The 115343-nt window shown below is 50.7% G+C and carries 111 protein-coding genes, 1 pseudogene and 2 riboswitches (2 of these 114 only partly in view); of the genes and pseudogenes, 89 read left to right on the forward strand and 23 right to left on the reverse strand.

The features are described 5' to 3' along the window. Window positions 1-644 carry the 3' portion of a DUF4351 domain-containing protein gene (locus tag ACX4JR_RS00645; protein ID WP_476059130.1) on the forward strand. The gene continues 112 nt to the left of window position 1, outside the view, so the window shows 644 of its 756 coding nt (coding positions 113-756); its start codon lies beyond the left edge, outside the window; its stop codon occupies window positions 642-644. Window positions 645-813: 169 nt separating this feature from the next. Here the strand turns inward: ACX4JR_RS00645 and mntA are convergent, their stop codons facing one another. Next, on the reverse strand, window positions 814-1260 hold the full coding sequence (gene mntA / locus ACX4JR_RS00650) for a type VII toxin-antitoxin system MntA family adenylyltransferase antitoxin (RefSeq protein ID WP_476059131.1): 447 nt from the start codon (window positions 1258-1260) through the stop codon (window positions 814-816). A gap of 274 nt (window positions 1261-1534) precedes the next feature. Between mntA and ACX4JR_RS00655 the strand changes: the two genes are divergently transcribed. The 3 genes from ACX4JR_RS00655 (at window position 1535) to ACX4JR_RS00665 (ending at window position 3120) form a co-directional block, all read left to right on the forward strand. After that, the gene (locus tag ACX4JR_RS00655) at window positions 1535-2380 is read left to right on the forward strand and encodes an ATP-dependent DNA ligase (RefSeq protein ID WP_476059132.1); all 846 of its coding nucleotides are present in this window, start codon (window positions 1535-1537) and stop codon (window positions 2378-2380) included. A gap of 134 nt (window positions 2381-2514) precedes the next feature. Next, window positions 2515-2760 (forward strand): hypothetical protein, encoded by a 246-nt coding sequence (locus ACX4JR_RS00660; RefSeq protein WP_476060601.1) that lies wholly within the window; start codon window positions 2515-2517, stop codon window positions 2758-2760. Between the two features lie 126 nt (window positions 2761-2886). Beyond that, entirely contained in the window at window positions 2887-3120 is a 234-nt protein-coding gene (locus tag ACX4JR_RS00665; protein ID WP_476059133.1) for a type II toxin-antitoxin system HicB family antitoxin, read from the forward strand. 272 nt (window positions 3121-3392) lie between these two features. Here ACX4JR_RS00665 and ribB read toward each other — a convergent pair whose 3' ends face one another. Continuing rightward, complete coding sequence (gene ribB / locus ACX4JR_RS00670) at window positions 3393-4046, reverse strand: 3,4-dihydroxy-2-butanone-4-phosphate synthase (RefSeq protein WP_476059134.1); 654 nt, start codon at window positions 4044-4046, stop codon at window positions 3393-3395. A gap of 117 nt (window positions 4047-4163) precedes the next feature. Further along, a riboswitch (FMN riboswitch) is annotated at window positions 4164-4315 on the reverse strand. Window positions 4316-4511: 196 nt separating this feature from the next. Here ribB and ACX4JR_RS00675 point away from each other — a divergent pair. The 3 genes from ACX4JR_RS00675 to ACX4JR_RS00685 all read left to right on the forward strand — a co-directional run bounded on the left by ACX4JR_RS00675 (window position 4512) and on the right by ACX4JR_RS00685 (window position 7080). Continuing rightward, on the forward strand, window positions 4512-6194 hold the full coding sequence (locus ACX4JR_RS00675) for a stalk domain-containing protein (protein WP_476059135.1): 1683 nt from the start codon (window positions 4512-4514) through the stop codon (window positions 6192-6194). A gap of 171 nt (window positions 6195-6365) precedes the next feature. Further along, the gene (locus tag ACX4JR_RS00680; RefSeq protein ID WP_476059136.1) at window positions 6366-6617 is read left to right on the forward strand and encodes a FitA-like ribbon-helix-helix domain-containing protein; all 252 of its coding nucleotides are present in this window, start codon (window positions 6366-6368) and stop codon (window positions 6615-6617) included. Window positions 6618-6645: 28 nt separating this feature from the next. Next, complete coding sequence (locus tag ACX4JR_RS00685) at window positions 6646-7080, forward strand: type II toxin-antitoxin system VapC family toxin (protein WP_476059137.1); 435 nt, start codon at window positions 6646-6648, stop codon at window positions 7078-7080. Between the two features lie 75 nt (window positions 7081-7155). On the opposite strand, the gene ACX4JR_RS00690 is transcribed toward ACX4JR_RS00685, so the two are convergent. From ACX4JR_RS00690 to ACX4JR_RS00700, 3 genes are read right to left on the reverse strand one after another with little or no spacing between them, the layout of a single operon-like run. Continuing rightward, the gene (locus tag ACX4JR_RS00690; RefSeq protein WP_476059138.1) at window positions 7156-8355 is read right to left on the reverse strand and encodes an ABC transporter permease; all 1200 of its coding nucleotides are present in this window, start codon (window positions 8353-8355) and stop codon (window positions 7156-7158) included. Further along, window positions 8345-9367: an HlyD family secretion protein gene (locus ACX4JR_RS00695; RefSeq protein ID WP_476059139.1), complete on the reverse strand. Its 1023-nt coding sequence runs from the start codon at window positions 9365-9367 to the stop codon at window positions 8345-8347. Before ACX4JR_RS00695 ends, ACX4JR_RS00690 begins: the two co-directional genes overlap by 11 nt. Window position 9368: 1 nt before the next feature. After that, the gene (locus ACX4JR_RS00700) at window positions 9369-10007 is read right to left on the reverse strand and encodes a TetR/AcrR family transcriptional regulator (RefSeq protein WP_476059140.1); all 639 of its coding nucleotides are present in this window, start codon (window positions 10005-10007) and stop codon (window positions 9369-9371) included. 159 nt (window positions 10008-10166) lie between these two features. On the opposite strand from ACX4JR_RS00700, the gene ACX4JR_RS00705 reads away from it, so the two are divergent. The 31 genes and pseudogenes from ACX4JR_RS00705 (at window position 10167) to ACX4JR_RS00855 (ending at window position 42149) form a co-directional block, all read left to right on the forward strand. Continuing rightward, on the forward strand, window positions 10167-12557 hold the full coding sequence (locus ACX4JR_RS00705) for an O-antigen ligase family protein (RefSeq protein WP_476059141.1): 2391 nt from the start codon (window positions 10167-10169) through the stop codon (window positions 12555-12557). Between the two features lie 90 nt (window positions 12558-12647). Then, entirely contained in the window at window positions 12648-12884 is a 237-nt protein-coding gene (locus ACX4JR_RS00710) for a type II toxin-antitoxin system Phd/YefM family antitoxin (RefSeq protein ID WP_476059142.1), read from the forward strand. Continuing rightward, the gene (locus ACX4JR_RS00715; RefSeq protein WP_476059143.1) at window positions 12881-13267 is read left to right on the forward strand and encodes a type II toxin-antitoxin system VapC family toxin; all 387 of its coding nucleotides are present in this window, start codon (window positions 12881-12883) and stop codon (window positions 13265-13267) included. Before ACX4JR_RS00710 ends, ACX4JR_RS00715 begins: the two co-directional genes overlap by 4 nt. A gap of 21 nt (window positions 13268-13288) precedes the next feature. Continuing rightward, window positions 13289-15184 (forward strand): tetratricopeptide repeat protein, encoded by a 1896-nt coding sequence (locus tag ACX4JR_RS00720; protein WP_476059144.1) that lies wholly within the window; start codon window positions 13289-13291, stop codon window positions 15182-15184. 257 nt (window positions 15185-15441) lie between these two features. Next, window positions 15442-15756 (forward strand): tyrosine-type recombinase/integrase, encoded by a 315-nt coding sequence (locus ACX4JR_RS00725; protein WP_476059145.1) that lies wholly within the window; start codon window positions 15442-15444, stop codon window positions 15754-15756. 47 nt (window positions 15757-15803) lie between these two features. After that, window positions 15804-16691 (forward strand): tyrosine-type recombinase/integrase, encoded by an 888-nt coding sequence (locus tag ACX4JR_RS00730; RefSeq protein WP_476059146.1) that lies wholly within the window; start codon window positions 15804-15806, stop codon window positions 16689-16691. Between the two features lie 141 nt (window positions 16692-16832). Further along, window positions 16833-17909 carry a FliH/SctL family protein gene (locus tag ACX4JR_RS00735; RefSeq protein WP_476059147.1) on the forward strand — a complete coding sequence of 359 codons (1077 nt, stop codon included), beginning with the start codon at window positions 16833-16835 and terminating at the stop codon, window positions 17907-17909. Window positions 17910-18234: 325 nt separating this feature from the next. Next, window positions 18235-19374 carry a DegT/DnrJ/EryC1/StrS family aminotransferase gene (locus tag ACX4JR_RS00740; RefSeq protein ID WP_476059148.1) on the forward strand — a complete coding sequence of 380 codons (1140 nt, stop codon included), beginning with the start codon at window positions 18235-18237 and terminating at the stop codon, window positions 19372-19374. Between the two features lie 26 nt (window positions 19375-19400). After that, window positions 19401-20741, forward strand: a complete 1341-nt coding sequence (locus ACX4JR_RS00745; protein ID WP_476059149.1) for a nucleotide sugar dehydrogenase — start codon at window positions 19401-19403, stop codon at window positions 20739-20741. Then, complete coding sequence (locus ACX4JR_RS00750; RefSeq protein WP_476059150.1) at window positions 20738-22285, forward strand: Gfo/Idh/MocA family oxidoreductase; 1548 nt, start codon at window positions 20738-20740, stop codon at window positions 22283-22285. The genes ACX4JR_RS00745 and ACX4JR_RS00750 overlap by 4 nt, the downstream gene beginning before the upstream one ends. 60 nt (window positions 22286-22345) lie before the next feature. Further along, entirely contained in the window at window positions 22346-22951 is a 606-nt protein-coding gene (gene cysC, locus ACX4JR_RS00755; RefSeq protein WP_476059151.1) for an adenylyl-sulfate kinase, read from the forward strand. Between the two features lie 94 nt (window positions 22952-23045). Beyond that, complete coding sequence (locus ACX4JR_RS00760; protein WP_476059152.1) at window positions 23046-24014, forward strand: sulfotransferase family protein; 969 nt, start codon at window positions 23046-23048, stop codon at window positions 24012-24014. A gap of 92 nt (window positions 24015-24106) precedes the next feature. After that, window positions 24107-25441, forward strand: a complete 1335-nt coding sequence (locus tag ACX4JR_RS00765) for a flippase (protein ID WP_476059153.1) — start codon at window positions 24107-24109, stop codon at window positions 25439-25441. Window positions 25442-25720: 279 nt separating this feature from the next. Further along, complete coding sequence (locus ACX4JR_RS00770; protein WP_476059154.1) at window positions 25721-27112, forward strand: O-antigen ligase family protein; 1392 nt, start codon at window positions 25721-25723, stop codon at window positions 27110-27112. Next, window positions 27112-28299 (forward strand): glycosyltransferase family 4 protein, encoded by a 1188-nt coding sequence (locus ACX4JR_RS00775; RefSeq protein ID WP_476059155.1) that lies wholly within the window; start codon window positions 27112-27114, stop codon window positions 28297-28299. The genes ACX4JR_RS00770 and ACX4JR_RS00775 overlap by 1 nt, the downstream gene beginning before the upstream one ends. Then, window positions 28296-29426 (forward strand): glycosyltransferase family 4 protein, encoded by a 1131-nt coding sequence (locus ACX4JR_RS00780; RefSeq protein WP_476059156.1) that lies wholly within the window; start codon window positions 28296-28298, stop codon window positions 29424-29426. Before ACX4JR_RS00775 ends, ACX4JR_RS00780 begins: the two co-directional genes overlap by 4 nt. A 27-nt stretch (window positions 29427-29453) precedes the next feature. Continuing rightward, window positions 29454-30533 carry a non-hydrolyzing UDP-N-acetylglucosamine 2-epimerase gene (gene wecB / locus ACX4JR_RS00785; protein ID WP_476059157.1) on the forward strand — a complete coding sequence of 360 codons (1080 nt, stop codon included), beginning with the start codon at window positions 29454-29456 and terminating at the stop codon, window positions 30531-30533. A gap of 31 nt (window positions 30534-30564) precedes the next feature. Then, on the forward strand, window positions 30565-31815 hold the full coding sequence (locus ACX4JR_RS00790; RefSeq protein WP_476059158.1) for a glycosyltransferase family 4 protein: 1251 nt from the start codon (window positions 30565-30567) through the stop codon (window positions 31813-31815). 74 nt (window positions 31816-31889) lie between these two features. Next, window positions 31890-32486 (forward strand): sugar transferase, encoded by a 597-nt coding sequence (locus ACX4JR_RS00795; protein WP_476059159.1) that lies wholly within the window; start codon window positions 31890-31892, stop codon window positions 32484-32486. Between the two features lie 2 nt (window positions 32487-32488). Beyond that, the gene (locus ACX4JR_RS00800; protein ID WP_476060445.1) at window positions 32489-33166 is read left to right on the forward strand and encodes an acetyltransferase; all 678 of its coding nucleotides are present in this window, start codon (window positions 32489-32491) and stop codon (window positions 33164-33166) included. A 47-nt stretch (window positions 33167-33213) separates the two neighbouring features. Then, window positions 33214-34422 carry a DegT/DnrJ/EryC1/StrS family aminotransferase gene (locus ACX4JR_RS00805; RefSeq protein ID WP_476059160.1) on the forward strand — a complete coding sequence of 403 codons (1209 nt, stop codon included), beginning with the start codon at window positions 33214-33216 and terminating at the stop codon, window positions 34420-34422. A gap of 159 nt (window positions 34423-34581) precedes the next feature. Next, a complete protein-coding gene (locus ACX4JR_RS00810) occupies window positions 34582-36486 on the forward strand; it encodes a polysaccharide biosynthesis protein (protein ID WP_476059161.1) in 1905 nt (634 codons plus the stop codon). Between the two features lie 334 nt (window positions 36487-36820). Beyond that, a complete protein-coding gene (locus ACX4JR_RS00815; RefSeq protein ID WP_476059162.1) occupies window positions 36821-38062 on the forward strand; it encodes an HD domain-containing protein in 1242 nt (413 codons plus the stop codon). After that, window positions 38056-38592 carry a hypothetical protein gene (locus ACX4JR_RS00820; RefSeq protein WP_476059163.1) on the forward strand — a complete coding sequence of 179 codons (537 nt, stop codon included), beginning with the start codon at window positions 38056-38058 and terminating at the stop codon, window positions 38590-38592. The genes ACX4JR_RS00815 and ACX4JR_RS00820 overlap by 7 nt, the downstream gene beginning before the upstream one ends. Window positions 38593-38664: 72 nt before the next feature. Continuing rightward, window positions 38665-38902: pseudogene (locus ACX4JR_RS00825) on the forward strand (polysaccharide biosynthesis protein); the annotation flags it as partial. Window positions 38903-39443: 541 nt separating this feature from the next. Next, window positions 39444-39809, forward strand: a complete 366-nt coding sequence (locus ACX4JR_RS00830; RefSeq protein ID WP_476059164.1) for a nucleotidyltransferase family protein — start codon at window positions 39444-39446, stop codon at window positions 39807-39809. Further along, window positions 39806-39985 carry a hypothetical protein gene (locus ACX4JR_RS00835; RefSeq protein ID WP_476059165.1) on the forward strand — a complete coding sequence of 60 codons (180 nt, stop codon included), beginning with the start codon at window positions 39806-39808 and terminating at the stop codon, window positions 39983-39985. The genes ACX4JR_RS00830 and ACX4JR_RS00835 overlap by 4 nt, the downstream gene beginning before the upstream one ends. Window positions 39986-39998: 13 nt before the next feature. After that, entirely contained in the window at window positions 39999-40904 is a 906-nt protein-coding gene (locus tag ACX4JR_RS00840) for an SDR family oxidoreductase (protein ID WP_476059166.1), read from the forward strand. A gap of 72 nt (window positions 40905-40976) precedes the next feature. Further along, complete coding sequence (locus ACX4JR_RS00845; protein WP_476059167.1) at window positions 40977-41204, forward strand: AbrB/MazE/SpoVT family DNA-binding domain-containing protein; 228 nt, start codon at window positions 40977-40979, stop codon at window positions 41202-41204. A 68-nt stretch (window positions 41205-41272) separates the two neighbouring features. Next, on the forward strand, window positions 41273-41725 hold the full coding sequence (gene hepT, locus ACX4JR_RS00850; RefSeq protein ID WP_476059168.1) for a type VII toxin-antitoxin system HepT family RNase toxin: 453 nt from the start codon (window positions 41273-41275) through the stop codon (window positions 41723-41725). Continuing rightward, a complete protein-coding gene (locus ACX4JR_RS00855; RefSeq protein ID WP_476059169.1) occupies window positions 41718-42149 on the forward strand; it encodes a nucleotidyltransferase domain-containing protein in 432 nt (143 codons plus the stop codon). The genes hepT and ACX4JR_RS00855 overlap by 8 nt, the downstream gene beginning before the upstream one ends. Window positions 42150-42197: 48 nt before the next feature. Here ACX4JR_RS00855 and ACX4JR_RS00860 read toward each other — a convergent pair whose 3' ends face one another. After that, window positions 42198-42599, reverse strand: coding sequence for a PIN domain-containing protein (locus tag ACX4JR_RS00860; RefSeq protein WP_476059170.1), 402 nt, complete (start codon window positions 42597-42599; stop codon window positions 42198-42200). Beyond that, entirely contained in the window at window positions 42592-42873 is a 282-nt protein-coding gene (locus ACX4JR_RS00865; RefSeq protein ID WP_476059171.1) for an AbrB/MazE/SpoVT family DNA-binding domain-containing protein, read from the reverse strand. The genes ACX4JR_RS00860 and ACX4JR_RS00865 overlap by 8 nt, the downstream gene beginning before the upstream one ends. Before the next feature lie 127 nt (window positions 42874-43000). On the opposite strand from ACX4JR_RS00865, the gene ACX4JR_RS00870 reads away from it, so the two are divergent. From ACX4JR_RS00870 to ACX4JR_RS00880, 3 genes are all read left to right on the forward strand, one after another. Continuing rightward, entirely contained in the window at window positions 43001-43255 is a 255-nt protein-coding gene (locus tag ACX4JR_RS00870) for a hypothetical protein (protein WP_476059172.1), read from the forward strand. A 102-nt stretch (window positions 43256-43357) separates the two neighbouring features. After that, window positions 43358-43480: a hypothetical protein gene (locus ACX4JR_RS00875; RefSeq protein ID WP_476059173.1), complete on the forward strand. Its 123-nt coding sequence runs from the start codon at window positions 43358-43360 to the stop codon at window positions 43478-43480. Between the two features lie 191 nt (window positions 43481-43671). After that, window positions 43672-44736 (forward strand): Wadjet anti-phage system protein JetD domain-containing protein, encoded by a 1065-nt coding sequence (locus ACX4JR_RS00880; protein ID WP_476059174.1) that lies wholly within the window; start codon window positions 43672-43674, stop codon window positions 44734-44736. Window positions 44737-44769: 33 nt separating this feature from the next. Here ACX4JR_RS00880 and ACX4JR_RS00885 read toward each other — a convergent pair whose 3' ends face one another. The 3 genes from ACX4JR_RS00885 to ACX4JR_RS00895 all read right to left on the reverse strand — a co-directional run bounded on the left by ACX4JR_RS00885 (window position 44770) and on the right by ACX4JR_RS00895 (window position 46244). Further along, window positions 44770-45357 (reverse strand): UbiD family decarboxylase, encoded by a 588-nt coding sequence (locus ACX4JR_RS00885; RefSeq protein ID WP_476059175.1) that lies wholly within the window; start codon window positions 45355-45357, stop codon window positions 44770-44772. Next, window positions 45350-45580 carry a hypothetical protein gene (locus tag ACX4JR_RS00890; RefSeq protein WP_476059176.1) on the reverse strand — a complete coding sequence of 77 codons (231 nt, stop codon included), beginning with the start codon at window positions 45578-45580 and terminating at the stop codon, window positions 45350-45352. Before ACX4JR_RS00890 ends, ACX4JR_RS00885 begins: the two co-directional genes overlap by 8 nt. Before the next feature lie 88 nt (window positions 45581-45668). Continuing rightward, complete coding sequence (locus tag ACX4JR_RS00895) at window positions 45669-46244, reverse strand: Uma2 family endonuclease (RefSeq protein WP_476059177.1); 576 nt, start codon at window positions 46242-46244, stop codon at window positions 45669-45671. A gap of 68 nt (window positions 46245-46312) precedes the next feature. On the opposite strand from ACX4JR_RS00895, the gene ACX4JR_RS00900 reads away from it, so the two are divergent. The 17 genes from ACX4JR_RS00900 (at window position 46313) to ACX4JR_RS00980 (ending at window position 65461) form a co-directional block, all read left to right on the forward strand. After that, window positions 46313-47149 carry a PHP domain-containing protein gene (locus ACX4JR_RS00900; RefSeq protein WP_476059178.1) on the forward strand — a complete coding sequence of 279 codons (837 nt, stop codon included), beginning with the start codon at window positions 46313-46315 and terminating at the stop codon, window positions 47147-47149. 110 nt (window positions 47150-47259) lie between these two features. Beyond that, window positions 47260-47709 (forward strand): MarR family winged helix-turn-helix transcriptional regulator, encoded by a 450-nt coding sequence (locus ACX4JR_RS00905; RefSeq protein WP_476059179.1) that lies wholly within the window; start codon window positions 47260-47262, stop codon window positions 47707-47709. A gap of 23 nt (window positions 47710-47732) precedes the next feature. Continuing rightward, the gene (locus ACX4JR_RS00910) at window positions 47733-48872 is read left to right on the forward strand and encodes an efflux RND transporter periplasmic adaptor subunit (RefSeq protein WP_476059180.1); all 1140 of its coding nucleotides are present in this window, start codon (window positions 47733-47735) and stop codon (window positions 48870-48872) included. Between the two features lie 13 nt (window positions 48873-48885). Next, the gene (locus ACX4JR_RS00915) at window positions 48886-52005 is read left to right on the forward strand and encodes an efflux RND transporter permease subunit (protein WP_476059181.1); all 3120 of its coding nucleotides are present in this window, start codon (window positions 48886-48888) and stop codon (window positions 52003-52005) included. Between the two features lie 227 nt (window positions 52006-52232). Then, on the forward strand, window positions 52233-52889 hold the full coding sequence (locus ACX4JR_RS00920; RefSeq protein ID WP_476059182.1) for an HlyD family secretion protein: 657 nt from the start codon (window positions 52233-52235) through the stop codon (window positions 52887-52889). Between the two features lie 13 nt (window positions 52890-52902). Next, the gene (locus ACX4JR_RS00925; protein WP_476059183.1) at window positions 52903-54483 is read left to right on the forward strand and encodes a DHA2 family efflux MFS transporter permease subunit; all 1581 of its coding nucleotides are present in this window, start codon (window positions 52903-52905) and stop codon (window positions 54481-54483) included. Window positions 54484-54599: 116 nt separating this feature from the next. Continuing rightward, window positions 54600-55634 carry a bis-aminopropyl spermidine synthase family protein gene (locus ACX4JR_RS00930; protein WP_476059184.1) on the forward strand — a complete coding sequence of 345 codons (1035 nt, stop codon included), beginning with the start codon at window positions 54600-54602 and terminating at the stop codon, window positions 55632-55634. Window positions 55635-55766: 132 nt separating this feature from the next. Beyond that, on the forward strand, window positions 55767-57059 hold the full coding sequence (locus ACX4JR_RS00935) for a GumC family protein (RefSeq protein WP_476059185.1): 1293 nt from the start codon (window positions 55767-55769) through the stop codon (window positions 57057-57059). A gap of 174 nt (window positions 57060-57233) precedes the next feature. Further along, on the forward strand, window positions 57234-59594 hold the full coding sequence (locus ACX4JR_RS00940) for an S-layer homology domain-containing protein (RefSeq protein WP_476059186.1): 2361 nt from the start codon (window positions 57234-57236) through the stop codon (window positions 59592-59594). Between the two features lie 115 nt (window positions 59595-59709). Beyond that, window positions 59710-59871 carry a DUF1540 domain-containing protein gene (locus tag ACX4JR_RS00945; protein ID WP_476059187.1) on the forward strand — a complete coding sequence of 54 codons (162 nt, stop codon included), beginning with the start codon at window positions 59710-59712 and terminating at the stop codon, window positions 59869-59871. A gap of 156 nt (window positions 59872-60027) precedes the next feature. Continuing rightward, window positions 60028-60858: a transporter substrate-binding domain-containing protein gene (locus ACX4JR_RS00950; RefSeq protein WP_476059188.1), complete on the forward strand. Its 831-nt coding sequence runs from the start codon at window positions 60028-60030 to the stop codon at window positions 60856-60858. 21 nt (window positions 60859-60879) lie between these two features. Continuing rightward, on the forward strand, window positions 60880-61551 hold the full coding sequence (locus tag ACX4JR_RS00955) for an amino acid ABC transporter permease (RefSeq protein WP_476059189.1): 672 nt from the start codon (window positions 60880-60882) through the stop codon (window positions 61549-61551). 3 nt (window positions 61552-61554) lie between these two features. Further along, window positions 61555-62310, forward strand: coding sequence for an amino acid ABC transporter ATP-binding protein (locus tag ACX4JR_RS00960; RefSeq protein ID WP_476059190.1), 756 nt, complete (start codon window positions 61555-61557; stop codon window positions 62308-62310). 332 nt (window positions 62311-62642) lie between these two features. Beyond that, a complete protein-coding gene (locus tag ACX4JR_RS00965) occupies window positions 62643-62852 on the forward strand; it encodes a 4Fe-4S dicluster domain-containing protein (protein WP_476059191.1) in 210 nt (69 codons plus the stop codon). A 61-nt stretch (window positions 62853-62913) separates the two neighbouring features. Next, window positions 62914-64056 carry a 2-oxoacid:acceptor oxidoreductase subunit alpha gene (locus tag ACX4JR_RS00970; RefSeq protein ID WP_476059192.1) on the forward strand — a complete coding sequence of 381 codons (1143 nt, stop codon included), beginning with the start codon at window positions 62914-62916 and terminating at the stop codon, window positions 64054-64056. Continuing rightward, window positions 64057-64905 carry a 2-oxoacid:ferredoxin oxidoreductase subunit beta gene (locus tag ACX4JR_RS00975; protein ID WP_476059193.1) on the forward strand — a complete coding sequence of 283 codons (849 nt, stop codon included), beginning with the start codon at window positions 64057-64059 and terminating at the stop codon, window positions 64903-64905. A 13-nt stretch (window positions 64906-64918) separates the two neighbouring features. After that, window positions 64919-65461, forward strand: coding sequence for a 2-oxoacid:acceptor oxidoreductase family protein (locus ACX4JR_RS00980; protein ID WP_476059194.1), 543 nt, complete (start codon window positions 64919-64921; stop codon window positions 65459-65461). A gap of 190 nt (window positions 65462-65651) precedes the next feature. Here the strand turns inward: ACX4JR_RS00980 and ACX4JR_RS00985 are convergent, their stop codons facing one another. From ACX4JR_RS00985 to hutI, 4 genes are all read right to left on the reverse strand, one after another. Next, complete coding sequence (locus ACX4JR_RS00985; RefSeq protein WP_476059195.1) at window positions 65652-66281, reverse strand: cyclodeaminase/cyclohydrolase family protein; 630 nt, start codon at window positions 66279-66281, stop codon at window positions 65652-65654. A 17-nt stretch (window positions 66282-66298) separates the two neighbouring features. Then, window positions 66299-68335, reverse strand: a complete 2037-nt coding sequence (locus ACX4JR_RS00990) for a urocanate hydratase (protein WP_476059196.1) — start codon at window positions 68333-68335, stop codon at window positions 66299-66301. 101 nt (window positions 68336-68436) lie between these two features. Continuing rightward, window positions 68437-69327, reverse strand: a complete 891-nt coding sequence (gene ftcD / locus ACX4JR_RS00995) for a glutamate formimidoyltransferase (RefSeq protein ID WP_476059197.1) — start codon at window positions 69325-69327, stop codon at window positions 68437-68439. Beyond that, entirely contained in the window at window positions 69320-70510 is a 1191-nt protein-coding gene (gene hutI / locus ACX4JR_RS01000; protein ID WP_476059198.1) for an imidazolonepropionase, read from the reverse strand. The genes ftcD and hutI overlap by 8 nt, the downstream gene beginning before the upstream one ends. A 577-nt stretch (window positions 70511-71087) precedes the next feature. Between hutI and ACX4JR_RS01005 the strand changes: the two genes are divergently transcribed. Further along, complete coding sequence (locus ACX4JR_RS01005) at window positions 71088-72449, forward strand: YjiH family protein (RefSeq protein WP_476059199.1); 1362 nt, start codon at window positions 71088-71090, stop codon at window positions 72447-72449. A gap of 58 nt (window positions 72450-72507) precedes the next feature. On the opposite strand, the gene ACX4JR_RS01010 is transcribed toward ACX4JR_RS01005, so the two are convergent. Next, window positions 72508-73941 (reverse strand): IS1182 family transposase, encoded by a 1434-nt coding sequence (locus ACX4JR_RS01010; protein ID WP_476059200.1) that lies wholly within the window; start codon window positions 73939-73941, stop codon window positions 72508-72510. A gap of 224 nt (window positions 73942-74165) precedes the next feature. On the opposite strand from ACX4JR_RS01010, the gene ACX4JR_RS01015 reads away from it, so the two are divergent. The 19 genes from ACX4JR_RS01015 (at window position 74166) to ACX4JR_RS01105 (ending at window position 98896) form a co-directional block, all read left to right on the forward strand. Continuing rightward, entirely contained in the window at window positions 74166-75353 is a 1188-nt protein-coding gene (locus tag ACX4JR_RS01015; protein WP_476059201.1) for a CaiB/BaiF CoA transferase family protein, read from the forward strand. A gap of 30 nt (window positions 75354-75383) precedes the next feature. Next, window positions 75384-76520: an acyl-CoA dehydrogenase family protein gene (locus ACX4JR_RS01020; RefSeq protein ID WP_476059202.1), complete on the forward strand. Its 1137-nt coding sequence runs from the start codon at window positions 75384-75386 to the stop codon at window positions 76518-76520. A gap of 236 nt (window positions 76521-76756) precedes the next feature. Beyond that, the gene (hutU, locus tag ACX4JR_RS01025; protein WP_476059203.1) at window positions 76757-78406 is read left to right on the forward strand and encodes a urocanate hydratase; all 1650 of its coding nucleotides are present in this window, start codon (window positions 76757-76759) and stop codon (window positions 78404-78406) included. Between the two features lie 14 nt (window positions 78407-78420). Further along, the gene (locus ACX4JR_RS01030; RefSeq protein WP_476059204.1) at window positions 78421-80019 is read left to right on the forward strand and encodes an AraC family transcriptional regulator; all 1599 of its coding nucleotides are present in this window, start codon (window positions 78421-78423) and stop codon (window positions 80017-80019) included. Between the two features lie 93 nt (window positions 80020-80112). Continuing rightward, window positions 80113-81357 carry a Glu/Leu/Phe/Val family dehydrogenase gene (locus ACX4JR_RS01035; protein ID WP_476059205.1) on the forward strand — a complete coding sequence of 415 codons (1245 nt, stop codon included), beginning with the start codon at window positions 80113-80115 and terminating at the stop codon, window positions 81355-81357. 299 nt (window positions 81358-81656) lie between these two features. Next, a complete protein-coding gene (locus tag ACX4JR_RS01040; RefSeq protein ID WP_476059206.1) occupies window positions 81657-83444 on the forward strand; it encodes a sigma 54-interacting transcriptional regulator in 1788 nt (595 codons plus the stop codon). A gap of 260 nt (window positions 83445-83704) precedes the next feature. Beyond that, window positions 83705-84940 carry a glutamate 2,3-aminomutase gene (gene eam, locus ACX4JR_RS01045; RefSeq protein WP_476059207.1) on the forward strand — a complete coding sequence of 412 codons (1236 nt, stop codon included), beginning with the start codon at window positions 83705-83707 and terminating at the stop codon, window positions 84938-84940. 158 nt (window positions 84941-85098) lie between these two features. After that, window positions 85099-86103, forward strand: coding sequence for a TAXI family TRAP transporter solute-binding subunit (locus ACX4JR_RS01050; protein ID WP_476059208.1), 1005 nt, complete (start codon window positions 85099-85101; stop codon window positions 86101-86103). Between the two features lie 2 nt (window positions 86104-86105). Further along, on the forward strand, window positions 86106-86633 hold the full coding sequence (locus ACX4JR_RS01055) for a DUF1850 domain-containing protein (protein WP_476059209.1): 528 nt from the start codon (window positions 86106-86108) through the stop codon (window positions 86631-86633). A gap of 81 nt (window positions 86634-86714) precedes the next feature. Then, window positions 86715-88946, forward strand: coding sequence for a TRAP transporter permease (locus tag ACX4JR_RS01060; protein ID WP_476059210.1), 2232 nt, complete (start codon window positions 86715-86717; stop codon window positions 88944-88946). Between the two features lie 187 nt (window positions 88947-89133). After that, a complete protein-coding gene (locus ACX4JR_RS01065) occupies window positions 89134-90105 on the forward strand; it encodes an ABC transporter ATP-binding protein (protein WP_476059211.1) in 972 nt (323 codons plus the stop codon). Window positions 90106-90126: 21 nt separating this feature from the next. Next, window positions 90127-91098, forward strand: a complete 972-nt coding sequence (locus tag ACX4JR_RS01070; protein WP_476059212.1) for an ABC transporter ATP-binding protein — start codon at window positions 90127-90129, stop codon at window positions 91096-91098. 96 nt (window positions 91099-91194) lie between these two features. Continuing rightward, window positions 91195-92811, forward strand: a complete 1617-nt coding sequence (locus tag ACX4JR_RS01075) for an ABC transporter substrate-binding protein (RefSeq protein ID WP_476059213.1) — start codon at window positions 91195-91197, stop codon at window positions 92809-92811. A gap of 140 nt (window positions 92812-92951) precedes the next feature. Then, on the forward strand, window positions 92952-93956 hold the full coding sequence (locus tag ACX4JR_RS01080; protein WP_476059214.1) for an ABC transporter permease: 1005 nt from the start codon (window positions 92952-92954) through the stop codon (window positions 93954-93956). A gap of 13 nt (window positions 93957-93969) precedes the next feature. Continuing rightward, on the forward strand, window positions 93970-94878 hold the full coding sequence (nikC, locus tag ACX4JR_RS01085) for a nickel transporter permease (RefSeq protein ID WP_476059215.1): 909 nt from the start codon (window positions 93970-93972) through the stop codon (window positions 94876-94878). A 180-nt stretch (window positions 94879-95058) separates the two neighbouring features. Further along, window positions 95059-95679, forward strand: coding sequence for a DUF6305 family protein (locus ACX4JR_RS01090; protein ID WP_476059216.1), 621 nt, complete (start codon window positions 95059-95061; stop codon window positions 95677-95679). 6 nt (window positions 95680-95685) lie between these two features. Then, window positions 95686-97056 carry a sensor histidine kinase gene (locus tag ACX4JR_RS01095; RefSeq protein ID WP_476059217.1) on the forward strand — a complete coding sequence of 457 codons (1371 nt, stop codon included), beginning with the start codon at window positions 95686-95688 and terminating at the stop codon, window positions 97054-97056. After that, window positions 97040-97684, forward strand: coding sequence for a response regulator (locus ACX4JR_RS01100; protein WP_476059218.1), 645 nt, complete (start codon window positions 97040-97042; stop codon window positions 97682-97684). The genes ACX4JR_RS01095 and ACX4JR_RS01100 overlap by 17 nt, the downstream gene beginning before the upstream one ends. An 84-nt stretch (window positions 97685-97768) precedes the next feature. Continuing rightward, complete coding sequence (locus ACX4JR_RS01105; RefSeq protein WP_476059219.1) at window positions 97769-98896, forward strand: M20 family metallopeptidase; 1128 nt, start codon at window positions 97769-97771, stop codon at window positions 98894-98896. Between the two features lie 55 nt (window positions 98897-98951). Here ACX4JR_RS01105 and ACX4JR_RS01110 read toward each other — a convergent pair whose 3' ends face one another. Then, a complete protein-coding gene (locus ACX4JR_RS01110; RefSeq protein ID WP_476059220.1) occupies window positions 98952-99506 on the reverse strand; it encodes an N-acetyltransferase family protein in 555 nt (184 codons plus the stop codon). Window positions 99507-99734: 228 nt separating this feature from the next. On the opposite strand from ACX4JR_RS01110, the gene ACX4JR_RS01115 reads away from it, so the two are divergent. After that, the gene (locus ACX4JR_RS01115) at window positions 99735-100346 is read left to right on the forward strand and encodes a response regulator (protein WP_476059221.1); all 612 of its coding nucleotides are present in this window, start codon (window positions 99735-99737) and stop codon (window positions 100344-100346) included. A 30-nt stretch (window positions 100347-100376) separates the two neighbouring features. Here the strand turns inward: ACX4JR_RS01115 and ACX4JR_RS01120 are convergent, their stop codons facing one another. Next, the gene (locus ACX4JR_RS01120) at window positions 100377-100655 is read right to left on the reverse strand and encodes a PstS family phosphate ABC transporter substrate-binding protein (protein WP_476059222.1); all 279 of its coding nucleotides are present in this window, start codon (window positions 100653-100655) and stop codon (window positions 100377-100379) included. Window positions 100656-100844: 189 nt separating this feature from the next. Between ACX4JR_RS01120 and ACX4JR_RS01125 the strand changes: the two genes are divergently transcribed. Continuing rightward, window positions 100845-101063: a hypothetical protein gene (locus tag ACX4JR_RS01125; protein ID WP_476059223.1), complete on the forward strand. Its 219-nt coding sequence runs from the start codon at window positions 100845-100847 to the stop codon at window positions 101061-101063. A gap of 140 nt (window positions 101064-101203) precedes the next feature. Here ACX4JR_RS01125 and phoU read toward each other — a convergent pair whose 3' ends face one another. Further along, entirely contained in the window at window positions 101204-101719 is a 516-nt protein-coding gene (gene phoU, locus ACX4JR_RS01130) for a phosphate signaling complex protein PhoU (protein ID WP_476059224.1), read from the reverse strand. Beyond that, on the reverse strand, window positions 101709-101861 hold the full coding sequence (locus ACX4JR_RS01135) for a hypothetical protein (RefSeq protein ID WP_476059225.1): 153 nt from the start codon (window positions 101859-101861) through the stop codon (window positions 101709-101711). Before ACX4JR_RS01135 ends, phoU begins: the two co-directional genes overlap by 11 nt. A gap of 341 nt (window positions 101862-102202) precedes the next feature. Here ACX4JR_RS01135 and ACX4JR_RS01140 point away from each other — a divergent pair, with 341 nt between their 5' ends. After that, window positions 102203-103252: a hypothetical protein gene (locus ACX4JR_RS01140; protein ID WP_476059226.1), complete on the forward strand. Its 1050-nt coding sequence runs from the start codon at window positions 102203-102205 to the stop codon at window positions 103250-103252. A 671-nt stretch (window positions 103253-103923) separates the two neighbouring features. Here ACX4JR_RS01140 and ACX4JR_RS01145 read toward each other — a convergent pair. The 4 genes from ACX4JR_RS01145 to ACX4JR_RS01160 all read right to left on the reverse strand — a co-directional run bounded on the left by ACX4JR_RS01145 (window position 103924) and on the right by ACX4JR_RS01160 (window position 105341). Continuing rightward, on the reverse strand, window positions 103924-104088 hold the full coding sequence (locus ACX4JR_RS01145; protein ID WP_476059227.1) for a hypothetical protein: 165 nt from the start codon (window positions 104086-104088) through the stop codon (window positions 103924-103926). Between the two features lie 137 nt (window positions 104089-104225). Next, window positions 104226-104654 carry a hypothetical protein gene (locus ACX4JR_RS01150; RefSeq protein ID WP_476059228.1) on the reverse strand — a complete coding sequence of 143 codons (429 nt, stop codon included), beginning with the start codon at window positions 104652-104654 and terminating at the stop codon, window positions 104226-104228. A gap of 21 nt (window positions 104655-104675) precedes the next feature. Continuing rightward, the gene (locus ACX4JR_RS01155; RefSeq protein WP_476060446.1) at window positions 104676-105110 is read right to left on the reverse strand and encodes an Hsp20/alpha crystallin family protein; all 435 of its coding nucleotides are present in this window, start codon (window positions 105108-105110) and stop codon (window positions 104676-104678) included. A gap of 21 nt (window positions 105111-105131) precedes the next feature. Then, a complete protein-coding gene (locus ACX4JR_RS01160; protein ID WP_476059229.1) occupies window positions 105132-105341 on the reverse strand; it encodes a hypothetical protein in 210 nt (69 codons plus the stop codon). Window positions 105342-105521: 180 nt separating this feature from the next. Then, window positions 105522-105606: riboswitch (cyclic di-GMP riboswitch) on the forward strand. A 156-nt stretch (window positions 105607-105762) separates the two neighbouring features. On the opposite strand from ACX4JR_RS01160, the gene ACX4JR_RS01165 reads away from it, so the two are divergent. From ACX4JR_RS01165 to ACX4JR_RS01200, 8 genes are all read left to right on the forward strand, one after another. Continuing rightward, window positions 105763-107679, forward strand: coding sequence for a methyl-accepting chemotaxis protein (locus ACX4JR_RS01165; RefSeq protein ID WP_476059230.1), 1917 nt, complete (start codon window positions 105763-105765; stop codon window positions 107677-107679). Window positions 107680-107683: 4 nt separating this feature from the next. Then, window positions 107684-108103 (forward strand): chemotaxis protein CheW, encoded by a 420-nt coding sequence (locus ACX4JR_RS01170; RefSeq protein WP_476059231.1) that lies wholly within the window; start codon window positions 107684-107686, stop codon window positions 108101-108103. A 210-nt stretch (window positions 108104-108313) separates the two neighbouring features. After that, window positions 108314-109516, forward strand: coding sequence for a glycosyltransferase family 4 protein (locus tag ACX4JR_RS01175; protein ID WP_476059232.1), 1203 nt, complete (start codon window positions 108314-108316; stop codon window positions 109514-109516). 17 nt (window positions 109517-109533) lie between these two features. Continuing rightward, window positions 109534-111702, forward strand: coding sequence for an amylo-alpha-1,6-glucosidase (locus ACX4JR_RS01180; protein ID WP_476059233.1), 2169 nt, complete (start codon window positions 109534-109536; stop codon window positions 111700-111702). A 13-nt stretch (window positions 111703-111715) separates the two neighbouring features. Then, complete coding sequence (locus ACX4JR_RS01185) at window positions 111716-113242, forward strand: alpha,alpha-trehalose-phosphate synthase (UDP-forming) (protein ID WP_476059234.1); 1527 nt, start codon at window positions 111716-111718, stop codon at window positions 113240-113242. 5 nt (window positions 113243-113247) lie between these two features. Continuing rightward, complete coding sequence (gene otsB / locus ACX4JR_RS01190; RefSeq protein WP_476059235.1) at window positions 113248-114036, forward strand: trehalose-phosphatase; 789 nt, start codon at window positions 113248-113250, stop codon at window positions 114034-114036. Next, the gene (locus ACX4JR_RS01195; protein WP_476059236.1) at window positions 114030-115232 is read left to right on the forward strand and encodes a glycosyltransferase; all 1203 of its coding nucleotides are present in this window, start codon (window positions 114030-114032) and stop codon (window positions 115230-115232) included. Before otsB ends, ACX4JR_RS01195 begins: the two co-directional genes overlap by 7 nt. A gap of 47 nt (window positions 115233-115279) precedes the next feature. Next, a protein-coding gene (locus tag ACX4JR_RS01200) for a hypothetical protein (RefSeq protein ID WP_476059237.1) crosses the window boundary here: on the forward strand, window positions 115280-115343 show its 5' end (the start). Its footprint extends 1046 nt past the window's final position; only the first 64 of its 1110 coding nucleotides appear in the window; its start codon is at window positions 115280-115282; its stop codon lies beyond the right edge, outside the window.

Here is a 115343-nt window from a genome sequence, read left to right on the forward strand (position 1 = left end):
CTCGCCTGCACGAAAAGTACAACCTGAAAGTTTTACCTGTGGCTGTTTTGGCCCACGGGGTCAAAAAAGAAGAGCCCGCAAGCTATAAAGTGAACTTTCCATTTATCGATGTACTGAGATTCAACTTCCTCCAGCTGCACTTGAAAAGGCTTTCCTGGCGGGAATACTTAAAATATGACAACCCGGCGGTGGCAGCGCTGTTGAGCCACATGGACTACACCAGGGAAGAGAGGCTGAGGCTTAAGCTGGAGTTTTTCAAGATGCTGCTCAGGCTCAGGCTGGACCCTGCCAGGATGGAGCTTTTAGCCGGCTTTTTCGACAGTTACGTGCAGTTAGACCCTGATGAGGAACAGCAGTTTGAAGAAACACTGTCGCGGGAGATACCTGCCGAGGAGGTGAGTCAAGTGACTGAGATACTGACGTCCTGGCATAAAAGGGGAATGGAAAAGGGAATGGAGATAGGAAAGGTTCAGAGCCTACAAAAAATGATTATAAAACTAGCCAATAAAAAATTTAAGGACATAAGCCCGTATACGGAGAAAAAGGTGCAGGAAGTAAAAGACGTTGCTCTGCTGGAAAATATTATTGAGAACCTTCTCGACATGGAAAACGAAGAGGCATTGATAAAAGCTTTGAACAAGTGAATGAATTTTAACGTATTTGATGCCTTGGGCAACCGACCACAATTTGGACAGGTTGTTTTGAAGGGCTTCACGGGTATATTTCTGTAAGGTTTCCAGTTCGCGCACGTAGGTTTCGAGTTCGGCCAGCTTTCCGTGAATCATCTCCATGTCGGCAACCATAAAAGCCCACCTATTCCTCTGCTGCAACGCGTTCATCGTTTTTCAGGCGTTTTATCATATAACTGTATTGTACTGCCAGCATGGGGCGGATATCCTGGTATTCATTAAAAGCCCGGACGTGGAAGGACAATCTTTTTCTTTCCGATCGGGAGAAAATTACCTCTCCATGGTAAATAACCTGGAATTTCAGCAGTGGGGGCACTTCGTTTAAGATTATCACGTCAAGCTCGTTTGTTTTTAAAATCTTCATAAGTTCAGTAAGCAAAAAGGAACGGTAGCCGTATGTAAAATTCTCTTCCTCAATTAGTGAAGATTCTACCAGGAAAGCCAGGTCAATATCGCTCAACGGCCCCGGTGTGTTCTTTGCCCGGGAGCCGAAAAGGTAAGCGGCAATAATTTCCGGTCGTCCCTGGCAAAAGGCGGCCACCTTTTGCTTCTGGTAATCGTTAAATTGCACTTTATATTCCCCCGTAGTTTTTCTAAAACAGCGTATTTTTTACAACACCCCTTATTATTATACCAAAAAAATGAATAGAGGGAAAAGTTGGGGCCCCGGGCTTTACATTGTGAAATTATTCAGCTCTCCTGGCTTTATACGAACTTTTCCAGGCTTATTTTACATAATAAAGAAAAACCTGCACATAATAAATACGGCGCCGACGCAGCTGCAAGCTCAACCCCTGGTTACGGCTTTTGCCTGCCGGGGGTTGAGTATTTTTGAGGTGAACCCAGTGCTTCCTTTCCCCATCAAGCCAATGCTTCTCCAAAGCGCAAAAGAGCCTTTTAACTCTCCCGACCACATCTTCGAGTGGAAAGTTGACGGCATCCGGTGCATTATGTTTTACGACCGCGGCAAGGTGCGCCTCCAGAGCCGCACCGGGAAGGACTGCACCCGGCAGTTTCCGGAACTTTGGGCACCGCCGGTAACCGCAGGGGAAGCGGTTCTGGACGGTGAAATTACGGTTCTCACCAAAGGAAAACCGGACTTTGAGGCAGTAATGAAACGGTACCTGGCCGGGCCGAAGAAGGTCGCCGCGCTTGCAGCCAGAAAGCCGGCGGTGTACGTGGTGTGGGATATCCTCTGGCTAAACGGGGATCAGATAACGGGCTTGCCTCTGATGAAGCGAAAACAGCTGCTGGATCAGGCCCTGGAGGATAACGACGTGGTACACAAGATTGATTGGGTGGACGATCAGGGGCTGGCCCTCTGGAATGCAGTTAAGGCCCACGATCTGGAGGGAATCGTGGCAAAAAAGAAAGACAGCCGGTATTTGCCGGGCAAAAGGTCAGCTGCTTGGATAAAGGTAAAAAACTACCAAGAGGTTATTGTAAATGTATTCGGGTACTCAAAAAAGGACGGGGCTGTTTTAGTGGGCACCGGTGACAGGGTGCAGGGCCGTGCCACCGGGATGGAGCCTGCAGAGAGGGAAGCGTTATGGGGATTGCTGGATAAGTACGGCACTGAAAAAGGGAACGTTATTTTGCTTCCGCCAGGGGTAAAGGGGAGGGTGAAATTTACCACCTGGACACCTAAAGGAAACATGCGGGACTGTAGTTGGGCGGGATTCGAGACTTAAAGGAGGAACACAAAAAAAGTTAGCAGGCCGTGTAAAATTTCAGTAGGCACCAGAAGGAAATCAACCTCCTAAAAATAGAAATGAGACCTCACCCAAAAAACACTCCAACGGAAATTAAAGGAGGGCGAGGTCTCATGTTAAATATTCGTCACATAGTAGGGGCAGTCCTTCTATTCGGTTCTGGCCTAACTAAATTAATTGGCGAGTGCAAAGACTTTTATGAGCTTGACAGCTGGGTCCCCGCATGTGATAAAGTGCACAAGCCGGCGGGGCATGCTAAAGTATGTAGCATGTTCCCCGGAGCCGCCCCGTCGGCACCCAATATAATCACCACATGCGGGGTGGCAGTCAAGGCCGCCGCCGTAAAACTAATGTTTTAAGCGGTGAGGTCTCATGTTAAAAGATACCTACTGAATCTTGACACGGGGCTTTAAGGTTTTTTAATGGAGTTTTGGTTTTGCTTTTGATAAAATAAAACAAAATAATATTGGGAGGATAGTTTCAAGATGGCTATACTTTCGGGATTTGTTCAGGCTGCCATGCGTGAGGCTAAATACAAGATTCTTGAAGATGGGAGTATATTTGGTGAAATTCCTTCTTGTAAAGGGGTTTGGGCGAATGAACATACTTTAGAAGAATGTAGAGAAGTGTTACAGGAGGTTTTGGAAGAGTGGTTGTTGCTTAAACTGCGGGATATGAGGTTAGCATACCCGGTTGACGAAAATAACAAAAAAATATAGAATATTGTCTGTGTGCGGTCGAGTGCTGAAACCTTAACCCGCCTCCAATGTTTACATATTTTTAGTGTGGTGCCCCGGGTGGGGCGTTTTTTGTTTCTTGGTCGCGGAGGTCACCGATTTGTTCTTAGAAGCAAGGATGACTTGTTGGGTGTGTTAAGTTGGGTATGGGTTGACAGGTTGGAATAAGGTGGAAAAACAAAATCAACCACCTGGGCTTATCCCAGGTGGTTGAGTATCCACAGCGCTCTCCGTTTGTATTAACGGAACCTGTTTCAGCTCGCGTTTTGTTCTAGTGCTTTACGGTACTTCACCAAGTCTTCGACCGTAAGCACCGGCATGTTGTGCTTTTCGGCAAAGGCCACTATTTCCGGCAGGCGCGCCATTGTCCCATCTGGGTTGGTAAGTTCACACAGCACGCCATAGGGTTTTAAACCTGCCAGGCGCATCAGATCAACGGTCGCTTCAGTGTGCCCCTGGCGCTCCAGCACACCACCAGGACGGGCTTTTAAAGGAAATACATGGCCGGGTCGACGGAGATCCCCGGGTTTGGCATTATCTGCAATAGCTGCTTTTACTGTTGTAACTCGATCTGCGGCTGACACGCCGGTTGTAACGCCATTTGCTGCCTCGATGGATACAGTAAAGGCGGTTTTGAAGCGGCTGGAGTTATTCTCCACCATCATTGGCAGCGCTAGCTCGCGTACCTTTTCTTCGGTCAGGCAAAGGCAGACAATGCCGCTGCATTCGCGGATCAACATGGCCATCTGGGCTTCAGTGAGGGATTCAGCGGCAAAAATCAAGTCACCTTCGTTTTCCCGTTGTTCATCATCTACGACCAGCACGCCCTGGCCGTTGCGCAGCGCGTTTAGCGCCTTCTCCACCCGTTCAAATGAGTTGCCAAATCGAGTTAGTAGATTCTGATTCATGGTAATCCTCCTTTGCTTTTATGGACTTACCAGAATCAGGGCGTAGAGACAGACAGTTGCCTAAGCACACACGGGCAGCTTTGCGCCAGACAGGTGCCTGCGGCGGGTTGCTGACTGTCTTATCCTCTTTCATCCGGACTTTTACCGTCGGCTCTGGCCTCTCACCAGATCTGCTGTCCTCCCTCTGGAACAGAGGGAGCGCTCGCGGGCTCCCCAGCGCAGCCTGGGATACCGCCGGTGGGGACTTCCACCCCGCCCTGAGAATAAGTTACCCAATAGTATACTAGCCTCCCACTCATTGTCAATAATCTTCTCTACCCATAATCAAGAAATTCTCCGATTATCAATTGTTTCCGGTCCTTTATTTTTTAAGAAACGCGTGTTACGTCACGTGGATATCACCAGTATAAAATTAAGGGTTCTACGGTCAAAGTATAGAAAAAATGGAATCAGGGGTGATTGTACTTGCGCCGCTACACTAAATACCTCCTCCTCTTGTTATTCCTTTTTATGCTTGCAGCCCCGGCCGCTGCCGGCTTTGCGGCGGATTCCGTCATAATTAAGGTTGGCAGCGAGTATGCCCTGGTAGACGGGGCCGTCTATAATTTGCAGGCCGTTCCCCGCATAAGCGGCGGCACCACCCTGGTCCCGCTGCGCTTTCTGGCGGAAGTTTTCGGAGCGGGAATTTCCTGGGATGCCGGGGCCGGGGAGATAACCCTGCGCCAGGGCGATAGGGTCACCCGGCTGCAGCCGGGGAGCAGCGAAATTTTTGTTGACGGCGCCGTGCGGATCGTGGCCGCAGCCCCGGTGGTGGAAAACGGCGTCACGCTGGTGCCGCTGCGCTTTCTGGTGGAAAACCTGAATTACGAAGTAAATTTCCTGCCCGTGACCAGGGAGATACATATCAGAAAGTTACCGCCTCCGAACCGGCCGCCCGTGGCGGAATTTACGGTAAAAAAGGATACGGTGGCCCGGGGGGAAACCGTAATTTACGAAGACAAAAGCCGTGACCCCGACGGCGATGAAATAGTCGAAAGAAAGTGGACGGGGAAGAAAAGGGCGTATTTTAAGCCCGGGGAATACAAGGTTACGCTGCAGGTGAAGGACAGCCGGGGCGCCTGGAGCGAGCCTTGTACAAGGGTTATCAAGGTTACCGGGGAAGTCAAGATGGACGAGCTTACTTATAACCTGCACAACCCCGTGCCCGGCGAGCCCCTGGACATATCAAACATTCCCGTGCTGGACTTGAAGCGGGTAGATCCCGCCGTCACCATGAACAGGGAAAAAGTGATGATCAGCAACAGCCCGGAAGTGGTGCGGGAGGACGGGATACTTTACAGCGACGTCTTAAGCGGGGAAAACCGGCTGTTTTACCACCATATAAACGGTTCAAGCGAAACCAAAAGAATTTATCTCCTGGCCGTCAATCAAGGCTCGGAGCCGGTAAGGCTGACGGTGAAGAAATGGGGCGTTGCCGGGCCCGCCGACCCCCTGTCTGTTGGCCGGGCGGCGGCTTACCGGTACCTGGGTTTTAATCCCCGCGACGCGAGATTCCTGGAGCTGCGCCCGGGAGAAAAAGTTGTCTTAAACGAAGGAACCAGCGCTGTTGTCAAGCCGGGCCGGGCCGCCCACGGCATATTTGACGTAAATGCCCGCGGCGACCTGCTGTTTGCAGTGGTAGCCGTGGGGAGCCGGGACCGGCTGGCGGAATACGAAAAACTTCCCGTTCTCTCCCGGGACGGCAAGCACATCCGGGGAACGTTTTCCAGGGCCAACCGGAATATGTCGGTGCGGCTGTACGGGAGAGAGCCCGCCAGGCTGGTGGTGGCCGACGGTGAGGAAGATGCTTTCATGCGCGGTAAAGACGGGCGGCTGGTGAGCAGGAATAGGGGCAACTACGGCCTGAGTTACCGCATCACCATTAGATCCAAAAACCGGGTGGGCGTGCTGTTTTCTCCCCGGGGAGGCGTCTTTGCCGGGGCCGGCGCCTGGGACGGCGAGGCCTTTTACCTCCCCAACCGGGGCATATTGCAGCCCAAGTCCGGCGCCGTGATCGGTGTCGTGGAGGCGGGCAAGGAAAATGTTCTGGAGTTTATCCCCCCTGCGGGCTCGTATTTGCCCGTAAACCTGGTGTTTATACCTTTTTAAAGGGGGACAGTCCCCTTCAGTGAGGACCGGTCGGGCCTTTAAAGGCCTGACTTTATTATTTAAGGCACCGGAAAGAGGGAATAAATTGATTGGTAAAAGTTTGCAACAAGTATTGCGCTTACCGGGGGGAATTGCTATCATTATGATAGCATATTTAGGGGGTGATTCTTAATGCCAGGGATTCTCATTCGGGATATTCCTGAAGAGTTATTGAACGGGTTAAAAATGAGAGCCAGGGCAAACAGCAGGTCTTTGCAGCAGGAGCTGAAAATTATCCTGGCGGAAGCGGTTAATCATGACGGCGAAAAGGGCATTAAGCTGGCTGCAAAAATCAGGCGGGAGCTGGAAGCCAAGAAAGTGCAGTATTCGGATAGTGCAGAATTAATCCGTGAGGATAGAGAACGGTCAACTACCCCCGACTAAAGTCGGAGGCATTCACGCCGGGTAGATCGTGAAAACTTATGTTGTTGATTCTAGCGTAGCTATTAAATGGTATATTCCAGAGAATTGGAGTATTGAGGCCGTAGAATGGCTGGAATCAGCCAATAAGAAGGGGTGCCGGCTGCTGGCTCCCGACCTTATTTTCTCTGAAATCGGCAATGTATTGTGGAAAAAATGCCGGAAAGGTGAGCTGGCAGTGGAAGATGCGCGAAAAATATTAAGTGCCGTGGATGAGGCATTTCCTGTAAAGGTAGTCGGAAGTGCCCCGCTTCTTCCGGCAGCTTTTGAGATTGCGCACGTATTCAACAGGTCTGTATATGACAGTTTGTACCTGGCTTTAGCGAAAGCTAAAGGGGGCATTCTGGTAACGGCTGATTTGCGTCTTGTAAACGCATTGCAAGACACCGTTTTGAAAACGTCAATACTTTTTTTGGGGAGAGAATAGTGCCGGGCGCCAATTCAGGTGCCCGGCACCGGTTTATCAACTCATCTCCAGAACATCTTCTCCGGGGCCTGCCCTTCACCCGGAAACGGTACCCGTGCCCCGCTCCTTTGCAGCGCCCGCGTCCCTGTACCCGTAATACTGCCGCCTGAACACCAGCACTGCCGCCGGCAGCAGCACAATGTTCAGCAGCCCCAGCACCACCATATCCTTCATCATTACCGGCAGCTGTATGTCCATCAGGGCGATATCCCGCAGGTTGGTGACGAAGTAGGTCAGGGGCATCACGGCGGCAATGGCCCGGGCCACCGCCGGCATGGAATCCAGGGGCCAGGTGTAGCCGGAAAAAAGGAAAGACGGCAGGGCGAAAAGCATTGCCAGCTGGGTGGCCTGGATTTCCTTGCTGCAGGCCGCGGAGAGAAATATGCCCAGGGCCGTAATCCCGCCCAGGAACAGTACTTCCATCAATAAAAGGTTTGCCACGCTTCCGTTAAAGGGAATCTTGAAGACATAGTAACATTCGGCCAGGATGACGTTCAGGGATACAAAGTTGAGCAGGAAATAGGGGATCACTTTGCCGGCAACGACCTGGGCGGCCGAGTAGTTTTTATCGAGTAACTCCCTGAGGGTGCCTTCTTCCTTTTCCCTGGCAATGGCCACCGATACATATAAAAGCAGCACCTGCTGGATAATGGTGGCCACCAGGCCCAGCATGAGAAAGTTGGGGTAATTGAAAGTAGGGTTGTACCACACGCGGGTGGCCAGCTGCACCGGCCCGGCCGCATCCGCGGCCTCGCCGGGCAGGTAGCCGTGACCTTCCAGCATGGTTACAGCCGTACCTGCGGAAAGGGCCCCTACTATTTCCCCCGCCGAGCTCAATACGGCATTGCTGTAGAGAAAGTTGGTGCCGTTGACCACGACCAGTACCTTGGAGCCCCTACCCCTTTTTATGTCCCGGGCGAAATCTTCGGGGATTACCACGGCCACCTGCACTTTCCTGGATTCAATAGCCCGGCGCATTTCCTCCTCGCTGTTTACCGCGGCAACGATGTCAAAGCGCTCGGAATCGACAAAGGCCTGGACGACCGCGCGGCTGAGGCCGGTGCCGCTGCGGTCGTATACGGCGGTGGGTATATGGTTCACCACCCGCTCCATGTACAGGACGTTTAAAAGGGTGGCCCCCAGCAGGGGGAAGCCCAGCATCACCGCCAGCAGGCGGCGGTCCCCCAGTATCTGGCGAAATTCCCTTAAAGCGACCAGCCATATGTTACGCAGCATTTTCACCACCACCGGCGGCATCTTCGAATTTCACTTCCACGTTCATGCCCGGGCGCAGGGCGGGGTCGTTCACCCGGATGCGCACTTCATAGGTAATGATGTCCTTTTCTCCCCGGTCATTGGTGGCCCGCCGGGTGGCAAAGGAGGGGTTTTTCCCGACCCTGCTGATTTCTCCCTTGAACTTTTTCCCCCCGGCCATAACCGTTGCCTTTTGGCCGGGCCGCAGGGACAGGGCCACGTCCTGGCTGACCTGCATTTCCACCCAGTTGTCCTTAAAGTCGGTTACGGTAATAAGGGGCATGCCGGTGGAGACCAGCTCGCCCTCTTCCACGTTAACGGCCGTCACCGTGCCCGCTGCTGGCGCCTTTACGGCCAGCTCGGCCAGGTTGTGGCGGATTTCTTCCAGGGCGGCCCTGGCCTGCTGGTACTGGGCCCTGGCGGCCTCCACTTCGTTCCCGGCCAGGTTTACTTTCAGTTGGGCTGCCTCCGCTTCGGCCACGGCGGCCCGGGCCTCATTTTCCGCGGCCTTTGCGGCCTCCGCCCTGGCCCTGGCCTCGTCCAGCTGCTGCTGCGGGATGGCCCCCTGGGCGAAGAGCATTTCCATCCTTTCCAGGGTTTTCGCGGCCAGTTCCGCCTCCGCCCTGGCCCTTTCCAGGGCGGCCCGGGCCCTTTCCAGCCCGGCGCCGGCGGTTTCCTCCGTTACCCGGAGGGCGGTTTGGGCCTTTTGCAGCAGGGCCCTGGCGGCCTCCACCTGGGCCAGGGCTTGTTTTTCCCTGGCCCTCAGGTCCTTTTCATCCAGCCGGGCCACTATTTGGCCCGGCTTTACTTCGTCCCCTTCCTCCACCAGTAATTCTACAATGCGGCCCGGTATTTTGGCGTTTACATCCACTTCCCTGGCCTCCACGGTGCCGGTGGGCAGGTCCGGTTCGTCCTGCCTGTCCGAGCAGCCGGCGGTGAGAAGGGTAAGAGAAAGGATAATGGCTATTATGTATGAAATTCTCTTTTTGATCAATTTAACTCCCCCTTTCCCGGTTGTCCGGGTCGCGCAATATGGTTCTGAAAACCACCTGCAGGATGTGCTCCAGCCGCTTTTCCAGCATTTCGGGGGACAGCATGTCCCCTTCCCAAACGGCACTCAGGACCCCTGCCCGGTTAAAATAGAAAAAACACATGGCATTTACGCTCAAAACCAGCTGGCGGCTGTCAATGTCGTTCCGGAATATTCCTTCCCGCACGCCTTTTTCCAGGGTCTTTTCAATGGCGGGCAGGCTGTAAAGGTTGTACAGGGAGAGCAATTTGCTTATGTAAGAGGAACCCTGCAGGAACTCCCACTCCACGAGGCGCACGAAATTGGGATTTTCAGCCAGAAAATAAAAATATTCCTTTATGGCCCTTTCGACCCGTTCCACCGGATCCCCCGGCGGTGACAACGCGTCCCGGATGGAATATATCTTTTCCAGGTTGGATTTTAAAACGGCCAGGTACAGGTCTTCCTTGTTGCCGTAGTAGTGGTACAGCATGCGCTTGTTTATCCCGGCCCTGGCGGCGATTTCGTTTACCCGGGCCCCGGCCAGGCCCTTTTCGGCGAAGATATCCTCCGCCGCTTTCAGAATCCTTTCTCTGCTGTCCGTAATGTCATTAATGATGCCCACCTCCCCCACCAGGTAACCATTTGGTTACTTGGAATTGTAAAATGTTCCCGCCCGGGTGTCAATCCATAATTTTCATTGAAGCCGTCAGGGAAGGGATTTGCTAAATTTTGTTGAATAATTGTATTTCAATGGAAATTGATAAACCAGGGAGACGGTAAAATGGCATCAGCCAAAACCAGGAAAAAGAAACAAGTTAATAATAAAACTGCCGCGGCGGAAACAATTCCCCATGAGTGGCTTTACCTGGTTGCCTTCTGGGGCCTGGCCCTTTTGCTTTTCTTTCCCCCTTACTTCCGCGGGCTTTTCTTTGCCGCGGAGCAGGAAAAGGCCCTCATCCTCGCCGCCCTGGTGTTCTGGGCGGCTTTCCTGTGGCGCTGGCTGCAGCGGGACTACCGCTTCCTGGCCACGCCCCTGGACTGGTTTGCCCTGGCCCTGCCGGCGGCCTACATGCTGTCCGCCTTTGCGGCCGTGAACAAGGGCGAGGCCGTGGAGGAAGTGGTTAAAAACGTACTCTACTTCCTCACTTTCTGGGCGGTTTCCAGGCTGGTGCGGCGCGAGAGGGACGCCGAAAACATCATCAAGGTAATTTACGCGAGCGCTGCAGGCGCGGCCCTGGCCGGCCTGGCCGCGGCCACCGGGATAATATACATAAAGGACGGGTTTCTGGGCGGCCGCATTTATTCCACCTTCCAGTACCCCAACGCCCTGGCCGCTTACCTGGGGGGGGTGCTTTTCTTCGGCCTCTATCTCTGGAACCGGGCCCGGGACCGGCACAAGGAAGCCCTGGAGGCCGCCCGGGATAACATATTTATCAGGCTGGACCGCGTAAACCTGTGGGGATACCTGTACGCCTGCGGCAATTACCTGCTCCTGGCCGTGCTCTTCGGCACCAGGTCCCGGGGCGGCCTGCTCGTTTTTGCCCTGGTATTTATCATTTATCTTCTGGGCGCCGGGGCTGAAAGGCGGCTCACTTCCGCCCTGCACCTGGGCTGCCTGGGGGCTGCCGCCTTTATGGCCGTAAATAAATTCATCCCCCTGGCCGTGGAAGGAGAGGCGGGGCGGGCCTGGCTGTGGGTTCTGGCAGGATTGGCCCTGGCCCTGGCGGGGCAGGTCCTTTTCCACCTGCTGGACGGCCGGGTGCTGGCCCGGTGGTCCGGCAGCGGCAGGAAATTGAACCTGGCCTTCGGTATTTTGGCTGTCGCTGCCGTCATAACGGCCGGGGTGTGGTTGTCCGGCCACCCCCGGGCGGCGGAAAAGGTTACTGATTTTAATTACCTCAAAAACGCCTATCACCGCATATATTTCATAGAAGATGCCCTGGAAATGATAAAAGACCGGCCCTTACTGGGCTGGGGGGGCGGCGGCTGGAAAGAAGCCTACCGGTCTTACATGGACTACCGGTATATCAGCCGGGAGGTGCACAGCTACTACTTCCAGCTGGGCGTGGAAACCGGGATTTTGGGCCTTCTGGCCGTGGCCGGGATCTGGCTGTCCTTCCTTTACCTGGCCCACCGGCTCTACCACGGCAGCCGGGCCGGGCCGGCGCGCAGGCAGTTGACCTGGGCATTGACCGCTGCCTTTTTAATGATAGCCGGGCACGCCGTGATTGACTTCGACCTCTCCCTTTCCGCTTTAACCATGGTACTCTGGAGCACCTTCGGCATGGCGGCGGGGCTGGCCCGGGAAGGGGAGCGGGAGGAAACGAAACCGGCCCGCAGGAAGCACCAGGCTCCCAGGTACCTCCCGGTAGTGGCCGTCACCGCCGTTATTGTTCTTTTGATTACGGGTATTTCCTTCCTGGTGCAGTCCCGCAGCCTTATGGCCCGGGGCATCGCCCTGCTCAAGTCAAGCCAGGTGGCCAGGGGGCTGGAATACATGGAAAAGGCCGCGGCCTACAATCCTTTTAACGCTGGTTACCGCATAACCCTGTCCCAGGTGTACAAAAGCCTGGGCAAAGATAATGAAGCCCTGGCCCAGGCGCGGAAGGCGGTCAGCCTCAGCAGGTACGATACAGCACCCAGGGAAAACCTGGCCCGTATTGCCATGACCGCCGGCAGCCGTGACGAGGCCGCCGAAGCGGCCGCTGCCACCGTTGAACTGGCCCCCAATGAACTGCGGGTGTATGAAAGCCTGGCCCAGATTTACACCCGGCTGGGAATTGAGGAACTGAAAACGGGCAGCGGGGAAAGGGCCCGGGAATTTTTTGGTGGGGCGCTACAGGTACCGGAAAAGGTGGCCCGGCGCTGGGAAAGCGTGAGCGAGACCGGCAAAAAAATGTGGCAGGGCCCCCGGTTGGCGGTCAGCCCCAAGTTGAAGCTGCACGTTGGCGAGGCGAGCTACTGGCTGGGCGAATTCCCTGCCGCCGAAAAGAACCTCAAGGAGGCAGCCGGGGATAAAAAAATCAAGGCAGAAGCCCTCATGTACCTGGCCCTGCTGAGGGACAAACAGGGCCGGCAGCAGGATGCCACCGGGCTCCTGGAACAGGCGAAAAAACTTTCCCCCGGGATAGAACAGCAGTATGAGGAGCTCAAGAAGGTGCCGGTTTTGTAACCCTCAAGTCATGCTGTACCGGGCGAAGTTTTTAAGAATTGACTTAGTCCAGGACTTAGTCTATAATATTGCTAACGGGGGTGAATCAAGTTGACGGAACAGGTAAACATTCACGAGGCGAAAACGCGTTTTTCCAAACTTATAGCGCGGGTGAAAAACGGGGAGGAAATTATTATTGCCAAAGCCGGTACGCCCGTTGCACGGCTGGTTCCTGTCAAGGAGCGCCCGGCCAGGCGCGTTCCCGGAAGCGCTAAAGGTAAAATCGTTATCGCGCCTGATTTTGATGGGCCCCTGCCGGAATCAATCATAGAGGAATTTGAAAGATGAGAGCGCTGTTGGATACTCATACCTTTTTGTGGTGGATTACCGATGATCCCCGGCTGTCTGCCCGTGCCCGTGAAGTTATTGGCGACGGGGAGAATAAGATATTTTTAAGTGCCGCCAGCGGGTGGGAAATGGCAATTAAGGCTAAACTCGGCAAGCTGCGCTTGCCGGGCGACCCGGTATCTTTTGCTGCCGAACAAATGGCCGTCAACGGCTTTGACAGCCTGCCCGTTCAAATGAGCCACGCCCTATTCGTTTATGCCCTCCCGGCTTATCACCGGGACCCCTTTGACCGCCTTCTGGTTGCCCAGGCTAAACTGGAAAACTTATGCCTGTTAACTGCCGATCCCCAAATGGCCCGTTACCCGGTGGAAATTGTTTGGTAAGGGAGGTGCCCCAGCGGAAAAATGAAGGTCAAAAAAGCGGAGGAATTTGTAGAAAAAGGGAAGGAATTGCTGGAGAAAGGTGACTTTCGGGCTGCCGAAAAGGCATTTGCAAAAGCCCTGGAACTGGAAGAGGCTGCTCCCATACGCAATAGCCTGGCACTGGCCGTCTTCATGGCCGGTGAGCCCCTGCGCGCCCTGCAGGTCTTGGAGCCGTGCGCGGGCCTGGAAAATAAAAATCCCGGGGCAAACCCCTTCAGCCACGCCCTGGCTGCCAGAATTCACTGCTCCCTGGGCCAAAAGGAACAGGCCCGCCGGCAACTGCAGCAGGCCGTGCGCAGCTTCGAGGAGGGAATGGCGGAACTCCGCCGCACGAGACGGGGACAGGGCCTGCACTCCTTTCAGGAGTATACGGTAATTATCATGCGGGCGGCCGCCGACCTGGAGGATCACCGGCTTGTATTTGACCTTTACCGCCGGTGGGAGTCCCATCACGTTTCCTGGGAAAACAAATTTCTGGCTGCGGTGGCCTGTTTCAATATGGGCCGCTACAAGCGGGCCGCATCCCTTTGGTCCTCTATAACGCATGTGCACGGGCTGTTTTCGAGCATGCAGCAGGTGGCCTTCCTGGTGGAGCGGGGCGTTATTCCGCCCTTTGAAATGGGCTACGAACTCTATTCTGCGGGGAAACTGAAAGAGATGATTGAAGAGACCGGGGCGAGCGAGGAAGCACGCCGGCGGTACGTACAGGACGGTTTTTTCCGCATGGCGCTGTTTTCATGGATTTTAGAGGAGGACGGCTCCCAAAATGCCGGCCGGGCCGCATATATTCTGGTAAATTACGGCGGGAGCTGGGGCGAAAAACTGGGGCGGCAGGTACTGGAATTTCCCGGCTTTTCTGCTTCCCTGAAATTGGCGGCGGCGGACGCCCTCATTGCCAGGGGCGTCTTCCGGGAAGGCGAGCCCGTTCCCATGTTTATCGACGGGGAGCGGCGGATGGTGGAGATCAAGAAGACCCCTGTTTTGCTTGAACCAGACGAAGAGCTGGACGAAATAGTGGACCGGGCAATACAGCTGGGGAAGAAAGGGAAAATAGACGAGGCCATGGCCCTGCTGCAGGATATCCACCGGGAAGGCAAGTTCTACCCCCGGGCCTTCATGACCCTTGCCAACCTCCTGCGCCGGAAGGGCAAGTTGGAGGAAGCCCTGCAAATAATGGAGATGCTGGAGGAAATAGACCCCGAAGAACCGGTTTTCCTGTTCAACCTTTCGGCGCTCATGCTGCAGATGGGAGAGCCGCTGCGGGCCCGTGAATATTTGGAGAGGATCGACAGCCGGGAACTGGGGGAGCAATTTAGTGAAAAATTAAAAGAGCTGGAAAGAGAAATAGAGCGTGCCGAAAAAAGCCTTTTCCTCTTTGACGTGGATATCATGGTGCGTCAATTCGAGGAAGAACAGCGCAAAAAAATCGAAGAAAAACCCCTTCCCGTAGATGCCTCCCTTTCCCGGGGGCTGAAGAACATGCCCGCCCACTGGCTGGAAGGGGCCTGCATAAGCTACGGTCTCGAGCCCGCGCGGCGCCGCCGGGAGCGGGAAGAACAGCTGAAGGATTTTCTATCCCGTTACAGCAACCTGGAAGAGGCCGTGCAGGAACTGCATGAAGATGAGCGGGAACTGTTAAAGTACCTGCTGCAGCGGGGGGGCTGGAGCCAGCTGAACGCTGTCACCCGCAAATTCGGGCCTCTGGACGGTGACGGTTTCTTCTGGCAGGAGTACGAACCGGAATCCCCCCTGGGCGTCCTCTGGTCCCGGGCCCTGGTGATGGTAGGCAGGGCCAGCCTGAAAGGGCGCCGCTGCAAGATCGCCACCGTCCCTCTGGAACTGCGGGAGGCCCTGGGGAAAATACTGGTCACCGGGTAAACACGATACTTAATAATGGATTAACGAGAGGTAGAAATGTAAGGGGAGAATGGAAGGCCTGAAAGAAGTAAAGATTGGGTGCGGCAGGCCGAAGCGGATTTGGGGCATTCTCAAAATTCGCTGACATTTGGAGATGACGACTGGTCCTGCTTTTCTGATTATGGAAGGAAGAAGGTATTAAAAATGTTAAGTGCAGAAGATAGGGCTAAAGTGAGAGAGTTGCTGGCTACTCACCCTTTAACCCGCATGTTCCCATTATGAATTCGGAAGTAGCCGGGGATTTATTAAGATTTAAGGAAAACCGCCCGGGTGATTCACCCCTGCTGGGGCTCCAAAGCAAAGATTTTAACAGGTGGGCCGAAAAATGCCGGCAGGAAACAGGGCTAAAATTTCATCCCCACAGGTGCCGCCATACCGTAGGTACGCAATTATTACAAAAGGGAATATCCATTGATAAGGTGCAAGTAATCCTGGGCCACGCAGATATTTCCACCACCCGGCGATATGCCCGCACTGCTCCGGAAGCCGTACTGGAACTGGCAGCAAAGGCTAATAAAGGGAAGAGAAAATAAGTTATAGTTTGAAAAAATTGGCCGGAAAAATAAGGGAAGAAGCAAAAATGCTCCGTAAACTGGTAAGGACTTACTTAATTGAGCTAAAAATGAAGGGTAGCTCCGAACACACCTTAAAAAACTACGGCTACCACCTGGATAAATTTATAGCTTTTGTGGAAGAAGGCGGGCTGGATTATTCCAAGCTTACCGCGTCCCAGGTAAAGCTGTTCCGCAACCGGATGGTGGAGCAGGGGCTCAAGCCCAGGACCGTAAATGCTGTTATATCTGCTCTGAAAAGTTTCTATGATTTTCTAGTTGAAGAAGGAGAGGTTAAAGGCAATCCCATAGTCACCAGGAGATTAAGGGTAAAGGAAGGACAGCCTTTACCGGACTTTATGACAGACGGGGAGCTCCGGGTATTCTATGATTGGCTGGCAACTGTACCGGAACACGTGGCCCTGGGGTTTCGTACCATGTTGGCCACCGGTATGCGCGTGAGCGAGGTTGCCGCCGTTACTCCCCAGGATATTATACAGTTGGATAACGGGGGATACGTAATACATGTAAGGCGCGGCAAAGGAAATAAAGAAAGATACGTTCCTATAATGGATGCCGGTGTAGTGAGCGACCTGGTAAGCTTTTTGGGGGACAGGCAGGATGATGTTCCTGTATTCGGGCTCAGTGTCCACGCCTTTAAATGGTGGGCGCGAAAATGCCGGCTGGAAACGGGGCTGAACTTCCACTCCCACCGCTGCCGGCATACCGTTGGAACACAGCTGCTGCGCAAGGGCATTTCCATAGATAAGGTCCAGGAAGTTTTGGGGCACGCGGATATCTCCACCACCCGCCGTTACGCCCAAACCGCCCCGGAAGCCATATACGAACTGGCGGCAAGGGTAGATAAGTTAAAAGAGGTTAAGGCTATTTACAGGTTTTTGTTGAGATGGAATTGAAACGTTATCTTGTAGGGATAACGTTTTTTTATTTGGTTCTAGAAAAACCTTGCCATCAAACACTTGTTCTAAAGGTTCTTAAAATGTTATACTGATTATGGAAGGAAGAGGTGATATAATAACAGAGAGGAAGTGTTTGATTTGCCAAATAAGCAGTGGCATCCCTTATTTGTTACAGCGCTTAAGGAAGCGCTTTCCGATGCCGGGCCCGGAGAAATTGAAATCCAGGCCGAAGTGGCCCTATCTTCAAAACCTTTAGATGTAGATGTTTTAGTGGTCAAGAAAAAAGAGAACGTTCAACTGCGGCACCCGGTGGCGGATATCTTTAGGAAATATAACTTATTTGAATTCAAAAGTCCTGGCGATTATTTGGAGCCTAACGACTACGACAAAGGTTTGGCACTTTCTTTGCTGTACAAAGTGCTTGAGCATCCCAGGATGTTTAAACTGGATGAACTTACTTTGACCTTCGTGAGCAGCAGGCACCCGCGGGCTTTGTTAAACATGCTGGTAAGTAGGGGGCTAACGATTTTCGAAGGTGTTCCTGTTGCCGGGTTTTACCGGGTCGAGGGAGAAATAATTCCTGTGCAGGTTATGGTATTGAAAGAACTGCCGGGAGCGGAGCAGGCATATATGTTTTCGGTATTTCTAACAAAAAAGGAGGAATTGAGGCTAAGCTCTACCTTGCTTTTACTTAAGAAACATTTAGAAGATCCAGGCAATTTATATCGAAGAGAGCTGCTTGAATTTAAATTTAAAAATGAACTGGTAACGCCCGAAGAGTTGAAGGAGGTATTAAAAATGTTAAGTGCAGAAGATAGGGCTAAAGTGAGAGAGTTGCTGGCTACTCACCCTTTAACCCGCGAAATGCTGGAAGAGCAGCGGGTCAAAGCCATGTTGGAGGGTAGAGAAAAAGGTAGGGCGGAAGGCAGAGCAGAAGGTTGGGCAGAGGGCAGAGCAGAGGGCAGAGCAGAGGGCAGAGCAGAGGGCAGAGCAGAGGGCAGAGCAGAGGGCAGAGTAGAAGGTAGGGCAGAAGGCTTAAGGGGAGCGATTTGCAGATTCTTAGAGAGCAAATTTGGTTCGGAATCCTCTGACCTGCAGCAGGCAGTACAAGAAATTACAAACCCCGACGTGCTGGACGAAATAGCCGGGAAGCTGTTTGTTGCTCCATCTCTGGAAGATATGCGAAAAATTATAGCAAGTATTCTTGATAAGTGAATTGGCCTGCGGATATCTCCACCACCCGCCGTTACGCCACCCCCTCGAAAGCCAAATACGAGCAGATCAAGGCTATTTACAGGTTTTGGTTGGGGTGAAAATGTTATCGTTGTCCCGATGGGATAACGATTTTTTATCTACGCTTACTTAAGTGGTTTTTTAAAAAAATTTATAGTTTTTTTTGTAAGACCAGGAAGGATTTAAGAAAAATGTGTAGAAATACAACGTAGTAAAGTTTAGAAAATACAAACGTTATGTATAGTCAGAGCGGGTACCGTACCCGCTTTTGGTTTTGATTTTCCACCCGGAGAGGAGTAACAACTTAATGAATAAACCCAGTAAAAGCAGGAATATTCCCAGCTTTAATCTCACGCGCCAAAACGAGCAAATAAGGGGACAACTTATCCAAGCCTTTGCCGAAGTAGTTGAAAAAGGCATGTTTATCCTCGGCGAAAACGTAAAAGTCCTTGAAACAGAAATTGCCGCCTACTGTGAAGCTGAATATGGTATTGGCGTTGCCAGCGGAAGCGATGCCCTGTATCTATCCCTCCTGGCTTGCGGCATCGGCCCCGGCGATGAAGTAATTACAACGCCTTTTACCTTTTTTGCCACTGCCGGCTCCATCGAAAGAACAGGGGCCCGGCCGGTGTTTGCAGATATTGACCCGGAAACATGGAACATTGATCCTGCCCTTATTGAAGAAAAAATCACACCCCGCACCAGGGCAATAATACCTGTGCACCTGTACGGCTGTCCCGCCGATATGGATCCCATCATGGAAATAGCCGAAAGACACGGCCTCAAGGTTATCGAAGACGCGGCCCAGGCCCTGGGGGCGAAATATAAAGGTAAAAGGGTGGGCGGCATCGGTGATGCCGGCTGTATAAGCTTTTTCCCCACCAAAAATCTGGGAGCCTTTGGGGACGGCGGCATGGTGGTCACCAATGACCCCGAAATTGCCGAGCGGGTGCGTGTGCTCCGCGTGCACGGCGCAAAGCCCAAGTATTATCATAACGTACTGGGCTGCAACAGCAGGCTGGACGAGCTGCAGGCGGCCATTTTAAGGGTCAAGTTTACCCGGCTGGAGACCTGGACAGAGCGCAGGAGAGAGATTGCCGGCCAGTATAACAAACTTTTTTCGGAACTGCAAAATGCCAAAAACGTTGATATTAAACTGCCTGCAGAGCCGGGCTATGCCTACCACGTTTATCATCAATATACCATTCAAACTGCCAGGCGGGACGAACTTCAGGCTTTCCTGAAAGAATGCGGGGTTGGATCAACCGTTTACTATCCGCTGCCCATGCACCTGCAGAAAGTGTTTGCCCCGCTGGGATATGAGCAGGGAGATTTCCCGCAGGCAGAAGCGGCCTGCCGCCAGGTGCTGTCGTTGCCCATGTTTCCCGAGCTTGCCGATGAAGAAGTGCAGCAAGTGGTTGAAACGGTGGCAGAGTTTTTTGCTTAATTACCGGGATGAAAGAAGGTAATTCCATGAGTGGAGTAGCGGTCGAAACTAAAAAAAGTGTCAAGCAAGTCCTGCAGGAAAAGATAAGTAGCCGCACCGCCCACGTAGGAGTGGTGGGGCTGGGTTATGTGGGACTACCCTTTGCAGTGGAAAAAGCCAAGGTTGGCTTTACTGTTACCGGCATAGAGCAGAACCCGCAGCGGGCGAAAAAAATTAACGCCGGAGAAAATTATATAACCGATGTAAAAGATGAAGAATTAAAAAAGCTGGTCAGTGATGGACTTATTCGCGCCGAAGTTGATTTTACCCCGGTGCCCGATATGGACGTTATTGTGATTTGTGTGCCTACTCCCCTGGATAAAAACCTGGCGCCCGATTTGCGGTACGTAGTTAACGTAACCAGGGAAATCGCCCGGCGGCTGCGTCCCGGCCAGCTTATATCACTGGAATCCACTACTTATCCGGGGACCACGGAGGAAGTAATGCTGCCCATTTTAGAATCGTCGGGCTTAAAAGTGGAGCGGGACTTTTTCCTGTGCCACTCTCCGGAGCGGGTGGACCCGGGAAACAAACGCTACACAACTAAAAACACCAGTAAAGTGGTGGGCGGCGTGGGGCCGGAATCCCTGGAAGTGGCCCAAACCTTTTACGAACAGACCATCAAGCATGTGGTACCGGTTTCCAGCGCCCGGGCGGCGGAACTGGTCAAAGTGTTTGAAAATACCTTCCGGGCCGTTAACATTGCGCTGGTAAACGAGCTGGCCCTTTTATGCGATAAAATGGGAATTAATGTATGGGAAGTGCTGGACGCGGCATTCACCAAGCCCTTCGGCATCATGCCTTTTTACCCCGGGCCCGGCGTGGGGGGGCACTGCATACCCCTCGACCCTCATTACCTGGAATGGAAGGCCAGGGAGTACAATTTCACCACCAGGTTTATCGGGCTGGCCGGGGAGATCAACCGGAGGATGCCTGAGTTTGTAAGGGAAAAGGTGTTGCGTACCTTGAATAACATGGGTAAAGTTCCTTCTCAATCAAAGATACTCATCCTGGGGATGTCCTATAAAAAAGATATCGGCGATTACCGCGAATCGCCGGCAGTGCGCGTGGCCGAGCTGCTGCTGCAGGATGGGGCCCGTATAGTTTACCATGATCCGTACATAGACAAGCTGCATATAGCGGGGCGGCCTTTTCAATCGGAGCCCCTTACAGAACAAGTGGTGGGAAGTGCAGACCTTATTTTAATCACAACGGACCATTCTTGCATTGATTACCGCTGGCTGGTGGACAAGGCCCGGAAAATCGTGGACACCAGGAACGCCACAAAGGCAGTGCCCCACCGGGATGAAAAGGTGGTGCTGTTATGAGCGGCAGTCCCCGGGTAGCGGTTATCGGTGCCGGTAACTGGGGGAAAAACCACGTGCGCGTGTTTTACCGGCTGGGGACCCTGGCTGCCGTGGCTGAAACCGCCCCGGCTTTGAGGGATAAAATAACGGAACAGTATCCCGGAGTGTCCGTTTACGAAGACCACCGTCAATTGCTAAATGACGCGGAAATTGACGCGGTGGTTATTGCCACACCTGCTCCCACCCACTATTCTATTGCTAAGGAAGCATTACTGGCCGGTAAAGACGTGCTGGTGGAAAAACCCATGACTCTTTCAGTGGAAGAAGCCGGGGAACTGGTTGCTGTTGCCGAAAGCGGGAAAAGGATGCTGATGGTAGGACACCTGCTGCTTTATAAGCCTGCCGTACAAAAAATAATCAGCTGCGTGCGGGAGGGCCAAATAGGAAATCTTGTTACAATAGAAATGCGCAGGCGCAAGCTTGGTAAGGTGCGCAGCCAGGAAAACGTCCTCTGGAGCTTTGCCCCCCACGATATAGCCGTTCTGCTCGAACTGGTGCGCGCCCCGGTAAAAGAAATAACCGCAGCGGGGATGGCGGCACTCCAGCCCGGCATTGAAGATGATGTCCGGGTGCACCTTGCATTTGCCAACAATGTACAGGCCCACATCCACGTTTCCTGGCTCTGGCCGGAAGACGAGCGTAAGACTGTCATTATAGGTACCGAGGGAATGATTACCTATGACGAGCATGAAAACAGGGTATGGCTGCACCGCAAAGGTGTGCGTAGAGATTTAAGCACCTGGGATGAGGGTAAGGAAGAACTTTATATTGAACATAAAGATGCACTGGAAGAAGAAGCCCGGCACTTCTTAAGGTGCGTCACCAACAGGAACGCCCCTTTGACGGATGGAAAAAGGGGCAAGGATGTTATTGATATCCTGGTCCGGGCGGAAAAAGCTTTGAAAAATACATATCCTAAAAGGGATTATTTTGTACATAAATCGGCCTGTGTAGATGAGGGTGCTGTAATCGGCAAAGGAACAAGGATCTGGCATTTCTGTCACGTTATGTCCGGGGCGGAGATAGGTGAGTATTGTACCCTGGGCCAGAACGTTTTTGTGGCGCGCAACGTAAAAATCGGCAATAACGTTAAGATCCAAAACAATGTTTCGGTCTATGAAGGAGTTATACTTGAGGATGATGTTTTCTGCGGCCCCAGCATGGTATTCACTAACGTAAAAACACCCCGCTCTGCTTACCCGCGCAATACCAGTGCGGATTACATAACCACCCTGGTTAAACGCGGCGCAACCATCGGGGCCAATGCTACCATTGTTTGCGGCGTAACCGTTGGGGAATGGGCCTTTGTGGCCGCAGGCGCGGTGGTGACAAAAGATGTACCACCATATGCTCTTGTGGCTGGTGTGCCAGCAAAAGTAATTGGCTGGGTGTGTAAATGTGGGGTACCACTTAAATTTGTGAGGGATACTGCTACCTGTGCTGAGTGCGGTAGGCGTTATAAAAGCCAGGAAGAAGATCAAATCAGTGGTATTGTAAAACTTTAGAGAGACGTGAAGTACTAGCTTTTTAATGGGTAGGTTCAAGGGTTGAGGAGAGGGTTTAAATTGAAAAATTCAGTAAGCAAAAATTTAGTTTGGCAACCTTATTCCGTTACCAGGAAACTTAGACAACAATTAAAAAAACATAAGAGCTTTGTTATATGGTTTACCGGCCTGCCGGCATCCGGTAAATCCACCCTTTCCAATGCCCTGGAATGTAAGCTGCACGAAATGGGTATCCATACGTATCTTCTTGATGGCGATAACGTACGCCAAGGATTATGCAAAGACCTAGGTTTTAGCGAACAAGAACGCCGGGAAAACATCCGTCGTATAGCCGAAGTGGCTAAACTTTTTGTCGATGCGGGTATCGTCGTCATTACGGCTTTTATTTCACCCTACAGAGCCGATCGGGAGATGGCTCGCAGCTTATTTGCTCCAGGGGAGTTTATTGAAGTATATGTTAAATGCCCACTGTATGAATGTGAACGAAGGGATCCGAAAGGGCTATATCGTAAGGCACGCAGAGGGGAGATCAAAAACTTTACCGGCATATCGGCACCATATGAAGAACCGGTTAGTCCTGAAATCGCGGTGGAAACCCATCGAGATAGTGTTGAAAAGGCAATTGAATACATTATTAATTATCTTAAGGTCAAAGAATTTTTGTGACGTTTTATTTTACATATTAAGCTTATGTTTATATATTTATCAGATAGAGTTAAGTCCGAAAAATCTATTAACAAATTATTGCTTGGTGGTATTAATGAGTTTTAAGGTGCAAAAAGAATTATTTCCTGATTGGTTCTATATTATTTATGATAGATTTGACCTAATTAAATCGATTTTCCCTATGTACCGCGTATTCAATAAGCATTCTGGTTTGAGCTGCAATCCTTTTTTTATTATTGGTTCAGGTCGGTCTGGTAACACCTTGCTACGGGCAATTCTTACAGCTCACTCTGAGATTATAATTCCTCCCGAATCTTACGTGTTAGGAAATGTTATACGTAAATTCCGTACTTTGGCTTTCTTGCCTTGGAGAGAGTTAGTTAATATAACTTTAGCAGAGTTTCAATATCATCCACAGTTTTATAACTGGGAAATTGATTTAGCACCAGTACGTGAAAGGGCGTTAAGGTTGCCTCCATCACAAAAGACGTTAGCTAAAATAATTGATTTAATTTATTGCTATTATGCTGAAAGTAAAGGTAAATACATAAAGCGCTGGGGTGATAAAACACCTTTAAATACTTTTCATCTCGAAAGAATTAGAAAGGTTTTTCCTAGTGCACAATTTATTCATATTATCAGGGACGGACGGGATGTAGTAAGTTCGTATTTAGAAATGGGTCGATATTCCTCGGTTGAAGAAGCATGTAATAGATGGAAAGCTTCTATAAATGCTGCTCGAACATTTAGTAATAAATACTGCAACGAAGATAATTACTTGGAAATAAGATATGAGGATCTAGTTAATGATTCTTATAATATGATTAATAAAGTATGTAAATATCTTCAGATATCTTATGAACCGCAAATGCTTAAGTTTTATGAGTCTGTTAGTGAATTAGGTGATACTAGACAAGCTCATCATAAAAATTTGAGGAAACCGATTTCTTCTAAATCTATTGGACGGTGGGTCGAAAGGTTATCCCACAAGGAGCAAGTTCGAGTACAAAAGTTGCTGAAAAGGGATTTAATTGATCTAGGTTATATAACTGAAATAGACTGAAAATTAATAAAAACCTTTGTTGAGAGCTAAAATAGTAACGTCGTAATAGTATGGTTCGAGTGGATTAACAAATTTGCTAGTCGAGGGGTTATATGCACGGTCTCGGTTTACGTAATCTTTCTCTTAACATAGGTGGTACTTTTGTGCGCCAATTAATTGCGGTCGTACTAGGTGTGGGCTTGGTGGTGTTACTTGCACGTATTTTGGGACCGCAAGGTAATGGGACTTATGCTATGGCGATTTTATTACCTACACTACTTTCTACTTTTCTTAATCTCGGAATTGGACCCGCAAACGTTTACTATATAGGTCGTGGTGACGTATCGGTACGGCTTGCGTTTAAAGCTACTATTCAATTATGGGTTTTTTTGTGTATTTTTGCCACATTATTGGCTGTACCGGTTATCTGGTTGCATGGCGAGGTACTTTTTCCCGGTGTGCCAACTGCGCTCTTATGGATAGCGTTAATAATATTCCCTTTCGTATTGTTGCAGTCGTTACTTGTGAGTTTATTGCAGGGAGTTCAGGATTTTCGTCGATTTAACCTTGCTTCATTGATTATACCCGCAGGTACACTTTTATTTGCAATTATTGTAGTTTGGTTGTTCAATATGGGGGTTTTTGGTGCACTTTTGGCCTTTGGCCTTGGTCATATTCTTGGGTTGATAGTAACTTTACAATCTTTACGAGGGCACCTTGATGATGAAAATAACTTTGAAAAGACATCCGCGCAATATGCAAAGGATTGCATCGGTTATGGTTGGAAAGTGCATCTAAGCAACATATTTGCCTTTATTAATTATCGAGCAGACGTTTATTTGGTTAATTTGTTTCTTACGCCAGCGGCTACCGGTACTTATGTAATTGCTGTTCAAATTGCAGAGCGACTGTGGATGTTATCTCGGTCGGTTGGTACTGTTATTTTGCCCCGTTTATCCGAATTACATCAGGATGAGGAAAGTCGCCGGCGTTTGACACCTCTCGTCGGCCGCTTTGTTATACTGTTGACAATGATTGGAGCAGGTCTATTGGTTCTAGTTGCGGAGCCCTTGATTGATATTTTCTTCGGGAGAAAATATTTAAAAGCGGGTACGGCCTTGCTATGGCTATTACCAGGAATAGTCCTGGGTAGTCTCTCCCGCATATTGGCTAATGATCTTGCTGCACGGGGCCGCCCCGAATTGAATATGTACACAGCATTCTTAGCTATTTTGGTCAACATAATTGCGAATGTTATGCTAATTCCAAGATTAGGTATTAATGGTGCGGCTATAGCTACAACTCTAGCGTATTTCATAAATTTTCTTATTAAACTATGTTTATATGTACGTTTAAGTAAGAATGCTTGGTGGGAACCGATGCTTTTTACCCGTGGTGATTGGCAATTATTTTACCAAAGTATTAAGACTTTTCAAAAGTCAGGTTAAACTAAATGTTTATTTTAAGGATAGCTTTGATAACTTTTATTAGCGATTTTATAGCTGATGTATTTAAATCAAATCATTTTTAGCTTGGCTAAATAAAGAAGACCTATTTAACGTGCTAAAACGAAAATTGTAAAATTTCTTCAATTAAGATCGGAACCATCTTTTTGTCTAGATTCATTTGCAAAGCGAGGCGTAATGCATATACGTATGCTATACTTTCAATATTATTATTACTTTAAAAAGATAAAAGATAATCCGCTGGGTCTAACACTTATTTTTTTGTTAGGAGTTGTTGTTGGTTTAGTTGTAGCAAACATAGATGTACGAGTCTTGTCTGTAATTATTTGTTTAATATTATTATTTAGTACCTGCATATTTGTTAGAAAAGTTACCATTATAGAGAAGTCTCTTTTTTACATTACTGTTATCTCAGGGTTCATAGGTTCAAGTTTAATACTTGTTGATTTTGGATCATTTTCGCTTTTTCCCTATAGGATATTCATTTTGAGTTTGCTCATTCTGTTTTTATTACGCTTTCTTATGCAAGGCGGAAAATTAACTATCCAAAGTTTAAAACCAATTCGTGGTTATATTTATTTCTTTATTATCTGGCTAACTTATGCCGGATTTTCGTTAGGATGGGCCGCAAGTAAAGAAGCAGCATTTAAAGATATAACATTTCTTGGTTTAAATGTATTAATAGTCTTTTTTTTTCTGTATTATGTTAAAAAATTTAAAGACCTGAATTATATTTTTGTTATTTGGAATGTAATACTGGGATGTTTATTATTACTAGGCATATGGGAACACATGACTGGTTTACACCTTCCTGTTTCTGGTTTGTACAAGGAAACTAGAGCGCGGATTATGTTTATGCCAAGCGGTGTTTTTCGTAATCCTAATGATTTTGCTACCTATCTGGCTTTAAGCATTCCGTTTACACTGGCCATGTTTCGGTATGCTAAATGTTATCCTATCCGTCTTTTGGGACTGGCTATGGCTATAGGCAGCTTTTATTTAATTCTTGCGGCTGGTTCCAGAGCTAACCTTCTAGCAGTACTTTTGGGTATATGTTTTTTATTAGTTTTCCTTACTGATCTCAAAGATAAACTTAAAGCCGTTATTTTAGGCCTAATTTTTTTAATGGGTGTATCAGTTTGTATTTATGATTTAGTTTATCCTATTTACGTAGAGGTCACTACTCAACTTGAATCGCTTCGTTATCAGTTTGCAGAAGGCATAGGGTCTGTTGCTGTTCGCATTAACCTTATCCTTAACGGCTTACATTTCTTATACTCAACGGCTGGCTTTGGCGTTGGTGCTGGTAATGCAGAATACTATATGCAACATTATGCTCTTTATTCTACAGCTGGTATTTTAAATCCGCACAATTGGTGGCTGGAGCTTTTAATCAACTATGGAATTATTATCTTTGTTGGATATGTACTTATTTATCTATCATTAATATTTAATCTACTAAAGGCATTTCATAAATTAACTAATTCGCATGAAAAGATGATCTGTGAGGCTATTTTAGTTTCGTTGGTAAGCTTCTTTTTTGCCAGTATTAGCTCTAGTTCAATTATGGCATTTAAGCCCCAATGGTTCTTGTTTGGTTTTGCCTTAGCTTTTTTACAATACTATAGGGTTAAGCGGGTGGAAAACTACTAATGAGAGTATTGGCTATTTCTCATATGTACCCGTCAATATTTAATGAAGTAGCCGGTATTTTCGTGCACGAGCAAATTAAAGCCCTGGTAGCAAGGGGTGTTGAAGTCAGGGTTGTCTCTCCTGTGCCGTGGGCTCCATTTCCGATCGGCACATTAACCAAGAAGTGGCGAGCATATAATGCCATTCCCGACAAGGCTGATTGGGAAGGGGTCCCGGTTTACTACCCGCGCTACCTGGCTTTCCCTCGCTCTTGGCTGTTTGCATCTTCTGGCCAGCGGATGTACCGCGGGATTCAAAAGCTGGTTCAAGAAATCTATGCTGATTTTCAATTTGATTTGATTCATGCCCATGTTGCTCTGCCCGACGGCTATGCGGCCTTATTGTTGGCGAAAAAGTTTAAAGTGCCGGTGGTTGTTACGATCCACGGACAGGATCTACAGCAAACAATATATAAGAACAAATCTAGTAAAGATAAGGTCGTTACTGTAATTAACCAAAGCTCAAAAACCATATTGGTAAGTAGCAAACTAAAACGCATAGCTGAAGATATTGTGTGTTCAAATGATAAACTTATTGTTATACCTAATGGTATTGATAAGAACGGTTTAAACGGGTTTAACAATAGATTATTTAATTCAGAAAAAGTACTATTATTGAGTGTGTCTAACCTGATATATACGAAAGGCATAGACCTAAACCTAAAGGCTTTTGCTAGGTTAGTTAACAAGTATCTAAACTTACGTTATTGGATAATTGGTGATGGGCCTGATAAAAGGAAACTGCGACAATTGGCTCGTGACTTAGGGATAAGTTCTTGTGTTCGGTTCCTAGGGCGTCACCCACATAATAAAGTAATGGATTATATAGCTAAGTGTGATATTTTTAGTCTTCCAAGTTGGAAAGAGGGATTTGGGGTAGTATACTTGGAGGCTATGGCGCACGGTAAGCCTGTTATAGGATGTGAAGGAGAAGGTATAGAGGATTTCGTAGAAAATGGCCGTACTGGGCTTTTGGTCAAGCCACAGGATGTGGACAACCTCGTCAAGGCGTTAGACTTTCTATTATCGCATCCTGAAGAAGCACGGGCGATGGGAGAACGTGCTCGTAATAAGGTATTAAGTAGCTATACGTGGGACCAAAATGCAGCTAAAACTATCGAAATATATAAGGAAGTGCTAGGGAAATGACGGAAGCATATCCAAAAAAGAAGGTATGCATTATAACAACAGTTCATCCTTCTTTTGACACGCGCATTTTTCACAAACAAGCTAAGACTTTGGTGGATGCGGGTTATGATGTAACGCTCATAGCTCAGCACGATAAAGACGAGCTTGTTGACGGAGTAAAGATTGTTGCTTTACCGAAATCTAAGAATAGATTACAAAGAATGTTTCGTCTTACGCTAAAGGCTTTCCAGCTAGCACTTAAACAAGAGGCTGATATATACCATTTCCACGATCCGGAGTTAATAACAATTGGGATTTTGCTTCGGGCATTAGGTAAAAGGGTTGTTTATGATGTACACGAAGATGTACCTCGCCAGATACTTTCAAAGTATTGGATTGCTAAGCCAGTGCGATCTATCGTTGCACGGCTGGTTGAAAGCATAGAACATATGGGGGCAAAAGTTTTTGCAGCTATTGTGCCGGCTACGCCGAAAATTACCGAGCGTTTTTGTGAACAGAACAGAAATACAGTGGTAGTACAGAATTTCCCCTTGCTAAGTGAACTAAAAGTAAAGGGGAAACCTTTTGGTGAAAGGCCAAAGGCTGTTGCTTACGTAGGGGGCATAACTAAACTCCGTGGAATAAATGAAATGGTTCAAGCTATGGATTTATTACCCACGGAAGCAGATGCTCAGTTAATACTTGGCGGAAAGTTTACTCCAAAAGAATTAGAAAATGAAATTAAATCACTACCTGGTTGGCATCGGGTGGTTTTTAAGGGATGGCTTAATCGTCATCAAGTTGCGGAATTGTTGTCTAACGTTCGCATTGGTTTGGTTCTAATACATCCTGAGCTACGTTATCAAGTAAGCTATCCAGTTAAAATGTTTGAGTATATGTCAGCTGGTATACCGGTAATTGCGTCTAATTTTCCTTTATGGCGTGAAATTGTAGAGGGTAATAAATGTGGTCTTACGGTTGACCCGCTTGATCCTAACGAAATCGCAAAAGCTATTCAATACCTTCTGGACAGGCCGGAGTTGTGCGAAGAGATGGGGCGTAACGGGCGACGGGCTGTAGAGGAAAAGTATAATTGGGAAAGGGAACAAGAAAAGTTACTCAGTTTATACGACAAGTTACTAAACTAGTTGGTAACTTTATATGGAGGAATTAGTGTGAAAGTACTCACTGTTGTCGGCGCTCGTCCGCAGTTTATAAAGGTAGCGGTGGTATCGCGTGTATTAAGAAAAGACCATACTGAGATATTGGTTCATACCGGTCAACATTACGACCAAAACATGTCGGATATATTCTTTAAAGAACTGGAAATTCCTGAACCTGACTATAATTTGGGTATCGGTTCGGTAACCCACGGTGCGCAGACCGGGCGGATGCTGGAAGCTATCGAACGAGTGCTACTGAATGAAAAACCGGAGTTTGTGCTGGTTTACGGTGATACTAACTCTACCCTGGCAGGGGCATTGGCGGCAGTAAAGCTCCATATTCCCGTGGCTCATGTAGAAGCGGGTTTACGCTCGCATAACCGCAGGATGCCGGAGGAAATCAACCGGGTGCTTACCGACCACTCTGCGGACATGCTTTTTGCTCCCACGTTAACTGCCGTGGAAAATTTGCGCCGCGAGGGTATACCTGAAAATAAAATTTACCTGGTTGGCGATGTGATGTACGATGCAGCCCTTTATTACGGGACCAGAGCCGAGCAGATAAGCAATATTCTTGACAAACTTGAATTGGAAACTGGGAAATATATTTTGGCCACGGTACACCGGGCGGAAAATACGGATGACCCGGCAAGGTTAAGGGCTATTTTTGAAGGGCTGGCCCGGGCGGCCAGGGAACTGCCGATGGTTCTGCCCCTGCACCCGCGCACGCGGGCGGCATTAGAACAAGAAAAGCTTTTAGAAAAGGTTACGGACTATATCAAAGTTATTAAGCCCGTGGGATATTTGGACATGGTGATGCTGGAAAAAAACGCGCGGCTGGTTGCAACCGATTCCGGGGGGGTACAAAAGGAGGCTTTTTTCTACCGTGTACCCTGCGTGACTCTACGGGAAGAAACCGAATGGGTGGAACTGGTGGAGTTGGGCTGGAACCGGCTGGTACCCCCACTATCGCCTAGTGCAGTTGTTGAGGGTATCTATAGTGCTTTGGGGGCACCCCGGGGGTTAGAGGGCCAACCTTACGGCGATGGCCGCAGTGCAGAACGAATTGTACGGCATTTGTTTAATAAATAGTTACGGCTTATATTAGAAAGGGGTTATCCCTTTGGCAGGTAAGAATATCTGGATACTAAACCACTATGCCATCAGCCCGGATATGGCAGGCGGGACGCGGCATTATGACCTTGGTAGAGAACTCGTGAGAAAGGGCTTTGAAGTAACTATCTTCGCATCAGGATTTGATCACAATACAAAAAAATATGTTAAAGTTAAACCGACGCAGCGGTTTAGAGTTGAAGAGCATAACGGTGTGAATTTTGTCTGGTTGAACACCATACCTTACCATGGTAATGACTGGCGTAGGGTTTTAAATATGATTTCTTATGGTACTAGAGTATTAGGTGCCGCACGTGGATTCAAAAAACCGGATGTAATAATAGGTTCTTCTATGCACCCTGTTGCCGCCCTTGCCGGGTGGTGGTTAGCTAAAAAGTGTAAGGCCAGATTTGTTTTTGAAGTCAGGGATTTATGGCCCCAAACAGCAGTTGATATGGGCGCCATGAAGGCAACGAGTATACCAGCGCGAATGCTTTACGCCTGGGAGAAATTTATGTACCAGAAAGCGGAGAAAATAATTGTACTACTTCCTAATGCCAAAGAATATATTACGGGTCGTGGTATTGAACCGGATAAGATTGTTTGGATACCCAACGGGGTTGATCTGGAACGGTTCGATAATCCTGAACCCCTTGACCCGGCATCTGAAGCGGCCAAAGCTTTTGCCCAATGTAAAGATAAATTTAAAGTAGTTTATACAGGAGCGCATGGTACTGCTAATGGTTTGGAGGTTGTGATTGAAGCTGCTAAGTTACTATCTGAGATAATAAAAGATGTTCAATTTTTCTTAGTTGGCGATGGACCTGAAAAGAAAATATTAATGCAAGAAGCAAAACAGCGTTTCATTAATAATATTATTTTTTTGGAGCCCGTGCCTAAATCTCAACTGCCAAATCTATTGAAGCAATCGGATTTATTATTACATTGTTTGAAACCGTTAAATGTGTTTAAACACGGAATAAGCCCAAATAAAATATTTGATTATTTAGCTAGTAAAAAACCAATAATTATGGCTGTTGAGGCAGCTAACAATATTGTTCAAGAAGCTAAAGCTGGCATAATCGTAGAACCAGGAAATCCAAAAGCACTTGCTAAAGGTATTTTAGACTTATATCATATGAAACCGGCTGAGCGGCAACAGCTTGGGGCTAATGGACGAGCATATGTAGAAAAGTATTATAGTTCCAAGGTATTGGGAGAAACTTTGGCTAAGATATTGATGGAAAAGAAAGCAATATAAAAATAATTAGTTAATTCTATAATGATGTTAGAAACGGTGTATAAACTATGTTGATGCATACGCTAAAGAGAATAATGGATTTTGTAGGAGCATTGATAGGTCTTATCCTTTTTACCCCGGTGATTCTATTAATTGCTTTTTTAATCCGGTTAAATATGGGCCCCCCCGTGCTTTTCCGCCAGGTTCGTCCCGGCCTCCATGGTAAGCCCTTTGTTATGTATAAGTTTCGAACCATGAAGGATGAGCGGGACGAAAAGGGTAACCTATTACCTGATGAACTGCGTTTGACACGGTTGGGCCGTTTTCTTCGCAGCACTAGTTTGGACGAGCTGCCCGAGCTGTGGAACGTGCTAAAAGGAGATATGAGCCTGGTGGGGCCGCGGCCCCTTTTAATGGAGTATCTTGACCGCTATACCCCGGAACAGGCCCGCCGGCACGAGGTGAAGCCGGGAATTACAGGCTGGGCCCAGGTGAACGGGCGGAATGCTCTTACCTGGGAAGAAAAGTTCAAGCTGGATGTATGGTATGTAGATAACTGGAGCATTTGGCTGGATATAAAAATATTGTGGTTAACTTTATTAAAGGTTTTCAAGCGCGAGGGTATAAGCGCCCGGGGACACGCCACTATGCCGGAATTTAAGGGTTATGAAAGGCATGAATATAAGGCTTGAAGGTGATATTGTTGAAAAAATTGGTTATCATAGGTGCCGGGGGCTTTGCCAGGGAAGCGGCCTGGCTGGTACAGGACATAAATAATGTAAAAAAAGAATGGGATTTAGTAGGCTTTATAGATGAAAATCCGGATAACCACGGCAAAGTTTTGAACGGTGTACCGGTTCTGGGTGATTTTGACTTTTTTTATAATCATAATTTCAACGGACCTATTTATGCCGTATGTGCCGTAGGAAACCCGCGCAGCAAAATAAGGTTGATTAAAAAGGCCGGGGAATGGGGTTTTAGATTTGCAAACTTAATTCACCCTTCGGTTAAAATGTCTCAATATGTGGAGATGGGTGTCGGGAATATAATTTGCGCGGGGAATATTATTACAGCCAATGTTTCTATTGGTAATCATATAGGTATTAACCCGGGGTGTGGTATTGGGCATGATGTTGTTATAAGTGATTATAGCACGATCCTGTGGAACGTTAATTTATCAGGCAATGTCCGGGTAGGAACCGGTTGTGAAATTGGAACGAAAACTGTTGTTATCCAGGGTATTGCCATTGGCGAATGGTCCACCATAGGTGCCGGAGCCGTGGTGGTTCGGGACATACCTCCTTATTGTACAGCTGTGGGGGTTCCGGCCAAGCCTATTAAGTTTCACGATGAGAAGAGCTTTTTTGCTTGAATTGGCTTCATCTACCGGTGGCTAAAGTTGACGGGAGTGGTTTCATAGTGACTTTACTTGCCATCGACGGGGGGAAACCCGTTCGCACAAAGCCTTTTGTGCCGTGGCCTTATTTCGAAGAGGATGAAATTGAAGCGGCTTCTGCGGTGTTGAAGTCCGGAAAGGTGAACTACTGGACCGGGGAAGAGGGGCGGTTATTTGAGCAGGAATTTGCAGCCTTTACCGGCTGCAAATATGCCGTTGCGGTGGCCAACGGGACGGTGGCCCTTGAGCTGGCCCTTTATGCTTTGGGAGTCGGCCCGGGAGATGAAGTTATCGTGCCGTGCCGGACTTTTATCGCTTCGGCGAGCTGTGCGGTCATGCGGGGAGCAGTTCCGGTTATGGCCGATGTTGACCCGGTGAGCCAGAATATAACCGCCGGGACTATCAGGGAGGTTATCACGCCCAGGACGAAAGCGATTATTTGTGTTCACCTGGCCGGCTGGCCCTGTGACATGGACCCCATTTTGGAACTGGCGCGGGAAAAGGGGCTTTTTGTTATTGAGGACTGTGCCCAGGCCCACGGCGCTACTTACAAGGGGCGCCCGGTGGGATCCATGGGTGATGCCGCCGCCTTTTCTTTTTGCCAGGATAAGATTATGACCACGGGCGGCGAGGGCGGGATGCTGACTACCAACAGTAGGGAAGTCTGGGAAAGGGCCTGGAGCTTTAAAGACCACGGTAAAAGCTACGAGGCCGTTTATCACCGTCAGCATCCTCCGGGCTTTCGCTGGCTCCACGAGTCATTTGGCACCAACTGGCGCCTGACCGAAATGCAGTCGGCCATCGGCCGGGTTGTGTTGAGGAAGCTGCCGGGCTGGGTGGAAATACGGAGGAGAAACGCCGCCATTCTTACGCAGCGTTTCTCCAAAATCCCTGCCCTTCGGATTACGGAGCCCCCGGAAGAGGTCGGCCACGCCTATTATAAATATTATGTTTTTATCCGGCCCGAGAGATTAAAGGAAGGTTGGAACAGGGACCGGGTTATGACTGCCGTATGCGCCGAGGGGATCCCGTGTTTCAGCGGGAGTTGCAGCGAGATTTACCTGGAGAAGGCCTTTGAAAAGGAGGGGCTGCGCCCGCCAAAGCGGCTGAAGGTGGCAAAGGAACTGGGGGAGACTTCCCTGATGTTCTTGGTGCACCCCACCCTTTCCGAACAGGATATGGACGATACCTGCCTTGCGGTGGAAAAGGTGCTGCGTGCTGCTGTGCGGTAACGGGAGTTGTACTGGATTGATTTTGTTAAAGTTTGATTGAAAGCAGGAGCCTCTTTATATTTTTTAAATATTTCCTCTCCTGGGAGGAAAAACAAGACTCCTGTCGAAAGATTAACCTGTAAATGGTAGTTTTTGTTGATACGGCAGGGGGAGTTGTCTTTGAAAGTCCGCAAACGAGCCTTGGCCTTAATGGTTATTGATTCCGTTTTGATAAACCTGGCTTTAATGGCGGCTCTATGGCTGCGCTTTGACGGAAAAATTCCGCCGCAGTACGTAGATTCTTATAGGGATTTGGCACCGTTTTTCACGGCTGTTTACCTGGGGTCATTTTATGTATTCGGCCTGTACAGGCGGCTGTGGCAGTATGCCAGCCTGGGGGAATTAATGTCCATAGTTTATTCCGTTACCCTGGGAACTGTATTAAACATCAGCATGACTTATTTTTCGATGCAGGGCAGCAGCTATCCCCTGCCGCGCAGTGTGTTTGTACTTTTGTGGATGGCGTTGATACTATTCATAGGCGGTTCCCGCCTTTCCTGGCGATTGTTCAGGGACAATCACCTGGCTAACGGCAGGCTGCGGGCCGGGAAGCCCGTATTGATAGTAGGGGCCGGGGACGCCGGGGCGGCCGTGGCCCGGGAGCTTAACAAGCATAATGTTGACCACAGCGTTCCCGTGGGCTATGTGGATGACGACCGGTCCAAACAGGGGCTGGAAATGTTCGGCCTGAAGGTGCTGGGTACCAGGGAAGATATCCCCCGCCTGGTGGAAGAATACGGCATCCAGGAGATTATCATTGCCATTCCTTCCGCTCCCAAGCGGGTTATCAGGGAAATCGTGGAAGTGTGTCAAGAGACTCCCGCCCGCTTAAAAATACTTCCCGGCATTTATGAATTAATTGACGGGAGTGTTACCATTAACCAGATCCGGGAGGTCCGGGTGGAAGATATCCTGGGGCGGGACCCGGTGGAGGTAGACCTGGAATCCATGGCCGGCTATCTTAAAGGCAGGACGGTGCTGGTAACGGGGGCCGGGGGCTCCATCGGCTCGGAGCTGTGCCGCCAGGTGGCCCAGTTCCAGCCGGAAGCCCTGGTACTGCTGGGGCACGGGGAAAACAGCATTTATGAAATACATAAGGAGCTTAGCAATGCATATCCCGAACTGGAGCTCAAGCCGGTAATTTGTGATGTAAAGGATAAAAGCGCCGTGTCCCGGGTGTTCCGGGCCTACAGGCCCCGGGTGGTTTTCCATGCCGCCGCCCACAAACACGTGCCGCTCATGGAATTTAACCCGGCGGAGGCCGTAAAAAATAATATCCTGGGCACATATTGCATTGCTTCCCTGGCGGATAAGTATAAAGCGGAAAGGTTTATATTGATATCCACGGATAAGGCTATTAATCCCACCAGTATTATGGGTGCCACCAAGCGGGTGGCGGAAATGGTTATCCAGCAGATCGGCAGAGGCAGCCGGACCAGGTTTGCCGCGGTCCGGTTCGGCAATGTGCTGGGGAGCCGGGGCAGCGTGGTGCCCCTATTTAAAGAACAGATTGCCAGGGGCGGCCCGGTGACGGTCACCCACCCTGACATGATTCGCTATTTCATGACCATTCCCGAGGCGGTTCAGCTGGTAATCCAGGCGGGTGCCCTGGCCAGAGGCGGGGAAGTCTTTGTTCTGGACATGGGAGAGCCCGTTAAAATACTGGACCTGGCCAGGAACATGATTCGCTTGTCCGGATTTATCCCCGGGGAGGATATTGAAATTGTATTTACCGGCATTCGCCCCGGGGAAAAGCTTTATGAAGAAGTGCTCACCGATAGTGAGAGGACAAATGTTACCAGGCACGACAAAATTTATATCGCGGAAGTGGACAGGCCGGATAAAAGCAAGTTGAATAATTTGTTGAAAATTATAACGGAACCCGGCTGGTCCGCGGGCGAAAGGGAAACTGTCCGTCTCTTGCAAAGTGTCGTCCCGGAGTTCCGGGGACAGGAAGTTTCCGGAGTTGAGCAGGAAGAGGAATATCGCGAAGAGAAGCCTGCCAGTGTAGCTGCGGTGCATTAAAGGGGCAGGCTGTTTTTTTAGGATTATTTTGCAAAGTTATTCTCTGGTTTACTGCTTCAGGAAGAAAAGTTTATGGAACTCCACAAAATTGAACTTGGTGTTTCTCCGGCCTTTTTGTTTATAAGGACCGGTTTTTTCTTTCATTTGATTTACGCAGGGAGAAAAATATTTGCTTTGTTTGTGCAGGAAATTTTAACCTCACGTCGAATATATGTTCTCATATAATCTATGGTTAAAACTGATAGCTGGTTCAAACAGCGCCCTGGCGGCCCTGAGAAGGTACCAATAAGTATGAGGCGTGTTTCTGTCGCGGAAGGGGGGTTGTTAAATTAACATGGTTAAAGATTATCGTGATCCCCTTTATGGGTTTATCACCGTAAACGAGTATGAGCAGATGATTATTGATAGCTATTATTTTCAGCGATTGCGGAACATTAACCAATTGGGAACCACTTTTTGGGTATATCCCAGTGCCATGCATACGAGATTTGAGCACTCCCTGGGTACTCTTTTTATAATGGATAAAATACTAGAAGTTCTTTTATCCAGGTACAAGGATGTTTTAGGTTGGACAAATGATGAAATAGAATATTACAAGGGATTGGCACGGTTGGCTGGTCTCTTACATGATTTAGGTCATCCCCCCTTTTCGCACGCGGCAGAGGCTCTTTTCCCTGATAATCTGGAACATGAGGATTATACTTTTAATATTATTACATGTACTGAATTGGCAAGGATTATCGACAAATATTTAGGTGAAGGCTCGTCTAGCACAGTGGCTGATATAGCCATTGGTAAAGCTAAAGAAAGGAACGCTGCTTTTCTATCGGAATTGTTAACGGGGGATTTTGGTGCTGACCGAATCGATTACCTCATCAGGGACTCGTATCATTTGGGGGTTGAATATGGTCGTTTTGATGTCCACCGGCTTTTGAATACGCTTCTCATTCAACAAAATCAGGAGAAGAATGGCCCGGAACTGCTTTTAGAAAGTGGTGGCATTCATACGGTGGAAGGGTTTCTTCTGGCACGTTATTTTATGTTTTTAGATGTTTATTTTCATAAAACAAGGAGGATATTGGATCGCCATCTCGTAGAGTTTTTACAAGAAACCTTAGATGGTGGGTGTTATCCACTGGATATTGAGGAGTATCATAAGTGGGACGATCATAAAGTCTGGTCGCTGCTGGCTGAGCGAAGCGAACGCCAGGCTGCCCGCAGGTTATTAAATCGTGAACATTTTCGGCTTGCCTTTGAAACTGAGGATCATCCAGAGCCTGCGGAATTGGTAAAATTTGATTGGCTTAAGGAAAAGGTAACTAACGAGTTTGGGTCAGATCGAGTTCGATTTGATGAAGCGACTAAAGCACCTTATTCTTACGATCGCCCGCCAATATTTGTGCTACACCGGGGTGAATGCGTACCGCTAAAGGTGAAGTCTACCTTGGCCCAGTATCTTAAACGAATTGAAAAGTGTCGCGTTTATGCGGAACCAGCTATCAGAGCAGAGGTGGAAGAATTTTGTAAGAGCTTTTGGAAAGAGAAGGAATTTATAAGGGGTGGAAAGAAGTGGTAAATAAAAGGTTAAAGCGCCTGGGGGTTATAGCCTGGGCCGTGTATGTGGGTGAACAGGAAGGAATTAACACCGGCCATACTCTATTGCAAAAGTTAATATACCTTTTACAAGAGGGAAAAGGTATAGACCTCGACTATAAATACAAGATGTATTACTATGGCCCCTATTGTGAAAATGTATGGGCAGACCTTAATTACCTTGAAGATGTAAAAGCAATTACTATTGAAGCTAATCCCACCGGCTTTGGTTACCGGATTTATCCTAAAAATGCGATTAAGTCACTGTTGGACTTTGCAGACAATGAAACGAGGAAAAAAGTATCTGAGTTGTTACAATTTCTAGGTCACCGGCCGGTACGTGAACTGGAGTGCCTGGCTACCGCTCTTTACGTGTACAAAGAGTTAAGTGGTGCACACAATCGTGAACTTTTGGGGATAGTAGTGAAAAGGGTACGTACTTTAAAACCTCATTTAAGTAGCAAAGAAGTAGAGGATGCTATTAATGTTTTGAAGGAATATGGTTTGCTGTAAGCCGGGGTTCTCCAGGCTACTGCGGCGTCCAGTTTGCCGGCTATGAAGACGGCCCCTTCAATAAATTCTTGGGTAATTCGATATTTCATGACTATTCCCGAGGCGGTCCAACTGGTAATCCAGGCGGGGGCCCTGGCCAGGGGCGGGGAAGTCTTTGTTCTGGACATGGGAGAGCCCATTAAAATACTGGACCTGGCCAGGAACATGATTCGCTTGTCCGGATTTATCCCCGGGGAGGATATTGAAATTGTATTTACCGGCATTCGCCCCGGGGAAAAGCTTTATGAAGAAGTGCTCACCGATAGTGAGAGGACAAATGTTACCAGGCACGACAAAATTTATATCGCGGAAGTGGACAGGCCGGATAAAAGCAAGTTGAATAATTTGTTGAAAATTATAACGGAACCCGGCTGGTCCGCGGGCGAAAGGGAAACTGTCCGTCTCTTGCAAAGTGTCGTCCCGGAGTTCCGGGGACAGGAAGTTTCCGGAGTTGAGCAGGAAGAGGAATATCGCGAAGAGAAGCCTGCCAGTGTAGCTGCGGTACATTAAGGGGGCAGGCTGTTTTTTTAATAAAAAAAGAAGGGTAAGTTATCAAATGAACATTCTGGTAACGGGAGCGGCCCGGGGTGGTTATTCACCAGGCTGCCCAGGCCAGCGTGCCCCGGAGTTTTCTGGGGGAAATTTTCCAAGTTAAGTTCTACTTATAAAGAGATAATTATTCCGTGGAAAAATTCCCCCAAAATAAAAGACCCCGGTCTTGACGCCGGATGATCGAAAAGTATTGACCCTCCTGAGAAATTAATAATAAAACAGGAAAATGGTGGATAAACTGGGATAAGGAGGGATTGGGTATGCTTACGCCCGAACAAATTTCCAAGTACCGGGCCGGCTGGCGGGAATATAGGAAACAAAAGGAACAACAAGTGGAGGGACGATACAGGCAGGCCATGAACCGGGTTTCGCGGGCCGCCGGCCATCTTAAACGAAAATACCGCTGTAAAGTTTTTCTTTTTGGCTCACTGCTCCGCAAAGACAAGTTTATGGAGCATTCAGACATAGACATTGCGATTTCCGGCTTGGACAGCCGGGTAAATTTTTGGCAGCTGTATTCGGAAGTAATGGATATTTTAGCGCCGTTTGACTTTGACCTGGTGGAACTGGAAAAAATCAACCCGGAAGTACGGGCATATATCCTGAAAGAGGGGGTGGAATTATGACCCCGAATCTAACTTTGTTGGAAGTCCGGGTGCGAAAAGAACTTTTATTCCCCGCCCCTTTAAGGGTGAGGTTCCCCTTTAAAAGTGGTCGGTTTTATAATTTGCGGATGTCCAAAACAGGTTTAAGCGGCCTGCGTTTGGTTTTCCTCTACACTGCTGCCGAAAAGGACAAATAGGGGTCTGGGGTCAATGCGGGTACTGGTAACGGGAGGGGCCGGGTTCATAGGCTCCCATGTCGTGGATGCTTTGCTGGCCGGGGGGTTTAGGGTTTGCGTCCTGGACAACCTGTCCACCGGCAAGCTGGAGAACCTGAACCCCGGGGTGAACTTTTACCACGGGGATTTGAGAGATAAAGAATTGCTGCGGGAAATAATGGAGCGGGAGCGGCCCGGGGTGGTTATTCACCAGGCCGCCCAGGCCAGCGTGCCCCGGAGTTTGAAGGACCCCGGCCGCGACGCCGGGATCAACGTGTTGGGCAGCATCAGTCTTCTGGAGGCCTGCCGGCAGTACGGGGTGCGGAAGGTAATTTACGCCTCCAGCGCCGCCGTGTACGGCAATCCGAAATACCTGCCTCTGGATGAGGGACATCCCGCGGAGCTGCTTTCCCCCTACGGCATTAGCAAGTATACCGTTGAACATTATCTCAAGGTCTACAAATCCCTTTACGGCCTTGATTTTACCGTGCTCCGTTATGCCAATGTTTACGGCCCGCGGCAGGATGCCGCCGGGGAGGGCGGCGTGGTGGCTGTTTTTGCCGATAGGCTTTTAAAAGGCATGCAGCCCGAAATATACGGGGACGGGGAGCAGACCCGGGATTTTGTCTATGTGAAGGATGTGGCGGCCGCCAATGTTGCCGCCCTGGACAGGGCGGGCGGGGAGGTACTGAATATCAGCACCGGGGTGGCTACTTCAGTGAATGAACTCCTTAGTATTATGAAAGAAATTGCCGGGAGTTCTATAAAGGCCCGCTGCTGTCCCGAGAGGCCGGGGGATATAAGGCACAGCTACCTGGATAACAGCCGGGCGAGGAAATTGCTGGGCTGGAGACCGCGTTTCGGATTGAGGGAAGGGTTGAAGGAAACCATGGGGTGTTGAATGGGAACAGGAGGTACCATTTTAAAATTAAAGAACAGATACATACTATGTATAAATAAAGAGGTGATATCTATGCATGTTACCAGGTGGGGAAATAGCCTGGGAATTCGTATTCCTGTGACTTTAGCTAAAAAGATAGGTGTGACTGAAGGCACTCCTATTGATTTTAAGATAGAAAATGATGCTATCATAATTCGCCGCAAGCGTTATGATTTAGAAACGCTTCTGGCTCAGATTACCCCCAAAAACTTGCATAAGGAAATAAGTGCCGGGAACCCGGCTGGGCGTGAAATATGGTAGATACAACTTCTGATTGTTCAACCCGCATCTGCTGGTGTAAAATGGAACAAAAATGTGAGGTAGGGCCGATGCAATACCGCAAGCTGAATATTGCCAGGATCCGGGAAAAAGTGAGTGATATCCGGGAAGCACTTACCATGTTACGCCAATATGCGAATATGAGTGACGAAACTTTTTTGAGCAACAAGGAGGCAGTCCTTGCGGCACGTTATTCATTTATTGTAATGGTGGAGGCAGCCATGAACATTGCCAATCATTTCTGTGCTAGGCTGCTCGATAAAGCTCCTTCCACCTATGCGGAGGCATTCCTGTTGCTCGGCCAGGAAGGCGTTATGGATAGCCAACTGGCGCGGAAATTGGCTGACATGGCAAGGTTTCGCAATCTACTGGTCCACGGTTACGGCAAAGTTGACGATAGGAAAATGCTTGGGAGCATGCGGCAGGAACTCTCGGACGTGGATGCTTTTTTGCGCGAGGTAGCCCGTATAGTTTCCGCACAGGAGGATGAAAGTGGTGATTGACAAACAAGACTGTACTTACACTGTGAAGGCCCGTGAAAGGGAAAGGATTATTAACAAGATAACCCCGGCACTGCAGGGAATGAAGGGGATAAGGTTTGCCTTCTTACACGGTTCGTTTGCCGAAAACCGTCCTTTTCACGATATTGATGTTGCCGTTTATTTTGATACAAACGTTTCGGCTGAAGACAGAATGGCAATCTGTATGAGACTAAGTACGCAGTTAACTGCCGATTTACAGCTTCCCGTTGATATTAACGAATTGAACGGAGCTTCTCCGAGTTTCGCTTACCATGCCTCATGTGGGGAGATACTGTTTTGCCGCGATTTGGAAGAAGTCTACGAGTATAAAGAGCACGTTTGGATCACATATATGGATTTCTATCCCTTTCTCAAGCAGAACCTGTTGGATTTGTTGGAAGTATAACAAGGGTCAGGCTTTACATTTGGGGGAAATTTTTCAAGTTAAGTTCGTTTATTGATCACGGGGCACGTCAAAAACGACCAGTCCCTTTATCACGCGAAAATGCTTGATGTTTCGTGTAACCAGGTGTGCTTCATAAATTACAGCTGTACCGGCAATAATGGCATCAGAGGGGGTCAGGCCATGGTGGCGGTAATGTCTTAACAAAGTTCCCGCTTGCCGCGCAATGGGCGGGGTAACGGGGATAACTTTAAATAAGTCCAATAATTCCGCTACCTTTTTTTCCACTGTAATGTTCTCCATGCTTTTGCCGGCATATAATTCCATTACCGTAACAGTGGATATAAGGGCTGAAACTTTGCCGTTAAATATACTTTCCAGGAACTCTGTTGCCGGCGGGTACCCGCGGAGGTGGTCAATTAATACGCTGGTGTCCAGGAGCAGTTTAGTCAATTTTTAGCACCTGCCACCTTTTGTCATCTTGTTTTCTTAGTTGCTCCACAAAGTCTTTTCCGGTTTCGTGGTCCTCATCCCAGATTGCGGAAGTTTGGTGTAAAACTTCTATTGCTCTTGCCGGATCGCTGTTATCCTTTTCCTGCTTGGGAAAAATTAATGCTCCTTTTTCCGTAGCTTCAATCTTTATGAGGTCACCGGCTTTTATACCCAGCTTTTTCCGAATCATTACGGGCAGGGTGATTTGCCCTTTGGAAGAAATGCGCGATTCCATTATTCCACCTCTTTAATCTTTACCTTACTTTACTTTCTTTACTATACCAGCAAAGCAAGAATAAATCAAGAGTTTGTAAAAACAGGGCCGGGTTATAATGAGAATTCAGGTAAAGGCTGCAAACCCTATGTTTGGATTAAAAAAAGAGGAAGAAAAAGTTGACGATAGGAAAATGCTTGGGAGCATGCGGCAGGAACTCTCGGACGTGGATGCTTTTTTGCGCCAAGACAACCCCGGCACTGCAGGGAATGAAAGGGATAAGGTTTGCCTTCTTGCACGGTTCGTTTGCCGAAAACTATATGGATTTCTATCCCTTTCTCAAGCAGAATCTGTTGGATTTGTTGGAAGTATAACAAGGGTCAGGCTTCAATTTGTTTTTTAAAGGGCCGTACTTAAAAAAACTTGACAACAGAAACCCCGGTCAGTAAGATGTGATCTTACCGGCCTTTATACAACAGAATAGGGGAAAGGAGGCGATGCAGCAGTGGCGGCAACAGAAAAATTTATCCGCTGGGTGAAACATTACCTTGAAGAGCCGTTCTACAAGGCTGAAGTTGCACGTGCGGAACTCCTTTCCGGAAAAATTCCCCGAGAAAAACTGTTCTAACAGCTTCTCCTCCTCTCCCTTCCGTCCGGTTGCCTGCAGCCGGACGATACTTATTTTGGAATATTTTCAAAATTTGCAAAATACCATATAGGCCTGCCCTACAAGCGGAACCGTCGAAGTATCAGCCGGTAATAAAAAACATAGCGATAGTGAAGAAACCAGGGCTCCTTTTTTATCAAGAGGAGCCTTTTTTGCGAATCCGACAGCTTTCGCAGCGCCGGCACGGGTTTGACGCTGGGGCCTTCATGGATTACTATAGGGAAAAACAAGCTGAACAAGTATACTTTGCAGGTTTTTTGGATAAAAAAGCGAAATATACTGGAAATTGCCTCGGGGAGAAATTCAGCATGCGGCTTTTTGACATTATCCCGGAAAAGCTGTTCAGCGTTTTTGTCAGCCCGCTTAAAGAAGATTACGCGGCCATATTGTTCAAAATATACGAGCAGTACCTTCTGACCCGCGCCGCCGCCCTGTTTAAGGTTTTAAGGGAAGCGGGGCGGCTCGGGGAAGAAATCCCCCGGCGCGTTTTCAGCCAGCGGGTGCTGGGCTCCACCAAGGCTTTCGATGCGGTGGCCGGCGCGGTGGCCCGGGCGGCGGCAGACTTCCACCCCCGGTTTCGGGGAGCGGGCACAAGGGCGGAAACAGGGGAAATCCTGGCTGAACTGGGGATAGTGGACAACCCCCAGCATATTTTTATCAGCGGCCGGCTGCAATTTACCGCAGGCGGCAAGTTAATTGACACTCCCGATTTTCACCCGGACCTGGGCATTTCCACGGAAATGGGCGGGAAAATGCGAATTTCCGCCGTTCCGGTGGATTACGTCATTACCATAGAAAACCTGGCGGCGTTTTATAATTTTATAAAGGGTAATACAGATAATTTTCTTGCCGTTTACCTGGGGGGTTATCACAACTCCCTGCGCCGCAATTTTCTGCTCAAGATCAAGGAGTTCGTGGACAATACCGGGCAAGCCACCCCGTTTTACCACTGGGGGGATATAGACTACGGGGGCTTTAGCATTTTTGTCCACCTGCGGGACAACTGTCTGCCCCAATTGCAGCCTCTTTTCATGGAGGTAGCGACTTTGAAAAAATACCGGGAATTTTGCATCCCTTTCAACGACCGGTACGCCAGAAAACTCCGCCGGCTGCTGGCAGACGAAAAATACCGGGTCTTTCACCCGGTAATATCATATATGCTTCAGGAGGGCATTCGGCTGGAACAGGAGTGCGTGGAACCTGTACTTCCCAAATGATTCCCGGGGAACTACCTAAGTAAAAAGTTAAGGCTATTTATCCGTATTTTTAAGATATACCCGGCTTTGTTGCCATGCGTTTTCTAAAACGTCCTCCACTTGTGCGTTTTCGGCGGCCTTTCGGAGATATTTTCTATCTATTTCGTCTTTATGAAGGGCGAGGAGTTTTGCCGCCCATTGGGCATCGGCAGTACTATTCCAAACTTTCGCCGCTGCCAGGCGGTCAATCACCAGGTCCTCGACGCTTATTATATGGGCTTCCATGCCGTTTATTTCAATTGTAACGATTTTATCCATGGAGCCTGCGAGGAATTCATCGGGGATTTCCAGAGCGATGTCTAATTCTTCGTGGTACCAGTGCCGTTCCCCGGGATGTCTGGAAAAGCCCATATTCTCCAGTACGGTTTTGGCGTGCATCCTGCCGTTAACTACCAGGTCTATGTCCTTGGTGGTATAGCCACCAAGCGTGTAAAATTCCAATGCTCGCCCGCCTACCAAAACTGGTTTAATTCCTTTTGGTTCCAGAGCTTTTGTTAAAACCGCCAGTACCATTAAACATTTTTTTAAAGGATCTTTTTCCCGTGCTGCAGCTTGAAGCTGTTTCTTTAACTGCTCATCCATTCCAGCGGTACCTCCGCGGCCCGATTTTTTCTATAATGCCGGAGGCCAGGGCTTTCTGCCAGCGCCGCCGGTCCAGCAAAAAAAGAATGAAATCTTCCGTTTGGTCCCGCGGCCTGCGGGAGCGGGTAGGTGGGGTTGCCTTATTCGCCCAGCGGGTGTAAAGGCGCAGCGATTTTTTTTGCAACTTATTTATGTAATCATCGTACTTTATCCTTTTCGTCACTGCCAGAACCTCATTTTACAATAAAATATAACTTTTAATCTACATTGTACCATTTTCTGTAATTAAGTACAATCTTAAAGGGGGGAACTCATTCAAAAATAACATCCAGCGGTATCTTTAAGCCTTCAAAGATGCCCGAAACAATTCCTTTGCCCGAGTATATTTCAGGTTCTCCATACTCTCCGTTCTCCAGCAACCTGTATGCCATAATCTCCTTACGGGTATAGTTAACAATCCAGTATTCTCTTACTTTGTGTTTTTCGTAGAGGTGCAGTTTCTTTACATAGTCCATAGAAGGCGACGAAGGAGATACAATTTCTATAATAAAATCGGGTGCGCCGGTACAGTGCTTTTCAGTCAATTTGGCTTTGTCGCACACCACCAGGATGTCGGGCTGGACAACCGTCTTGACGTTGTCTGCATCTTCGCCTTTTTCCGGCAGCAGCACGTCGTAAGGGGCGCAGAATATCTCGCAAGAACTGTTGGCTAGATAGCTCTTAATAGAAAAGAACAGGTTTCCCAAAACTCTCTGGTGCTGCGTTGAAGGTGACGGCACCATCGCATAGAGTGTACCCTCTATAATTTCATATCTCTTATCTGAAGGAAGTTTTGCATATTCTCTGTAGCAATACTGTTTCCGGGCTTCAGAAGCAGGGTGGGACATATTGCATCCCTCCTTTTTATCATTATACCAGAAAACACCGGCAAAAAGCCCCGAAAGGATGATCAAACTTGAAATACGCAGATCTGCACATTCATTCCACGGCTTCGGACGGGACCTTCACTCCCGCGGAAGTGGTTCGCCTGGCCCGGGAGAAGGGGTTCAGCTGCATTGCCCTGGCCGACCACGATACGGTGGACGGGGTGGAAGAGGCCCTGCGGGCCGGGGCGGAGTTGGGGGTGGAGGTGATCCCTGCGGTGGAATTTTCCACCCTTTACCGCGGGGGCGAAGTGCACATCCTGGGCTACTGCATTGATTATAATAATTCCGTCCTGCAGGAAGAATTGAAGGCTATAGCCGAAGCCCGCCTGGACAGGGCCCGGAAGATGGTGGCAAAGCTCCAGGGTTTGGGCATTGATATTTCCTGGGACGAGGTCCGGCGGGCGGCCGGGGGCGGGTCCGTGGGCAGGCCGCACATTGCCCGGGTGCTCCTGGAAAAGGGCTATATCAGAACAACCGGGGAGGCCTTCACGCCCCAATACATAGGAAACGGCGGCAGGGCTTACGTGGAGCGCTACGAAATATCGCCGGAGAAGGCCATCGGGCTGGCCCGGGAGGCCGGGGGCGTTGCCGTGCTGGCGCACCCGGGCTTTTTCAAAAAAAATTCCCGCCTGGGGCGGGAAGATATTGTTTATTTGGCGGGATGTGGGCTGCAGGGTGTTGAGGCCTGGCATACCAGGCATTCCAAGGAGGACGCTGCCTATTACGAAGGCATAGCCAGGGATATGGGCCTTTTGCTGACGGGGGGGTCGGACTGCCACGGCGGAAAACCGGAAGAAATTTTGCTGGGGAAAATCAAGCTGCCCTACACGTATGTGGAAAGGCTGCTCAAGGCGGTGCCGGAATAATACAGGCAACTCTGGCGCCGCGCCTTTTTTTATTGGCACCTTTTCGTTGACAACTTATGCTGGGTATAATAAACTTAACATAGTTAAGTATTTTGCTGGAGGGAGCTCAATTGAAAAAGGATAAAATAACCCGGTATTTTGACGGGCTGGAGGATATTGCCCAGCATATTCTCCGCCGCATACACCGGGAAATCGGGAGTCAAGACATAAAGGTGACCGGCAGCCAGCTCGAGGTAATGAAAAAAATAAACGGCCGGGGGCAGATGACGGTATCGGAAGTGGCCGAAGATCTTTGCGTGTCCTTGAGTGCCGTAACTGCCCTGGTGGACCGTCTTTGCAAGGCCGGGCTTATAGCCCGGCGGCGGGACGAAAGGGACCGCCGGGTCGTATGGCTGGAGTTGACCCCTGAGGGAAAAGATGCGCTGGAAACCTGCGAGGCCGGCCGGCGCAGGGTGCTGGAGAGGTATTTCAGTAAGCTGGATGATGAAGACCTTTCCCGGCTTATTGAGATAAACGACAAGCTGCTTGCAATCCTTAAGGACGAGGAACGGGGCAGCTGAATGACGGGGGAGTGAAGAGGGGAATGATAAAGGGAAAAATTTTGGCAGGTCTTGTAATTATTTTATTAGTCAGTTTGCTGGCTGCGGGATGCGGCCGGGGGCCGCAGGAAAGCAAGGGGGAGAGCAAGGCCGTTCCCGTAGAGGTGGTAAAGGCCAAAAAAGATACCCTTGTAGAAACTTCAGTGGTAACCGGGAAGCTGGAGGCCCTTGCCTCGTCGGACGTGGTTCCCGGGGGGCAGGGCGGCAAGGTGGAGTCCGTAAAGGTTGATGTAGGTGACAGGGTGAAAAAGGGCCAGACTCTGGTTGTTCTGGAACATGCCGCCCTGGCGGCGGCGGTAAGGCAGGCCGAGCAGGCCGTGGTCCAGGCCGAGACGGGCCTGGAGCTGGCCAGGATAGATTACGAGCAGGCCAGGGCCGATTACGAACGGGGAAAGATGCTCTTTGAACAGGGGGCCATCCCCGCAGCGGGCCCGCAGGGGTTTGAAACTGCCTATGAGATACCCTTTAAAAAGGCTAAGGAAAATTTTGAAAAGGTGCAGCCCGCCGCCCTGGAACAGGCCAGGGCCGCCCTGGAACAGGCCAGGGAGCAGTACAACAATGCCTTTATCAAGTCTCCCATTTCCGGCGTGGTTACGGCGGTGAACGTAGACCCCGGCGAGCTGGCCAGCCCCACATTGCCGGTGGTTTCAGTGGCCGACCTGAGCAAGGTGGTGGTGAAGGCCACCGTGGCCGAAGACCTGGTAAATAAACTGAAGAAAGGTGCTGAGGTGAAGGTAACCGTTTCGGCGGTATCGCCGGAGCCCTTCACCGGGAAAATAACCAGCATTGCCCCAGCGGCGGACAGGGCCGCCAAGGCCTTCCCAGTAGAAGTGCAGCTGGATAACCCGGAAGGAAAACTCAAGCCCGGTATGTTTGCCGAGATAAGTTTCGAACAAAAATACCCCGAGGGCATAGTGGTGCCCAGGGAGGCGGTTGCAGGTTCCGGCGAAGAAAGTGTCGTCTGGGTGATTAAAGACGGTGTGGCCGAGAGGCGCGAGGTTGAGCTGGGCGCGGGCAGCGGCAGATCGGTAATTATTCTTTCCGGTGTTAAAGAGGGGGAACAGGTGGTTACGGTGGGAGCAGGCGCCTTGAGGGACGGTATGAAAGTGAAAATAAAAGGTTAGGTGGAATTGACTTATGAAACTTACCGATTTTTCCATTAAGCGCCCTATGACCGTTGCGGTGCTGGTGGTGGTCGTGCTGCTGCTGGGCGCCGTTTCCCTGAGCAAGCTCACCATAGACCTGTACCCGGAAATGAACCTGCCCGTGGCCGCGGTTATGACGTCGTACCCGGGAGCCGGGCCCCAGGAAGTGGAAAACCAGGTGACCCGCCCTCTGGAGTCCGTCCTGGGAACGGTGAACGACCTGGATTCCATACAGTCCATAAGCGCCACCGGGGAGTCCATAGTAATTGTTTTCTTTAACTGGGGCACCGACATGGACTTCGCTTCCCTGCAGATGAGGGAGAAGGTTGACCTGGTCAAAGATGTGCTCCCCGATGGGGCGGGCAAGCCGCTGGTTTTCAAGATGGATCCCAACATGCTGCCTGTTATGCAGATATTGGTATCCGGTGAGAATCCCCGGGAAGTCAAGCAGGTAACTGATGATATTATAAAGCCCCGCCTGGAAAGGGTAGCCGGAGTAGCCGCCGTGCGGGTGGAAGGCGGCGTGCAGAGGGAAATAAAGGTGCTGGTGGACCAGGCCAGGCTCAACGGCTACGGCTTGAGCCTGAACCAGATAGTGCAGACCCTGCAGGGGGAGAACATGAACGTGTCCGGCGGGGACGTGGAGAGCGGCCGGAAGGATATGCTGGTGCGGGTTACCGGGGAGTTTAAGAGCATCGGGGAAATAGAAAACGTGGTATTAACCTCCCCGTCCGGCGCCGTGGTCCGCTTGAAGGACGTGGCGGACGTGGTGGACGGCGCTGCGGAGCAGACCCACCTCAGCCGGGTGAACGGCCAGCCGGCGCTGGCCGTGCTGGTTCACAAGCAGAGTGCCGCCAACACCGTGCAGGTGGCCAGGGATATCAAGAAGACCCTGGAGGAACTAAAGGCCGGTGTCCCGCCGGATTTTGAATTTAAAGTGGTAATGGATCAGTCCCAATTCATTGAGGATTCCATCAACAATGTGGTAAGGAAAATCTTTTTCGGCGGCGCGCTGGCCGTTCTGGTTATGCTGGTGTTCCTGCGCAACGTGCGCAGCACCCTTATTATTTCCACCGCCATTCCTATTTCCATTATTGCCACTTTTGCGCTGCTGTACTTCAATGACATGACGTTGAACCTGGTAACCCTGGGCGGGCTGGCCCTGGGAATCGGCCTCATCGTTGACGACGCCATTGTGGTCCTGGAAAACATCTACAGGCACCGCCAGGAGGGCTGCGGCCTGGTGGAGGCCGCCCGGCAGGCCACGGATGAAGTGGGAAACGCGGTAATTGCCGCCACACTGACCACCATTGCCGTGTTTATGCCCATTGTTTTCGTAAAGGGGCTGGCCTCCCAGCTGTTCAAACCCATGGCCTTAACCGTCACCTTCTCGGTGGCGGCATCCCTCGTGGTGGCCCTCACCCTGGTGCCCCTCCTGGCCTCCAGGTATTTGAAGCTGGAAGAGCCCGGGGAAGGTCTCCGGGGGAAGATTTACCGCGCTTCCGAGGAAAGGTTCGACAGGTTTTATCAGTGGTACCGCCGGGTGCTGCAGTGGAGCCTGGGGCACAGGAAAACCGTAATTATAAGCATATTCCTGCTGTTTTTTGCCAGCCTGGCCCTGGTACCCCTGGTAGGGGCCGAGTTCCTCCCCACCATGGATGAGGGTTATGTTAAAGTCACCCTGGATTTGCCCAACGGTACTACTTTGGAAGAGACAAACCGGATTACCGCGCAGGTGGAGGAACTGGCGGCGGAAATACCGGAAGTGGAAAATGTAATTACCAATGTAGGCTTTGTGGGTAATGAAAGCATGGGCGGCGAGACCAGCAGCGATAAGGCTCAGGTTTACTTCCAGCTGAAGGAAGAAGGGCGGCGCAGCCGCACGGCGGAGGAGGTTGCCGCCGTTTTGCGGGATAAAGTGAAGGATATTGCCGGGGCGGATGTCAAGGTTACGGCCACCGGGCCGGCAGCGGAAGGTCACGACATGGGCGCCCCCGTTAACGTTACCATTAAGGGGGACGACCTGGACGTGCTGGCTTCCCTGGCCGAGCAGGCCACCGGGCTGATCCGGGAAGTTCCCGGCGTGACGGAAGTCACCAACAGCCTGGCCGAGGGGCGGCCGGAAATTCGCGTTATTGCGGACCGCGACCGGGCCGCCGCTTACGGCCTGGGCGGGGCGCAGATTGCTTCCGCCGTGCGCACGGCCATCCGGGGCACAGTGGCTACCCAGTACCGCACCGGCGGCAACGAAATAGACGTGCGCGTGCGCCTTAAGGGCGGCGAGGAGGCCGGGCTGGACGAACTGGAAAACCTTACCGTGTACAGCCCCGTTGCCGGGCCGGTGCCTTTACGCCAGGTGGCCCGGCTGGTGGAGGCCGAGGGGCCCGCATCCATTCAGCGCATGGACCAGTCCCGGGTGGTCACCATTACCGGAAACCTGAGCGGGCGGGACTTGAACAGCGTCATGAAGGACATAAGGGCCAGGCTGGACGGCCGCCTGGACCTGCCCCCGGGGTACACCATAGAGTACGGGGGCCAGCACGAGCAAATGAGGGACGCTTTCGGCAACCTCGCCCTGGCCCTGGTGCTGGCCGTGGCCCTGGTGTACCTGGTTATGGTGGCCCAGTTTGAATCCATGCTGTATCCCTTTATTATAATGTTCTCAGTTCCCGTTACCGTAACCGGGGTGGTATTGAGTCTCCTGGTTACCGGCAGGCCCTTCAGCGTCACCGCATTTATCGGCGTCATCCTTCTGGCCGGCATCGTGGTGAAAAACGCCATTGTGCTGGTGGATTATATAAACGTGCTGCGGCGCCGGGGAGTGGAAAGGGACGAGGCCATTTTGAAGGCCGGCCCCACCAGGCTGCGCCCCATTCTCATGACCGCCCTCACCGCCATCCTGGCTATGCTGCCCATGGCCCTGGGGCTGGGCGAGGGGGCGGAGGCCCAGGCGCCCCTGGCCACCGTGGTGGTCGGCGGGCTGGCCTTCTCCACCGTAATCACCCTGGTGCTGGTGCCGGTAATTTACGCCGTAATGGACGACGTCCCCCGCTGGTGGAAAAACAGGCGGGAGAGGCGAAAGCAAGATAAACTGATAACTTCCGGCGCGTAAAGCGGGATTAAGACAGGATAAACAGGATTAACAGGAGGAAAACATGTATTTTTATATTTATGAATTAATGTATTTTAATATCAAAAAATAAAAAATTAAATTATTAAATCCTGTACATCCTGTCAATCCTGTCTAAAAATTAATATTTAAACCGGCTTCTGCCTGTTAATCCCGTCAAAAACATATTTCTTAAAACCCGAAAACACTACCTGTAGGGGAGAAACTATATGAAAAATAAAAAGCCCTTTATAGGCGTATTCGTGTTAATGCTCCTCGCCCTGGCCGGGATTAGTGCCTATTACTGGTACAACAACACTTATTACGTTACCACCGAAGATGCCAGGGTGGACGCCGACGTGATAAAGGTGAGTCCCCAGGTGGCGGGGAAAATAGTGGAGATTAGCGTGGAGAGCGGGGATATGGTGAAGAAGGGCCAGGTGCTGGCCCGCCTGGATGATGTCACCCTGCCCGCGGGGAGCAACCTGGACCTCACCCTCCTCCGCTCGCCCGTTGACGGTATGGTGGTGTACGTCCCGGCTCACGAGGGAGAGATGGGCGTGCCCGGGCAGCCGGCGGTGATGCTGGTGGATACCGGTGACATACATATTACCGCCAATATAGAGGAAACCGACCTGCCCAAGGTAAGGCCGGGACAGTACGTGGAAGTTACCGTGGACAGTATTCCCGGGGAGGTCTTCCACGGCCGAGTGGATTCCATTCAGGGGGCATCCCTTTCCACCTTTTCCCTGCTTCCTGCCAATAACGCCTCCGGTAATTTTACCAAGGTGGTACAGAGGGTGCCCGTTACCATTGAACTGGACAGCTATATGGGGCACCGCCTGGTGGTGGGCACCAATGCCGTGGTCCGCATTCATATAAGGTAGGGGTGGTGTCGTGATGCGGGAGGAACACCGGGAACAGGAATTTCACCCGGCAGCCGGCCCCGGGGCCCCCTTTCCCTGGGCGGCCCTTTTTGTTCTGGTGCTGGGGCCCTTCATGGCCATTCTGGACGGCAGTATAGTCAATGTGGCCCTGCCCCGGATGATGGCCATTTTCAACGTGGGGGCTGAGGACATCCAGTGGGTTCTCACCGCCTACCTGCTGGTTTCCGGTACGGTTGTGCCCGTTACCGGCTACCTGGGAGACCGCTTCGGCTATAAGCGGGTATACCTTATTGCCCTCGTGGCCTTCACTGCCGGTTCGGGCTTGTGTGCCCTGGCCTGGAACAACCCTTCTCTGGTGGCGGCCCGGGTGATACAGGCTGTGGGGGGCGGGGCCATGGTTCCCGTAAGCATGGCCATGCTTTTCAGAATTATTCCCCGGGATAAGATGGGTATGGGTATGGGTGTGTGGGGTATAGCTGCCATGGCGGCCCCGGCCATCGGGCCCACCCTGGGGGGCTACCTGGTGGATACTTTCACCTGGCACAGCATTTTTACCATCAACCTGCCCGTAGGGGCCGTGGCGGTTCTTTTGTCTGCGCTGGTGCTTGAGGAAACTCCGGTGCAGCCCAAACTGAAATTTGATCTCCCGGGATTTTTACTGGGCTCCGCCGGCTGCTTCTTCCTGTTGCTCGCCCTCAGCAAGGGACAGGATTGGGGCTGGAGTTCCTACCCCGTTGTCATGCTGTTAACTTCCGCGGCTTTCCTTTTGATTCTGTTTGTACTGTGGGAACTGGACTTTCCGGAGCCCATGCTGGATGTGCGGCTTTTGAAAAACCCGGTTCTGACCGTAAGCCTGGTGTGTATAAGCATATTGACGGTAGGGCTTTTCGCCGGCATCTTCCTGATTCCCATCTACGCCCAGAACCTCATGGGCCTGACCCCCATGCAGACCGGATTGATGCTGATGCCCATGGCCATTGTCAGCGGGATTATGATGCCCATAAGCGGGCGCCTCTTTGATAAAATAGGCGCTATGCCCCTGGGGGTAGCGGGGATTATTTTAATTGTCGTTACTACCTATCACATGCACATCATTTCTCTGGATACCAGCTTTCGCTGGGTGCAGGTGATTCTGGCGGTGCGGGCCGTAGGCCTGGGGATGACCATGATGCCCCTTACCACCGCCGGGCTGAACACCGTGCCGCCGGCCCTTTCGGGCCGGGCCTCGGCCTTGAATAACCTGGTGCGGCAGGTGTCCGCCTCCTTTGGCATCGCCTTTCTCACTTATGTTATGGTGAACCGGCAGGCCCTGCACGCCGCCTGGATGCGGGAAGGGGTAAGCTGGATGTCGCCGGCGGGCCCCGGCATTATGGAGAAAATAAGCGCCGTTACGGGGGATCCGGCCGCGGCCGCGGCCCTGGTGGACCTTCAAATACAGCGTTTGGCCGCTGTGAAAGCCATCGGCGACGACTTCATAGTGGCCACCGTTATGGTACTAATCGCCCTGCCCCTGGTGTTTTTCCTGAGCAAGGGCCGGGTGGACCGGCAGAGGCAGTATGAAATGGAGAGGTATGCCGCCGGGGGCGGAAAATAAAGGTTCCCACCTCGAAAAATTAAAAATTACTATTTAAATTTTGCCCTTATATGTTACACTATTATGGATGACTTTGAGTATAACGGTAACGAGTAAGATAAAGCTACGGAGGTGGGATGTTGAAAAGGATGCAGAAACAAATTTTGCGCGCGCTGATGGCAGAGCCCCGGACCTTCTGGCAGTTGATCAAGAAACAGGACGGGCACCTGGCCCGGTACGTTCAACTAATGGAAGAAATGATTCGCGAGGGCTTAATTTATTCCAGGGATGAGTATATTTATATTAGTGATAAAGGAAAAAAGGTGGCCCGGGAAAGCGGCCTGGGTCCCCTGCAGCCTGTAACCTGCCCGGCCTGTAAAGGGAAAACCGTTACCCTGGAGGGAAAGTTTGCCCGGGTACTGGATGAATTTAAGGAAATCGCCCGCCGGAGGCCCGCGGCCATATCCGAATTTGACCAGGGGTACGTGGACGTGGAAAGCACTGTGGCCCGGGTGGCAGTGATGTACGAGCGGGGTGACCTGGAGGGGCGGAATATTTTCCTAATAGGTGACGATGATTTAACCGGCATTGCCATTGCCCTTACCGGGATGGCCAGCCGCATAACCGTTTTGGAAGTGGATGAGCGCCTGGTGGAATTTATTGATAACGTGGCCGGAGAAAAGGGCTTTACGAATCTTTCCGTACATAGGTTTGACGTGCGCTACTCCCTGCCGGAGGAGTTTCAGGGACAGTATGATACTTTTCTTATCGACCCCGTGGAAACGCTGCCGGGTATCAGCCTGTTCCTGACGCGGTGCGCCCAATCCCTGCGGGGTAAGGGCTGCGCCGGCTATTTCGGCCTGACTCACCTGGAGGCCTCCCGGGAAAAGTGGCATGCCATCCAGAAGATGATTTTGGATATGAATTTTGTAATTACCGATATCATTCACGATTTCCAGGAATACGAGCTGGAAAGGGAAGGCTTTATAAATAAGGACTATCCATTGGTAAGCAGGGCCTTTGACCGGCTGCCGGTGCCGGACGTCAACTGGTATACCTCCAACTTTTACCGGCTTGAGGCTGTGGATAAGCCGCGCATTCCCAAAAATGAAAAAATTCCTGCCGGCCGGGAATTTTATTTCGACGACGAGGCTTACGCCACATTACCGTAAGACGTGGGGTCAGGCTTAACTTTGTGAATTACAGCCTGGCCCCTTTTTTTATTCTCATGTTTTTATCGGAAGGAGATGGAATTCTTTTGTCGAAAAAATTATGATAGTGACTGCAGGGGGAGTGATGAGTTTTTGGAAGAAGAAATCAGTCTTCGCGAACTCATAGAGGTACTTTTACGCGGCAAGTGGATTGTTGCCGGTATTTGCGCGGCCGCTGTCTTGGCAGCAGGTCTCGCCAGTTTCTTTGTGCTGCCGGAGAAGTATGAATCTTCGGCCACTATTATGGTAAACAGCTTGCCCAAAAAAATTGAAGAAGTTGAAAATGGCAGTTTGGGTCAATTATTAAGTTCTCTGACCGAGTACCCCCAGATGACCCTGGAAACTTACCGGGATCAAGTAAAAAACCCCGTACTGTTGCAGGAAGTTATTGATGAGCTGGACCTGGACCCTGAAATATATACTGTCCACGGTTTAATGGCCGGTAAGGTAAAGGCCGAAGTGGTGGAAAATACCAACTTGATCCGGATTAAGGTAACCGACCGGGACCCGGCCAGGGCCGCTGCCATAGCCAATTCCCTGGCCAATAATTTTGTGGAGTTTATTAATAATAAAAGCAGGCAGCGATTGGAAAATTCGGTGCAGTTTTTGGAAGAGCAGATTAGCGAGCAGGAAAAAGAACTGGCAGCGGCGGTTGATGAATATAAGGAGTTTCTGGCGAAGCCCAAAGGTGTGGAAGAACTGGAAAAGGAATTTAATGCCAAGCTGTCCCTTTTAACCCGGTTTAAGGAACAGCTGGTTGAAAATGAAGTGCAAATCCAAAAAACCAATACGGCTTTGAGTCAGGTCAGGGCAGCCATTGCCGAAACCCCTGAAAAGCTGGTTACCCGAAAGTCCCTGTCGGAAGACCCGTATTTGCTCCAGGTTGCCGATTCCATAAGCGACAAGTCAATTGCCCGGTTGTCCAGTATAAAAATGGACAGCGAAGAGATAAATCCCGTCTACATAGACCTGGTGAAAAGGAAAGTTCAGTTGCAGGAAGAACTGGCAAACCTTAAAGGAGAACAGGAACAGTTGGAAAAAAAAGTATCTGCCATCCGCTCGGAACTGGAGCAATTGCAGTCAGAATTGGCAGAGAAAAAAGTATTTAAGGAACGCCTCAGCAATAAAGTGGATATGCTGCGGGCCAATTATGAAATGCTTGCCCGGAAATATCAGGAAACCAAAATGAGTGCATCGGCAGAAATCGGGGAAGCCAGTATTATGCTTCTCAGCAAGGCTATGGAATCCAAAGAGCCTGTGGCTCCCCGGAAAATGCTTAATATGGCCGTGGCCGGGGTCTTGGGTTTGATGGTTGGCATTTTCCTGGTATTTTTCCTGGAGTTCTGGCGCAAGTCGGCGCCGGAAAATACGGACATACCTGCATAAGGGGACAGTCCCTCTTAAAGGGGGCTGTCCCCTTTTTACCTTTTTATTATGCCTGTGGCAGGATTTGCTAACCAGTTGTCGAAAAACTAATTGCAGAGGAGAAATTTCCAAGGAGAGTGGCTTTTTACCATGACAAAACGCGGCCTGTTACGGTGTTTTTATTTAACCTTCCTATTGGTTCTGCTGTTCATTCCGGTTGCGGGTCCCGCCTTCGGGAGTACGGGCTTTCCGGATGTTTCTGACAGCCACTGGGCGGCCAGGCATATTGCCAGGATGAGCGAGCTGGGAATAGTGGGCGGTTATTCCGACGGGACTTTCCGGCCGAACCGCACCGTGAGCCAGGTGGAGGCCCTGGTGATGGCCGTCCGGTGCCTGGGCGGCAGCGGGAATTACCAGGGGGTTGATGTTCCCTTTACCGTTCCCGGGTGGGCCCGGCAGGATGTGGCCCGGGCCATGACTTTGGGATTACTTAAAAGCGATGAGGCTTTTTATGCTGAATCCGGCGCCACCCGGGCCTGGGTGACCAGGCTGCTGGTGCGGCTGGTGGGCAAGGATGACGAGGCCCGCAGTGTCCGGCTGCTGCCCAATTTTTCGGACGCTTACAAAATTCCCGACTGGGCCATCGGGTACGTGCGGGTTGCCCAGGATTACAACCTTGTGGGCGGGTATTCCGACAGTTCCTTCCGCCCCGATAAAACGGTGACCAGGGCCGAGCTGGCGGTATTTCTCGGGCGGGCCATGGATTGCCTTGGGGAGGTAAAGGACCTGGAAAAGCTGCCCGGCAAGCAGGTTTCCGAGTTGGTGACGGGGACCATTCGGGGTGTATATTCGGAAGCGGGGGCCCTGGCGGTGGAGGTGGCGGGCGGTGAATACCGCACCCTTTACCTGCCGGAGGATGCCAGTATATCCGTCACCGGCTCTGACCAGCAGGGCCTGGCGGCCCTGCAGCCGGGGGACGAAGTGGAGATCGCCCTGGATGCCGGGGGCTATATATCCAGTATTATAGTGAAATTCCGCCCCGGAAATGCAGTTAACGAGGGCATTGTTTACCACCTGGATCCCGGGGCGTCCCTGATAGCCATCCGTGGCGATAACGGTAATATTCATTCTTACCGCCTGGCGGAGCAGGTGTCCGTGCTGGTAGAGGGATACCGTTTCCCCACCCTGAAAGATGTCCGCGAAGGGGACAGGGTGCGCCTGGAGGTGGAAAGCGGCGCCGTCAGGCAGATAGAAGTGCTGGAACTGTCCGCGCAAAAAACTTTAACCGGTACGGTGAAAATGATATCTCCGGAGGACCGGCTGGTGGTACTGGATGTGGACGGGGAACTTAAAGTCTTTCAGGTGGCCGCTGGTGCCGGTATTGAAATTTCCGGCCTGGCAAGTGCAGTTTTGGGCGATGTGATTGTGGGTGACGAGGTAGAGGCCCGCATTGAAAACGGGAAAGCGGTTCAGCTGAAAGTTAGGGAACGCCAGGTGAAAGACGAGCTAGCCGGCACCGTGGTGGGGGTGGATACCACCAACCGCGTGCTTACCTTCAGGGACAGAAACGATAATTTGCATGCCCATGAAATTAAGGATAATGCCCGAATACTTATTAACGGTGAAGAGGGCGCCCTGGGCGACATTGAAAAGGATATGGAAGTTGAAGTAAGGTTAGTTGACGGGAAAATATTCTTTTTGGAAGTGGATAATTCCGTAAAAGGCACTGTGGTCAGCCTGGATGAGGAAGGACTGCTGCTGGTTATCCGGGACAATAGCGGCGACCGCAGGACCTACGACATAGATGAAAATGTGGATGTGGACAGCGAGGACGGCCGCGATGAGCTGGATGAAGTAAATAGGGGCGACTGCGTGGAAATAACCGTTGATGATGACGTGGTCACCGAGATAAAGCTGCGCACCCAAAAGATTCTCCGGGTTGACAGGGTGCGGGAGTCCTGGGACAGGATTGACGCCGAGGATGAAGATGGAGACCGCGTGAGGCTGTACATCCGCGGCGGGGTGGACCTGGTGGTGCCGGGCATTGATTATCCCGGTGTGGAGGATGTGCAGGAAGACGACCTGGTCAGGGCCACTTTTACAGGCCACGACCTGGAAAAGGTGGAAGTGCTGCAGCCGGAGCGGGGCAGGGTGATTTCAATAAATACCTACGCCGGGACTGTTACCCTGGAGTATTATAACGGTGAAACGGCCACCCTTGATTTTGACGATAACTGTGAAATTGTCATAAACGGGGAGAGTTATGACAGCCTCACCGCGCTTTCCAGGGGCGACCGGGTGGAAGTAATTGAAAATGTAAAGGGCGGCCGTACTTTCAAGGTAATGGATGAGGTTACCGGTACCCTGGCCTTCCCGGTGGATGGTGACGAGGTATACCTGGAGGACAGTTACCGGGGCTGGGAAGATTATGATTTGCATAAAAAAGTATATGTTCATGATTCCAGTGGAGTCCTTTCGCCGCGCAGCCTGAACAAGGGCGACCGGGTTAAGCTTTACATGTTAAATGACCTGGTTTACGAAATCGAGGTACTGTAATGCTTGCTAAGCCAGGCAAATTCCATTTTTAATAAAAAATGTAATTAAAATGTGTATAAAAAGAACCTCCTTAAGCCAAAATAACGGCAGTTAAAACTTAAGGAGGTGTGGTTTTATGCCGAGAATCAAGTGCTCCGTTGATGACTGCATTTACCAGGAGGGGACTGAGTGTAAGGCTTCCAGCATCCACGTAAAGCCTACCAACCATGACCTGATGACCAGCGTTTCCGATGATACAGCCTGTGAAACTTTTAAGCCACGCACCTCAATGAAATAGTTTTAAAAACCCCCGCGGGAACCGCGGGGGTTTTTAAAATCCGGTTTTTATGTAATTTTGTTTTAAATTTATTTTTACCCTTGACTTTAGTTCTTTAGTTAGTTAAACTACTGCCAGGAAAAAGTTAAATTTTTCGTCGAAAGGGGATAAAAAGGTATGAAGAAAGTCAAGTTTTTAGGTCTGGCGGTCCTGGTACTGGCACTGGCGCTGGCAGCGGCCGGCTGTGGCGGCGAAAAGGCGGCGGACAGGCCTGGCGAGCAGGCCGGCGCTGAAAAGACCACCTGGGAAGAAATCCAGGAAAGGGGCTACATGGTGGCCGGTTTGGATGACACTTTTGCCCCCATGGGCTACCGTGACCCGAAAACCAACGAGTTGATAGGTTTCGACATTGACATGGGTGCCGAGCTGGGCAAGCGCCTGGGGGTTGAAATTAAGTGGCAGCCCACCGACTGGGACGGGGTAATAGGTGCTTTAAAATCCAAAAAGTTTGACGTTATTATTTCCGGCATGAGCGTTACCGACGAGCGCAAAAAAGTAATCAATTTCTCCAAAAATTATCTTAAAGCCGGTATCGGCATGGTGGTGAGGAAGGATAACAACGATATTAATTCCGTGGAAGACCTGGACGGCAAGGTTATTGCCACCCAAACCGGCAGTTCCGGTGAGACTGCCTGCAGTGATTTGGGACTGAAAGGGGTCAAGTTGTATGACCAGTACCCCGAGGCGTTCCAGGACCTGGCCATCGGCCGGGTGGACGTGGTGGTGGTTGATGTAACCACAGCCGCCCACTATGTAAGTAAAAAGCCTGATACCTATAAAGTGGTTGGCGAGCGCCTGGTTGATGAGCCGTATGCCATTGGTATCCGCAAGGAAGATAAAGACCTGAAGGAGGCTATTGACGCCGCGTTAACGGAAATGATGGAAGACGGTACTCTTTCCCGAATTTCCATGAAATGGTTCGGTGATGATTTGATTCCAAAAGAGTAATTTGTTAACGGAGTGTGGGCAATGGATTTTAGTTTTATTGATATAAAATTTCTGCTTCAGATTCTACCCGTACTCCTCAAAGGGGCGGTATTGACCCTTGAGCTGACGGTACTGGCAGTCTCTTTCGGTACTGTAATCGGGCTTTTTGTAGCCCTGGCCAAGATCTCGCGTATTAAGATACTGGCAACTATCGGGGGGATTTATACCTGGGCCATCCGGGGAATCCCCCTTCTTGTGCAGCTTTATATACTTTATTACGGCCTCCCGCAGGTGGGTATTGAATTAGATTCCTTTACCGCCGCGGTGGTGGGTTTAAGCATCTGCGGCGGCGCTTATATAGCGGAGATAATAAGGGCGGGAATTCAATCCATTGACAGGGGGCAAATGGAGGCCGCCCTTTCCCTGGGCATGTCTTACGCCCAGGCTTTCCGGCGGGTAATTTTGCCCCAGGCTTACCGCAGGCTCCTGCCGCCCATGGGAAATGAATTTATCACCCTGATGAAGGATTCCTCCCTGGTGTCAATCATCAGTATGACGGAGCTGCTGCGCCAGGGGAAATTGTTAAGCAACGCAACGTTCCGCTCCATGGAAATATATGTAACGGTGGCGGTTATATATTTGTTGTTGACCACGGTCTTTATCTATCTGATTGGCCGCCTGGAAAAACGCCTTGCCATATCCGAGGGTGATTAAGCCGTGATTGTTGTACGAAATGTCAGCAAAAGTTTCGGGAATTTACAGGTGCTGAAGGGAGTCAGCCTCACCGTTAAAAAGGGTGAGGTTGTAGTCATAATCGGTCCCAGCGGTTCCGGTAAGAGTACTTTGTTGCGCTGCTTGAATTACCTGGAGACCATTGATGACGGGTACATTACGGTGGACGGCCAGCTGGTGGGCAAAAGAAAATTGCCCGACGGGCGCCTGGTGGACGACCGCAGGAAAAATATTTACCGGCTGCGCAGCCAGATAGGCATGGTATTCCAGCAGTTTAATTTATTCCCCCACCTGACGGCCCTGGAAAACGTGATGGAGGGGCCCGTTACAGTATACAAAACCCCGCCGGAAGAGGCCAGGAAGAATGCTTTGGAGATGCTGGACAAGGTGGGCCTGGCTGATAAAGCCCATGCTTACCCGGTACAGCTTTCCGGCGGCCAGAAGCAGCGGGTGGCCATTGCCAGGGCCCTGGTCATGCGGCCCAAGGTCATGCTTTTTGACGAGCCCACCAGCGCCCTGGACCCGGAGCTGGTGGGGGGAGTGCTGGCGGTAATTAAGGATTTGGCTAATGAAGGTATGACCATGATTGTGGTTACCCACGAAATGGGTTTCGCCCGGGAAGTGGCGGACAGGGTGATATTTATGGATGGCGGGCGAATACTGGAAGAAGCCACCCCGCAAAAAATTTTCACCAGTCCCGGACACCCGCGCACCAGGGAGTTTCTCAGTAAAATACTTTAGAAAAAGTTTGTTATGCAAACTTATGTATAAATATGCAGCAACCTGTCGTCATGCCGGTTTGCTGCGTTTAAGTTATCTCATTGTGATACCGGTATCAAAATGAGAGCCCCTGCGGTATTACTGGCCGCGGGGTTTTTTTGTATCGAATTGAGATGAATGGTTGTGGGCAGCAGTTTAGCCTGTATTTAATGGATTGTCCGGGTAAAATGGCTAAAAGCCGGAAAAAAATAGACACGCGGGATATGTATAGTTAAAAGTTTTTTCCCAAAGTAATGGCACGGTAATTGCTAGCTTTTAAAGGTAAATGCCGCCAGTGATTGGAGTGATTGTGCATGGCCAGAGTTATTTCACATTCTGCTGGTGAAAAAATACGTATTAAAAGACAGTGGTGTAAAGGATGCGGCATTTGTACCGCCCTTTGTCAGAGAAAGGTACTGGTATTGGATAACCGGGGCAAGGTAGTGGTGGCCAATCCCGCGGCCTGCACCGGTTGCGGCAGATGTGAAGCCCACTGCCCTGACTTTGCCATTAGTATAGAGTAGGCCGGTGCTCCCTGGTAAGCGAATTGCGGAGCGCCGGTCCCTTAAAAAGGGGGTTCAAAAGATGGCTCAGATCCTGGAGATGGCCCGGTTGATGCAGGGAAACGAGGCAGTGGCCGAAGGAGCGCTGGCTGCCGGGGTGCGGTTTTTTGCCGGCTACCCCATAACCCCCTCTACGGAAATTGCCGAAATCATGGCGGAGCGCCTGCCGCGGGTGGGCGGTAAATTCATTCAAATGGAAGACGAAATTGCCAGCCTGGGCGCGGTTATAGGAGCTTCCCTGGCAGGTGTAAAGTCCTTAACTGCCACCAGCGGGCCCGGCTTTTCCCTGATGCAGGAAAATATAGGTTTTGCCGCCATGGCGGAGGTGCCCTGCGTAATTGTAAACGTACAGCGCAGCGGGCCCAGCACCGGAATGCCCACGGCTCCCGCTCAGGGCGACGTCATGCAGGCCCGCTGGGGCACCCACGGCGACCACCCGGTGATTGTGCTCAGCCCGTCATCGGTTCGGGAGGCATATGAACTGGCCGTCCGGTCCGTGAATCTGGCTGAAAAATACAGGGTGCCGGTTATTTTGTTGCTGGATGAAGTAATCGGGCACCTCAGGGAAAGGGTTATATTGCCTGCCCGGAGTGAAGTGAAAATCGTAAACCGGCGGCGCCCCAAGGTGGCTCCCGGCGATTATATTCCCTACCGCCCGGATGAAGACGGCGTTCCTCCCATGGCAAATTTCGGTGAGGGGTACCGCTATCACGTTACCGGACTGGCCCACGATGAAAACGGGATTCCCACCAACGACCCGGCGGTGGCCGAACGGCTGGTGCGGCGGCTGTACGATAAGATAAAAAATAACCTGGGCGATATTCTCATGGATGATTCCAGGTACCTGGAAGATGCGGAAGTAGTGGTGCTGGCCTACGGTTCGGCGGCCCGCTCCGCGCGGCACGCGGTCAAGGAAGCCCGGCGGCAGGGCATTAAGGCCGGGCTGTATCGCCCGCTGACCCTGTGGCCCTTTCCCGAACAAAAGGTGCAGGAGCTGGCCGGAAAGGTCCGGGCCATTATCGTGCCGGAAATGAACCTGGGCCAGTACCGTTTGGAAGTGGAGCGGGTGGTCCGGGGCCGGGCACCCGTACGGGGTGTGAACCGGGTGAACGGCGAGCTGGTTGCCCCGGAGGAGATACTGGATGCCATCCGGGGGGTGGTATAAATGATGCAGGAACTGGAACGGTATTTGCGGCAGGAAAGGCTTCCCCATATATGGTGTCCCGGGTGCGGCAACGGGATTGTAGTGGGGTGCCTTTTGCGGGCCGTAAAAAAATTGGGGCTGGACCAGGACCGCACGGTAATTATCGGGGGCATTGGCTGTTCGTCCAGGGCGGTGGGCTACCTGGATTTTGACACCCTGCATACCACCCACGGGCGGGCCCTGGCCTTTGCCACGGGAGTGAAGCTGGCCCGGCCCGAACTTAATGTTATTGTAATTACCGGGGACGGCGATGCCACCGCCATCGGGGGTAATCATTTAATACATGCCGCCCGGCGGAACATAGATTTAACGGTGTTACTGTTCAATAATAACATTTACGGCATGACGGGAGGACAGTACTCTCCCCTCACGCCCGCAGGAAAGAAGGCCACCACGGCCCCGCACGGCACACTGGAGCGTGCTTTCGACGTGGCGGAACTGGCCCGCTCCGCCGGTGCCACCTATGTGGGCAGGAGCACCACCTACCACGATAAACTGCTCACCGACCTGATTGTTGCCGGCATTGAAAATAAAGGATTCAGCCTGATTGAGGCCGTGGCCGCCTGTCCCACCGGGTACGGGCGGCGCAACAGCATGAGGAACGGGGCGGAAATGCTTATGTGGCAGAAGGAAAATGCTGTTCACGTCAAAAAGGCCCGGCAGATGTCCCCCGGGGAATTGAAAGGAAAGATAATCATCGGCGAGCTGCACAGGAGCGAGGCCCGGGAATATACTGCCGCTTATCAAGAATTGATGGATAAGATCGGGAAGGAAACAGGCGGTTCGATTACGCCGCTGCGGGGTAAGTAACGGGGGTGATTTTATGGGCGAGTACAGGCTGCGGTTAAGCGGTACGGGGGGGCAGGGACTCATCCTGGCCGGCATAATAATAGCCGATGCCGCCGTGCGGGACGGCAAAAATTGCATCCAGTCCCAGTCCTACGGGCCGGAAGCCCGGGGCGGCGCCAGCCGGGCCGAGGTAATCATAGGGGATGAAGAAATTGACTACCCCCGGGTATCCCGCCCGGATGTGCTGCTGGTAATGAGCCAGGAGGCCTGCAACAAGTTTGCTGCCGACCTGCAAAAGGGCGGCGTGATGATTGCCGACTCCACCTACGTACATGATTTGCCCGCCGTAAACGGCACGGTATACAACCTGCCCATCAGCCTGGCGGCCCGGGAGAAGGTGGGCCGGGAGATGGTGGCTAACGTGGTGGCGCTGGGCGCCATGGTGCGGATAACCGGCATTGTTTCCCGCAAGGCCCTGACAGAAGCCCTGCTCTCCCGTATTCCCAAGGGAACCGAGGAATTGAACCGGAAGGCCCTGGACCTGGGCTGGCAGCTGGCAGAAAAAATATTGCACTGAAAAAAATATTGCACTGAATTTGTATTATCTAATTAAAGAGACCGGGAATTTTTCCCGGTCTCTTTAATGTTAACTCGGCTTCCGCGGGTGAAAGCAAATTTGCCCCTTGCGGCATGGCCTGCAGTGCAGCTTATCTCCCTTAAAGCAGAGGAAATAAGTGGCTTTTGGGGAGAGAATTAACTCCCAATATTTAACCGGAAATTTTTTTCCGGATGTTTTCTAGCAGGTTTTTTTCCAGTTCATTCACTTGGCTTATTATCTCTCCCAATTCATTTTTCAATTCCAGTTTTTTATTTTCGTCTTTAAGGGAACCGAGGTTGATTTCCACGTTCAGTGCTGCGCCCCTGGCCCCTGCCGCCGCCATCAGCACAGACACCCCCACATCACTGGCGGTGTTGGGGTTGCCGTGTTCGATTACTTTTTTGCCCAGCTGCATTGCCTGCAGGCAGCTGCGGGCGACTTTCAAGGGCAGGGTGGCGGCTTCCGTAAGGGCGTTTTGAATAGCCCTGGTTCTTTCTTTTTTCTCAATGTCAGTTTCTTTGGGCATTTTGAAAGCGGCCATTACCTTGTTGAAAGCTTCGTTGTCTTTATCCACCAGCTGCAGGAGTTTTTTCCTGAGTTCTCTGGCCTCTTGCAAAATGTCCTTCATTTCGGCTTCGTATTCTTTAAACTTTTCTTTTCCTATGGTTAAGTTACTTACCATTGCTACCAGCGCGGCGGATAAGGAGCCTGCCAGCGCCGCCACGCTTCCCCCTCCGGGCGCCGGGGACGAGGAGGCCAGTTCTTCAGTAAACCCGCTTACGGTTTTTTCTACAAGCATACCACCACTCCGTGTTTTTATTTTTTCAGCTTGCAAAAAGCTTCTTCAACTAAATTTTTCACCAGATCTTCCTTGGGTATGAAGGGAAGGGTAATGTGAGCCGCACCTTTATTCATTTTGTTGTATTCGACGCAGGTAGCGATGGAATTTTCGTTCCTGGCCCAGGCGCGCCTGGCTACCCCGCCCATCACGTCCCACGGCAGAGCAGATTTTATGATGTTGTCCACTCTCTGGCTGCCGTCCAGCACCAGTCCGAACCCGCCGTTTATGGCTTTGCCGATTCCCACGCCGCCGCCGTTGTGCAGTGCTACCAGGCTCATACCCCTGGCGGCGTTTCCGGCGAAACACTGGGTGGCCATGTCGGCCATTATGTTGCTGCCGTCTTTGATGTTGGCGGTTTCCCGGAAGGGGGAGTCGGTGCCGCCGGTGTCGTGGTGGTCCCTGCCGATCATTACGGGCCCTATTTCGCCCTGTCTTATCATTTCGTTAAATTTCAGGGCTATTTTGGTTCTTCCCTCGGCGTCCTGGTAGAGGATCCTGGCCTTTGTCCCCACAACCAGGTTGTTCTTTTCGGCGTCCCTTATCCAGATGTAATTGTCCCTGTCCTGGTATCTCCTGTTGGGGTCGATGCATTCCAAGGCGGCTTTGTCCGTTTTTACAAGATCTTCATGTTTTCCGCTCAAGCACACCCACCGGAAAGGGCCGTACCCGTAGTCGAACAGTTCAGGGCCCATGATGTCTTCCACGTAGGACGGGAAAATAAAGCCGTCCGCTTCGTCCCTGCCGTTCTTGGCAATTTCCTTGACCCCGGCGTCAAAGACCGCTTTCATAAAGGAATTGCCGTAATCGAAGAAGTAGCTGCCTCTGTCCACCAGAGTTTTTATCAGTTCGTAATGGCGCCGCAAGCTCTTGTTTACCAGTTCCCGGAATTTTCCCTTGTCTTCTGCCAGGAGCCTGGTCCTTTCTTCGAAGGTAAGCCCCTGCGGGCAGTATCCGCCGTCGTAGGCGGCGTGGCAAGAAGTCTGGTCCGAGAGCAGATCCACTTTAATATTATTGTTGACAATATACTCCAGTAAATCCACAATGTTGCCGTGGTACGCGATGGATATGGGTTCTCTTCTTTTTAGATACTCTTTGGCTATGCTGAAAACTTCCTCTATATTGGCCGAGACCTTGCTGACCCAACCCTGGTCGTACCTGGTTTTTATTCTGGAGTAGTCCACTTCGGCAATGATACCTACGCCGCCGGTAATTTCAATGGCTTTGGACTGCGCCCCGCTCATACCCCCCAGCCCGGAGGAGACAAAAAGGCAACCTTTCAGGTCCTGGTCAGGCCCCAGGCCCAATTTTTGCCGTCCGGCGAGCAAAAGGGTATTATATGTGCCGTGTACTATGCCCTGGGGCCCGATGTACATCCACCCGCCGGCGGTCATCTGGCCGTAATTGGATACGCCCAGCTGCATGGCCTTGTGCCAGTCTGTGTAAGTATCAAACATACCGATCATCAGGCCGTTGGTGATTATTACTCTGGGAGCCTCCGGCCTGGACTTGAAGAGGCCCAGGGGGTGTCCCGATTCGACCACGAGGGTCTGATCTTCTGTCATGGTTTCAAGATATTTTTTAATCAGCCGGTACTGCATCCAGTTCTGGCATACCTGGCCCGTTTCGCCGTAAGTTACCAGTTCATAAGGATAGAGGGCTACTTCAAAATCCAGGTTGTTGTCGATCATCACCTGAAATGCCTTTCCTTCAATGCACCTGCCTTTGTATTCATCGATTGGTTTTCCGTAGATTCTACCTTCCGGGCGAAAACGATACCCGTAGATTCTGCCCCTGGTAAGCAGTTCGTCCAAAAATTCCGGTGCCAGTTTTTCGTGCAGTTCTTCCGGTATATAGCGGAGGGCGTTTTTTAAAGCCGTTTCCGTCTCTTGCTGGGTGAGGGTGAATCCCCTGTTGGGCGCCCTCCTGATGCTCTCGACAAACTTGGGGTAGGGGGGCAGTTCGTTGTCGAGCTTAATTGTCATGGCTTGGGAAATGTCGATGTTGTTCAACACCGCAAAAACACCTCTTTCATATAAATTTTTTTTTCGACAATTTTGCGCGTCCGGGTAAATCAGGAAGAAAAAGAATTTAACCCGGGGGATTTTTTATACCACTACAATCTTTTCTCCAGCACCTGGTCTTTGCTGAAATTTTCCAACCGCAAGAAATATTCCGCCACGTCTATCAGTGCGTCCACCGGTATCAGTCCCACTATTTCACTTCCCAGCACGTTTACTCCGTAGCGCGCTGCTTCCGCTTTAACCACTTCGAAGATCCTGTAAAGGGGGGCAGTTTTATAGTTGCACATATTGATCGTCACCTGGGCAATGTTTCTGTCTTCTATCATAATCCCCAGGGCCTTGACGTCTTTGAAGCCCCCGCTACTGCCCCTTATCGCCTTGGCGATTTTTTTGGCAATTTCCACGTCGGCTGTGTCAAGGTTGATGTTGTAGGCTATTAAAGGGGGCCTAGCCCCTACGGCGGTGGCGCCGGCAGTAGGGTGCAGCTCGGGCTTGCCGAAATCCGGGTGCCTTTCGGGCTTTTTGATTTCTTCCTTTAATCCTTCGAACTCTCCTTTCCTTACGTTGGCGAGATTCTTTCTTTCCGGTCTGGTGGCGGCTTCTTCGTAGAGGTAGACGGGTATTCCCAGTTCATCGTACAATTTTTGCCCCAGTTCTTTAGCCAGCTGGACGCATTCTTCCATGGTTACCCCGGAGATGGGAATAAAGGGAATGACGTCTGTTGCCCCCATCCGGGGGTGCTTGCCCTCGTGTTCTTGCAAATTTATCAGTTCTGCCGCTTTTTTGGCCGCATTGAAGGCGGCAGTTTTCACGGCTTGTGGTTCCCCCACAAAGGTTACCACGCAGCGGTTGTGGCTTTCGTCACTAGAATGGTCCAACAGCTTAATCCCCGCTACGGTTCTTATTTCGCCGATTATTTTCTCGATAACTTCTTGTCTTCTGCCTTCGCTGAAATTGGGTACGCATTCAACAACCTTAGCCACGATTTAACCCTCCCCACACTATTTTTCCTTTTTTGATAACCTTTTCCACAAGATTGGTGCCGAACCGGTAAGGAAGGTACTTGTAATTGGGCGCGTCAAAAATAACCACGTCAGCCTGCTTTCCTGCCTCGAGGCTGCCTACCCTGTCTGCCACGCCTAGGGCGTGGGCGGCGTTAATGGTTACGGCGTTGATTACCTCCGCCGGGGTCATTTCCAGGTACAGGCAGGCGATGGTCATGATCAGCTGCAGGTTGTTGGTGGGACAGCTCCCAGGGTTGAAGTCGGAGGCCAGAGCAACCGGCACGCCTGCCGCGATCATTTTTCTGGCCGGGGCGTAGTGGTCTTCCCTCAGGTTAAAGGTGGTTCCCGGCAGGATTACGGCCATGGTCTGCTTTTCGGCCATTTTGGCGATGCCCTGGTCGGAAATGACCAGCAGGTGGTCGGCGGATACGGCGCCCAGTTCTGCCGCCAGCTCCGCCCCCCCCAGGGGTTCGATTTCATCGGCATGGATTTTAATTTTGAAACCTGTATCCTTTGCCGCCTGGAGTATCTTTTTTGACTGGTCAACGGAAAAAACGCCCTTTTCACAGAAAACGTCACAGAATCTGGCCAGGCCCAGTTCTTTTACCCTGGGCAGCATTTCATTTATTACCAGATCCACGTAGGCATCCACATCATCCTTATACTCTTCTGGTACGGCGTGGGCGCCCAAGAAAGTGGGGATCAAATCCAGGGGATGTTTTTCGTTTATTTCCTTTATAGCTTCCAGCTGTTTGATTTCATCTTCCACCGTAAGGCCGTACCCGCTTTTGGCCTCCGCGGTGGTGGTGCCCTGGGAGAGCATTTGGGAGGCATATTTCAGGCCTATTGCCACCAGTTCTTCCTTTGTGGCTTTCCTGGTGGCCCGCACCGTGCTTAATATGCCACCTCCCCTGGCGAGGATCTCCAGGTAGGGTACCCCTTTAAGCTTCAGTTCCAGCTCATCTTCCCTGGAACCTCCGAACACCATGTGGGTGTGCGCGTCGACTAGGCCGGGAAGCACCGTTTTCCCGCGGGCATCTATCAAAGTCGTTTCGGGACCTATTTCCACGCTGTTTTCCACCGCGGCGGTGTCGCCCACCATTAATATTCTTTCTCCTGCTATTGCTACAGCCCCGTTTTCCACCACGCCGATGTCTTGCATTTCCTTCCCGCATTTGGGCCTTTTGCTGCTTTTGCCGCACGTTATTACCTGGGCTGCATTCTTTATAAGAAGATCTGTCTTGAGGATTGTATCACCTCCCAAGCGGTAATAAATATTGATGTTTGCTGTGCAGTTTTCAGAACTTTTGTAATCGCCAGCCTTTTAAAAACGTTTTTAGATGAATTTCAGGGTTTATTCTATTTTTTTTATGTCAAACCTGTATAATATTTTGTTTTTTTATCAAATATTTTGACTGGTTTGTAAAAGATTCCGTGGTTTTTATAAGCGGTTGGTAAAGTAATTATTTTGTGTGTTGTATTAATTGTTACTTATTTTTTCTCTAATTATCTTAATAATTATTAAAATTAAAAAAGTTAAACAATAATAGTGACCATATCAAAATATTATGCACATGTTTTCAAACGAAAATGTAGTAAAATCAATGCAAGTAAAAAGTAGAAAAGTAAAATTTTTTAAAAGGGGCGAGGTGAGATATAAAAATTGGTGTTTGAAAAATTTTTTATAGCCGCAAAAATTGGCGAACTTTAAAGAAAATTTTAAAAATAAGGAGGTTTCAATGTTGAACGGTGAAGGGTTGCAAAGGAATGAGGGGAAAGGTTTTCAAGGGCTGTTTAACTTTATTGTTTTTACTTTGACTGGTATTTTAATCTTTTTCATTCCAATTATAAAAACTGCCGAAGGTTCGGAAGTGCTTCTTATTGTGTTGATCGATCTGATAAAAAAATGGATTGGGGATATGTTAACCATTATTGTAGTTCTTTTAACTTGTTTGCTCTTTGTAACGTTCCTTTTGGGTAAATTTACAAAAAAATTTCCTGTCCTCCAAAGGTATCACCGCAAGGACAGTTATATTACGGGATTTCTTTACTTGCTGGCGGCGGTATTTTCCGTAATGTTGCTCGCCGGGCGGGGGCCGGCGGCGATTTTAAACCCCGATGTGGGCGGGCTAGCAATATCCCTGGCGGAAAGTGTTTTGCTGACGGTGACGGTGGCGGGCAGTTTCGTTATGCTTTTAACCGAATTCGGGTTTTTGGAATTTGTGGGCACTTTGATTGAGCCCTTTATGAGGCCCGTTTTCCGTCTTCCCGGCAGGTGCGCCGTGGATGCCCTGGCATCCTTTGTATGCGCGCCCGCCGTGGGCGTTTTCATTACTAATAAAATCTACACCAGCGGCTTTTATACTCAGAGGGAAGCTGCTACTATAACAACCAATTTCAGCGTCTGCAGCCTCGGCTTTTTTGCCGTCCTGACATCGATAGCCGGCATAACCCACTTGCTCCCGCACGTTATAATGGTGTCCTTCGTGCTTACTTTTGTTATGGCAATGATTGTTGTGCGCATACCGCCGCTTTCCACAAAGAAAGACGTGTATTTTGACGGCAGGGAGCAAACGGAGGAAGAAAGGAAACCGGTTCCCCTGGACAATAAAATTTTTTCCCGGGCCCTGCAGGCGGGAACCAAAAAAGCATCGGAAGTAAGCGCTGGCGCCCTGGGCAGGAGCTTGTGGGAAGTGATAACGTTTGCCCAGAAAATAACCGCGTATGTAATATCCATAGCCGTTATCGCGCTGTCCATTGCCACATATACTCCCGTATTCAAGTGGATAGGGGTGCCGATAGCGCCCATATTGAACGTGCTGGGGTTGCCCAATGCTACGGAAATAGCTCCTTCTGTTTTGGTGGGCATAACCGAAATTGCTCTGCCGGTGTTGCTGGTGGCTGGTCAAAACATTGCCGAGATGAGCTTGTTCTTTATAACGGTGTTATCGACCCTGCAAATTATTTTCTTTACCGAAAGTGCCAACGCCATGCTGGAATCGGATATTCCTGTAAATTTTCCCGAACTCGTGCTGATTTTCTTGATAAGAACGGCCATAGCGATTCCGCTGGTAGCTCTGGCCGCGCACATTTTATTTTGAAATTTAAATGGCCAATTAGAGATTGCTGACAAACCCGGGTTTTGCCCCGGGTTTAACTTTACATTGCATATTTCAAGCTAAATTGCTTTTGCGAAAACTTTTGTATTATCCGAACCAGCAGTGGTAAAAAAGGAGGGTTACCCCTCTTCCAGAGATAATTTGCCATCTTTTTCATATTCTGACAGGCAGCTGTCAATAAACACTGTTCCATAACTTTTGCTCTACCCCTATAACGGGCATAGCGTAACCCGTGGAGTTCTTTGGCATCAGCAAAACTCCGCTCAACAGTTTCTTTTCTTCTTTTGTATAAGGCTTTCCCCCGCTCACTGAGGCGGTTCTGTCTTACCCAGTCTTTGCTATCTTCCCAAACGTGTCGAGTAATTACTTTAGTATAGCTTTTGGAATGGGTGCATTTAGATAAATATTTGCAGATTTTGCATATCCGGGGGTCTGAAACATATTCCCGGAACCCCTGGCGGTTGGTGGTACGGTAGGTAAGTTTCTGTTTGGCAGGACATATATAGCAGTCATTTTCCTTATCATATTTGAATTGCCATTTGTGAAATAAGCCTTTCTTAGGATGGTAACGTCGATGGGCTATAACAGCAAAAATATCTCTTTTTTGCAGTTCATGGCATATAGGCATGGTTAAATACCCGGCATCCAGGGCTACTGCTTCCACTTCAAAGCCAAAGCGCTTTATCTGACGGTCCAAACGGTCTATGTAAGGTGCAGAATCATGCACATTTCCGGGGGTAACATATACGTCGGTAATCAAGCTTAGCTTTCCATCAACCGTTACGTGGTTAAGGTAATAAAAACCCTGGGGTTTGCCGTCCCTAACCATGTAGCCACTTTCCGGGTCCGTGGTGCTCACCCGTATTTCTTTGTTTTTTTCAAGTTGTTCTTCTTTTGGTTTCAACGGCTTTTTTCCATGCTTTTTTCTATCATCCTCCACTGAATGCTCCAGTTCTTCCAAATAAGCTTGAGTTGAACGTTTCACTTTTTCGAGTGTGAATTTATTTTTGTTGGCATTGGCCTTTAAATGTGTAGAGTCCGTAAATAACTCTTTTCCATCTATTAGTCCTTTCTTAATTGCTTGCATAACTATTTCATCAAATATTTCCTGACAAATATTTGTGCCGTTAAATCTACGCCGCCGGTTCTGGCTAATGGTGGAATGATGAGGAACTTTATCTGTTAGGGAAAGGCCCAAAAACCAACGGTAAGCTATGTTAACCTCTATTTCTTTAACCAGTTGCCGTTCAGATCTTATGCCAAAGAGGTAGCCAATAAAAAGCATTTTAAAAAGCATTACGGGATCTACACAAGGACGACCGTTATCCGGGCAATATAGGTGTTTGACCTTTTCTCTTATGAAGTTAAAGTCTATGAAGCGACTTATTTTCCTCAGCAAGTGATCTTCAGGTACCAGTTGTTCCAGGCAAACAAGTTCCAGTTGTCCTTGGCGGTACTCTGGTTTTTTTAACATGTTTGTTCGCTCCTAATTCTTATTTACTCAATTTTACCATAAAATAAAAGGCTGTTGACTTGTTTTTGTCAACAGCCTCATTACAACAAATTAGTTAACGAGACAGTAAAAATGTACACAGGTAAGAGAAGGGGAAAACGTGAACTAAAAAATATACCGGTTGATATTGCTGCAATTGCTTTAAATTGCGACAGATTATACAAAAATTTCACGGGGGTCTTGGTATGAATCAACCGTTAAAAGGATTAAGGATGCTTGACCTGACCAGGGTATTGGCCGGCCCCTACTGCACCATGCTTTTTGCCGACATGGGAGTGGAAGTAATCAAAATTGAACGGCCTGGCGTGGGAGATGACGCGCGCTATTTCACTCCCTTTAAAAACGGTGAAAGTGGTTATTACATGTTTTTAAACAGGGGCAAAAAGAGCATTACATTAAACTTCAAGCATCCCGAAGCAGTGAAGATATTCAAAAAACTGGTGGAGAAATCGGACATCGTGGTGGAAAACTTCAAACCCGGGGTTATGAAAAAACTGGGCATTGATTACGAGGTGTTGTCCAAAATAAACCCCAAAATCGTATTTTGTTCCATTTCCGGCTTTGGTCAGAAGGGGTCGTACAGCTCCAGGCCGGCTTACGACCTGGTAGCCCAGGCTATGGGTGGCATCATGAGCATAACCGGTTTCCCGGAAAACCCGCCCACGCGGGTGGGAAGTTCCCTGGGGGATATGAGTGCCGCCCTGTTTGCCGCCTTCGGAATCATGGTCGCGCTGTTCAACAGGCAGTTTACCGGTAAGGGGCAATACGTGGACGTGGCCATGCTGGACAGCATTTTTTCCTTTCTGGAAAGCAATGTGGTCCGCTATACCATCGGCAATGTTCTGCCGGGGAGGGTGGGCAGCCGCCATCCCCTGAGCGCTCCCTTTGACATTTACCGGGCCAAGGACGGTTTTATGGTCATAGCCGTGGCCAACGATTCTCTTTTCGCCAAGCTTTGTGAGATTATGGGAAGGCCAGAGCTCGTTGAAGATGAAAGGTTCGTGACGGATCCGAAAAGATCCGACAACGATAAGGAGTTGAAGCGGATAATTGAAGCCTGGCTGGCGGAGTATACGGTGGACGAAGCGGTAAAGAAGATGACGGAACGCGGTATTCCGTCTTCCCCGGTTTTAAATATCGAACAGATTTGCAATGACCCGCACATTAAAGAACGGGAGATGTTGGTGGAGCTGAATCACCCCCGGGCCGGCGCGATAAAGGTGCCGGGAAACCCGGTCAAGCTTTCCGCAACCCCTCCTGCCGTAAAGGAGGCGCCCCCTTTGCTCGGGCAACATAACGAGGAGGTGCTGGGCGGCCTTTTGGGGTACAGCGACTCGGAAATTGCCCGCCTTAAGGAAGAAAAAGTAATTTAAAAGTTGTTGGTGATGCAAGGAGGTTGAATCATGGACTTCAGATTAACGGAAGAGCAGCAGATGCTGAAAAAGACGGTTAGAAAATTTGGCCAAGAGGTGCTGGCGCGCCGGGCCGCAGAGATCGATGCCAGAAACGAGTTTCCCATGGATAATGTGCAAAAACTGGCCGAACAAGATTTGATGGGTATCGCTTACCCGGAAGAATACGGCGGTGCAGGGGCCGACTCCATTTGCGAGGCCATTGCCGTGGAGGAAATCTCGTATTCTTGCGCTGCAACAGCCTCTATAATTACCGCCCATTACCTGGGTTATGACGCCATCTATCTTTTTGGCAATGAAGAACAAAAGCAGAAATATTTGAAGCCGGCCTGTACGGGCGAAAAATTGGCCGCCTTTTGTTTGACGGAACCCGATGCGGGAACCGACGCCGGGGCGACCAAAACAACCGCCGTGCTGGATGGGGACGAGTACGTGCTGAATGGCGTCAAGCATTTCATCACCAACGGTGCTTACGCCGACTTTATGACCGTATTTGCCATGACGGATCCTTCCAAGCGTACCAGGGGCATGAGTGCCTTTATCGTGGAAAAGGGCACGCCGGGGCTTTCCTACGGTTCCGGGGACGACAAGATGGGGATCCGTGGCGCCAGGACTTCTGAGATCATTTTTGAAAACTGCCGCATTCCCAAGGAAAATTTGATCGGGGAAGAAGGTAAAGGGTTTAAATATGCCATGACCGTGGTTGATAGGGGGCGCGTGGGGATAGCGGCCATGTCGGTGGGCCTTGCCCAGGCAGCCTTTGACGCGGCCGTGACCTATTCTAAGGAGAGGGTGGTGTTTGGCAAGCCAATTGCAGAATTCCAGGGGATCCAGTGGATGCTGGCGGAAATGGCCACCGATATAGAAGCTGCGCGCTGGCTTACTTATTACGCCGCCAGCCTGAGGGACACGGGTCAGCGGATTTCCAAGGTAGCTGCCATGGCCAAGCTCTTTGCGTCCGAAGCCGCCCACCGTGTGGTTCACAAAGCCCTGCAAATTCACGGCGGTTATGGTTACATGAAGGAATATCCCATTGAGCGCATGTACAGGGACCAGCGGATCCTGGAAATCTTTGAGGGCACTTCCCAGGTGCAAAAGATGGTTATTGCTAGCCACGTGCTCAAGTAGTTAAAAAAGAAGTGCCCGCCTGGAGAAAATGTGGGCAAGCATGAAAAGTTGTTGGGGTAGAAGTGTCGGGGACCAGGAAAAAATACCTGCAAGGTTGAGGGAGGAAATCGCGGTCCCCTGCGTAAGTTTACTTTTATAGAATCGTGCAGCTTCCAGTTTTATCGGCACATTACAGGGTGGAAGGGCGGGGCTAAAGGTCGTTTGCGCTGACAGGCAGTTTCGCGTTGGGGGGTTATATGGTGGTGGAAGTTATCAGAGCACCGGTGGGGACGGAAATTTCCTGCAAGGGATGGCAGCAGGAGGGCTTGCTTAGGCTATTGATGAACAGTGTCGATCCTGCCGTTGCAGAGAACGGCAAAGATTTGATCGTTTATGGAGGCACCGGTAAGCCCGCCAGAAATTGGAAGTGTTTTCACACCATTATAAACGAGCTACGGAAATTGGAGAATGATGAAACGCTGCTTATTCAATCGGGAAAGCCGGTGGGAGTTTTTCGAACCCACCCCGTTTCTCCCAGGGTCATAGTTTCCTGCTCTATGCTGGTGCCCAAGTGGGCTACGTGGGAAAATTTTTGGGAGCTGGAGAAAAAAGGGTTGACCATGTACGGCCAGGCCACGGCGGCTTCCTGGTCATATATCGGCACCCAGGGGATTTTGCAGGGAACGTGTGAGACCATGGGGGAGGTTGCCCGCCGGCATTTTGACGGCACGCTCAGGGGTAGGCTGGTATTGACTTCGGGTCTCGGGGGAATGGGAGGCGCGCAGCCCCTGGCCGTTACCATGCACGATGGCGTGGCTATCGTAGTGGAGGTCGACGAAAAAAGAATCAAGCGCAGGTTAATGAATAATTACTGCGACATAATGGTGAGAGATCTGGACGAAGCTTTGCATTTTGCCCGGGAAGCGATAAATAAGGGCATTCCCCGCTCAATTGCCCTGGTAGGGAATGCCGCTGAAGTTTACCGGGAATTCGTCGAAAGGGGCATAACGCCGGATGTGGTCACCGACCAGACTGCGGCCCACGATTTGTTAAACGGATATATCCCGGAGGGATTGAACCCGGAGCAGGCGTTTTTACTGCGCAGCCAAAAGCCCGAGAAATACCTCGACAGGGCCGCTAAATCCATAGTATCCCACGTGCGGGCAATTTTGGATATGCAAAAGATGGGGGCGGTGGCCTTTGACTACGGGAACAATATCCGCGAGCAGGCTTTCAAATACGGAGTTGAGGACGCTTTTGACTTTCCCGGCTACGTGCCTGCGTATCTCCGGCCTCTATATTGCGAGGGAAGGGGGCCCTGCAGGTGGGTGGCCCTTTCCGGAGACCCCGGTGACATATATAAAATAGACGAGGTAATTTTGTCCGAATTCGCCAATGACGAAAGGACCTGCCGCTGGATTAAATTCGTCCAGGAAAAAGTGCATTTTTCCGGCTTGCCCGCCCGCACTTGCTGGCTCAATTACAACGAAAGGAGCCAGCTGGGGCAGCTTATAAACCGGATGGTTGCCTCCGGGCGTTTGAATGCGCCGGTTGCCATTACTAGAGATCATGCCGATGGCGCTTCCATGGCGTCGCCCACCAGGGAGACGGAAGACATGCTTGATGAGAGCGGCGCCATTGCTGACTGGCCCGTGTTGAATGCTTTGCTCAACGCTGCGTGCGGAGCTACCATGGTGAGCTTGCAGCACGGCGCCGGGGTGGGCATTGGTTATTCCATTCATGCCGGGATGACTGTAATTGCCGACGGCAGCGAAGAGGCGGAAGATAGGCTGAAGAAAGTGTTGAGCGCCGACCCGGGCCTCAGCATTATACGACACGCCGATGCTGGCTACAAGAAAGCGCAAAAAATGGGACGGGAGCTAAAACTTTTTCCGGTGATTAAATAAGGATGTGGGTGAAAATGGCCGCTCTGTTAATTCTGGCCCAAAAGGATGAAGTATATACTTTGGTGCAAGTTGCCGCCCGGAAACTGGACTTAAAAACCTGCTGGCGGGTGAACACCGTTGAAGAAGCCCGGACAATGCTGGCAACTTTGCGTCCCGGTATTTTTGTCGTTGACCTGGACGCGGTGGAAGAAGAAGAAAAAGATGTACGCGATTTTCTGGCGACAATCAGGGAAGAGTATGTACAATGTAAAGTGCTTTCCGTTGCAAGTGCGGGCAGCGGGGAAAAAATGAGGGTTGCCTTTAAATCCGGTGCCTGCGACTGTTTGTTGAAGCCTTTAAACCAAGTTGAGCTGAATAATATTCTGAGTGAATTGTGCGGTCAAAACAGGAGGGAAGGTGACCGGCCACGGGTTTCGCTGGAACAGGTAATACCCGCTTTAAAGACCAGTTTTGTTTATGATTTGATTTTGGGCAATTTGAAAAATGTTAAAGAAATCTGGGACAAGAGCAAAATTCTCGGCTTAAGTGCTATTCCCAACGTTTCGCTGGTTGTTAGTATAGATGATTTTCACAAGCTGACTGCAGATAAAAGTGAATTTTGGAAGCAGTCGGTGCGCCAAGAGGTTTTCAACGCCATTCTCAAGGTTACTTCTTCTGTACCCGAAGCTTTGTCCGCCGTTACGGCGGCGGACAAGATAGTTGTTTTGTTGGGACTTCCGCCCCAGTACGATGATTTGAAAGTGAAGCAAAATGCCTTCGATTGCGCCGAAAGGATTAAAACCTTTGTGGAACGGAATACGGGGTTTACCGTTTCCATAGGCATAGGAAACCGGTACGAGGACGCCAGGAACTTGCACTTATCTTACCAGGAAGCCCTCAGCGCGCTGGAACACAAGTTCTTTGCTGGAAAAAATACTATAATCCACGCCAAAGATATTGAACCGTTTTTTAAAAATGTGCCGGTATTGCCTTACGACAAAGAGCAGGAACTGGTTAAGAAAGTGCGTTTGGGAGATAAAAATGAGGCCCTGAAAAGCCTGGACGAGATATTAATAAAAATATATTCCAAGCGAAACGTGGATCCGGAGTTAATAAAGCTGCAAATGCTGGAGCTCATGATAATATTGGGCCGGGCCGCAGTAGAGGGCGGTGCCGATTCAAAACAGTTGCTTTCGCTGCATTTAAAATTCGCCCTGGAACTGAACGGCATTGAAATAGTTGAGCAGGTCGGCGATTGGCTGAAAGAAGTTATCAGCTGTTTCAGTGAACTTGTTCTTATGAGCAACAACGAATATAAGCTTATCACTATCCGGCGGGCAATTCAATACATCGAGGAAAATTACAGTAAAAACATATCCTTGGAACAGGTGGCTAGGCACGTACATTTAAGTAGCAGTTACTTTTCCCACATTTTCAAGGCAGAGATGGGCTGCACCTTCATTGAGTATTTGAACAACTACCGAATAGAGATGGCGAAAAAGCTGCTGGAAAATTTGAATTACAGCGTTTCCCAGGTGGCCAGCAAAGTGGGATTTCAAAATCCCCGTTATTTCAGCCGGGTGTTTAAAACCAAGGCGGGAAAATCACCCAGCAATTATAGAAATTGTTTATAAAAATCAATGTAAGAGAGAATCTGAGCAATCCAAACAAAGTGCCGTTGTTTGATCCGGCTGCTTTAATAATAAAATTTTAAAGAGGTGTAGTTTGTGGCCAAATTGAATGTCTTTAAAATTGCGCAGCAGCAAATTGATACAGCCGCTGGAAAGTTGGGCCTGGAAAAACCGATAGCGGATATGCTGAAAGAACCGCAATTGGTGCTGGAAGTAACCTTCCCGGTAAAAATGGATGACGGTAGCACCCGCGTTTTTAAAGGGTACCGCGTTCAGCATAACAACGCCGTGGGCCCCTGCAAGGGTGGCGTAAGGTTCCACCCTGGGGTTAATGTTGATGAAGTGAAGGCCCTGGCCATGTGGATGACTTTCAAGTGCGGTGTAGTCGGCCTTCCGTATGGAGGGGGTAAGGGCGGGGTAATTTGCAATCCCAAAGAACTGTCTCAGGGAGAAATTGAAAGAATAACCAGAGGATATATAGATGCCATTTCCCAAAATATCGGCCCAGAAAAAGATATTCCAGCACCGGATGTATACACGAACTCCCAGGTAATGGCCTGGATGATGGATGAGTTCGGTAAATTGAAACAGTGCAATCAGCCGGGGATCGTCACCGGCAAGCCCATAGTTTGTGGCGGTTCTCTGGGCCGCAACGAGGCAACGGCAAGGGGTTGCACTTTTGTTATCCGCGAAGCCGCTGCCCGCCTTGGTGTCGATTTGAAGAACGCTACCGTGGCCATACAGGGTTACGGCAATGCGGGAAGTATAGCGGCTAGGCTGCTGTATGAAATGGGCTGCAAGATAATCGGCATTACTGACTCACGTGGTGGGGCTTACAGCCCCGGCGGGATTGATCCCCAGGCAGCCGTTGACCATAAGCGAGAAAGCGGAAGCGTAGAGGGCCTTTCGGGAACGCTGCCGCTGGCGAACCACGAATTGTTCGGGCTTGAAGTGGACATAATCGTTCCTGCCGCTCTGGGAAACCAGATTACCGGGGAAAACGCCGGCAGCATCAAGGCAAAGATAATTGCCGAGGCCGCCAATGGGCCTACTACACCTGACGCGGACAAAATACTCTTTGAAAAAGGGGTCCTGGTAATTCCGGATATCCTTGCCAACGCCGGTGGGGTTACCGTCTCGTACTTTGAATGGGTGCAAAATATGATGAACTATTACTGGTCTGAAGAAGAAGTGAATGCCAAACTGGAGCGGATCATGGTTGATGCTTTCAATAAAACCTACGATATGAGTAAGAAACACGGCGTTGACATGCGCACTGCGGCGTACATGGTGTCCATACAAAGGATTGCCGAGGCCATAAAAATACGCGGATGGGCTTAAGGAATAACCCGTGAACTCTTATTGGACAAGGCGGGTGCCGTTGTCCGGGTTTGAAAATGGATCGGGAAACGGCGGTAATAAGGTGGCGCCTAGCACTGCCGCGGGGCTTGGGCCGGGGTGCGGGGTTTTAATGGCGGGAGTTTGGCCGTTGGGGTTTTCTTTTTCAAACTGCTTGGAACAGGTAAACAATTTATATTGAACTTTCAACAGGCGGTGTTTTAATATAATAAATAAAAAACGGAGGCATGGTATCAGCCTCCGTTTTTAGTATGATTTTGTACTTGGAGGATACAATCAATATGCTCAGCTTAATGCAGGTGAGGGAGACGGAACAGCGTATTTCAGACGCCATTGCCGCCGCCCTGAAAGTGGAGGTTGAAATCATAGACGCTGACCTGGTGCGGGTGGCGGGCACCGGCAAGGTCCGCTCGGGTGTGGGAAACCGTTTGTTGCGCGGGCTGGTTAACAAGCACGTGCTGCAAACGGGAGAACATGTGTTTATAAACAAGCCGGGCTACCACCCCATCTGCTTGTCGTGCCCCCTTTCAGGGACCTGTTTTTACAAGGCCTACCTTGTTTATCCCATTCGTGCCGAAAACAAGGTAATTGGCACCATCAGCCTTGTGGCCTTTGATGAAACCCAGAGAAGAACCCTTACCGATAACACCGAAACCCTTATCGATTTCGTGGGCCGTATGGCCGATTTGATTGCCGCCAAGGCCGTGGAGCGGGAAATGGTTAAGGAAAAGTTCGTCATGGCCAACAGGCTGGAAGCAGTGGTGGATTCGGTTTACGAGGGGGTTATGGCCATTGACGAGCGCGGGATAATTACTCATTTCAATCGCTCTGCGGAAAGGATGTTTGGGATTAAAAAGGAAAGGGTAGTGGGAAAGCCCGTTCAAAAAATTTTCGGCGGTATGCCCCTTTTGGAAGTGCTGCGGGAGGGAAGGGGCTTTGAGTCGAGGGAATATTTTATAAATTTCAGGGGCAAAAAGTTGCACTTGTGGGTTACCGCCAAGCTTATCCGCTCCGAGGAAGACGGCCCCGCGGGGGTTGTGGCCACGTTCCGGGATTTCCGGGAGGCCCAGAAACTGGCTTACCAGATTGTCACAACCCAGGAGATGATGGACTTTAATGACATCATCGGCGAGAGCAAGGCCATACGGGAGGTCAAGGCCAGAGCCGCCAAAGTGGCCCGCAGTAATTCCACCGTGCTTATTGTAGGGGAGAGCGGCACGGGCAAAGAGGTTTTTGCCCGGGCCATTCACTCCGCGGGGGCGCACGGCCACAAGCCCTTTGTGGCCATTAATTGCGGGGCCATACCGGAGAATCTATTGGAAAGCGAGCTCTTCGGCTACGAGGAAGGGGCCTTTACCGGCGCCAGGAGGGGCGGCAAGCCGGGTAAGTTTGAGCTGGCCAACGGCGGCACTCTGTTTTTGGATGAGATTGCCAATATGTCCCTGTACTTGCAGGCCAAGCTGCTGCGCGTCTTGCAGGAAAGGCAGGTAGAGCGGGTGGGCGGTACCCAGGTTATCCCCGTGGATATAAGGGTGATTGCGGCCACCAATAAAGATTTACAGGAGATGGTACGCCGGGGGCGCTTTCGGGAAGATTTGTATTACCGGCTCAGTGTTATTCCCCTGGTAATCCCTCCCTTAAGGGAGCGCCGGGAAGATATACCCTTGCTGCTGGAACATTACATGCGCCGCTTTGCCAAACTGCTGGGCAAGAACATAAAGGGCATCAGTGAAGAGGCCATGAAAATTTGCCTGGAATATTCCTGGCCCGGTAATGTCAGGGAATTGATCAATGCCGTGGAGTACGCCATCAACCTGGAAGAGGGCCCGCTGATTTTACCGGAGAGCCTTCCCCCGCGCCTGCGCCAAAAGAAGGAGAAGGTTCCGCTGCCGGTAAATTCGCTGGAAGTCAAGCCCCTGGAGCAGCTGGAAAAAGAGGCTATTAGCCGGGCTTTGGAAATTTATGGCTGGTCGGAGGAGGGTAAAAAGCGGGCTGCCGAAGCACTGGGCATCAGCAGGGCCACCATTTACCGGAAAATCAATAAGTACGGGCTTAGTGGTGAAAAATGAGGGCGCCTCTGGTAGGTTGCCGGTATAAACCTGCCGGAGGCTGTTTGTTTTGATAAAAGTTTTGCCGTAATGCCGGGCCGGAAAATCGATAAATACTGCTTGGGCAAGGAATAATAATTATGATATAAAGCTTTTTTAATAAATTTTTTATTTTTTTTCTTTAAGAAGGAATTGAATAAAAAACGGGGAATATATAGTTCGATTCCAACTTACTTTTAAAAACAAGTTGTTGCAGTTAACTCTAAAATGAGGTGAATTTAATGGGTATTTCTGAAAAACGAAAAATGGCCCTGAAAAGGGCTGAGGAACTTAAGGACCGTATTAAGGAATATTTGGAAGCGTCTAAAAATATTCCTACCGGGTTTAAGCTGGAAAAGGAATACGAGGCCAGGAAAAAGAAAATTTTGGCTTATTTCGGCGCCGGTGAAGAGGACTGGAATGACTGGCGCTGGCAGCTGCGCAACAGGATAAGTGATGTAGAAACCCTGCGGCAATTTTTATCGATGTCGGATGAAGAAGTAAAGCAGCTTGAAGAGGTTAGTAAAAAGTTCCGCTGGGCCATTTCCCCTTACTACCTCAGCCTCATGGACCCGGCTGACCCGGAGTGCCCGGTGCGTATGCAGGGTGTGCCCAGCATACGGGAATTGATGGACACCTGCGGCGAGGATGACCCCATGGCGGAAGAATACACTTCCCCGGCCCCGCGAATTACCCGGCGCTATGCCGACCGGCTGATTATTAATGTTACCAACCAGTGTGCCATGTTTTGCCGGCACTGCCAGCGCCGGAGGAATATAGGAGAAGTGGATAAGCCGGCGCCGGTGGAAGATATTGAGGCCGCCATCGATTATATCCGGAAAAACCCGGAGATCCGGGACGTATTGATTACGGGCGGCGACCCCTTTACTCTATCTGACGACAGGCTGGACTGGATACTTTCCGAGCTGGATAAAATTGAGCACGTGGAAATTAAGCGCATCGGCAGCAGAACTCCGGTAACCATGCCCCAGCGCATAACCCCGGAGCTTTGCAATATGCTGGAAAAGCACCACCCGCTGTATCTGAATACCCATTTCAACCATCCCAAGGAAGTGACCGGGGAAGCACTGCGGGCCACAAGGTTGCTTGCCAAGGCGGGCATTCAACTGGGTAACCAGGCCGTTTTACTGAAAGGGATTAACAATGACAAGCATGTGATGAAAAAATTAAATCATGAATTGTTGAAGATACATGTCCGCCCGTACTATATTTTCCATGCCAAGCCTGTAAGGGGTACCACTCACTTTATGCCCACCGTTCAGGAGGGGCTGGAAATAATGGAGAACTTGCGCGGCTATACCTCAGGCCTGGCCATACCGTGGTACATCATCAATGCCCCGGGAGGTGCCGGCAAGACTCCGCTGCTGCCCCAGTACCTGCTGTCCATGGGCAAGGATTATGTAATGATCAGGACCTGGGAAGGCAAGGTATTCCGCTGTCCCAACGGTGTTATTTAGATAGCTCGGCCTGGACAGGATTCACAGGATAAAATTGAATATAAATAGTCCAGTTTTATCCTGTTTATCCTGTGCGCTTAATTTCTTTAGTTAATTAACAGAATATTTGAGAAATTACTGATTTTTTAAAAAAATAAAAATAAAAAGGAGGTCTTACAATGCGGAAGTCGTGGGTATTGTTACTGGCCCTGGTGCTGGCGGCATCCCTGGTGGTGGCCGGCTGTGGGGGGTCAGGCCAGGAAGGAAGCAGGCAGGGAGGAGAAAAAGGCGGAGCAACCACTAACTTGTTGATGGCCACAGGCGGTACGGGAGGTACTTATTACCCGCTGGGCGGCGCCATTGCGGAAGTTTGGAGCAACAAAATTGAAGGGGTTAACGTTACTGTTCAGTCTACCGGTGCTTCCGTGGAAAATATTCGTCTCCTGGCCAGCGGCGAAACCGACCTGGCCATGGCCATGAACGGGGTTGCCCAGGCGGCCTGGCAGGGTAAAGATGATTTTGAAGGCAACGCCGTGAACAACATTGCCGGGGTGGGAGTAATTTACCCCGAGGTTATGCAAATTGTCACTCCCAAGGACTCGGGCATCAAGACCGTTGCGGACCTGAAGGGCAAGCGGGTATCCATTGGGCCCGTGGGCAGCGGCACCGCATCTGCTGCTATCAAAATCTTGAAGGCATATGGTATTGATCCCGACAAGGACATTCAAAAGTTCCAGGATACCTTTGCCGATGCCGCCAGAAAGTTGAAGGACGGTCTCCTGGACGCCGCCTTTGCGGTGCTGGCCGTTCCAGCTGCCAATATAGTGGACATTTCCACTGCCACTCCGGTTGATATCGTTGACATTACCGGGGACGGGCTGGACAAATTGCTGGAGCAGGCTCCTGCCTTCAGTCCCTACGAAATTCCTGCGGGAACCTATAAGGGGCAGGATGAAACCAGCTATACCGTGGCCCAGTGGGCATCTCTCTACGTGCCCGAGGATATGGATGAGGAACTGGTATACAACCTGACCAAAGAAATGTACGAGAATGTGGCAACCATTGCCAAGGCCCACGACCGCGGCAACCAGATTACCCTGGATAATGCCGTGAAGGGCTTTGACCCGGTACCCCTGCACCCGGGTGCAGTAAAATACTACAAGGAAAAGGGTATTCTTGAGTAAGAATGATTGGCCTTCGCCGTATTTCTTGTGTTAAAATAGCTCTTGGCTTGTTTGGCCTGCTTTTAGTGGTGGTGCCGGCAGCGTGGCTTCTGGCACCACCGGCAATTTTAATTGTTCAGGAACACCAGACCGGTAAAGTCCTTTTCCGCAGGCCTGTGGATACAGGCGAAACCTTCACCCTGCATTACGTTCACTCCATTACCGAGCAGCCGGTGGAGGAAGTTTATTACGTAAAAGACAGTCATACCCTGGCCTTGAAGGAAATGCGTTACGATTCCTTTGGCTCCAACTTGCCTGCCGGCCCGGAGAATCTGGCTAATGAAAGCACCACCTTTAGTGTTGAAGAGGGCTATTACAAAGTTACTTATCAAAACCGCACCTTTGATCGTGTGCCTTTAAGGGTGGGGCAAGTGATAGCCGACCATACCTTGTTTTTCCGCGACGGTGCCCGCCTGCGTCTTTTGGATGTTACTCATGGCGGCAGTTACGTGGATTTTTATGTAAGACCCTTCTTTTATGTTTTCTGGTGAATAATTCCTTCCTGTATATTTTACCTCGTTCAGAAGCCCCCGCCTTTGTACCGGCAAGAATAGGAAGCGACAGGTGATCACATGGCAAAAACTCATAACAATCAGCTGAATAAGAATAACGGGAAAGAAATTAAGGCAAAACAGCAGGAAAAAAAAGTAAATGCATATGACGGTAACAATAACGGAAAATCCGAGGTGGACGCCCAGGCAGTTATTGAAAAATATGACGTGGGGGCCAATTACCGCAAAGAACCTGCCCTGGGAAATTGGCGCTGGCTCGTCTTTTCGGTAGCCATTATTTTAAGTTTGTTCCAGCTGTATACCGCCGTGTTTGGCACGCTGCCCTCCAACCAGCAGCGGGGCTTTCACGTGGCCATGGCCCTGGGATTGATTTTCCTGCTCTATCCCGGTAATAAGAAAGGGATAGTTCAAGTTTCCCCGGGCAATTGGGCAATGACCGGGGCACTAATGGGTACGGCGGGCTACCTTTATTTTATTCAGGAAATAAGCCTGCCCGTTGCTGCGGCGGCAATTATCGTTTTAGGCTTGTTCCAGACAGCCAAGTATTATAATAAGCAGTTCCATGGAGTACCGGTTCCCGATCTTATTCTGGCCGCCCTGGGGTTCAGCGCGGGACTGTATCAATTCTTCTTCTATGAGGACATAATTTCCAGGGTGGGCATGTATAATGACCTGGATTACGTCATGGCGGGGGTAGGTGTGCTGCTGGTGCTGGAGGCGGCCCGGAGGTGCGTGGGGCTTCCCATTGTGGTTTTGGCTACGGCTCTCCTGGCCTATGCCTACCTGGGGCCCTACATGCCCGGCTTTTTCCAGCAGAGAGGCTTCAGCGTGGAAAGGATTATTTCCCATTCCTTTTTGAGCCTTGAGGGTATCTTCGGCATACCCATCTCCATTTCCGCCACTTTCATTTACCTGTTTTTGATGTTCGGCGTAATATTGCAAAAAACCGGCCTGGAAAGGTTTTTTACCGACCTGGCCATGTCCATGACCGGGTGGATGACCGGAGGTACCGCCAAGGTGGGTGTCCTTACCAGTGTTTTTTCCGGCATGATTACGGGAAGTTCCGTTGCCAACACCGTGGGAAACGGTGTATTTACCATCCCCATGATGAAGAAGTCGGGTTACAGGCCGGAATTTGCCGCCGCCGTGGAGGCCGCTTCTTCCACCGGCGGACAGATTACTCCGCCCATTATGGGCTCGGCTGCCTTTTTGATGATCGAGTTTACGGGCCTGCAGTATTCGGAAATTATCAAGGCAGCTGTAATTCCCGCCCTGCTGTTTTTTACCGGGCAGTTCATTATGATTCACTTTGAGTCAAAGCGCGTGGGCGTTAAGGGGGTACCCCGCAGCCAGCTGACTCCCCTTTCTTACCTTTTAACCAGGCAGGGGTACTTGTTATTGCCCATTATTGTAATTATTGTCATTTTGTCCATGGGCATGTCGGCCATGCGGGCGGCTTTAATGGGCATTGCCACCGCCCTGCTGGTTAATATCATTACCATGATAGTAGCGGCCCTGCTGGGCAAGTATAGGAAACTGGAATTCAAATTAACCCTGCCCGTCTTGCTGGAAATTCTGGCGGAATCGGCCCGGGTGGCCCTGCCGGTGATTGCGGCCTGTGCCGCTGCCGGAATTATCGTGGGTGTTATAACCTTGACGGGCCTGGGCCTGAGGATTTCCGGCGGGATACTGGACCTGGCCCAGGGGAAATTGCTTTTAACCATGTTCTTCACCATGATAGCCAGTATTATTCTGGGTATGGGCCTGCCCACCACTGCCAACTACGTTATTACCGCCACCATGGCTGCCCCCGCCCTGCTGGCCTTTGATAATATTCCCGTAATAGCCGCCCACTTGTTTGTATTTTACTTCGGCATTGTGGCGGACATTACGCCGCCGGTGGCCCTGGCGGCCTATGCCGGCTCGGGCCTGGCGAACAGCAATCCCATGCTGACTGCTATCCAGGCCGTGCGGATTGCCGCAGGTGCATTTCTGGTACCCTACATGTTTGTTTTATCGCCCCAGCTTTTAATGGTGGATGCTACTCTGGTTACCTTTGCCAGGGCCCTGGGCACCGCTATTCTGGGAATGTTCTGCCTGGGTACCGCCATGGCGGGGTTCATTGACAGGCGCCTGTCGGTCGTGGAGCGGTTTCTGCTTATAGCGGCGGGATTGGGTCTGCTTTATGCCGGGATATACAGCGACCTTATCGGTCTGGCTGTATTTGCGGCCATTTATGTATACCAAAAATTTATGAGCAGGAGGGACTCCAAAGTTAAAGTTGCCTCATAAGGGGAAAACTGCATAATTATTCATAAAAACCACCCCCGGCTAAAATTTGTCAGGGGTGGTTTTCTTTTTGTCTTGAAACAGTGAGAGAAAAAAAGATAAATAATAGGAGTTAAAAAGTAGGGTGTGTAATTTACTTAAGAATTTTGTCATATTCAGTATGTTTGAAAATATATGCAGGAGGACGTTTATGAGCCGGCCACTGTTAGAGGTCAGGGACCTGAAAACCCACTTCTTTACCAGGGCTGGAGTGGTTAAAGCAGTGAACGGGGTCAGTTTTTCCCTCAATGAAGGGGAGACCCTGGGGATTGTGGGTGAATCGGGCTCGGGGAAAACCATAACAGCCATGTCTGTCATGCGCCTGATACCCAGCCCGCCGGGAAAAATTGTGGGGGGAAGTATTTTATATAAGGGTACCGACCTGGTTACCCTGCCGGAGGCCAAAATGCGGGAAATCAGGGGGGATCAAATTTCTATGATATTTCAGGACCCGATGACCTCCCTGAACCCGGTTCTTACCGTGGGTTACCAGATAGCCGAGGTGCTCATGCTGCACCGGAAAAAAAATAAAAAAGAGGCCATGGAGCAGGCCGTGGAAATGCTCAGGCAGGTGGGCATCCCCGAGCCGGAGAAAAGGGCGGAAAGCTACCCGCACCAGTTAAGCGGGGGCATGCGCCAGCGGGCCATGATAGCCATGGCCCTGGCCTGCCAGCCCGGTTTACTGATAGCGGACGAGCCTACAACTGCCCTGGATGTTACCATTCAGGCGCAGATATTGGACTTGATGAAGAAACTGCAGAAAAAAACGGGAACGGCCATTATTATGATTACCCACGACCTGGGTGTGGTGGCGGAGCTGTGCCAGAAAGTGCTGGTAATGTATGCCGGGGAGCCGGTGGAACAGGCTGATGTGGAGACCGTCTTCAATAGTCCCGGGCATCCTTATACCCGGGGGCTGCTGGGTTCCTTGCCCGATCTGGACAGTGATGATAAAAGAAGACTCACCCCCATTAAAGGAGTGCCCCCTGACCTGAGGCACCTGCCGCCGGGCTGTAATTTTGCTAATCGCTGCCGAGAGGTACGGGACCGCTGCCTGGCCGAAAGTCCCGCGCCGGTGGAAATCAGCCCCGGCCACGTGGTTGCCTGCCACTTGTACAGTTAACTAAAAAGAGGTGGACGGAAAATGCCCGCAGCTGAGCCGTTGCTCAAGGTGGAAAACTTAAAAAAATATTTTCCCATTTACAAGGGCATCCTTCCCAGGGCCGCCGCCCATGTTAAGGCCGTGGACGGTGTTTCCCTGCAGGTTGAAGAGGGAGAAATATTGGGGCTGGTGGGGGAAAGCGGGTGCGGTAAATCCACCACAGGCAGGCTGATTGTCCGTCTCCTGGATCCCACCGGGGGCAAGGTGATCTTTAAAGGGAAGGACATTTCCCGCCTGGGCCAGGACGAGCTGCGCCCCCTGCGCCGGGAGATGCAGATGGTTTTTCAGGACCCTTATGCTTCCCTGAATCCCCGCATGACAGTGGGCGACATAATCGCCGAGCCGCTGGTGGTCAATAAACTTGCCGGCGGGAAAGAACTGAAGGACCGGGTGTGGGAACTTTTAGAAACGGTTGGGCTGAGCAGTTATCATGCCTCCAAGTATCCCCACGAGTTCAGCGGGGGGCAGAGGCAGAGAATCGGTATAGCCCGGGCCCTGGCGGTCAACCCCAGGCTGGTGATATGCGACGAGCCGGTATCGGCCCTGGATGTTTCCATTCAGGCTCAGGTCATCAACCTGCTGGAGGACCTGCAGAGGGATTTCGGTTTGACCCTGATTTTCATATCCCACGATTTAAGCGTGGTAAAGCATATCAGTGACCGGGTGGCGGTGATGTACCTGGGGAAAGTAATGGAACTGGCGGACTGCCGCACCCTGTATTCCCACCCGCAGCATCCCTATACCCGGGCCTTGCTTTCGGCCATACCGGTACCCAGGCCCAATTACAAAAAGGAAAGAATTATTCTCTCGGGGGACGTGCCCAGCCCTGTCAGCCCGCCGCCGGGGTGCCGTTTTCATACCCGCTGCCCCGAGAGAAAGGAAATATGCCGGGAACAGGAGCCTGAGCTAAAGGATACCGGTTCAGGGCACTATGTTGCCTGTCATTTGAGGTAATTTGGGGGGAAAAGGAGGTGGGACAGGGAGGAAATTTTTTTGACAGGATTAACAGGGTACAGGATTTCAATTAAATTATGGAGGGGGATGTAACAAATGAAAAGAAAGGTTCTGCTTCTTTGCCTGGCAGTGCTCCTGGGACTGTCCCTCCTGCTCGCCGGCTGCGGCGGGGAAGGGGCCGGCAAAGAGGGCGCCGGGGAGCCCGGGAAACAGGAAAATATCCTGGTTTGGGGCCGCGGCGGTGATTCGGTGGGCCTTGACCCGGCCATCGTCACCGACGGTGAATCGGCCAAGGTCACCATCAACATCTATGACACCCTGGTGGAGTATGAGTCCGACAGCACCAAGGTTCGTCCTGCCCTGGCCACCGACTGGAGCGTGTCCGAGGACGGCACCGTATGGACCTTCAAGCTGAGGAAAGGTGTAAAGTTCCACGACGGCACTGATTTTAACGCCGACGCCGTGGTTTATAACTTCGAGCGCTGGATAAACAAGGACCACCCGCTGAACAACGGCGAGTGCAAATACTGGGCCTACATGTTTAACGGTTACGGCGAGGACAGTATCGTCAAGTCTGTGGAGGCTACCGGCGAGTATGAAGTAAAAATTACCCTGAGAGAGCCCTTTGCTCCTTTCATCCAGAACATAGCCATGTTCTCCTTTGCCATCGCCAGCCCTGCTGCCATGGAAAAATACGGTGAAGATTTCTTCAAACACCCCGTGGGTACCGGGCCCTTCAAGTTTGTAGAGTGGGTCCCGGACGATAAGATTGTTCTGAAGAAAAATGAAGATTACTTGGGCGAAAAGGCCAAAATCGATGAACTGGTATTCCGCTCCATACCCGACAATTCCGCCCGCTTCCTGGAGCTGCAGGCCGGGACCGTTGATATTATAGACGGCGTGAACCCCGACGACGTGGCGGCGGCAAAGAGCAATGAAAACCTTAAAGTAGTGCTCAGGCCCGGTATGAATGTGGGCTACCTGGCCATGCACACGGAAAAGGAGCCCTTCGATAACCCGCTGGTGCGCCGGGCGATCAATCATGCCATCAACAAAGAAGCCATCATCGAGGCATTCTTTGCCGGGCTGGCCAAGCCGGCCAAGAATCCCTTGCCTCCTTCCCTGTGGGGTTATAACGATGACATCGAGCCGTACGAGTACGATCCTGCCAAAGCCAAGGCCCTCCTGGCCGAAGCGGGATACCCGGACGGCTTCAAGACCACCCTGTGGGCCATGCCCAATCCAAGGCCCTACATGCCCCAGCCGCAAAAGATTGCCGAGGCCATCCAGGCCGACCTGGCAAAAGTGGGTGTTGAGGCTGAGATTGTCAGCTACGAGTGGGGTACTTACCTGGAGAAGGCTGAAAACGGTGAACATGACATGATTCTTTTGGGCTGGATCGGTGATAACGGCGACCCGGATAACTTCCTGTATGTATTGCTGGATAAGGATAATGCCGTTAAAGGCAGTTCCTCAAACTATGCCTTCTACAAGAATGACGAGGTGCACGACCTGTTAATCGGGGCCCAAAAGGAAATGGACCAGGAAAAGAGGGCGCAAATGTACCGGGATGCCCAGGAGATTATACACGAAGACGCCCCCTGGGTACCCCTGACCCATACCACTCCCCCGCTGGTCATGCACAAATATGTAAAGGGATATGTACCGCATCCCACCGGTATGGAGAAGCTGAATACCGTAAGCGTTCAGTAGTTTAAATGTTAATGGACTTATCCTGCCCGTGCCCCCCGAGGGGGCACGGGCGATGACTTGCCGTTTGCCCGGAAGCGGTCGGCTTGAGATGAGCGGGGGCGAACGGCAAAGTCCGAGCCTCGTTTTGAGGGGGACTTGAAGTGTTTAACTATATAATAAAAAGATTACTCATGATCATCCCTGTAATCATTGGAGTATCTATTCTGTCTTTTCTCCTTATTCACCTGGTTCCCGGTGACCCGGCCCGCATGATGCTGGGGGAAAGGGCCACACCCCAGGCCCTGGCTGAATTGCGGGAATCCCTGGGGCTGGATGACCCGCTGCCGGTGCAGTACGCGCGCTTTGTGAATAAAGCCGTGCACGGGGACTTGGGCCGCTCGGTCCGCAGCAAGCTGCCGGTAACCGAGGAGATGGCCCGTAAATTTCCCGCCACCCTTGAACTTACTCTTTTCGCCCTGACCATTGCCGTTATTGTAGGGGGGCTGGCGGGAATAATCTCGGCCGTGAGGCCCTATTCCCTTTTCGATAATTTATCCATGGGGATGGCCTTGTTCGGGGTATCTATTCCCATTTTCTGGCTGGGCTTGATGCTTATATGGCTTTTCGGGGTGAAGTTTCACCTGCTGCCCCCCTCGGGGCGGCTAAGTATCGGGACAGAGCTGCAAACAATCACCAATCTTTACCTGCTCGACAGTATTTTAACGGGGAACTGGAAAGCCTTTAAAGACGCCCTGGCTCATATCATTATGCCGGCCGCGGCCCTCTCCACCATACCCATGGCCATGATTGCCCGGGTTACCCGGTCCAGCATGCTGGAAGTACTGGGCCAGGATTACATTCGTACGGCATGGGCCAAGGGGCTGCCGGGGAAGCTGGTTATATTCCGTCACGCCTTAAAAAATGCATTCTTGCCGGTTTTAACGGTTATCGGCCTGCAATTTGGCTATCTTTTAGGCGGCGCTGTAATGACTGAGGAGATTTTTTCCTGGCCGGGGGTGGGGCGCTGGCTGTTCGTGGCCATTGCTGCCAGGGATTTCCCCGTTGTTCAGGGCGGTATTTTAATGGTATCCCTTATTTTCGTGACTATTAACCTGTTGGTCGACATCCTTTACACCTATGTTGACCCGAGGATTCGTTTCGACTGAGGAGGTCCGGGACATGACGGTACCTGAGGCAAGGGCAACCGGTAAAGCTGTGGATCTGGCTTTGGAATCTTCAAGCAGGGGACCTTGGGCGGAGGGATTCCGCCGGCTTTTGCGCCAGAAGACAGCCGTGCTGGGCCTGTGCATAGTGAGCGTCCTGGTGCTGACTGCCCTGCTGGCACCCGTACTGGCGCCTTACGATCCCGAAAGCCCCGACTTGCCGAACCGGCTGCAGCCCCCGTCGGCGGAACACCCCTTTGGCACCGATGCCCTGGGCAGGGATATTCTGAGCCGCATTATCTACGGCTCGCGCATTTCTATCCAGGTGGGTATTATTGCAGTGGGCATTTCCCTGTTATGCGGCACCCTGCTGGGGGCGGTGTCCGGGTATTACGGCGGCAAGCTTGACCTGGTGATAATGCGGTTTATTGACATCCTTATGGCCTTCCCTTATATTTTGCTGGCCATCGCTATTACGGCCATGCTGGGGCCCGGGCTGACCAATGCCATGATTGCCATCGGCATTGTGGGCATACCCATTTACGCCCGGGTGGTAAGGGGCGCCGTATTATCCGTAAAGGAGATGGAATACATAGAGGCCGCCAGGGTTTGCGGCTGCAGCAATTACAGGATAATATTCAGGCACGTGCTGCCCAATTGCCTGGCCCCTCTTATTGTCCAGGCCACGCTGGGCATAGGCACCGCCATCCTGGATGCCGCCGGCCTGGGCTTTTTGGGACTCGGGGCCCAGCCCCCTACTCCGGAGTGGGGCATCATGCTGAATAAGGGCAAGGATGTCATGCAAATTGCCCCTTGGGTGATAATGTTCCCGGGAGCGGCAATATTGCTGGTGGTGCTGGGATTCAACCTGCTGGGGGACGGCCTGCGGGATGCCCTTGACCCCAGGCTCAAGGATTCTCAATAAGGGGTCGGATCTCAAATTTGACATATTGTTGAATGTTAAGACCTGACCTCCTGCTTAAGACTGCGGCGCGATAGAACACAGCTTCTGGCTGTGTTTTTTTATTTTTGGCAAAAATATCAGAAAATACCGGCATATTACGGGCAGGTAATCACTTAACCGGCCTCGAAAGGTATACTTTTGTTGGCTAAAAGAACCTTACGGGGGCGGCGGCTGTTGCGCAGGTTTGTCGTTTTGATGTTAATATTAATCATTTTATCCCTTTTTTACGCCTTTCCCCGCAATTCAGGGGGGAGGCCGTGGACAGTACCTCATCTTCCCCGCCCGGTGGCGGAGAAAAGGGTAATGGTTACAACTGCCGGGCAAAGTACCGACGGCCTGATCATCGCCCGGGTGTTGAAGGAACTGCATTTATCCTATTCCTACCGCAAGAAGGCCGGCGGCGAGGATTTCTTCCAGTGGTTTGAAAGCCTGGTTCTGGTTCTGGGATACAGCCGTACGGGCCTTAAAAAGGTTAACCTGGACTTTGAGGAGGAAATGGGGCGGGTGCAGGGCCTGGTGGATGCGGCGCGCCGGAAGGGCGGTGCCGTCATTGTGGTTCACGTGGGCGGGAAAGACCGGCGGGGAGGAAGGGACGATATTTTAATCAGGCGCTTTGCACCCCAGGCCGACTATTTAATTGTGGTCCGGGATGGAAATTTTGATAACTTGTTCGGTCAAATAGCTTCCCAAAAGGGTATTCCCCTTACCGTTTGCAAGGACATAAGGGACGTAAAGGCTCCTTTGAATTCCGCGTACAGGTGAAGGGCAATGTCCGATAAAAATCTGAATACTTTCTGGGCCGGGCTCTTGTCAATTATTATTGCAGCGGTAATACTGTTTTCCCTTCAGCCCGCATTTTTTCTGGTACTGGAAATAATCGAGTCCAGCATAAAAAATGTGAACAGCGCCTTGCTGATTCTGGCCGGTGGCCTGTATTCTTTAAGCGTAACCGCGGGGGCCGTACCCCTTATGTTGGGAAGTTTCATGATAAGTGGTGTAATTACCAAGAAATATTCCCACCGGCTTGGCGGGGAGATTTCCTTCGGGGTTAATTTGCTTACTGCCGTAGTCCTTTACTTCCTTGTTTTCCGGCTGGCGGGATTTCGTCCCAATATCTTTATTCCTGTGATTGTTACCGGTTTTATATTCCTTGCGGCAGCGCCCCGGCATAGGAGGCTAAAAATTATTCACAGGGTCACCATAACTTTCCAGCTGCTGCTGGGCTGTTACTGGCTGAACCTCAGTCCCTTTTTGGACCGCTTCGGGTGGGGAAGGGACGAAATAGCCGTGAGCATCAAGTTGAGTGCAGCTTACCTTAATTCCAGGCCCGTTATGAGTTTTATCAGCATGTCTTTTTTCATCCCCCTGGTGCTGATAGCCGTTATAACCTCGGTTTTAATTAATAATTATTACCGGCAGATTAAGCAAATAGAGGATGCCAAGCAGAAGGAAAAGGAGCTGCAGCGCTACCGGCTGCAGTCCATACAGGTCAGGTCCCTCCAGGAAATGCATTCTCTGGTACACGACTTGAAAACTCCCCTGATGACAATTAACGGACTGTGCTCCCTCCTGGAAATGAAATACCTGCGGGATGAAAAGGACAGGGAGTATTTTCGCAGGATTGACCGCTCGGTAACCAGCATGAACGAGATGATTTCGGAAATACTCCATGAAAATGTCAAGAGGGTAATTGGTGTGCCGGAATTGATCAATTACGTACAGGCGCAGATAATTCCCGAGAAGACAGAGCAAGAAGTTAATTTCCGTGTTGAGGACGGCCTGCCGCGTATTAAAGTAAACAGGGTGCGCTTTGCCCGGGCCCTTATCAACCTCCTGGAAAATGCCCTGGAGGCAACCGGGGGCATGGAAAACGGCAGGATAGATATTGTTGCCGGCAGTGACTCCGGGGGTGTCCGTATTTCCGTAACCGATAACGGAGTGGGTATTTCCCCGGAAAACCTGGATAAAATTTGGGAAACGGGCTTCAGTACCGGGAACTCGTCCGGGCTGGGCTTGCCCTTTGTGAAAAAAGTAATCGAGGACCACGGGGGTGTCATTGAAGTTTCCAGCAGGGCCGGAGAGGGGACTACCTTTACCATATATTTGCGGGGGGAAGAAGCGGGTGACAGATGCCAGTAAACTTGTTTTGATAATTGATGATGATGAAGATATTCGCTTCACCATTGGGGAAATATGCTCTCTGGCGGGGTGGAAGGCTGTAACCGCCGCCGACGGCAGGGAGGGGCTCCGTCTTTTCCAGGAAAGGAATCCCCATATTGTGCTGGTGGACCACCATATGCCCGGGATGGACGGGCTGAATACCGTAAAGAAAATACGTGAGCTTGATAAGGTAACTCCCATCCTGGTGCTTACCGTGGATGAAAGACAGGATCTCGCTGATGCCTATCTGGAGGCCGGGGCTACCGATTTTGCCTTGAAGCCCATCAGGGCCCCGGATTTGATAAGCAGAATCAAAGTGAATTTAAAGATAAGGCAATTGCAAAGGGAAATGGCCGGGGAACGGAGGGAGCTCTTCCCGGAAAAGGGGATCAACAGCGCCACTTTGAAAATAATAGTCAATTGCCTGGAGAAAAGGAATGATGCCCTGGCCATAGAGGACATCTGCCGGGAGGTAAACCTCGCCTATCCCACGGTGCACAGGTATTTGCAGTACCTGGTGGAGGCCGGCAGTGCCGGCGTGGAAATATTTTACGGCAGTTGCGGCAGGAGGGGCCGGCCTAAGAATTTATATTATTTAAAACATTGAAAGGGATTTTCCGCGGACCTGTACGGGGCGAAATATGCCGTGTAAAATACAGAATCAGAGGAATGGAAAAAGGGGGGTGGGCGGATGTCTTTTGAGAGGGACAGGTTGGCCTTTGTTGCAGGAAAGGAACTGCAGCGGCTGCTGGAAATTAGCAGTGTCAGTGGCGACGAAAGGGAAGTGCTTGCCTACCTGGAAAAAAGGTGCCGGGCCATGGGCTTGCATACCAGGCACCAGCCGGTGGCGGGGGCGGGTCATAATTTACTGGTCAATCCCTTGCCCGAGCCCGGTTTGATAATCACGGCCCATACAGATACCGTTCCGGAAGTAATAAACGGTATTGGGTGCCGCTGTGAGATCGTGGGGGAGCGGTATTACGGCCGGGGAGCAGCGGATGCGAAGGGGGGCATTGCCGCCCTGCTGGCGGCAATGCATAAGCTTTTCAAGAAAGGAGATTTGGGCACGAAGGATATTCCGCCCGTAACTTTTGCCTTTACCGTAGATGAGGAGCAGGAAGGCCGCGGCTCGGAGGAATTGGCCCGGCTGGGCGGGAGTGCCGCGGTGGTAATAGAGCCTACGGATTTAAAGGTATGTATCGCCCAGTCCGGTTCGGTGACAGTACACCTGCGGGTTTACGGCCGGTCAGCCCACGGCGGGGAGTATGAGTGCGGGGAAAACGCCGTCTTCAGGGCAATTGAACTTCTGGACCGGCTTAAAAGGTTACCCGCTTTAAATCGCCAGCACCCCCTTATCGGGGAAGGGGGATATAACCTGCAAATGATAAAGGGCGGCAGTACGGAAATGGCGGTACCCGGGCAGTGCGAGCTGATCCTTGATTTTCGGGTTTTGCCCGGCCAGGAGCCGGAGGAGGTGCAAAACGCTGTTGACAACCTGTTAAATGAATACGGGGGGGTGGAGAGTAAGTGGGTGGATGTCTCCGGTTCCTATGAGATCGGTAAGGATGAGCCTGTAGTATCTTTAATGAGAGCATGTTTCAGGGAAGCACTGGGTGAAGAGCCCTGCCTGGGAGGTATACGCAGCTGGACTGACGGGGAAAACCTGTTTTGTTCCGGTAAGAGGCCGGTGGTTTTCGGGCCCGGGAATTTATCGGTAAGCCATACTGAGGAAGAGTATATTGAATTACCGGAGGTGGTCAAGGCGGCAGAGGTATTTGCCTGCCTGATTACCGGGGCCCGCTGGCTGAAAGAGAATTAAAAAATGCCACCTGCGCTGAGGTGGCATTTTTAAAATCAGCTGAGGCGCTGTTTTTTTACACAACTCCGGCTAAAAACCTCCAATTCCCCTTATAGTTTCTTTGGCCCTGCCGCTCCATCTTGGTCCACATTTTATTACTGTACACTTTTTTGAAGCCGTATTTTGTGTACAGGGCCAGGGCAGGCTTGTTGTGGTTACCCACCCAGAGGCCTATTTTTTGTAGGCCGCGGCTTTCCAAATAATCAATACCTGCCTTAAACAAAGTGGAGCCGATCTTTAGTCCCTGGTATTTATAATCGATGGCAAATTCATGTACTTCACCTGCGGGCTCTCCATTACATATCGTCCAGCAGGTGTCCACCACAATAAACCCCAGCAGTTCCCCCTCGCTATCGGCGACCAGCACGTCTGGAAAGCTTTCTTCCCAAAGGGATTTCAGGTAGTTGACAATATCGTTTTCCAACGTAAAGGCATATTCCGGGTAATCCCGGTAGGCGCTTTTGTAAATACCGGCCAGTTTTTTCACCTGTTTTTGCGGCTGACTTAGCTTATAAATTTTAAATTTGCATCGTCGGTCGCATTCGCCGGTATCTTTTGCACTGGCGAGCATAAAAATTAAAACCTCCTAAAAGTTGTTAATTAAAGCGGGGGATGTTTTCCTCCCCTGTATCTTTATAATAACCCATGGCAGGCATTTTGACAAACCGGCGAATGAACCGGGATTTAAGTTCGTGAAAATGGCCGGGTTTTTATCCGCCGGCACAGGCCGGAGAAATACAGAAATTTAATTTAAGCGGTCGAAAATTAATAGTAAGAGACCTTTTTCGGAGGTTAAAATATGGCTCAAAAGATACTGGTGGTTGACGATGAAAAGTCCATAGTCCGGCTGGTGACATTTAACCTGGAAAAAGAGGGGTTTACCACCTTAAAGGCCTATGACGGCGAAGAAGCGCTGAATATTATCCGGGATGAGAAGCCTGACCTGGTGGTGCTTGACATCATGCTGCCCCGGGTGGACGGCTTTGATATTTGCCGCCGCCTGCGCCAGGAAGGCATAACGGTGCCCGTTATCATGCTTACTGCCAGGGACCAGGAGATAGATACGGTGTTGGGCCTGGAACTGGGGGCCGATGATTATATTACCAAGCCCTTCAGCCCGCGGGAACTGGTGGCCCGGGTGAAGGCGGCGGAAAAGGGAGAAGATGTTGTGGTATGGGTGCGCGATACGGGAATCGGCATACCCCCGGAAGACATAGACCGGGTTTTTGAAAGGTTTTACCGGGTGGATAAAACCAGGAGCCGCGAACAGGGCGGTACGGGCCTGGGGCTGAGCATCGCCAAACACCTGGTGGATCTCCACGGCGGCACGGTGGGCGTGAAAAGCAAGCCCGGCCAGGGCTCCCAATTTTTCTTCACTTTGCCGAAAAAAGCGAGAGGCCGGCGGGGATAATTCCCTACCGGCCTCTCGCTGCTTAATCTATTATTTAACGGGGAGGTAGCCTAATTCTTCCACAATGGCCTGCCCTTCGTCGCTGAAGCCGAAATCCAGGAACGCCCTGGCCAGGCCCCCGGGCTCACCGATGGTATACATGTTCAAATCGCGAACGATGGGATATTTGCCTGATTTTGCCGCTTCCACGCTGGGCTTTACCGGCTTTCCCCCCTCCTTGCTTACAGATACGGCCTTCACTTTCTCATCCAGGAAAGCGAGCCCCACATAGCCGATGGCATTTTCCTCCTGAGCCACCGAGCTGGCCATGGCGGCGTTGGAGGCAGTCCTAGTTTAAAAGTTTGTTGAGGGGGTTTAGGTTATACAAAAAATTGAGTTTGGTAACAATTTGAAGAAATCATGAATATTGTATAAATACAGCTGTAGAATGAGCGGGAATAGTTTAATTTTCTGTTGCAGGGTGGTTAAGCCGGCTTTTGTGCGAGGTGTACTATAAATATGCATTTATATAAATACCCGTATCATAAACTTGATTCAAAAGATAATAATCCGGCTGATAATAATCAAAATAGAGAAATTGACCCGGAAATAATTCAATTATTCATACGAATTTTTTTTGCCGCTGCAAGGGAAATTTTGAATTATTTTGAAAATAAAACCATTAAAAATTTAGGCCGCAAGGAGGCCTTGACCTTTCATGGGAAAAGAAAAGTTTGACCTGATAAATCGAAAAATTAAAGGGAATGAGGATAAAGGGAAGTCATCTATAGATGCCAATCCTTTTACATTGTTTTTGATTCTTATCCTGCTAATTCTGAGTTTTGACAACCAGGCAGGAGCCGGGAAGAAGAAGTGCCTTACTCGTTCAATTCGAGCATTTCTCCGGTAATCATATATATTATCCACTCGCTGAGATTGGTGGCGTGATCCCCTATGCGCTCCAGGTGCCGGGCAGCCAGCAGCAAATATGTGGACTGCCGTATGTTTTTAGGGTCATCCGTCATTAGTGCCAGCAGTTCCCTGAATATGTTATTGTAAAGATGGTCGATTTCGTGGTCCTTTTCGGCAGCCTTTAATGCCGGTTCCCGGTCTTTGTTAACATAGGCCGTCAAGTTTTCATTGATCATTTGTCGCGCTATTTCCGCCATGCGGGGCAGATCGATCAGCGGCTTTATATGGGGTTCATCGCTCAGGGTTAATACGATTTTGGCTATATTGCAGGCGTAATCGCCCATTCTTTCCAGGTCGGTATCAATTTTAAGGGCCGTGCTGATAAATCTGAGGTCCCCGGCCATGGGCTGCTGCAGGGCAAGAAGCTGCAGGCATTGCTTTTCAATTTCCAGTTCCAGCTTATCAATTTTTTCATCGTCCATTACCACTTTTTCCGCCAGGTTCCGTATCATGTTTTTTCAGTGCCGTCATGGCCAAGTCTATGGCTCTTTCCACCAGGTTGCCCATCCGCAGAATGTTGTTCCGCAGCTGGTTCAGTTGTTCTTGGAAGGATTCCCTGACCATTATAAAAAAACGCTCACCCCTACTTTAGTAAATTTCTTTTGAGACATCATAAACTTATTGTAAAGATTGTAAAGAAGGTTTTTATTTTATGTAAAAGGCGTCCTTTAGCGCGCCAATAAACGAAAAAAATTCCCTCCTCGATTTGTTCTTGTTTTTATCCGGGCCCGAAGGTCCGGTTTTTCTTTGCCGTTACATGGACGGTATTCAATATATTACAAAACCCGGCATGTAACACCGGATGACGTTTTTGAATAATATGCAAAATAGAGCCAAAAGATGGAAGAGGGGTGGTTTTCAACCAAACATAAGCTTACAAAATAAGAATGAACCGGAGGAATAACATGGAACTTAAAATCGTGAGGGTAAATAACAGTGCCGCCATGGAGGCGTTTCTGGAAGTACCCTCCCTGGTTTACGGGGAAGGGGCCGTCCCACCCGCGGCAAGCAGCGCTGCCACCAGGGTGCGCTTTATGCCCCTGGCAAACCCGGTGCTGCAGCACGTGCGCTTTGCCAATTTTGTTGCCCTGGACGGGGACCGGCCGGTGGGGCGGGTAACCGCGTCCATAGACAGCTTGAATCCCAGACCGGAGGAAGGATTTTGGGGCTGCTTTGAGTGCATTGACAGCCCACCGGCGGCTAAAGCGCTCCTCGGGGCGGCGGCGGAATGGCTCAGGGAAAACGGCAAGCAGGTTATGATTGGCCCGGCCACGCTGAATACCAACGAGCAGGTGGGGTTATTAATAAAAGGCTTTGACCGCGAACTCCAGAGGGAAATACCTTATAATCCCCCTTACTACCAGAATTTAATAGAAGAAGCGGGGCTTACCAAAATTCACGATTTGGAATGTTTTAACTGGGAACTCCCCGAATCCCTCCCCGAAAGGCTGGAGCGGGCTAAAAAGCCGCCGGGTGTTGTTATCCGTTCCGTGAATTACAGGGCACTTTTCAGGGAAGCAAAACTGTTGCAAGAAATATTTAATAAAGCCTTCTCCAAGATGTGGGGTTTTATTCCAATGACTTTCAATGATGTCCGGGGATTTTTAAAGAACGCGTCTTCTTACGTCCCACCCGATTTATTCATTATTATGGAGGTAGAAGGGAAGCCGGCCGGCATGCTTTTTTCCATTCCTTACAAAAAACCACGCAAGGATGGCAGCGGGGGGAAAATAAGGCTGGCTATCGGGGGGGTAGTGCCTCAATTTCAACACAGGGGTCTTCACTGGCTTGTGTTGAAGGAGTTTTATAAACGGTGCAAAAAATTGGGCTTTACCGGAGGGGAGGCGTCCCAGGTGGCTGAAAGCAACAGTGCTGTAAAAAGAAGAATTATCAAGCCGGTGTTCGGGGGGGAAATTATCAAGCTTTACCGGGTTTACAAGCAGGACCTTAACTAAATTAATTCCCAAAATTTTGTTTAAATTTTTCAAGACAAGTAACATTTTGTAATACGGGTGCATATTTTTAGTACTGTCAAAAGACAAAAACAAGGAAAGGAGGAATATAAATGGCATTTGGCGGAGCATTTCCGAATTTTGACGGAGCGTTCATTCTCTTCTTGATCCTGATTCTACTGGTGTTCGGCATGTTTCCCTTCTTCTATCCTGTTGCCAGCAAGTAGCCTGCTAATTAAACAATTAAAATATTAAGGAGGTTATTTAATATGCCGTACCCTTATTTTGACGGTGCCTTCATTCTCTTCCTGGTCTTGATTTTACTGGTATTCGGTATGCTTCCCTTCTGCTTTCCCGTTGTTGATAAATAGCTCCAATTAGACAGTTAAAAAGTTAAGGAGGTTTTTTATATGGGTTATGGCGGGGCATTCCCCAACTTTGACGGGGCGTTCATTCTTTTCTTGATCTTGATTCTGCTGGTATTCGGTATGCTTCCCTTCTGCTTCCCTGTTGCCAGTAAATAACACTAAAATTATAAATTAGCCAGCATTTCCATGGGATAAGGATAGAAACCCATTCCTTATAAGGTTTTGGGTTTCTATTTTTTTTACTCCCGATATGATATAAAAAGTGAGACGCCCCGTAAAAGGGGCGTTCCGCGGAATGAGACATAATTATTCTTTTTCCGCTTCTTGCTGCTCAACCCCTAAGATGGGGAAAAAGAACCAGGGGAAAAGAAACAGCCAGGGGAGAATAAAAAGCCAGGGGAAGAAGGGGAATCCCATGGTTTTGGCAGGCTTGCTGCCGGGTCTTCCTACAGGTCCGGAACCGTAACCCATAGATAAAATACCTCCTTAAATATTAAGTTTTTATTACTGGTTTTACAATATTCGGCTGTGAAGGAAAAGGTTACATTAAGCAATAAAAAATTTTTTGAAAAATTAAAATATCCGGGAACAAAATATCCCGGATATTTTTAGCAATCACCGTTCACATTACGGGATTTTTCTCTGTTTTCTTTATAACTTATATTACATTTGAGTTCTTTCCCCGGCTTGGGCCGCTTCTCAACTCCGGACCCGGGGGGCGGCGAATCGTTTCCCTGTTTCTTTACGCCCTGCGGCGGGATTCTCCCGCCGTAATTGGCCCCGATATTCAGCATCCCGCTCAATTCTTTTATTCCCATGGCGCCGATATTGTTGTTTAATTCTACTTTATCAACCTCAATTTTTTCCACGTAGAGCTGTTCTATTACCAGGGGGCATTCAGGCTTTTTTCGTTCCAAATCCCGTACTTTTTCTTCCAGCCTGCGCAACCTTTTCTCGATATTTCTGCGATCACCGCAAACTTTTTGTGCTAAATGCCCCAGTAAGCTTTTAAGTTTTTTGATCGTGCCACAGGACATAATTATCCCTACATTTATTTTTTATTCTATTTTTATGTTCTGCGCGGCAGCGCGTGGATCGCGGCGTAAGCGCACTTCAAGCAGCCCGTTGTTGAATTTTGCCGAAACCCCTTCCCCGCTTACAATTTCCGGCAGCTGAATTGTCCGCTCAAAGGGCCCGTAAAACCTCTCGGCAGTTATACTGGTATGGTTTGGATAGGGGGGCCGGACAACTCCCTTTATTCGCAGGCGGTCTCCTAAAACAGTAAGTTTTATGTCATCTTTATTTAATCCCGGTATTTCTATTAAGACAATAATTTCTGTTTGGTTTTTAAAAACATCGGCTCGCGGGAAATTTGATTCTGTCGCGAGCATTTTCCAAAAACCGGACAAAAATTCATTGTTAAATATCTCCGACCAGAAATCTTTACCGTACATTTTTTGGGCAAATTCCTGCCAGCGCAGTAATTTATCCATATCCAATTAACTCACTCTCCATCAGCGGGAGGGGCTCGCAAACATTGACCGGGCCTTTTGGAAACTGTCATACATGGCGTCAATGCCTTCCCGCATGGCGGCCAGAGTGCGATAGGTTTGCTCTGAAAAATCTTTTAAAAATCGCAGCTTTGCACCGGCCTGGCTGTCAGTACTGAGTGTGAGCAGAATGAGAATTAAAAATAATGTGAAGGGGTTGATATTATTGGGCAATTACCCACCCTCCTTCCACCGCAATGAATTTTCTACTTATTGTATGCGGCGGCAGGAAAAAGGTGAAAGGCGTTCTACTTAGTTGATTTATGATTATATTTATCGAAGTTTTGTACAAAGAACTTTATAATTTTTATAATATTATGGTATTATTACTAATATAGTTTTTTTTACTAAAACTTAAAAACCGGGCAAACCGGCCGAAAGGCCGGGGCGCAAAGTCATGGGCCTAAGGCTTTCACGCTATGGCTGCCAGGCTGCTTAAATATTGTGTTTAAGCATAAGGGCCATAGTGTATCTATGGCCCTTATGCTTATGTATCGGGGAAGGAGGGGGTATTTTAAAGGACTGGTCGCGTAGAATTTCATGCAGGGGGAGAGGAGTTTAATTTTCACACTGTTCAAAAAAAGGGGTAGATATCATGTTTAACAGCATTAAGACAAAATTGTCACTGATTTTAATATTGGTTACCGCACTGATTTTAATATCCTTATCCTGGCTGAACTATAACCGGGCGGCCTCCATTTTAAAGGCTGAAATTACTGAAGCCGCCTCCAACGGGGTCCGGCATAATGCCGAAGTGGTCACTAACTGGTTGAAAGGTATTGAAAACGAAGTGGTCACCCTGGCCAATACACCGGCCATAAAGAGCATGGACTGGGAAAGACAATACCCGGTTTTAGAAAAAATTGCCCGGCGCCACTCTGATTATGAAATGTTTGTGGTGTCGGACAGCACCGGCAGTGCCCATACCACTACCGGTGGGGATACAATCTATGACATATCTGACCGGGAATATTTTCAGGAAGTGATGCAAACCGGCAAGATCGTTGTTTCCGACCCTATTATAAGCAAGTCCTCGAAACAAATGGTAGTGGCCATAGCCGCTCCCATTTATCAAGATAACGATAGTTTGTCACCGGTGGGTTTGTTGGCAGTCACGGTTACCCTGGAGTATTTACAGGATCTGGTCAGGGGAATGAACATAGGGGGCCACGGTTATGGTACTATAATTAACAGTGATATGACCATAATTGCCCACCCGGATAAACAGTGGGTGAATAATAAAAAGATATGGGAACAGAGTGATTCCCTGTACGAGCTGGGAAAGAAGGCGGCGGCAGGTGAAGAGGGGTACGGCCGGTATATTTTCCAGGGGGTAAGTAAAGAAGCGGCCTATGCTCCCATAAAAATCGCCAACTGGTCCATATTCCAAACGGCCAATACCGCCGACGTTATGGCGCCCCTGGCCCAAATTAAAAGGATATCAGTACTGTTTACCCTGGGTGCCGTCATAATAATGTTGCTCATTTCTGTTATCATTGCCACTTACATTGCCAGGCCCATAGTTTCTCTCAGCAAAATAGCCGGGGCTGTGGCCCAGGGTGATTTAACTCAGAAGGTCGATACGGGACGCGGCAGGAAGGATGAAATCGGGAACCTGGCCGCAGCATTCCAGGAAATGGTAGAAAACCTGAAATCCATGATTACCAGCGTCAAGAAGAGCTCTGAGAAGCTGGCCTCCCACGGCCAGGAACTGGCTTCCACCAGTGAAGAGGTGAGCGCCACCGTGGAAGAGGTGGCCAGTACCACCAGCGAGGTTGCGGCCACCTCCGGTCAGGGAGCGGAAAATGCGGAAACCGCGGCAGGGGAGTCCGAGCAGGTTCGCCAGGTGGCGGAAGAGGGCAACCGGGCCGTGCAGGAAACGGTGGAAAAAATCAATTCTATCGCCCGCTCGGCACAGACCGTTGCCGCTGCCGTCAAAAACCTGGGAGAACAGTCCACCCAGATCGGGCAGATCATCAGTACCATCACTGACATAGCGGACCAGACGAACCTCCTGGCTTTAAATGCCGCCATCGAGGCGGCCCGGGCCGGGGAACACGGCCGGGGATTCGCCGTTGTGGCCGAGGAAGTTCGCAAGCTGGCGGAGCAATCGGCCGGGGCGGCGAATGAGATTACAGGTTTGATAGAAAAGATACAGGTAGGTGTGGGAGAGGCCGTTACGGCCATTGACCACAGCGTGGCGGAAGTGAACGAAGGGGTGCAGGTGGCCAATAACGCCGGAGCCGCCCTGGAGGAAATTATTAAGGCGGTGGAGAAGAATACGACGATGATAAGAGACGTGGCCGCCGGCGCCAAACAGGTCAGCGAGGGTGTGCAGCAGCTGTCCGCCTCCAGCGAACAGATTACCTCTGCCGTCCAGCAGGTATCCGGCGCGGCTCAGGAATTGGCCAACATTGCCGAAGAGCTGCAAAATACGGTGGAGAAGTTCAAGGTGGACGAGACCGGGCCGGCAGATTCCGAACCTTCAGGGGATGATAAAGAGGAGGCTTAAAAAAATGGCGGAACAAGAGCAGATTGTGGTGTTCGGATTGAATAAACAGAAATATGCCCTGCCGATTCAGCATGTATCGGAAATTATTCGCATGATGGATATCACACCGGTTCCCAATACTGACTATTACTGCAAGGGCATTATCAATCTCAGGGGGTCGATTGTTCCGGTAGTAAGTTTAAATTTGCGCCTGGGGATGGAAGAGGGCGAAATTAATAATGATTCCCGGATTGTGGTGGTGGAAAAAAACGATATTAAATTAGGGCTTATAGTTGACAGCGTCTATTCAGTGGCCCGGTATTCGGAAGATAAAGTGGAAGCACCGGAATCTTTGAATTCTGAAGGTCAGTTTATTAAGGGGGTTGTTCACCACGGAGAAGATATTATACTGCTGTTAGATTTGGATAAAATAATTATAAATTGATGATAACCGGGCAGAGCCCGGTAAATTTTTTCTCCCGCGCGGGTCTGTATTGTTGACATTTTTTCCAATTTATTGTACTATAAATTGGAAAAAATTATATAATTAATCAAAGCTTTAATTAAAAACATTTATTTTATTTCTTGATCATATTATTATGCTGGGCAATAGTTTTTCCACTGTTTGCGCAATTGCAATTGCAGGGAAAGATTATTGGTCAGCATTTTTTATTACCGGGGTGATCAAGTGAGAATAGCCATGTTACACTGGGCCTTCCCGCCGGTTATCGGCGGGGTGGAGTCCCACCTGGCCATACTGGGCCCCGGCCTGGCGCGCCGGGGATGGGAAGTGTATATGCTGGTGGGGAGTGCGGAAGGGGTTCCCGAAAGAGAAGAATACCGGGGAGTATATATAGAAAGAAGTCCCTTGATGGACTTGAACCGGCTGCCCGAAGATATTTCCGCCCTGGAAGGAGATATCCGGCGCCTGCTGGTGAGGTTTGTAAAGGACGTAAAGCCCCATATCATTCACGCGCACAACTTCCATTATTTCAGCCCGGTACACGCCGGGATTCTCGGCGAAATAAAAAAAGAGACGGGCATTCCCCTGGTGCTCACGGCGCACAATGCCTGGAACGACGTCCTGTGGAATGAGTGCTGCCGCCTGGCCGGACAGTGGGACGGCGTCATTGCCGTGAGCGGCTATATAGCCTCGGAATTAATTCGCCACGGGTATCCCCGGGACCGTATCCGGGTGGTGCATCACGGTATCGGGCCCGAGTGGCTGGATACCGGGGCTGCGGAGAAAGAATATCCCGGGCTGGCAGGGCGCCGGGTTATTTTTCACCCGGCCAGGATGTGCTACGACAAGGGTTCCCATGTGGCCGTTAAAGCTCTGGAATTGATTGCCAGGGAATATCCCGATGTGGTACTGGTAATGGCCGGGACGAAAAACATGGTGGACCGGGAGCACCGGCGGGAAGAATACGTGTCGGAGATTATGGAGCAAATTAAGTCTGCGGGCCTGGAGGATTTTGTTTACGTGCGCCACTTTCCCTGGAAAGAAATGCCTTTTATGTACCGCCGGGCGGAGTTTTGCATATATCCTTCCTGTTTTCAGGAACCCTTCGGACTGGCCCTGCTGGAAGCCCAGGCCTGTCACAAACCCCTGGTGGTAAGCCGGGCAGGCGGGATGCCGGAAATAATCCGGGACGGAATAAACGGCTTTTTGGTGCCCATGCATGACCACCGCCGGCTGGCCGACCGGTGCTGCCGGCTGCTGGCGGACCGCGGGCTGACCCGGGAAATGGGCGCCAGAGGACACCGCCTGGTGAAGGAAAAGTTTACCGCCGAATCCATGGTGGCGCGCACCGAAGAAGTTTATACAATGGTTGAATGGTTGCACCAGACCAATTAACCGAAAGGAATGGTAGCTTGTCGGAAGAGTGGTATATTTCCCCCGATGACATTAAAAACATCACTGAAGTTTTAAAGGAAGGACAAAGCTTTCTTACTTCCCTGCCGGGCGGGGAAATTCCCCGCCATGACACCGGCGAGCTGGGGCTGTACTACCGGGATACCCGGTTTTTGAGCTGTCATGAAATATACCTGGAGGGTACCAGCCCCGTCCTGCTTTCGGGTAACACCAGGGACAGCCACTTTGCCCAGATAGAGCTCAGTAACCGGGAAATTTCCGCAGGGGGGAAAATTTTACCCCTGCACACGGTGCACCTGCGCATTTTGCGTGTGCTCAAGGGCTCCCTGTTTCAGCGATTCCGGCTTATTAATTTTAATAACTTTCCCGTAGACGTGACGGTAACCCTGGTGCTGGGGGCCGATTTCCGGGACATATTTGAAGTGCGGGGCCTCAGCCGCCCCCGTCGGGGAGAAATATTGGAGCCCGAGGTCCTGGAAAACGGTGTGGCCTTCGGCTACAGGGGGCTGGACGGCCGGGTACGGAAAACCAGGGTATTTTTTTCCCGCAAGCCGGACGGAGTAAGAATAGAAAGTGGACTGGCCCGGCTGGATTTTCGCTTCCACCTGCCTGTACGGCAAAAGTTATACCTTTTTATGCAGGTGGCCACCGATGTGGTGAGCGGCCGGTCGAAGCTGCCCGTATTGGAGATGAACAGGCTCCCCGCGACCTTTTACCAGGTGGCGGAGGGGCTGGCCGGGGATTACAGCCGGTGGAAGCAGGAATGCACGTTTTTTATGACAGATAATGAGCAATTCAATGAAATGTTGAATGCCGGGGTTACCGACATGCGGGCGCTGATTACTGATTATCCCGGCTGGGGCAAGATCGTGGAGGCGGGCATACCGTGGTATGCGGCCCCCTTCGGCCGGGATGCCCTGATTACCTCCTGGCAAACCCTGATTTTGAATCCCACCATAGCCCGGCAAGCGCTGCGTTTTCTGGCCCGCCTGCAGGGCCGGGAAGAGTGCGCCTGGAGGGAGGAAAAGCCGGGCAAAATAATGCACGAGATGCGTTTCGGGGAGATGGCCCAGGTGGGGGAAGTGCCCCATACCCCGTACTTCGGTTCGGTTGATTCTACTTTATGGTTCATAATCCTCCTTTTCGAATATGTTCGCTGGATGAACGACCACCGGTTTTTGCGGGAAATGACCGGACCCTTAAGGGACGCTTTAATGTGGTGTCATAAATACGGTGACCTGGACGGGGACGGGTTTATTGAATACATGCGGGAGTCGGAGCGGGGACTGGTTAACCAGGGCTGGAAGGATTCCTGGGACGGGGTGGTGGACCGCAGCGGCCGTATACCCGAGGGGCCCATTGCCCTGGTGGAGGTGCAGGCTTATTATTACCTCGCGCTGGTGCGGGCGGCGGTTTTATACCGCCTGCTGGACAAGGAGCAGGAGGCCCGGGAACTGGAAGACAGGGCTTCCAGGCTGCGAAAAAAATTTTTGGAAAAGTTCTGGCTGGAAGATGAAAAGTATACTATTTTTGCCCTGGACGGGCAAAAGCGGCCCGTGAAAACCACCGTATCCAACGGGGGGCACTGCCTCATGTGCGGCATATTACCCAGGGACCGGGCCCTGAAGGTGATCTCCCGGTTATTTGATGCGGATATGTATTCCGGCTGGGGTATTCGCACCATGAGCAGCCGCGAGGCCATGTACAATCCCATGAGTTACCACAACGGCTCAGTCTGGCCCCACGACAATGCCATTATTGCCAGAGGCCTGCGGAAGTATCATGCCTTCAAGCAGTTGAGAAAGCTGGCGGATAACTTGTTTGATGCCGCCCGGTATTTTCCCTACCACCGCCTGCCGGAGTTATTTTGCGGGTTCACCCGCCGGGGGGCCGCCGGGCCGGTACAGTTTCCCACTGCCTGCGACCCCCAGGCCTGGGCGGTGGGCAGCATCTTTTTATTGTTGCAGTCTTTACTGGGTATAGAGTGCCGGTGGCGTGATGTATATATCCAGCGTCCGGTACTGCCCGGCTGGGTAAACCAGGTGACGGTGTACAACATGCGGGTGGCCAACGGCAGGGTGGATATGGAGTTTTCCCGCAAAGGGGGTAAGACCTACTGCAGTATTTTAAGGCGGGAGGGCAATGTTCGGGTAATCGTTGAGCCCTGAGGAGGTGGGCCTTATGCAAGAGTCGCTCATCAGGCAGATCAGGAATATCGGTATTCATACCCTGGTGGTGGTATCCAACCGGGCCCCTTACGTGTTCCGGCAGGGCCCCCGCGGTACGGAGATTACCAGGGCCGTCAGCGGCCTTGTTTCAGCTTTAGAGCCCATTATGCTGGAATTGGGCGGCGTTTGGGTAGGCTGGTGCGGCCGGGTGGCGGAGAGTTCCGCCGTGGGCAAGCCCATGGGCGTGCCGGGCGACAACCCGGCCTATGTGGTACAGGAAGTTTTTTTGAGCAGCAAGGATTACCGCTGCTATTACCACGGCTTTTCCAATGATTGCCTGTGGCCTTTATGCCACTGTTTCCTGGAAAAATGCCGTTTTTCCCGTGATAATTGGGAAAGTTATAGGAGGGTTAATGAACGTTTTGCCGAAGCGACAGCCGGCGTTGCCGAAGAGGGCGGCCTGGTTTGGGTGCATGACTACCACCTGGCCCTGGTGCCCAAATATTTGAGGGAGGCCGGCTGGTCAGGGAAGCTGGCCTTTTTCTGGCACATTCCCTTTCCTCCCCTGGAAATTTTTAGTACCCTGCCCTGGGGGGCGGATATTCTGCAGGGCCTTTTGGGCAGCGACGTGCTGGCTTTTCACCTGCCCGGTTATGTAGAAAATTTTCTGCGGGCGGTGGAAAGGTTACTGGACCTGCCTGTTGATTACGAGCGGGGCATCGTGGAGCAAAAAGACCGGATTGTGCAGTTAAAGGCGCTGCCCATAGGAATAAACTACCGGGAGTTTCTGGAACTGGCCCGGGATGCCAGGGTACAGGAAAGGGCCCGTGAAATACGCGGGTCGGTGCAGGCCCAATTTATATTTTTAAGCGTGGAGAGGCTGGATTATACAAAGGGGATCCCGGAAAAGTTAGAGGCAGTGGAAAAGTTTTTTGAAAGGTTTCCCGGGTACCGGGACAAGGTGGCCTTTTTACAAGTGGCCGTGCCCAGCCGCACTGAAGTAAATACTTACGCCAATTTAAGGCGCCGGGTGGAAGAGGCGGTAGGGCGTATTAACGGTCGTTTTGGCGAGAATTGGAAAGTTCCCGTGCGCTACAGCTTCAAGGCCCTGGACCGGCGGGAACTGGCAGCCCATTACCTGGCTGCCGATGCGGCTCTGGTTACCCCCTTAAGGGACGGCCTTAATTTAGTGGCCAAGGAATTTGTGGCCAGCCGCATAAACGGGGACGGCGTGCTGGTAATAAGTCCCTTTGCCGGGGCGGCGGAGCAGATGGCGGGCGCCCTTTTGGCCAACCCTTATGACTCCGAGGATATGGCGCTTAAAATTAAGGCGGCGGTGGAAATGTCCCCTGCTGAACAGCAAAGAAGGATGAGGGCCATGCAGAAGGGCATCCGGCAATATGACGTGCAGTGGTGGCTTAAGGGAGTAACGGCGGGCCTGGCCCAACAATTCCGGCATCTTCGCGGTATTGATGCCCGCAGGCGGGGGGCGCTGGCGGCAGGTAATTTTACCCTGTCAAAGAACCTGCGGGGAGTATAGCCGGCATGCCGTGTCCGGTGACCCCTGAACAACTGGTATCCCGCCTGGATGAAAGGCCGCTGTTGCTGGTTACCGATTATGACGGCACCCTGGTTCCCATAGCCCCTACTCCCGGGGAGGCCGTTCCTGCTCCGGAAGTGGTGGAACTTTTGCGGGCGCTGGCCGGCCTGGAGCGGGTGCGGGCGGCCGTGGTCAGCGGCAGGCCGGCGGAGCAGCTGGAGGAGTGGCTGCCGGCGGAGCTGCTTTACCTGGCCGGGGCCCACGGTGCCGTAATAAGGGAGCCGGGGGGAAACAAAGTGGAGCTGGCAGGCGGCGGGGCGGCAGAGAAGGAACTGGCGGAAGTGGTACGGCAGGGGCGGGAATTAATCAGGGAGAAAAAGGGGTTTATATTGGAAGACAAGGGTATATCGGTGGCCCTGCATTACAGGCTGGCCTGCCTTGAAGAAGCACGAAAAGTGGTGTCCCGGTTTCGCGCCCTGGCAGCGGAGAACCTGCCCGGTGTATATGAATTATTAGAGGGTAAAAAAGTGGTGGAAGTACGCCCCCGGGGCCTGCACAAGGGCCGGGCGCTGGAGTGGCTTTTATCCCGCTTTCCGGGTTATGCTGCTTTATATCTGGGTGATGATGTGACCGATGAAGATGCTTTTCGGGCCGTGCAGGGACGGGGTACGGGGGTGCTGGTGGCCCGGCGGGACCGGCCCAGCGGGGCGCTGTACCGCCTTGGGGGGCCGGAGGAGGTAATAAAATTGTTAAAATTAATATATAAACGATTTACGGAGGAGACGGGATGTTAAGGTTAAAGGATTACGAAGAAATAATCGGCACAGATAAGATAGAAGTTATCCGGAACAAGGCCGGCAGGCTGCGGGGGAAGGTGGTACAGCACATTAATTCCACTGCCCAGGGCGGGGGTGTGGCTGAAATATTGAAGCGGCTGGTACCTCTCATGGAAGATGTGGGGCTGCGGGTGTATTGGGACGTAATTGGGGGTACTCCCGAGTTTTTCCGGGTAACCAAAATGTTTCACAATGCCCTGCACGGGCAGGAGGTTGAGGTTACTCCCGAAATGCTGGAGGAGTACCGCCGCGTTTCCCGCATGAATCTTACTATAATCAGGGAAGACGCCGATTTTGTGATTATCCACGACCAGCAGCCCCTGGGGTTGACGGAAGTACGTCCCGGGCACAAGGGCCGCTGGATCTGGTACTGCCACATTGACCCTGTGGATGCCGACCCCGGAGTATGGAATTTCCTGCGGCCAATGATAGCCTGGTGTGATGCAGCTGTCTATCATTTACCTGAATACGTTAAGACCAGAGATAAGCGGCACTATGTTATGCCCCCGGCCATTGATCCCCTGGGGGATAAAAACAGGGACCTTTCTGAAAAAGAAGTCCGTGCAATTTTGGACCGCCTGGGCGTACCCGGGGACCTGCCCCTGCTGTTGCAGGTTTCCCGCTTTGACTGGCTGAAGGATCCCATAGGAGTAATTGCCGCTTTCCACCTGGTGCGGCAGGAAATACCCTGCCGTCTGGTACTGGCCGGCGGCGGTGCCAGTGATGACCCGGAGGGGGCTCAGGTGCTGGAGGCGGTGCGAAGGGAAGCGGCGGAGGACCCGGATATATTCATTCTGGAATTACCTCCCGGCAGTGACCTGGAAATAAACGCCCTGCAGCGGGCGGCGGCGGTGATTATCCAAAAATCGGTAAGGGAAGGTTTTGGGCTGACCGTTACCGAAGGCCTGTGGAAAGGCAGGCCGCTGGTGGCCAACCCGGTGGGAGGCATTAAGATCCAGGTATTGCATGAAAAAACAGGGCTGCATGCCGGTGCCATTGAGGAAGTGGCCTCGGCCTCCGTTCGCCTGTTGAAGGACCGGGAACTGGCCCGGCGCCTGGGGTCCGCGGGGAGGGAACACGTGCTTAACGAATTTATTTTACCGGTTTACCTGGAACGTTGGCTGGATATGTTAATAAAAGAAACTGAGAGCTGATTTATCCCCCGGCCTGCCCGGGGATTTTCTTTGAAGGAGCTGCTCTTATGTCCGTGTTTCAGCTGCCTTTGCTGGTGGACAAACTGCCCCTGCGGGAGCGGGCATTATTTG

The sequence above is a fragment of the Desulfofundulus sp. JL263-se genome, assembly GCF_056316025.1.

Coding starts and splice junctions, on each gene's coding strand:
- ACX4JR_RS00660 (WP_476060601.1), top strand. CDS start 2,515: ATGTTAAATATTCGTCACATAGTAGGGGCAGTCCTTCTATTCGGTTCT.
- ACX4JR_RS00665 (WP_476059133.1), top strand. CDS start 2,887: ATGGCTATACTTTCGGGATTTGTTCAGGCTGCCATGCGTGAGGCTAAA.
- ribB (WP_476059134.1), bottom strand. CDS start 4,046: ATGAATCAGAATCTACTAACTCGATTTGGCAACTCATTTGAACGGGTG.
- ACX4JR_RS00680 (WP_476059136.1), top strand. CDS start 6,366: ATGCCAGGGATTCTCATTCGGGATATTCCTGAAGAGTTATTGAACGGG.
- ACX4JR_RS00690 (WP_476059138.1), bottom strand. CDS start 8,355: ATGCTGCGTAACATATGGCTGGTCGCTTTAAGGGAATTTCGCCAGATA.
- ACX4JR_RS00705 (WP_476059141.1), top strand. CDS start 10,167: ATGGCATCAGCCAAAACCAGGAAAAAGAAACAAGTTAATAATAAAACT.
- ACX4JR_RS00715 (WP_476059143.1), top strand. CDS start 12,881: ATGAGAGCGCTGTTGGATACTCATACCTTTTTGTGGTGGATTACCGAT.
- ACX4JR_RS00720 (WP_476059144.1), top strand. CDS start 13,289: ATGAAGGTCAAAAAAGCGGAGGAATTTGTAGAAAAAGGGAAGGAATTG.
- ACX4JR_RS00725 (WP_476059145.1), top strand. CDS start 15,442: ATGAATTCGGAAGTAGCCGGGGATTTATTAAGATTTAAGGAAAACCGC.
- ACX4JR_RS00730 (WP_476059146.1), top strand. CDS start 15,804: ATGCTCCGTAAACTGGTAAGGACTTACTTAATTGAGCTAAAAATGAAG.
- ACX4JR_RS00740 (WP_476059148.1), top strand. CDS start 18,235: ATGAATAAACCCAGTAAAAGCAGGAATATTCCCAGCTTTAATCTCACG.
- ACX4JR_RS00745 (WP_476059149.1), top strand. CDS start 19,401: ATGAGTGGAGTAGCGGTCGAAACTAAAAAAAGTGTCAAGCAAGTCCTG.
- ACX4JR_RS00750 (WP_476059150.1), top strand. CDS start 20,738: ATGAGCGGCAGTCCCCGGGTAGCGGTTATCGGTGCCGGTAACTGGGGG.
- ACX4JR_RS00760 (WP_476059152.1), top strand. CDS start 23,046: ATGAGTTTTAAGGTGCAAAAAGAATTATTTCCTGATTGGTTCTATATT.
- ACX4JR_RS00765 (WP_476059153.1), top strand. CDS start 24,107: ATGCACGGTCTCGGTTTACGTAATCTTTCTCTTAACATAGGTGGTACT.
- ACX4JR_RS00775 (WP_476059155.1), top strand. CDS start 27,112: ATGAGAGTATTGGCTATTTCTCATATGTACCCGTCAATATTTAATGAA.
- ACX4JR_RS00780 (WP_476059156.1), top strand. CDS start 28,296: ATGACGGAAGCATATCCAAAAAAGAAGGTATGCATTATAACAACAGTT.
- ACX4JR_RS00795 (WP_476059159.1), top strand. CDS start 31,890: ATGGATTTTGTAGGAGCATTGATAGGTCTTATCCTTTTTACCCCGGTG.
- ACX4JR_RS00815 (WP_476059162.1), top strand. CDS start 36,821: ATGGTTAAAGATTATCGTGATCCCCTTTATGGGTTTATCACCGTAAAC.
- ACX4JR_RS00830 (WP_476059164.1), top strand. CDS start 39,444: ATGCTTACGCCCGAACAAATTTCCAAGTACCGGGCCGGCTGGCGGGAA.
- ACX4JR_RS00835 (WP_476059165.1), top strand. CDS start 39,806: ATGACCCCGAATCTAACTTTGTTGGAAGTCCGGGTGCGAAAAGAACTT.
- ACX4JR_RS00840 (WP_476059166.1), top strand. CDS start 39,999: ATGCGGGTACTGGTAACGGGAGGGGCCGGGTTCATAGGCTCCCATGTC.
- ACX4JR_RS00845 (WP_476059167.1), top strand. CDS start 40,977: ATGCATGTTACCAGGTGGGGAAATAGCCTGGGAATTCGTATTCCTGTG.
- hepT (WP_476059168.1), top strand. CDS start 41,273: ATGCAATACCGCAAGCTGAATATTGCCAGGATCCGGGAAAAAGTGAGT.
- ACX4JR_RS00865 (WP_476059171.1), bottom strand. CDS start 42,873: ATGGAATCGCGCATTTCTTCCAAAGGGCAAATCACCCTGCCCGTAATG.
- ACX4JR_RS00870 (WP_476059172.1), top strand. CDS start 43,001: ATGTTTGGATTAAAAAAAGAGGAAGAAAAAGTTGACGATAGGAAAATG.
- ACX4JR_RS00885 (WP_476059175.1), bottom strand. CDS start 45,357: ATGGATGAGCAGTTAAAGAAACAGCTTCAAGCTGCAGCACGGGAAAAA.
- ACX4JR_RS00895 (WP_476059177.1), bottom strand. CDS start 46,244: ATGTCCCACCCTGCTTCTGAAGCCCGGAAACAGTATTGCTACAGAGAA.
- ACX4JR_RS00910 (WP_476059180.1), top strand. CDS start 47,733: ATGATAAAGGGAAAAATTTTGGCAGGTCTTGTAATTATTTTATTAGTC.
- ACX4JR_RS00915 (WP_476059181.1), top strand. CDS start 48,886: ATGAAACTTACCGATTTTTCCATTAAGCGCCCTATGACCGTTGCGGTG.
- ACX4JR_RS00920 (WP_476059182.1), top strand. CDS start 52,233: ATGAAAAATAAAAAGCCCTTTATAGGCGTATTCGTGTTAATGCTCCTC.
- ACX4JR_RS00925 (WP_476059183.1), top strand. CDS start 52,903: ATGCGGGAGGAACACCGGGAACAGGAATTTCACCCGGCAGCCGGCCCC.
- ACX4JR_RS00930 (WP_476059184.1), top strand. CDS start 54,600: ATGTTGAAAAGGATGCAGAAACAAATTTTGCGCGCGCTGATGGCAGAG.
- ACX4JR_RS00945 (WP_476059187.1), top strand. CDS start 59,710: ATGCCGAGAATCAAGTGCTCCGTTGATGACTGCATTTACCAGGAGGGG.
- ACX4JR_RS00950 (WP_476059188.1), top strand. CDS start 60,028: ATGAAGAAAGTCAAGTTTTTAGGTCTGGCGGTCCTGGTACTGGCACTG.
- ACX4JR_RS00955 (WP_476059189.1), top strand. CDS start 60,880: ATGGATTTTAGTTTTATTGATATAAAATTTCTGCTTCAGATTCTACCC.
- ACX4JR_RS00965 (WP_476059191.1), top strand. CDS start 62,643: ATGGCCAGAGTTATTTCACATTCTGCTGGTGAAAAAATACGTATTAAA.
- ACX4JR_RS00970 (WP_476059192.1), top strand. CDS start 62,914: ATGGCTCAGATCCTGGAGATGGCCCGGTTGATGCAGGGAAACGAGGCA.
- ACX4JR_RS00975 (WP_476059193.1), top strand. CDS start 64,057: ATGATGCAGGAACTGGAACGGTATTTGCGGCAGGAAAGGCTTCCCCAT.
- ACX4JR_RS00980 (WP_476059194.1), top strand. CDS start 64,919: ATGGGCGAGTACAGGCTGCGGTTAAGCGGTACGGGGGGGCAGGGACTC.
- ACX4JR_RS00985 (WP_476059195.1), bottom strand. CDS start 66,281: ATGCTTGTAGAAAAAACCGTAAGCGGGTTTACTGAAGAACTGGCCTCC.
- hutI (WP_476059198.1), bottom strand. CDS start 70,510: ATGCAAGACATCGGCGTGGTGGAAAACGGGGCTGTAGCAATAGCAGGA.
- ACX4JR_RS01005 (WP_476059199.1), top strand. CDS start 71,088: ATGTTGAACGGTGAAGGGTTGCAAAGGAATGAGGGGAAAGGTTTTCAA.
- ACX4JR_RS01010 (WP_476059200.1), bottom strand. CDS start 73,941: ATGTTAAAAAAACCAGAGTACCGCCAAGGACAACTGGAACTTGTTTGC.
- ACX4JR_RS01015 (WP_476059201.1), top strand. CDS start 74,166: ATGAATCAACCGTTAAAAGGATTAAGGATGCTTGACCTGACCAGGGTA.
- ACX4JR_RS01020 (WP_476059202.1), top strand. CDS start 75,384: ATGGACTTCAGATTAACGGAAGAGCAGCAGATGCTGAAAAAGACGGTT.
- hutU (WP_476059203.1), top strand. CDS start 76,757: ATGGTGGTGGAAGTTATCAGAGCACCGGTGGGGACGGAAATTTCCTGC.
- ACX4JR_RS01030 (WP_476059204.1), top strand. CDS start 78,421: ATGGCCGCTCTGTTAATTCTGGCCCAAAAGGATGAAGTATATACTTTG.
- ACX4JR_RS01040 (WP_476059206.1), top strand. CDS start 81,657: ATGCTCAGCTTAATGCAGGTGAGGGAGACGGAACAGCGTATTTCAGAC.
- eam (WP_476059207.1), top strand. CDS start 83,705: ATGGGTATTTCTGAAAAACGAAAAATGGCCCTGAAAAGGGCTGAGGAA.
- ACX4JR_RS01050 (WP_476059208.1), top strand. CDS start 85,099: ATGCGGAAGTCGTGGGTATTGTTACTGGCCCTGGTGCTGGCGGCATCC.
- ACX4JR_RS01055 (WP_476059209.1), top strand. CDS start 86,106: ATGATTGGCCTTCGCCGTATTTCTTGTGTTAAAATAGCTCTTGGCTTG.
- ACX4JR_RS01060 (WP_476059210.1), top strand. CDS start 86,715: ATGGCAAAAACTCATAACAATCAGCTGAATAAGAATAACGGGAAAGAA.
- ACX4JR_RS01065 (WP_476059211.1), top strand. CDS start 89,134: ATGAGCCGGCCACTGTTAGAGGTCAGGGACCTGAAAACCCACTTCTTT.
- ACX4JR_RS01070 (WP_476059212.1), top strand. CDS start 90,127: ATGCCCGCAGCTGAGCCGTTGCTCAAGGTGGAAAACTTAAAAAAATAT.
- ACX4JR_RS01075 (WP_476059213.1), top strand. CDS start 91,195: ATGAAAAGAAAGGTTCTGCTTCTTTGCCTGGCAGTGCTCCTGGGACTG.
- nikC (WP_476059215.1), top strand. CDS start 93,970: ATGACGGTACCTGAGGCAAGGGCAACCGGTAAAGCTGTGGATCTGGCT.
- ACX4JR_RS01095 (WP_476059217.1), top strand. CDS start 95,686: ATGTCCGATAAAAATCTGAATACTTTCTGGGCCGGGCTCTTGTCAATT.
- ACX4JR_RS01105 (WP_476059219.1), top strand. CDS start 97,769: ATGTCTTTTGAGAGGGACAGGTTGGCCTTTGTTGCAGGAAAGGAACTG.
- ACX4JR_RS01110 (WP_476059220.1), bottom strand. CDS start 99,506: ATGCTCGCCAGTGCAAAAGATACCGGCGAATGCGACCGACGATGCAAA.
- ACX4JR_RS01115 (WP_476059221.1), top strand. CDS start 99,735: ATGGCTCAAAAGATACTGGTGGTTGACGATGAAAAGTCCATAGTCCGG.
- ACX4JR_RS01120 (WP_476059222.1), bottom strand. CDS start 100,655: ATGGCCAGCTCGGTGGCTCAGGAGGAAAATGCCATCGGCTATGTGGGG.
- ACX4JR_RS01125 (WP_476059223.1), top strand. CDS start 100,845: ATGCATTTATATAAATACCCGTATCATAAACTTGATTCAAAAGATAAT.
- phoU (WP_476059224.1), bottom strand. CDS start 101,719: ATGGACGATGAAAAAATTGATAAGCTGGAACTGGAAATTGAAAAGCAA.
- ACX4JR_RS01135 (WP_476059225.1), bottom strand. CDS start 101,861: ATGGTCAGGGAATCCTTCCAAGAACAACTGAACCAGCTGCGGAACAAC.
- ACX4JR_RS01140 (WP_476059226.1), top strand. CDS start 102,203: ATGGAACTTAAAATCGTGAGGGTAAATAACAGTGCCGCCATGGAGGCG.
- ACX4JR_RS01145 (WP_476059227.1), bottom strand. CDS start 104,088: ATGGGTTACGGTTCCGGACCTGTAGGAAGACCCGGCAGCAAGCCTGCC.
- ACX4JR_RS01150 (WP_476059228.1), bottom strand. CDS start 104,654: ATGTCCTGTGGCACGATCAAAAAACTTAAAAGCTTACTGGGGCATTTA.
- ACX4JR_RS01155 (WP_476060446.1), bottom strand. CDS start 105,110: ATGGATAAATTACTGCGCTGGCAGGAATTTGCCCAAAAAATGTACGGT.
- ACX4JR_RS01165 (WP_476059230.1), top strand. CDS start 105,763: ATGTTTAACAGCATTAAGACAAAATTGTCACTGATTTTAATATTGGTT.
- ACX4JR_RS01170 (WP_476059231.1), top strand. CDS start 107,684: ATGGCGGAACAAGAGCAGATTGTGGTGTTCGGATTGAATAAACAGAAA.
- ACX4JR_RS01185 (WP_476059234.1), top strand. CDS start 111,716: ATGCAAGAGTCGCTCATCAGGCAGATCAGGAATATCGGTATTCATACC.
- otsB (WP_476059235.1), top strand. CDS start 113,248: ATGCCGTGTCCGGTGACCCCTGAACAACTGGTATCCCGCCTGGATGAA.
- ACX4JR_RS01195 (WP_476059236.1), top strand. CDS start 114,030: ATGTTAAGGTTAAAGGATTACGAAGAAATAATCGGCACAGATAAGATA.